The sequence below is a fragment of the Exiguobacterium sp. TNDT2 genome (assembly GCF_003331145.1).
Classification (GTDB): domain Bacteria; phylum Bacillota; class Bacilli; order Exiguobacteriales; family Exiguobacteriaceae; genus Exiguobacterium.
Genome location: NZ_QLVE01000015.1, coordinates 1 through 81,133, shown reverse-complemented (window position 1 = coordinate 81,133; position 81,133 = coordinate 1). Strand labels below are relative to the sequence as shown.

79 protein-coding genes and 1 other annotated feature are annotated in these 81,133 nt (G+C 52.1%); of the genes, 31 read left to right on the top strand and 48 right to left on the bottom strand.

What is annotated here, in order from left to right; translation table 11 throughout:
- The first annotated feature begins 206 nt into the window (after nt 1-206).
- Complete coding sequence (locus tag DPV68_RS09520) at nt 207-488, top strand: hypothetical protein (protein WP_114166560.1); 282 nt, start codon at nt 207-209, stop codon at nt 486-488.
- A 54-nt stretch (nt 489-542) separates the two neighbouring features.
- On the opposite strand, the gene DPV68_RS09515 is transcribed toward DPV68_RS09520, so the two are convergent.
- The 12 genes from DPV68_RS09515 to recX all read right to left on the bottom strand — a co-directional run bounded on the left by DPV68_RS09515 (nt 543) and on the right by recX (nt 13,409).
- Complete coding sequence (locus DPV68_RS09515) at nt 543-1,613, bottom strand: ABC transporter substrate-binding protein (RefSeq protein WP_114166558.1); 1,071 nt, start codon at nt 1,611-1,613, stop codon at nt 543-545.
- The gene (locus DPV68_RS09510) at nt 1,610-2,410 is read right to left on the bottom strand and encodes an ABC transporter permease (RefSeq protein WP_114166556.1); all 801 of its coding nucleotides are present in this window, start codon (nt 2,408-2,410) and stop codon (nt 1,610-1,612) included. The genes DPV68_RS09515 and DPV68_RS09510 overlap by 4 nt, the downstream gene beginning before the upstream one ends.
- Nucleotides 2,407-3,228 (bottom strand): ABC transporter permease, encoded by an 822-nt coding sequence (locus DPV68_RS09505; protein WP_034780994.1) that lies wholly within the window; start codon nt 3,226-3,228, stop codon nt 2,407-2,409. The genes DPV68_RS09510 and DPV68_RS09505 overlap by 4 nt, the downstream gene beginning before the upstream one ends.
- Complete coding sequence (locus DPV68_RS09500; RefSeq protein WP_114166554.1) at nt 3,215-4,321, bottom strand: ABC transporter ATP-binding protein; 1,107 nt, start codon at nt 4,319-4,321, stop codon at nt 3,215-3,217. The genes DPV68_RS09505 and DPV68_RS09500 overlap by 14 nt, the downstream gene beginning before the upstream one ends.
- Nucleotides 4,322-4,334: 13 nt before the next feature.
- Nucleotides 4,335-4,874, bottom strand: a complete 540-nt coding sequence (locus DPV68_RS09495; protein WP_114166552.1) for a helix-turn-helix domain-containing protein — start codon at nt 4,872-4,874, stop codon at nt 4,335-4,337.
- 162 nt (nt 4,875-5,036) lie between these two features.
- Nucleotides 5,037-5,306, bottom strand: coding sequence for a YfhJ family protein (locus DPV68_RS09490; protein WP_114166550.1), 270 nt, complete (start codon nt 5,304-5,306; stop codon nt 5,037-5,039).
- The gene (locus DPV68_RS09485; RefSeq protein WP_114166548.1) at nt 5,303-5,617 is read right to left on the bottom strand and encodes a YfhH family protein; all 315 of its coding nucleotides are present in this window, start codon (nt 5,615-5,617) and stop codon (nt 5,303-5,305) included. The genes DPV68_RS09490 and DPV68_RS09485 overlap by 4 nt, the downstream gene beginning before the upstream one ends.
- Before the next feature lie 70 nt (nt 5,618-5,687).
- Nucleotides 5,688-6,791 (bottom strand): RtcB family protein, encoded by a 1,104-nt coding sequence (locus tag DPV68_RS09480; RefSeq protein ID WP_114166546.1) that lies wholly within the window; start codon nt 6,789-6,791, stop codon nt 5,688-5,690.
- Nucleotides 6,792-6,800: 9 nt separating this feature from the next.
- Complete coding sequence (locus DPV68_RS09475) at nt 6,801-8,846, bottom strand: ABC transporter ATP-binding protein (protein ID WP_114166544.1); 2,046 nt, start codon at nt 8,844-8,846, stop codon at nt 6,801-6,803.
- A gap of 22 nt (nt 8,847-8,868) precedes the next feature.
- The gene (locus DPV68_RS09470) at nt 8,869-10,593 is read right to left on the bottom strand and encodes an ABC transporter ATP-binding protein (protein ID WP_114166542.1); all 1,725 of its coding nucleotides are present in this window, start codon (nt 10,591-10,593) and stop codon (nt 8,869-8,871) included.
- A 316-nt stretch (nt 10,594-10,909) separates the two neighbouring features.
- On the bottom strand, nt 10,910-12,547 hold the full coding sequence (locus DPV68_RS09465; protein ID WP_114166540.1) for an L-lactate permease: 1,638 nt from the start codon (nt 12,545-12,547) through the stop codon (nt 10,910-10,912).
- A 49-nt stretch (nt 12,548-12,596) separates the two neighbouring features.
- Nucleotides 12,597-13,409 (bottom strand): recombination regulator RecX, encoded by an 813-nt coding sequence (gene recX / locus DPV68_RS09460; protein ID WP_114166538.1) that lies wholly within the window; start codon nt 13,407-13,409, stop codon nt 12,597-12,599.
- 156 nt (nt 13,410-13,565) lie between these two features.
- Here recX and DPV68_RS09455 point away from each other — a divergent pair, with 156 nt between their 5' ends.
- The 5 genes from DPV68_RS09455 to DPV68_RS09435 all read left to right on the top strand — a co-directional run bounded on the left by DPV68_RS09455 (nt 13,566) and on the right by DPV68_RS09435 (nt 18,648).
- Entirely contained in the window at nt 13,566-14,474 is a 909-nt protein-coding gene (locus DPV68_RS09455; RefSeq protein ID WP_114166536.1) for a TIGR01777 family oxidoreductase, read from the top strand.
- A 13-nt stretch (nt 14,475-14,487) separates the two neighbouring features.
- Entirely contained in the window at nt 14,488-15,639 is a 1,152-nt protein-coding gene (locus tag DPV68_RS09450; protein WP_114166534.1) for an amidohydrolase, read from the top strand.
- A 201-nt stretch (nt 15,640-15,840) separates the two neighbouring features.
- Entirely contained in the window at nt 15,841-16,407 is a 567-nt protein-coding gene (locus tag DPV68_RS09445; protein WP_114166532.1) for a GNAT family N-acetyltransferase, read from the top strand.
- Nucleotides 16,408-16,576: 169 nt separating this feature from the next.
- Nucleotides 16,577-17,266 (top strand): response regulator transcription factor, encoded by a 690-nt coding sequence (locus DPV68_RS09440; protein ID WP_114166530.1) that lies wholly within the window; start codon nt 16,577-16,579, stop codon nt 17,264-17,266.
- Entirely contained in the window at nt 17,263-18,648 is a 1,386-nt protein-coding gene (locus DPV68_RS09435) for a sensor histidine kinase (RefSeq protein ID WP_114166528.1), read from the top strand. Before DPV68_RS09440 ends, DPV68_RS09435 begins: the two co-directional genes overlap by 4 nt.
- Before the next feature lie 24 nt (nt 18,649-18,672).
- On the opposite strand, the gene DPV68_RS09430 is transcribed toward DPV68_RS09435, so the two are convergent.
- Entirely contained in the window at nt 18,673-18,960 is a 288-nt protein-coding gene (locus DPV68_RS09430; RefSeq protein ID WP_114166526.1) for a hypothetical protein, read from the bottom strand.
- Between the two features lie 127 nt (nt 18,961-19,087).
- Here DPV68_RS09430 and DPV68_RS09425 point away from each other — a divergent pair, with 127 nt between their 5' ends.
- Nucleotides 19,088-19,294 carry a hypothetical protein gene (locus tag DPV68_RS09425; protein WP_114166524.1) on the top strand — a complete coding sequence of 69 codons (207 nt, stop codon included), beginning with the start codon at nt 19,088-19,090 and terminating at the stop codon, nt 19,292-19,294.
- A 36-nt stretch (nt 19,295-19,330) separates the two neighbouring features.
- Here DPV68_RS09425 and DPV68_RS09420 read toward each other — a convergent pair whose 3' ends face one another.
- From DPV68_RS09420 to DPV68_RS09410, 3 genes are all read right to left on the bottom strand, one after another.
- Nucleotides 19,331-19,738, bottom strand: a complete 408-nt coding sequence (locus DPV68_RS09420) for a cytidine deaminase (protein WP_114166522.1) — start codon at nt 19,736-19,738, stop codon at nt 19,331-19,333.
- A gap of 95 nt (nt 19,739-19,833) precedes the next feature.
- Complete coding sequence (gene rlmD / locus DPV68_RS09415) at nt 19,834-21,210, bottom strand: 23S rRNA (uracil(1939)-C(5))-methyltransferase RlmD (protein ID WP_114166521.1); 1,377 nt, start codon at nt 21,208-21,210, stop codon at nt 19,834-19,836.
- Nucleotides 21,207-21,416, bottom strand: coding sequence for a hypothetical protein (locus DPV68_RS09410; RefSeq protein WP_114166519.1), 210 nt, complete (start codon nt 21,414-21,416; stop codon nt 21,207-21,209). The genes rlmD and DPV68_RS09410 overlap by 4 nt, the downstream gene beginning before the upstream one ends.
- An 85-nt stretch (nt 21,417-21,501) precedes the next feature.
- Between DPV68_RS09410 and yfkAB the strand changes: the two genes are divergently transcribed.
- The 3 genes from yfkAB to DPV68_RS09395 are packed head-to-tail and all read left to right on the top strand — an operon-like array spanning nt 21,502 to nt 24,044.
- On the top strand, nt 21,502-22,608 hold the full coding sequence (yfkAB, locus tag DPV68_RS09405) for a radical SAM/CxCxxxxC motif protein YfkAB (RefSeq protein ID WP_114166517.1): 1,107 nt from the start codon (nt 21,502-21,504) through the stop codon (nt 22,606-22,608).
- A gap of 53 nt (nt 22,609-22,661) precedes the next feature.
- Nucleotides 22,662-22,856, top strand: coding sequence for a hypothetical protein (locus DPV68_RS09400; protein WP_114166516.1), 195 nt, complete (start codon nt 22,662-22,664; stop codon nt 22,854-22,856).
- A gap of 45 nt (nt 22,857-22,901) precedes the next feature.
- On the top strand, nt 22,902-24,044 hold the full coding sequence (locus DPV68_RS09395; RefSeq protein ID WP_114166514.1) for an MFS transporter: 1,143 nt from the start codon (nt 22,902-22,904) through the stop codon (nt 24,042-24,044).
- Between the two features lie 37 nt (nt 24,045-24,081).
- Here the strand turns inward: DPV68_RS09395 and DPV68_RS09390 are convergent, their stop codons facing one another.
- Together DPV68_RS09390 and DPV68_RS09385 are read right to left on the bottom strand one after the other, a co-directional pair.
- Entirely contained in the window at nt 24,082-24,384 is a 303-nt protein-coding gene (locus DPV68_RS09390) for a hypothetical protein (protein WP_114166513.1), read from the bottom strand.
- Between the two features lie 140 nt (nt 24,385-24,524).
- On the bottom strand, nt 24,525-25,460 hold the full coding sequence (locus tag DPV68_RS09385) for a DMT family transporter (RefSeq protein ID WP_114166511.1): 936 nt from the start codon (nt 25,458-25,460) through the stop codon (nt 24,525-24,527).
- 199 nt (nt 25,461-25,659) lie between these two features.
- Here DPV68_RS09385 and DPV68_RS09380 point away from each other — a divergent pair, with 199 nt between their 5' ends.
- From DPV68_RS09380 to DPV68_RS09365, 4 genes are all read left to right on the top strand, one after another.
- The gene (locus tag DPV68_RS09380) at nt 25,660-27,567 is read left to right on the top strand and encodes a heavy metal translocating P-type ATPase (RefSeq protein ID WP_114166510.1); all 1,908 of its coding nucleotides are present in this window, start codon (nt 25,660-25,662) and stop codon (nt 27,565-27,567) included.
- A 120-nt stretch (nt 27,568-27,687) separates the two neighbouring features.
- Nucleotides 27,688-28,614, top strand: a complete 927-nt coding sequence (locus DPV68_RS09375; protein WP_114166509.1) for a carbohydrate kinase family protein — start codon at nt 27,688-27,690, stop codon at nt 28,612-28,614.
- Between the two features lie 66 nt (nt 28,615-28,680).
- Nucleotides 28,681-29,118, top strand: coding sequence for an NUDIX domain-containing protein (locus DPV68_RS09370; RefSeq protein ID WP_198662287.1), 438 nt, complete (start codon nt 28,681-28,683; stop codon nt 29,116-29,118).
- 68 nt (nt 29,119-29,186) lie between these two features.
- A complete protein-coding gene (locus DPV68_RS09365; RefSeq protein ID WP_114166506.1) occupies nt 29,187-30,134 on the top strand; it encodes a YihY/virulence factor BrkB family protein in 948 nt (315 codons plus the stop codon).
- 43 nt (nt 30,135-30,177) lie between these two features.
- Here DPV68_RS09365 and DPV68_RS09360 read toward each other — a convergent pair whose 3' ends face one another.
- Together DPV68_RS09360 and DPV68_RS09355 are read right to left on the bottom strand one after the other, a co-directional pair.
- Nucleotides 30,178-30,729: a beta-class carbonic anhydrase gene (locus DPV68_RS09360; RefSeq protein ID WP_114166504.1), complete on the bottom strand. Its 552-nt coding sequence runs from the start codon at nt 30,727-30,729 to the stop codon at nt 30,178-30,180.
- Nucleotides 30,730-30,749: 20 nt separating this feature from the next.
- Nucleotides 30,750-31,649 (bottom strand): 1,4-dihydroxy-2-naphthoate polyprenyltransferase, encoded by a 900-nt coding sequence (locus tag DPV68_RS09355; protein WP_114166503.1) that lies wholly within the window; start codon nt 31,647-31,649, stop codon nt 30,750-30,752.
- 166 nt (nt 31,650-31,815) lie between these two features.
- On the opposite strand from DPV68_RS09355, the gene DPV68_RS09350 reads away from it, so the two are divergent.
- From DPV68_RS09350 to menC, 6 genes are read left to right on the top strand one after another with little or no spacing between them, the layout of a single operon-like run.
- The gene (locus DPV68_RS09350; RefSeq protein ID WP_114166501.1) at nt 31,816-33,201 is read left to right on the top strand and encodes an isochorismate synthase; all 1,386 of its coding nucleotides are present in this window, start codon (nt 31,816-31,818) and stop codon (nt 33,199-33,201) included.
- Nucleotides 33,198-34,847, top strand: coding sequence for a 2-succinyl-5-enolpyruvyl-6-hydroxy-3-cyclohexene-1-carboxylic-acid synthase (gene menD, locus DPV68_RS09345; protein ID WP_114166499.1), 1,650 nt, complete (start codon nt 33,198-33,200; stop codon nt 34,845-34,847). Before DPV68_RS09350 ends, menD begins: the two co-directional genes overlap by 4 nt.
- Nucleotides 34,847-35,620: an alpha/beta fold hydrolase gene (locus DPV68_RS09340; protein ID WP_114166498.1), complete on the top strand. Its 774-nt coding sequence runs from the start codon at nt 34,847-34,849 to the stop codon at nt 35,618-35,620. Before menD ends, DPV68_RS09340 begins: the two co-directional genes overlap by 1 nt.
- Nucleotides 35,621-36,445 carry a 1,4-dihydroxy-2-naphthoyl-CoA synthase gene (gene menB / locus DPV68_RS09335; RefSeq protein WP_114166497.1) on the top strand — a complete coding sequence of 275 codons (825 nt, stop codon included), beginning with the start codon at nt 35,621-35,623 and terminating at the stop codon, nt 36,443-36,445. It begins immediately after the preceding gene.
- Nucleotides 36,446-36,494: 49 nt separating this feature from the next.
- On the top strand, nt 36,495-37,865 hold the full coding sequence (menE, locus tag DPV68_RS09330; protein ID WP_114166495.1) for an o-succinylbenzoate--CoA ligase: 1,371 nt from the start codon (nt 36,495-36,497) through the stop codon (nt 37,863-37,865).
- On the top strand, nt 37,849-38,916 hold the full coding sequence (menC, locus tag DPV68_RS09325; protein WP_114166494.1) for an o-succinylbenzoate synthase: 1,068 nt from the start codon (nt 37,849-37,851) through the stop codon (nt 38,914-38,916). Before menE ends, menC begins: the two co-directional genes overlap by 17 nt.
- A gap of 38 nt (nt 38,917-38,954) precedes the next feature.
- Here the strand turns inward: menC and map are convergent, their stop codons facing one another.
- From map to DPV68_RS09300, 5 genes are all read right to left on the bottom strand, one after another.
- A complete protein-coding gene (gene map, locus DPV68_RS09320) occupies nt 38,955-39,704 on the bottom strand; it encodes a type I methionyl aminopeptidase (protein ID WP_114166493.1) in 750 nt (249 codons plus the stop codon).
- Between the two features lie 11 nt (nt 39,705-39,715).
- A complete protein-coding gene (locus DPV68_RS09315; RefSeq protein ID WP_232819586.1) occupies nt 39,716-40,879 on the bottom strand; it encodes an EAL-associated domain-containing protein in 1,164 nt (387 codons plus the stop codon).
- 66 nt (nt 40,880-40,945) lie between these two features.
- Nucleotides 40,946-41,197, bottom strand: a complete 252-nt coding sequence (locus DPV68_RS09310; RefSeq protein WP_034781064.1) for a hypothetical protein — start codon at nt 41,195-41,197, stop codon at nt 40,946-40,948.
- A gap of 101 nt (nt 41,198-41,298) precedes the next feature.
- Nucleotides 41,299-42,807 (bottom strand): degradosome RNA helicase CshA, encoded by a 1,509-nt coding sequence (cshA, locus tag DPV68_RS09305; protein ID WP_198662286.1) that lies wholly within the window; start codon nt 42,805-42,807, stop codon nt 41,299-41,301.
- A 163-nt stretch (nt 42,808-42,970) separates the two neighbouring features.
- Nucleotides 42,971-43,822, bottom strand: a complete 852-nt coding sequence (locus tag DPV68_RS09300; protein WP_114166491.1) for a CvfB family protein — start codon at nt 43,820-43,822, stop codon at nt 42,971-42,973.
- 563 nt (nt 43,823-44,385) lie between these two features.
- On the opposite strand from DPV68_RS09300, the gene DPV68_RS09295 reads away from it, so the two are divergent.
- From DPV68_RS09295 to DPV68_RS09280, 4 genes are all read left to right on the top strand, one after another.
- Nucleotides 44,386-44,628 (top strand): hypothetical protein, encoded by a 243-nt coding sequence (locus DPV68_RS09295; RefSeq protein WP_114166490.1) that lies wholly within the window; start codon nt 44,386-44,388, stop codon nt 44,626-44,628.
- 83 nt (nt 44,629-44,711) lie between these two features.
- Nucleotides 44,712-44,972 (top strand): hypothetical protein, encoded by a 261-nt coding sequence (locus DPV68_RS09290; RefSeq protein WP_114166488.1) that lies wholly within the window; start codon nt 44,712-44,714, stop codon nt 44,970-44,972.
- Nucleotides 44,973-45,066: 94 nt separating this feature from the next.
- Nucleotides 45,067-45,768 (top strand): lysophospholipid acyltransferase family protein, encoded by a 702-nt coding sequence (locus tag DPV68_RS09285; protein WP_114166486.1) that lies wholly within the window; start codon nt 45,067-45,069, stop codon nt 45,766-45,768.
- Nucleotides 45,765-47,657 carry an ABC-F family ATP-binding cassette domain-containing protein gene (locus tag DPV68_RS09280; RefSeq protein WP_114166485.1) on the top strand — a complete coding sequence of 631 codons (1,893 nt, stop codon included), beginning with the start codon at nt 45,765-45,767 and terminating at the stop codon, nt 47,655-47,657. Before DPV68_RS09285 ends, DPV68_RS09280 begins: the two co-directional genes overlap by 4 nt.
- Nucleotides 47,658-47,743: 86 nt before the next feature.
- Here DPV68_RS09280 and DPV68_RS09275 read toward each other — a convergent pair whose 3' ends face one another.
- The 5 genes from DPV68_RS09275 to DPV68_RS09255 form a co-directional block, all read right to left on the bottom strand.
- Nucleotides 47,744-48,379, bottom strand: a complete 636-nt coding sequence (locus DPV68_RS09275) for a response regulator (RefSeq protein ID WP_114166483.1) — start codon at nt 48,377-48,379, stop codon at nt 47,744-47,746.
- Nucleotides 48,376-49,404 (bottom strand): sensor histidine kinase, encoded by a 1,029-nt coding sequence (locus DPV68_RS09270; protein WP_114166481.1) that lies wholly within the window; start codon nt 49,402-49,404, stop codon nt 48,376-48,378. The genes DPV68_RS09275 and DPV68_RS09270 overlap by 4 nt, the downstream gene beginning before the upstream one ends.
- Nucleotides 49,401-50,093, bottom strand: a complete 693-nt coding sequence (gene liaF, locus DPV68_RS09265) for a cell wall-active antibiotics response protein LiaF (RefSeq protein WP_114166480.1) — start codon at nt 50,091-50,093, stop codon at nt 49,401-49,403. Before liaF ends, DPV68_RS09270 begins: the two co-directional genes overlap by 4 nt.
- A gap of 86 nt (nt 50,094-50,179) precedes the next feature.
- Nucleotides 50,180-50,848 carry a PspA/IM30 family protein gene (locus tag DPV68_RS09260; RefSeq protein ID WP_114166479.1) on the bottom strand — a complete coding sequence of 223 codons (669 nt, stop codon included), beginning with the start codon at nt 50,846-50,848 and terminating at the stop codon, nt 50,180-50,182.
- Between the two features lie 22 nt (nt 50,849-50,870).
- On the bottom strand, nt 50,871-51,254 hold the full coding sequence (locus DPV68_RS09255; protein ID WP_114166478.1) for a lmo0954 family membrane protein: 384 nt from the start codon (nt 51,252-51,254) through the stop codon (nt 50,871-50,873).
- 244 nt (nt 51,255-51,498) lie between these two features.
- Between DPV68_RS09255 and rsgA the strand changes: the two genes are divergently transcribed.
- Together rsgA and DPV68_RS09245 are read left to right on the top strand one after the other, a co-directional pair.
- Nucleotides 51,499-52,470 (top strand): ribosome small subunit-dependent GTPase A, encoded by a 972-nt coding sequence (gene rsgA / locus DPV68_RS09250; protein WP_114166476.1) that lies wholly within the window; start codon nt 51,499-51,501, stop codon nt 52,468-52,470.
- A gap of 208 nt (nt 52,471-52,678) precedes the next feature.
- Entirely contained in the window at nt 52,679-53,905 is a 1,227-nt protein-coding gene (locus DPV68_RS09245; protein ID WP_114166475.1) for an NAD(P)-dependent malic enzyme, read from the top strand.
- Between the two features lie 39 nt (nt 53,906-53,944).
- Here DPV68_RS09245 and pflA read toward each other — a convergent pair whose 3' ends face one another.
- Both pflA and pflB read right to left on the bottom strand, forming a co-directional pair.
- Nucleotides 53,945-54,661 carry a pyruvate formate-lyase-activating protein gene (gene pflA / locus DPV68_RS09240; RefSeq protein ID WP_114166474.1) on the bottom strand — a complete coding sequence of 239 codons (717 nt, stop codon included), beginning with the start codon at nt 54,659-54,661 and terminating at the stop codon, nt 53,945-53,947.
- Between the two features lie 59 nt (nt 54,662-54,720).
- Complete coding sequence (pflB, locus tag DPV68_RS09235) at nt 54,721-56,967, bottom strand: formate C-acetyltransferase (RefSeq protein WP_114166472.1); 2,247 nt, start codon at nt 56,965-56,967, stop codon at nt 54,721-54,723.
- Between the two features lie 360 nt (nt 56,968-57,327).
- On the opposite strand from pflB, the gene DPV68_RS09230 reads away from it, so the two are divergent.
- Genes DPV68_RS09230 through DPV68_RS09220 form a run of 3 tightly spaced genes read left to right on the top strand, consistent with a single transcriptional unit; the run spans nt 57,328 to nt 59,609 of the window.
- On the top strand, nt 57,328-57,750 hold the full coding sequence (locus DPV68_RS09230) for a hypothetical protein (RefSeq protein WP_114166470.1): 423 nt from the start codon (nt 57,328-57,330) through the stop codon (nt 57,748-57,750).
- Nucleotides 57,751-57,804: 54 nt separating this feature from the next.
- On the top strand, nt 57,805-58,971 hold the full coding sequence (locus tag DPV68_RS09225) for a DEAD/DEAH box helicase (RefSeq protein ID WP_114166468.1): 1,167 nt from the start codon (nt 57,805-57,807) through the stop codon (nt 58,969-58,971).
- Nucleotides 58,968-59,609: a hypothetical protein gene (locus DPV68_RS09220; protein WP_114166467.1), complete on the top strand. Its 642-nt coding sequence runs from the start codon at nt 58,968-58,970 to the stop codon at nt 59,607-59,609. The genes DPV68_RS09225 and DPV68_RS09220 overlap by 4 nt, the downstream gene beginning before the upstream one ends.
- A 107-nt stretch (nt 59,610-59,716) precedes the next feature.
- Here the strand turns inward: DPV68_RS09220 and DPV68_RS09215 are convergent, their stop codons facing one another.
- From DPV68_RS09215 to DPV68_RS09140, 16 genes are all read right to left on the bottom strand, one after another.
- On the bottom strand, nt 59,717-61,402 hold the full coding sequence (locus DPV68_RS09215; RefSeq protein WP_114166466.1) for a b(o/a)3-type cytochrome-c oxidase subunit 1: 1,686 nt from the start codon (nt 61,400-61,402) through the stop codon (nt 59,717-59,719).
- Nucleotides 61,403-61,873, bottom strand: coding sequence for a cytochrome c oxidase subunit II (locus tag DPV68_RS09210; RefSeq protein ID WP_114166465.1), 471 nt, complete (start codon nt 61,871-61,873; stop codon nt 61,403-61,405).
- A 22-nt stretch (nt 61,874-61,895) separates the two neighbouring features.
- Nucleotides 61,896-62,015 carry a cytochrome c oxidase subunit 2A gene (locus tag DPV68_RS09205; protein ID WP_232819585.1) on the bottom strand — a complete coding sequence of 40 codons (120 nt, stop codon included), beginning with the start codon at nt 62,013-62,015 and terminating at the stop codon, nt 61,896-61,898.
- A gap of 244 nt (nt 62,016-62,259) precedes the next feature.
- Nucleotides 62,260-62,970: a Crp/Fnr family transcriptional regulator gene (locus DPV68_RS09200; protein ID WP_114166463.1), complete on the bottom strand. Its 711-nt coding sequence runs from the start codon at nt 62,968-62,970 to the stop codon at nt 62,260-62,262.
- A gap of 173 nt (nt 62,971-63,143) precedes the next feature.
- Nucleotides 63,144-64,529: an aldehyde dehydrogenase gene (locus DPV68_RS09195; RefSeq protein ID WP_114166462.1), complete on the bottom strand. Its 1,386-nt coding sequence runs from the start codon at nt 64,527-64,529 to the stop codon at nt 63,144-63,146.
- Nucleotides 64,530-64,620: 91 nt separating this feature from the next.
- Nucleotides 64,621-65,778: an MFS transporter gene (locus DPV68_RS09190; RefSeq protein ID WP_114166461.1), complete on the bottom strand. Its 1,158-nt coding sequence runs from the start codon at nt 65,776-65,778 to the stop codon at nt 64,621-64,623.
- A gap of 141 nt (nt 65,779-65,919) precedes the next feature.
- Nucleotides 65,920-66,633 carry a purine-nucleoside phosphorylase gene (deoD, locus tag DPV68_RS09185; protein WP_114166460.1) on the bottom strand — a complete coding sequence of 238 codons (714 nt, stop codon included), beginning with the start codon at nt 66,631-66,633 and terminating at the stop codon, nt 65,920-65,922.
- A gap of 15 nt (nt 66,634-66,648) precedes the next feature.
- Nucleotides 66,649-67,356 carry a response regulator transcription factor gene (locus DPV68_RS09180; RefSeq protein WP_114166459.1) on the bottom strand — a complete coding sequence of 236 codons (708 nt, stop codon included), beginning with the start codon at nt 67,354-67,356 and terminating at the stop codon, nt 66,649-66,651.
- Complete coding sequence (locus tag DPV68_RS09175) at nt 67,353-69,101, bottom strand: sensor histidine kinase (RefSeq protein ID WP_114166458.1); 1,749 nt, start codon at nt 69,099-69,101, stop codon at nt 67,353-67,355. Before DPV68_RS09175 ends, DPV68_RS09180 begins: the two co-directional genes overlap by 4 nt.
- 92 nt (nt 69,102-69,193) lie before the next feature.
- The gene (locus tag DPV68_RS09170) at nt 69,194-70,498 is read right to left on the bottom strand and encodes a globin-coupled sensor protein (RefSeq protein ID WP_114166457.1); all 1,305 of its coding nucleotides are present in this window, start codon (nt 70,496-70,498) and stop codon (nt 69,194-69,196) included.
- Between the two features lie 169 nt (nt 70,499-70,667).
- The gene (locus DPV68_RS09165; protein ID WP_370447074.1) at nt 70,668-71,780 is read right to left on the bottom strand and encodes a PQQ-dependent sugar dehydrogenase; all 1,113 of its coding nucleotides are present in this window, start codon (nt 71,778-71,780) and stop codon (nt 70,668-70,670) included.
- A 32-nt stretch (nt 71,781-71,812) separates the two neighbouring features.
- A complete protein-coding gene (locus DPV68_RS09160; RefSeq protein ID WP_114166456.1) occupies nt 71,813-73,273 on the bottom strand; it encodes an MDR family MFS transporter in 1,461 nt (486 codons plus the stop codon).
- A 171-nt stretch (nt 73,274-73,444) separates the two neighbouring features.
- A complete protein-coding gene (locus DPV68_RS09155; RefSeq protein WP_114166455.1) occupies nt 73,445-74,740 on the bottom strand; it encodes an ABC transporter substrate-binding protein in 1,296 nt (431 codons plus the stop codon).
- 179 nt (nt 74,741-74,919) lie between these two features.
- Nucleotides 74,920-75,903 carry an aspartate--ammonia ligase gene (gene asnA / locus DPV68_RS09150; protein ID WP_114166564.1) on the bottom strand — a complete coding sequence of 328 codons (984 nt, stop codon included), beginning with the start codon at nt 75,901-75,903 and terminating at the stop codon, nt 74,920-74,922.
- 66 nt (nt 75,904-75,969) lie between these two features.
- Nucleotides 75,970-76,211: a binding site (T-box leader), on the bottom strand.
- A 105-nt stretch (nt 76,212-76,316) separates the two neighbouring features.
- Entirely contained in the window at nt 76,317-77,222 is a 906-nt protein-coding gene (locus DPV68_RS09145; protein WP_114166454.1) for a carbohydrate ABC transporter permease, read from the bottom strand.
- The gene (locus DPV68_RS09140; protein WP_232819583.1) at nt 77,219-78,124 is read right to left on the bottom strand and encodes a carbohydrate ABC transporter permease; all 906 of its coding nucleotides are present in this window, start codon (nt 78,122-78,124) and stop codon (nt 77,219-77,221) included. The genes DPV68_RS09145 and DPV68_RS09140 overlap by 4 nt, the downstream gene beginning before the upstream one ends.
- A 242-nt stretch (nt 78,125-78,366) precedes the next feature.
- Here DPV68_RS09140 and DPV68_RS09135 point away from each other — a divergent pair, with 242 nt between their 5' ends.
- Both DPV68_RS09135 and DPV68_RS09130 read left to right on the top strand, forming a co-directional pair.
- Complete coding sequence (locus DPV68_RS09135; protein WP_114166453.1) at nt 78,367-80,052, top strand: formate--tetrahydrofolate ligase; 1,686 nt, start codon at nt 78,367-78,369, stop codon at nt 80,050-80,052.
- A 20-nt stretch (nt 80,053-80,072) separates the two neighbouring features.
- Nucleotides 80,073-81,002: an alpha/beta fold hydrolase gene (locus tag DPV68_RS09130; protein ID WP_114166452.1), complete on the top strand. Its 930-nt coding sequence runs from the start codon at nt 80,073-80,075 to the stop codon at nt 81,000-81,002.
- Nucleotides 81,003-81,133 lie beyond the last annotated feature (131 nt).

The window sequence follows — 81,133 nt, the reverse complement described above, 5'->3', positions numbered from 1 at the left end:
CGGATGACTCTCGTCCCATTCCGATACCCGCGGAGGGGGCGAGGAATTCTGACGGAATCACGAACTTTTGTTCGTTGTATTTGTCACAGGGACATTCAAAGGGTTCGCAAGCAGGCGATTCATCTCCCACCTACGCCGGGCTTCGCCCGAGACGCTTAGAGGTGGGAGAATTCTCGCCAAGTTTAGTTAAACAAAACGAGCTCCATATGCGGGCGATCGAACAACTGCTCGGTCTCGACCGCAGTTGTTTGCAATCGTGGATCGTCTTCAGTGACCGTTCCACATTGAAACGAGTGGAGTCGTCGAGCGTTCCGGTGTTGAATCGAAAAGCATGGGCCAAACAAATGACGGACTCCGTTGAGTCTCGATTGTCGGCGGCCGAACGAATCAACTTATACGAACAACTTCGTCCCTATATGCACGTTAGCGATGAAGTCAAGGCAGCACACATCGATGCCATTCAACAGACAAAATCCCCCATCGGCTAATATTCCCGCCTCAGGCAACACAAAAAGTCCCGCTCACCGTGAGCGGGACTCCTTTCATTTACTCTGCATTTTGAAGCGCAAGTATAGTTCATTGTAGTAGGCGTTCATTCGCTTGCCTAAGTTTTCATACACTTCGAGCTCATCCGTCACGTCTTTCGACGGATAAAAACGTTCGTCTGACGTCACTTCTTCATCCAAGAATTCAAGTGCCGCTTCGTTCGGCGTCGAATAGCCGACGTAATCGGTGTTTCGGGCCGCGATTTCCGCGTCGAGCATGAAGTCGATGAACTGGTGCGCGCCTTCGACGTTTTTTGATGTGTTCGGAATGACGAGGTTGTCGAACCAGAGATTCGTTCCTTCTTCCGGGATGACATACGTCAACTCTTCGTTCTCATACATGATCTCGGAGGCGTCACCTGACCAGACGACGGCCGCGGCCGCTTCGCGATTGGCCATGAGCATCTTGATTTCATCGCCGACGATTGCTTTAATGTTCGGCCAAAGTGTCTCAAGCTTCTTCTCCGCCTCGAGCAACTCGTCTTTGTCGGTCGTGTTGAGCGAGTAACCGAGCGAGTTGAGACCGAAGCCCATCACTTCACGCGTCCCGTCTGCGAGCAAGATGTCATTCTCGAGCGGCATGTCCCATAGGTCATTCCACGACGTGATTTCGCCGTCTACGAGCTCAGGGTTGTACACGATGCCGACCGTCCCCCAGAAGTAAGGGACCGAGTACGTGTTGCCCGGGTCGAACGACTTGTCGAGAAAACGTGGGTCGATGTTATCAAAGTTGTCGAGTTTGTCATAGTCGATCGGCAGGAGCAGGTCTTCTTCAATCATTTTACTGATGGCATAGTCTGATGGTACGGCGATGTCGAACGCCGTACCGCCTTGCTCGATTTTCGTGAGCATCGCCTCGTTCGAGTCGAATGTCTGATAAATGACCTTCAAGCCCGTCTCTTCCTCGAACTCTCCAATCAAATCTTCATCGATGTAATCACCCCAGTTGTAGACGACGAGCGTGTTATCGCCGCCAAACCCTTGCGCCATATTGATTTGATACACCCAGAGCAAGAGGCCGAAACTGACGAGGACCGGTACCGTCAACATGATGACCAATTTTTTCATCGTCTTACCTCCTTCGCTTTCGCACCGCGTTGGGCGAGCACGTAATACCCAAGGACGAGGATAAGTGTGAACAAGAACAAGATGGCTGACAAGGCGTTAATCTCGAGCGAGATGCCTTGACGGGCCCGTGAGTAAACTTCGACGGCGAGTGTCGTAAAGCCGTTGCCGGTCACGAAGAACGTGACGGCAAAGTCATCGAGCGAATACGTGAGTGCCGTGAAGAACCCGGCAAAGATACCCGGTGTGATATATGGCAAAATGACTTTCGTCAATACGTCCCACGTACTTGCCCCAAGGTCACGCGACGCATCGATGAGCGTCGGGCTCATCTCTTGCAGCTTCGGCAAGACCAAGATGACGACAATCGGTACCGAGAAGGCGATGTGCGCCAATAGCACCGAATAGAAGCCGAGCTGAATCCCGAGCATCGTGAACAAGATGAGGAACGACGCCCCGATGATGACGTCCGGGCTGACAATCAACACGTTGTTGAGTGATAAGAGTGACGTCTTCGTGAAGCGTTGTCGCGCCGTATAGATAGCGAGCGCCCCGATGACGCCGAGCACGGTCGAGATCGTCGCCGACAGCAAGGCGATGACGATCGTGTTCAAGACGATGACGAGCAGGCGCGTATCGGTAAAGAGTGACTTGTACCAGTCGAGCGTGAAGCCTTCAAAATTGCTCATCGTCCCGCCACTGTTGAACGAGTAGACGATCAAATAGAGAATCGGTGCGTAGAGGATGAAGAACACCGCCATCAAATACAGGTTGGCTAATTTAAATTTTTTCGGTTTCATCGACGCACCGCTCCTTTCGCGCCCCAGTCACGTGTGATGACCATAACGAGGACCATCGCCAAAATTAAGAACACGGCAATCGTCGAGCCCATGCCCCAGTTTTGCGTGACGAGAAATTGTTGTTCGATCGCCGTCCCGAGCGTGATGACACGGTTACCGGCAATCAGTCGAGTGATCATGAAGAGCGACAACGCCGGGATGAAGACGATTTGAATCCCTGACTTCACACCGTCGAGCGTGAGCGGGAAGATGACCCGGCGGAACGTCGTCCAGTTCGAGGCCCCGAGATCACGCGACGCATAGACGAGCGACGGTGGGAGCTTCTCGATGGCGTTATAAATCGGTAAAATCATGAACGGGATGAAAATGTATACTGACACGAACACGAAACTGAAGTCCGTGAATAAGATCTGTTGCGTCCCGATACCGATCGCCTCTAAAAACTGGTTCGTGATGCCGTACGTCCCGAAGATACCGAGAAACGCATAGGCTTTGAGCAATAAGTTGATCCATGATGGCAAGATGATGAGCAAAAGCCAAAGTTGCTTATGCTTCGTCTTCGTCAATAAATAGGCGGTCGGATACCCAATCAAGAGTGAGAAGAACGTGATCAAGAACGCATACCAGAAGGACGACAACGTCATCGTCAAATACGTCGACGTGAAGAACATCTGATAGTTTTCTAAACTCAAGTTCCCTTCGATATCAAAAAACGAGTAGTAGACGACGAGCAGGAGCGGCGCGATGACGAACAGCGCGATCCATAACCAGTAGGTCGTCAAATAGACCGTCTTCGCGGTTTGACTAGTTTGATTCATGAGCGACCTCCTCATAGGACTCGAGACGACGGTCGAACTCTTCCTCCGTCTCTCCTAAGCGCATGACGTGAATCGCCTCGTCATCAAATGTGAGGCCGATTTTCGAACCGACGACCGATTTTTTCGTCGAATGGACGAGCCATTCGTTGCCTTCTTGGTCATAGCAGCAAATCTCATAGTGGACGCCTCGGAACAGTTGCGAGTCGACGTCGACGATGAGTTTCGCCGATTCGACCGATGTCATCTCTAAATCTTCCGGACGGATGATGACTTCGACTTTCTCGTTGCGGTCAAACCCTTGGTCGACACAATCGAACGTCTTCCCGGCGAACGTGACAATGTTATCTTCTGGCATAACGCCCGGAACGATATTCGATTCACCGATGAAATCGGCGACGAAACGGTTGATCGGCTCATCGTAAATATCGGTCGGGGTCCCGCTTTGGACGATTTTCCCGTTATTCATGACGAAAATCTCATCCGACATCGCGAGCGCTTCCTCTTGGTCGTGCGTGACAAAGATAAACGTGATGCCGAGACGCTGTTGCAATTCACGAAGCTCATATTGCATCTCGGTCCGGAGTTTCAAATCGAGCGCTGAGAGCGGTTCATCGAGCAAGATGACTTCCGGTTCGTTGACGATGGCACGGGCGATGGCGACACGCTGGCGTTGTCCGCCTGACATCTCATCGATTTCACGTGACTCGTAACCTTCCAGGTTGACGAATTTGAGCGCTTGCTCGACTTTCGTCTTCACGTCCGCTTCTTTCATCTTTTTGATGCGCAGACCGAACGCGACGTTCTCGAACACGTTCAAGTGCGGGAAGAGCGCATAGTCTTGGAACACGGTGTTCACTTGACGTTTGTTCGCTGGGACGTCGTTGATGCGCTTCCCGTTGAACTCGATATCGCCTGCTGACGCATCCGTGAAACCGGCGATCAAACGTAAAATCGTCGTCTTCCCACATCCAGATGGCCCGAGCAACGTGTAGAACTTGCCTTTCTCAATCTCGAAGCTGATGTTTTCTAAGACGACGGTGTCATCGTAACGCTTCGACACATTGTCAAAGCGAATAATCGTTTCTGGGTTCATTTCAGTTCCTCCCTTATAAATATGAATGGGTCGCGACAATCAAACATTCACTCTCGCCGTCGTAGTCATTGACGAGCTGATGCGAATCAGAGGCGACATAATATAACGTTTCTCCGGCTTTAGCGAAGTACGCGTGATGGCCGAGCTTCAGGGCTACCCGCCCTGACAGGACGTAGACGAACGTCTCGGAACGGGAAGGTTCATAACGCTTAAATTCCCCATGTTTGAAGAATGTCAGCAAAATCGGTTCCATCTCTTTTTCGTTCGATTCCGGGATGAGCCATTCAGTCCGATATTTCCGCTCCTCGTCGACGTAGACGGTCCGATCGTCCTCGGTATAGATCACTTTTTGAAACATCTCTTCATCGAAGAACTCTTTCGGCGAGCAACCGAGCACTTCCAACAAGTCGAATAATGTCTCGAGCGAAGGTGAACTCAAATCACGCTCGATTTGAGAGATATAGCCTTTACTCAAATCCGTGCGCTCGGCCAACTCTTCTTGCGTCAACCCTTTCTTGACGCGGAGCCGCTTGATTTTTTGACCGACGTCCAAGTCTTAATCCCTCCTTCCTTCTATAAATCAGGTTTAGTGAAAGATGATTTCAACTAAAGAAAGTTTATAAATACTTAACTATAAAGCGAACTAATAGCGACCTTTATTATAACGGATTGTGTGCAGTTTGCAAGCAAAAAAACACGCCGCATCGGCGTGTTTTTAATGGATGTCGCGCTTTGACATCAAGTGCTTGAACTTCTCGTTTTTCGTTTGGAACAAGTGGAGTTGCGGTCCGTACGCATCAATCTGTTGAATGACGTACTGGAATGATTTCGCTTCCCCCGGATACGGTTCACCAGCCCGGGCGAGCGTCGTCTCGAAATCCTCCCAGAGGACTTCAACCCACGTCAACGCCTCGAGATCGCTCAAGACATCATTCTTCTGTTTCAAGATGTGTGCCAAGCGCTCATATTGTTCGGTCCGGTTCATGCCTTCACCTCCGACAGCTCCGAGAGCGGGATTGCATGCTCGGTCGTCTCCCCTTCGAACGTCCCCCAACCCATGACACCATTCACAAACTTCAATCGGAACGGCCGGTCATTATAGTTGACGATATACGTCGCCCCGGGCTTGAACGATTTCGGGTCGACCAAGTAGCTCTCAGCAATCGCGATCCGTCGCAAGACGACCTCGATCTCACTGACCATGCCCATCTGTTCGGCTTTCCGCTTCCGTTCATGGAGCGCCCGAATCTCTTGTTCGAGTTCATATGTTGATAAATCACTCAATCGTTTTTCCATTTCGCTCACCTCTCTTGTAGCGTATCAGATTTTTCGTGGAAAAGAAAAAGGCGAAACTGAATTCGCCCTTTCAGTTCGCCTTGAAGTTATAAAGTGGTTTGATAACTTGATCAATCGTGACGGCCGGTTCGATATAGCGAACAATCTCTTTCATCGACTTATAGACGAACGGTGATTCGTCAATCGTCGACGGCAGGACCGAGCTCGACCAAACCCCTTCCATTGATCGTTTGAACTCTTTGAAGTCAACCCGTTTCCGCGCTGCCGAGCGTGACATGACCCGTCCGGCGCCATGTGGTCCCGAGAAATTCCAGTCCGGGTTGCCCTTGCCGGTACAGATGAGCGAGCCGTCGCGCATGTTCATCGGGATGATGACCCGCTCGCCGTCACGCGCCGAAATGGCCCCTTTCCGAAGCATCATCGCGTCGTGGTCGATGTAGTTGTGGACCGTATCGAATTGATCGACGACGTTCCAGTTCATCGCTTCAATGATGACATCGGTCATGGCAAGACGGTTAGCGGCCGCATATTGCTGTGCGATACGCACGTCGTGCATGTAATCGGCCATCGCTTCCCCTTCGACGTAAGCGAGGTCCTGAAAACGTTTCTGTGCCTCGCCCTCTCTCTCGAGCATCTGTTCGACGGCCAGTCCTTGATAATGCTCGGCGATTTGCACCCCGAGGTGGCGTGAACCGGAGTGGATGACGAGAAACGTGCGTCCGGCTTCGTCCCGGTTCACTTCGATGAAATGATTGCCCGAACCGAGCGTGCCGACCGAGCGGAGGGCCCGGTCGAGCTTATACGGCGCCCGCACATCCTCGAGCGGGAGCTCAGACGCGTAAGAGTGTGCTGTATCCCGGATGTTCATCCCGCTCGGTACAAATTGGCGGATGACGTCGTCGAGCCGTTGAAAGTCGATGCGCTTTACCTTGATTTCCGTACAGAGCATGCCACACCCAAGGTCGACGCCGACGAGGTTCGGCACGACCTTGTCGTGAATCGTCATCGTCGTCCCGACGACCGATCCTTTGCCGGCATGCATGTCCGGCATGATTCGAATCGAGGCGCCTCGCGTGAACGGTTGATCGACAAGTGTTTGGATTTGGGCCCGCGTCGTATCGTCAATCCGTTCATTGAACACTTTGGCCCGGTTATGCTTTCCGATAATCTCCATAAGACCTCCTCAACTGATGGCTTGTTGTTTACTTTGCAACTCATGCATCCGGGCGTAGACCCCGCCATCAGCGATGAGTGATTGATGGTTGCCTCGCTCGATGATGTGACCGTGATCGAGGACGAGGATTTGGTCCGCTTCCCGTATCGTCGAGAGACGGTGCGCGATGACGAACGTCGTCCGCCCGTATGTGAGCATCTTGAGCGCGTCTTGGATGAGCGCTTCTGTCTCCGAATCGACACTTGCCGTCGCCTCATCTAAGACAAGGATGGCTGGGTCGAAGACGAGGGCACGGGCGAAACTGATCAACTGGCGCTCTCCGCTTGAGAGCGAGGCGCCGCGTTCGATGACCGGCTCGTCTATTCCGTGTGGCAACTGTTTGACGAATCGATCGGCTCCGACCGCCGTCAACGCTTGCCAAATCCGCTCGTCCGAGATCGTCTCGTCACCGAGCGTCACGTTCGTTCGAATCGAGCCCGTGAACAAGAACGGGTCTTGGAGCACGATACCGAGATGGGCGCGGACGGCTTGCGTCGGCAGTTTCGTCACGTCCATGCCATCAATGTTGAGCGTTCCTTCTGACGGGTCATAAAAACGCATGAGCAGGTTCATGATCGAACTCTTGCCGCTCCCCGTATGACCGACGAGCGCCACCGTCTCACCCGGTTCCGCATGGATATCGATGTGTTGCAGCACCGGTTTCCCGGCCTCATAGCTGAACGACACGTCCTCGAAGGCGACCTCGCCTTTAAAGCGTGCAATCCGTTCCGTGGACACGTCTTCCCCTTTCTCGTCGAGCAACTGGAACATCCGGTCTGCCGAGACGAGCGCTTGTTGGAGCGGGGACAGTTGGTTCATGATTTGTGTGACCGGCTCAAAGATCCGTGACACGTAATCGATATAGGCGTATAAAATCCCGAGCGTGAGCACGCTGCCCGTTCCAAGCGTCTGCGCACCGACGACCCAGATGAGTAAGGCGAGCGCCATGTTGCGGAAGAAGTTGACCAAGTTGTGCGACATGAGCGCATCCAGTTTGAGCAGTTTCCGTCTCGTTTGGAAGTTGTCGCTGTTTTTCTCGTTGAACTCGTCATAGACGAGATCTTCTTTGACGTACGACTGAATGATCGGCATCGTCTGGATGCTCTCATTCAATTGGGCGTTCATATCGGCGACGAGGGCACGGACACGGAAGTTGTTTCGGGTCGACAGGCGTTGGAACAGCTTAATCCAGACGATAACGACCGGGATGATGATGAGCGAGACGAGACCGAGGCGCACGTCCAAGAAGAACATGGCGATCAGGACACCAATCATCATGACGACGCTTTGGAAGACGCGTGCGAGCACGCCCAAATATAGGTCGCGAATCGTCTCAGTGTCATTCGTGACGCGGCTGACGATTTTCCCGATCGGTGTCTGGTCAAAGTAGCGGACCGGAATCGTCTGCAAATGTCGCATGACGTCGAGTCGCATCGTTTTGACAATCTTATGGGCCGATCGTTGGAGGAGCATCTGTTGCCCCCAGTTCAAACCTGCCGCGATAAGAAGTAAGACGACGTACAAGGCAGATAACATAAGCACGGCCCGAAGATCCGTCTCATAAAACTGGAAGACGTCGGTCGAGGAGAGCGGCACGATATTGTCGTACGTCGCTGATTCCTCGCTCCGTGTGATGGTGAGGACGCCGTCTTCGACTTCACGTACTCCACCACTCATGACAGCGTCTGGGACGAGATAGTAGCCGTCCGTCGTCTGAACGATTGAGACGGGACGGACGACGGTCTCCCCGTCGAGACGTGTCTCTTTTTCATAGGAGTTGCCGTCAAAATCGACACTCCCGCCTGACTCGACTTGAACCCAATCGCGCTCGATGGCGACGATATGGTCGTCAATGATAATTTTGGCGATATACGGTCCGGCTAGTTCGGCCCCGACCGCTAAAAATAGTAAGGTCAAACCGAGGAAAATCGAGCGTCTCACTTGTTTGGCATAGCCGACGAGTGAACGGATCGTTTTTTTCCTGCGGACTGGATCTAATTCGTATTGATCGATCATGAGAGATTCCCCCTTTCCCGGATTACTCCGACTCTCCTTGTCGAACGTATTGTTCGTAATACCAACCGCGTCGTTCCATCAGTTGGTCATGTGTCCCCCGTTCTGTGACGCGACCGTCTTGCAGCACAAGAATCTGGTCGGCATGGGCGACAGCGGACAGGCGATGTGCGACGATGAACGTCGTCTGTTCGGCCCGGCTCGTCCGGACTGAGTCGATAATGCGCGCTTCCGTCTTGGCATCGACCGCTGAAAGTGAATCGTCGAGCAAGAGGATCTCTGGATCTTTCAAGAGCGCGCGGGCGATGGACAGCCGTTGTTTCTGCCCGCCCGAGAGCATAACCCCTTGTTCCCCGACGACCGTGTCGAGACCGTTCTCCAAATGCTCGATATCGGTATCGAACGCCGCGAGCCGGATCGCCGTCTCGAGGTCTTGTTCGGTCGCATCGTTTGAACCGAACAAGATGTTGTCGCGGACCGTCTTCGAAAACAGTAGATGTTCTTGCGAGACGTAACCGCTCCAACCGCGCACGATATCGAGTTTGATGTCGTGAATCGGGATTCCGTTGACGAGTAATGAGTCATCAATCGGATACTCGCGGAGCAATTGACGCAACAGCGTCGTCTTCCCGGCCCCGGTCGGTCCGACGATGCCGATCGTCTCACCGCGCGACACGTGCAAGACGATGTCTTCAAGCGAGGCTCGGGTCGATCCCGGATATTGGAATGACAGTGATTTAAACGTGATTTTCTCCGGGACGTCGACTTCGACCGTCCCCGTTGAGATGACGTCCGGTGTCTCGTTCATCGTCGCCTCGATGCGCTCAAGGCTCGCCGTTCCCCGTTGCACGACGTTGATTAGTTCGCCGAACGCGTACATCGGCCAAATGAGCATCCCGAGATAGATGTTGAACGAGACGAGCTGTCCGAGTGTGATGTCATTCGTGAACACAAGATACGTTCCGAACGACAAACCGATCAAATAGCTCAAGCCGACGAGCAGTTTAATGACCGGTTCGAACAAGACGTCGATTTTCGCGACGTGCATGTTTTTCGCCATCACGTCGTCGGTGATCGTGTCGAACTTTTTCGTATCTGCGTCTTCTTGCACGAACGAGCGGACGACCCGAAGGCCTGAAATCGATTCGACGACTTGGTCGTTCATCACGCCGAACGCGTCCTGCGCCGCTGTGAAGCGAGCATGGATTTGGCGTCCGAGCTTATTCATCGACCAGGCGAGAAGCGGCATCGGCAAGAGTGCGGCGAGCGTCAACTTCCAATCGATGAACACGCCCATGATTGTGAGGGCGATGAGCGTCATATTGAACGAGTCGACGAGCGTCATGACGCCGAACCCGGCCGTCCGTTCCACCGCCTTCAAATCGTTCGTCGCGAGCGCCATCAAATCCCCGGTGCGGTGCTGTTGATAGAAGCGCGGTGTCTGCCGGAGCAGGTGGCCGAAGAAACGGGCCCGCAATTTTTTCTCGAGCAGGAACGCCGTCCCAAACAGACGGGCGATCCATACATACGAAAGGACGTATGATAAAACCATGATACTGAGCAATGATCCGACGATCATGACGAGACGTTCCGTCGTCAAGCTCCCTTCGCGGATGGCATCGATCGCCTGCCCGATAATCCATGGCGGCAGCATATCGACGACGCCGGTGATGATGAGCAGGATGATGGCGACGATATACGTCCGCTTCTGTCTTTTAATAAACCAATCTAGTTGTTTAATCAGTTTCATGACTGATTCCCCCTTCCGTCCTTTCCGCGCACGCAAAAAAAGCGCACGTCACCTGATTGTGCAACCAATCGGATGAAGTACGCTTCTGAGTCTTCAGTCTTTTGCATGGTCAGGGAAAGGACACTACCCCTATCCAGCTGCCAAATTACGCAGTCAAATACGAGTAGCCATATGATGTTGTGTGTGTGCGTTGTAGTGTTGAGATGTACTTCATCATGCTGGCTCCTCTCTGTTCATAGTTTGAAAATCTACTAAAACCTTAGCAGACTGTTCAGAAAATTGTCAATATTATTGTCGTAAATAATTTGTAACTTTTTTACAAGAAGAACGTGGCGAGCATCAAACCGACAAGACCTGTCGCCGTCACGTAATAAATCATCGGCATGAGCGTGTAACGAATGATCGTCCCTTCTTTTCCGAGAAGACCCGCGACCGAAGCGACCGCGACGACGTTCAAGACACAAATCATGTTACCGGCGTTCGCCCCTGCCATCTGCATGGATAACGCGAGCGTCTCGTTCAAGCCGACGGATTCAGCGACGTTCGTCGTCAAACTCGAGAACATCATGTTCGAGAATGTGGCCGACCCGGAAACGAAGGCGCCGAGCGCCCCAATCCACGGTGCGACGAGCGGCCAGACGCCGCCGAACGTATCGGCTGCAGCCGTGGCGAGTTCGACTGGCATCGAAGCCAGACCTGCTCCACCATTTTCTGAGTGAATGAAAATTCGAACCATCGGCACTGACGCAGCGAGCGTGATGGCCGTCCCGACCACACCGAGCGTCGTCGCTTTGAACACCGACGTCACTTGTGACCAGCTCATGTTGTGGAGGAAGAACGTCGCGATCATCGTCAAGATGAACATGAATCCTGGCGAATAGAACGGTTCCCACGACGTCGAGATTCCTTCGACCCCGATGATGTTTGGCAAGTCAATGCGGACGCTACGTGTCAATTCATTCAAGAATGGCACGGTCCGTGTCAACACGAGGAAAATCGTCAAAATCAAATATGGCGCCCACGCTTTCCACTGCGGAAGTTCACGTTTGCCTTTACCGACAGACGGCTTCTCAAGCGGCTGCTCGATCTCATCGGCATAACCGTCGAACGTCCACACCCGTTTTGGCATGAGGATCCCTTTGCGTGCCATTGTGACGAGGATGACGAGACCCGTCAACCCGCCGAGCATGCCCCCGAATTCAAATCCGAGGATGAGTGTCCAAATGTAGGCCGGGATACTGTAAACGAGTGCCGCGATAATGGCAATCGGGAACACCTCGAGCGCCGGCTTGATTGACTTCTCTTTACTGAAGAATCGGGTCAGCATCAAAATCAAGATAAACGGAATCAACAAACCGACGAACATATCAATCAACACCGTCTGTAAGACGACGCTTGTCAAAAATTCGATCGTTTCCGGTTGATTGACGTCAAGCGACAGCCCGTTCCCAATTCCGATTAAAGCTGGTGTGCCGACCGCACCGAACGTGACCGCCGAGACGTCGGCCGATAAAGCGATGACGACCGCTGCAATCGGCGGGAAGCCGAGGGCAATCAACAGGGGCGCCGCAACCGTAGCTGGTGTCCCGAAGCCCGAAGCACCTTCGATGAAGGAGACGAACAACCAGCCGACGATGAGCACTTGAATCCGGGGATCCGGTGTGATGTTGACGAATCCAGAGCGGATGGCGTTCATTCCGCCGCCCTCTTTCATCGTATTCATCATTCCGATCGCACCGTACACAATCCAGACCGTCGTGACGGCAATCACGAGTCCTTGTAGCGTCGCCGCCATAATTCGTGTCGCATCGAGCTGCCAGACGAAGAACGCAAGTCCTGCCGTCAATACGAGCGAGAGCGGCATCGCGACCGACGCCGGTAAACGCATAATGACCAATAATACGAGCACTGCCACAATCGGCATGAGTGCTGTAATCCATTCAAAAATCGTCAATGTAGACCCACCTTTTCAAAATTTTCCCCTACCGTAAATCATTTTTCCGTTATGACTCTTGTTCAGCGAGTCGATCTAAAGCCCGCTCAATCACCTCATATGGAAAACCTTTGCGCCGAAGCTGCATCTTCATCCGCTGTTTCCGCTCATATGGGGCATACCCACTGAACTTCCGATTCAGTTTTTCCGCCTGTGTCAAACAAGCCGAAAGTTCAACGTCCTCATCCTCGTTCTCCCAAAACGTGAGAATCGCCTCTGAAATGATATCAAACGTAAATCCTCTTTGCATTAGGGTTTGTTGAATTCTTTGTTGCACTTCTGTGGCAGAACGTCGATTTGTTTCCATTTGTTTCCTATTTACGAACTTTCCGGCCTTTTCAAGCTGGTCTTCGCGCGAAATTGCACCGATGACGTCTTCGATGATGTCAGGGGCAATTCGAAGCTGGGTAAGTTCTCGTTTGATTTTGACCGGTCCGCTCGGACTCGTATTGAACTTTGTCTGAGTGTAGGCTTTGGCAAATTCAGCATCGTTCAAGTAACGCTGTTCGATCAATCGTTCGATGACGCGCTTGATGGCCGCCTCATCTATCTCTTTCTTCAAAAGGTAGTCGCGTACCTCTGAAACGGCACGCATTCGGTACGACAAATAATTGACGGCCGCTTTATATGCTTTTTGTTCTTCTTCGGCTTGAAGGACATCACGTACGAAGTCGTCTTCGAGCTCCATCCCTTTCGTCAATCCATATTTGATGAAGACGTCGAGGTCGATGGCGAACGCAAATTCCTCACGCCCATCCTTCTCGACGTATACGTTGAGCCGGTCTTTATTTTTCTTCTGGGTCGTAAACTTGGCGATTTTCACGAAATCCCTCCATTTCCTGCTTCTAACATATCACGTTCCCCATTCGCGCAGGATTTTTGATAAGTTAGAAGAAAGGGTATTTACCTACGAACGGTCCGCTTTCTTATGAAACTCATACCCGTTTTGAAATCGCTTCAATATACTGGAGGGAGACTTATGAAAATAGCAATAACCGGCGGAACCGGACTAATCGGTCGCCCACTCGTCCGCGCGCTCGCCGAAGCCGGACATCAAGTCGTCGTATTGACACGCCGCCCGCGCCCGCGGCAAGGAGGGATCTCGTTCGTCGAATGGATGACACCAGGCAGTCATCCTGAGTCCGAGTTGCAAGACGTCGACGCCTTCATTCATTTGGCCGGTGCTTCCATCAACGATGGACGTTGGACACATAAACAGAAACAAGCCATTCTTCAAAGCCGGATCGACGGGACGAAAGAAGTCGTTCGGATCATAAAAAATATGAAACACAAGCCGAGTGTCGTCATCAGCGGGTCCGCCATCGGCATCTATGGGGAGGATCAATCCATCACGTATTCGGAGGCGACCCCCCTCCCCGACCGGACCAATTTTTTAGGCAACGTCTGCGTGTTATGGGAGAAAGAGGCGAAACCCATTCAAGACATGGGCATCCGTCTCGTCACGATGCGGACCGGTGTCGTCTTATCGAATGACGGCGGCGCCTTCCCACTCATGAAGCTGCCTTACACGCTCGGTGTCGGCGGACGACTCGGCTCCGGCAAACAATGGGTGCCGTGGATTCATTTGGACGACCTCGTCCGTTTGTTCGTCCATATCCTCGAGACGAGTACGATTAAGGGACCCGTCAATGGCACGGCACCGAAGCCCGTGACGATGAACGAGTTCGGGAAAACGCTCGGCCGGATCATGCATCGTCCCCACTGGGCACCCGCTCCGGCGCCGCTCCTCAAGCTCGCGCTCGGAGAGAAGAGCGTCATCGTCCTCGAAGGAGCGAAAGTCGTGCCGACGAAAGCACTCAATCACGGTTTCCGGTTCCGCTATGAAACGTTAGAACCTGCCCTAAAACAACTACTGCATTTGACTTGAAAGGAGCCAGCACGTGAGTAATCTGTTAATTCGTAACGCCCATATTTACCCGATCACGGCACCACATTTTTACGGGGATTTGCGCGTCAAGGACGGCAAAATCATTGAAATGGCGGACTTATTGGACCCGCACGACGGAGAGACGGTCATCGAGGCCGAAGGTAACTTCTTGTTCCCTGGATTTATCGACGCCCACACTCACCTCGGACTGTATGACGAAGGGACAGGATCTGTCGGAAACGATGCGAACGAGACCGTCGAGGCGATGACGCCGCACGCCCGGGCCATCGACGGCGTCTATCCGCTCGACGAAGGATTTCAAGAAGCGCTCATGGCCGGGGTGACGGCCGTTCAAGTCATGCCCGGCAGTATGAACGTCATCGGCGGCGTGACGAGCGTGATCAAAACGCACGGCCGTTTTATCGAGGATATGGTGCTCCGGCGCTATGCCGGCCTCAAGCTCGCGCTCGGAGAGAATCCGAAGCGCGTCCACAGCATGGGTAAATCCGGCGAGTTGACCCGCATGGGAATCATGGGGTTGTTGCGTGAAGCGTTCCGGACCGTCGACTCGACGAAGACGATCGGCACGTTCGGCAGCCAGATGATTCAACTCGCCCTCGATCGCAAGATGCCGATTCGCGTCCACGCCCACCGCGCCGACGATATTTTATCGGTCGTCCGCTTCGCACAAGAGTTCGACCTCGATTATCGGATCGAGCACTGTACGGAAGGACATCTCGTCGCCGAAAAGTTGCGCGAACTCGGTGTCAAACACGTCACCGTCGGACCGACGTTCACCCGGAAATCGAAAATCGAACTCCAGAACAAGACGTGGGAGACGTACCGCATTTTACACGAGCACGATATGATCGTCTCGATCACGACGGACCATCCTTATACGCCCGTTCAATATTTGAACCTATGCGCTGGACTTGCTGCCCGCGAAGGACTCCCGGTCGACGTCGCGCTCCGTGCCATCACGATCCATCCGGCCGAATCACTTGGGGTGGACGACCGCATCGGCTCGCTCGAAATCGGCAAAGATGCCGACCTTGTCCTATGGAGCCACTTCCCGCTCGATTACATGTCTAAGCCGATTATGACGATCGTCAATGGTCACATCGTTTACTCGACGAGCCGCTCGAAAACACATCACGAGATGTGAGTGGCACCAGCCTTGAAAGCGCTCTTATTATTTTTTTATGAAGTTGCATTTTATTTACTTGCTTTTTTAAAAAAACTATATAAAATAATCTTGTAACTTCATAAAAGGGAGCAGCCAAGGCAAGTTCGAACAACGAAGCCAGAAGTATGCTTTCGTTACAACTATTCTTCAGCGGTCTGAATGAGGAGGAGGAATGTTTAGGTGCTCAAATTTCGTGAGCTTACCGACTGCGCGGAGTTGTTCGAACTGATGCAACACCCAGATGTCTTTCCATATGTCCGTCAAAAGACGGTCCACTTTGACGAGTTTTTATTTAGCACGAAGCAAATCATCGAGCTAGAAGAGCAAGGAAACATCATCTCACGCACCATCACGAACGAGTTTGGTACCCCGATTGGGACAATCAGCTTGTTCGATGTGGAATCCGGCTATGGATTCCTCGGGACGTGGCTTGGCAAACCGTATCACGGCAAAGGTTACAATCAAGTCGCGAAAGAAGCGTTCTTCTCAGAACTTTTCTTCGAACTTGGTATTGAAAGTGTATTTTTGAAAATTCGTCAATCGAATGAGCGTTCGATTGCGGCGGCGGAGAAGTTGCCATACGCCTTCTGCGCCAATGAAATCCGGTCTGAGTTATTGAGTGCCATCAATCAAGGAGACGTCGAATACGTCTTATATGAAGTGTCGAAATCGAGTTTCCAGCTTTACTTGCACTCACTCCATGCACCTGAATTCGAACACACGTACGAAGCCCAGCTCGAAGCGTAAGCCAATTCTGACAAAGAATTGGCTTTTTTGTGGCGTTTTTGTGTGGATTTCATGAGGACAACTTTACGACAATGAATATTTCTGTTCTAATTCAAAGAGATAGGTATGATAGAGGTATGAGGGAATAATCACATGTCCTCGTTAACCGTTTTGTAAAGGAGAATGCCCAATGCCAGAACCAACATTTCGCATCTTAGTGACCGATGATGAAGAACAAATGCGAGATTTGCTCGTTTCGAATTTAGAGAAGGAAGGATATGAGACCGTCACAGCCACGAACGGTCTCGAGGCGATCGACTTATTGAAAGAACAGTCGTTCCACCTTGTGCTGCTCGATGTAATGATGCCTGAACTCGACGGCCTCACGGCGTGTATGCGCATCCGTGAGTTCTCGAACGTACCGATTATCATGCTGACGGCCCGCTCGGAAGAACTCGATCGCATCCACGGCTTGAAGATCGGCGCGGACGACTATATCACGAAACCGTTTAGCCCGCGTGAACTGCTCGCCCGGATTGAGGCGACACTTCGGCGGACGCATAACTTCTCCAAAGAACAAGAAGCGACGTTCGACACCGGTGTCCTATCGATTGACATCGACGGCCGTGCGGTCAGCGTGAAAGGCAAAACGGTCAACTTGACCCGCAAAGAGTTTGATTTACTCTACTTGTTCATCACGAACGAAGAGAAGGTCTTCTCCCGCGAACAACTGCTCGACCAAATTTGGGGCACCGAGTATCATGGCAACCTGCGGACGGTCGATACCCACATCAAGACGCTTCGCCTCAAGCTCGGTGAAGCAGGTGGCTACATTCAAACCGTCTGGGGGATCGGCTACAAGTTCGAGGCGACCGTATGAAGCAATACACGATCCGGAAGCGGATTTGGATCACCATCTGGACCGCTAGCCTCTTCTCCGCGTTCGTGTTTATCATCATGACGTTTTACTTGTACGACAAGTTCTATATTCAGACGCAAGAAGAACTGCTCATCAATCGCGGAGAGAAGCTCGTCACCATCTATAAGGCGGACGGCTTCTCTGACGCGTTTTCTGACAGCATGACGTACACGAACGAACTGACCGAGACAAAAGTGTTCTTGTCGTCTGTTCGGGAAGACAGCCTCGGTGCAGGCAAGACGTTTTTACGGGAACAAGACCTCGCCAAGCTACAAGACGGTTATGCGATTTCGGTCACCCGCGAACATCCGACCGAGGATGTCGATATCCTCATGTCCGCTTTTCCGCTCATCCGAGACGGCGAGCTCGATAACGCCCTCATCTTGTATATGGAACTGAGTAAAATCAGTGAACCGTTCCAACCGATTCGGCTCATGATTACGTTCCTGCTCATTTTGATGATTGTGAACTTGCTCATCTTCGGGACTCAAATCATTGATACAATCATTCAGCCGCTCATTCAAATGAAACGAGCCTCGCAAGTTTACGGCAAAGGTGACTTCTCGCACCGCATCCCAATCTACTACGATGATGAGATTGGTGAACTCGCCGAGACGCTGAATCGGATGGCCGAGTCGCTCGGTCTCGTCGAAGAGCAGCGGAAAGAGTTCTTGGCGAACGTCAGCCATGAACTGCGGACACCGCTGTCCTATATTCGCGGTTATACAGAAATGCTCCAAGACCCGTCGCTCGACGAGAAAACGAAAAACCAATATTACGAGATTATCGAGAATGAGACGAAGCGCTTGCAACGGCTCGTCAACGACTTGCTCGACTTGGCCCAACTCGAGCGCGACTCGTATCCGATGACGAAAGAACCGGTCGTCTACTCGCAAGTGCTCGAGGATGTGCTGTACCGTTTCGAGCCAATTGCCGGGGCGAAAGGCGTCACGATTGAGACAGACCTCGACTTCGACTTGATCATTCTCGGGGACCACGACCGGCTCGAGCAAGTCGTCGGGAATTTGCTTGACAACGCCCTTCGCTACACCGAGGCCGGGAAATCGATCCATGTGAAAACGTATGCGACCGCTGACAATGCCATCACCGAGATACGGGATGAAGGTCGAGGCATCCCGAAAGAGGACCTCGATCAATTGACGAAGCGATTTTATCGTGTCAATAAGTCACGCACACGTGAAGACGGCGGGACCGGGCTCGGGCTCGCCATCGCTAAACATATCATGGAACGTCATGGTGGCTCGATGCACTTCACTTCAGAAGTCGGCAACGGAACGACCGTCACGCTCACTTTGCCACTCTTGCCGGAAGAAGACATATAAAAAAGACAGCCGCGGCTGTCTTTTTTATATGTCTTTCCCTTTATAGGCGTCATCCGACTCCTTCATGAGACGTTCCCGCTCGGCATGCGTCTGCGGATAGCCGTTCGCCTGCCACTCGGCTCGATAGTTCGAATCGAGTTGAGTGAGCCCTTCTTCAGCCTCATCCTTATCCGAATCGACGCTCTCCATCTTGTCCATCTTGCTCCATGTATCGTCATCCCGGTCCTGAGTCAAGAGCGCCGCTACTTTCGGTGCGACGAGCGCGGCCCCGGCTACCCCGAGCACGATTCCCATCAATACTTTCTTATCCATCCGAATTCCCCTCCTTGGTCACTATGTACGGATAATTCCACTGTTCCATAAAATCGAAACCAAATTTCTAAAGCGTTTACATAAATTCAAGAAGTGGAATACTAGTCAACAGAAGGAGGCGATCAAGATGAATAAATCAAACCATCCATCTAAACGGCCATTTGACAATCCTGATGCGTTAGATACCGATAAAGAGAGTATATATGACCAGGAAGGGATGGAAACCGTCGACCCAATCCCAGTTGAAGATTTGAATCAAGAAATGCAAGAGGAAAAACAAAAACGGAAGACAAAAAACGATTCTTCTAGTGAAAAAAGATACAACGGGCGATAATTTAAAAACAGCTGTGAGGGCCCCTCACAGCTGTTTTTAAGTTAAGTCATTTGGTGAAAATCCGTACGGAAGCATCTCTTCTTTCGTCATCACTTTCGTCTCCCCGGCCATGTTCGCGAGGATCAACGTAAAGTCGTCATTGGCAAACTCGGCGATGACTTGACGGCAAGCGCCGCATGGCGAGATCGGTCCGTCCGTGTCGCCGACGACGACCACGGTTTCGATTGCCTTGCTGCCTTCCGATACCGCTTTGAAGATGGCGGTCCGTTCCGCACACATCGACAACCCGTACGAAGCGTTCTCGACGTTGCAACCCGAGATCTCTTTGCCGGTCTCGTCGATGACGACGGCCCCGACATTGAACTTCGAATAAGGGGTATAGGCACGCGACCGGGCATCAATCGCTTTATGGACGAGCTCGTTCACTTTTTCTTGTGGGATCATCTGATGTTCCTCCGCTTCTTAACATTTATTAAAGAAGTCTGACATCTGAACTATAACGTGAAAATGCCATTCTTGCAAGCGTTTTCACCACCCCGTCAATACTTTTTCTTTTTCTTCTTCTCGAAGACGACGATTGACTCGACGTGAGCCGTCTGCGGGAACATATCGTACGGCTGGATATAGTTGATTTTATAGTCGGCTTTCATGAGCTGGTCCGCGTCACGCGCGAGCGTCTGCGGGTTACATGACACGTAGACGATCCGTTTTGCTTTCGATGAAATCATCGCGTTCAACAGTTGATGGTCTACCCCGGTGCGCGGCGGGTCGACGACGATGACGTCTGGAATCCAACCGTCCTTGACCCAGCGCGGAATCCAATGTTCGGCCCGGCCTTCGACGTAAGTCGCATGGCTAAAGCCGTTCTCACGCATGTGCGCATTCGCATCTTCGACCGCTTCCGGGACGACTTCCATCCCGCGAATCTCTTTCGCGTGCGGCGCGAGCCATAGCCCGATCGAACCGACACCGGCGTACGCATCGATGACGCGCTCTTCGCCTGTGAGCCCTGCCGCCTCGACGACTTCACGATACATAATCTCTGTCTGAGCCGGGTTGAGCTGGAAGAAAGCGCGCGGTGACAAATGATAATGGACGTCATCGAGTTGCTCGTCCATCTTGTCTTGACCGGCAATGTGGACCGTGCGGTAACCGAAAATGACACCCGAGCGGTTCGAATTGATATTGATATGGAACGACACGACATTAGGCAGCGCCATAATGCGGTCGCTCAATTCGTCTAAGCGCGGGACGTCTTCATTTCCGACGACAAGCACGACTTGGACATCGTCTGTCTTGTAACCTGAGCGGACGATGACGGTACGGGCGAAGCCGATATCACGGCGCGCATCATATACCGGGATGTCGAGCTCGTTCAAAATACGGACGATGGCGTTGTTGATGTTCGTCGTGTCTCGCTGTTGCACCATGCAGTGTTCGATCGGTACGAGTTCGTTCGTGTTCGGCTTGTAGAGACCCGACACGATCTCGCCGCGTCGTGTCGAGAGCGGAAACTGTGACTTATTGCGGTAGTACCAAGGGTTGTCCATCCCTTTCGTCGCACGGATATCCGACTTGTCGACATTCAATTTCGTCTTTTGACGGAAGGCGTTACGGACGATTTCTTCTTTATAGTCCATCTGCAAGCGCGGACTCATATGCTGAATCTGGCAACCGCCACACTCGTCATAAATCGGACATGGCGGTATGACCCGGTCCGGTGAATCATTGTCGCGCTTGATGACACGGGCCTCGGCGTAGTTCCGTTCGACGCGCGTAATCTCGACTTTTGCCTTCTCGCCCGGCAATAAGTTCGGGATGAAGATGACCATCCGATCAATCGTCGCGATGCCCTCCCCGTTAATGCCTAGCCGTTCGGCTTGGGCGCTTGTGTATTCTCCTACGATCAGTTTCAACGTGTTTCATCCTTTCGAGATGCTTGTTCTAAATCTTTGGCGTAACGTACGACTTTCGCACGTAAGGAATCAATATCAGCTAACAATCGATGCAAATCCTCTGGCGTCGTAAATTCGTCCAACGTATTGACTGATAAGCACAGTAATTCCGTTCTCGACTTTAACACGTTCATTTTTCCTGCCGTATCCGTTCGTGATTTACCCATCTCGTGATCGCTCCTTTAGTTCGTGACAAAGAGTTGTTATTATAGCATACTATTTCATGTGACTTGATGAAAAGGTGGAATTGATATGCAAAACATCTCGATAACGTTTGATCCGTGGGAAGCATACCTCGATCAAACCGAGTTCGGTCGCCTCGTCCTTTCGAACGTCGAAGTGACGACGACCAAGCTATGCAATATGCGCTGCGAGCATTGTGCGGTCGGCTTTATGCTCGATCAGACGGAAGAGCCAGAAGTCCCGCTCGACTTATTAATTTCGCGATTGGATGAAATCGAGCATTTACGCGCGTTCTCGATTACGGGCGGCGAACCGATGCTGTCGATGAAATCGGTGCGCAATTACGTCGTTCCACTCCTGCGTTACGCGAAAGAACGCGGTGCCCGGACACAAATCAACTCGAACTTAACACTCCCGCTCTCTCGCTACCATCTTATTACCCCTTACCTCGACGTTTTGCACATCTCACATAATTGGGGAACGGATACCGACTTCTTAGAGGCCGGCTTCGCGATGATGGACCGGAAACCGAGCGCAGAAGCACGCTTGAAGATGCTTCAGACGATGAAAGACAACGCGCGAGCGCTCACGGCTGAAGGAATCATCGTATCGGCCGAGACGATGCTCAACAAACGAACGATTCCGCACTTGAAAGAAATCCATGAAGAAATCGTCGCACTCGGCTGTCAGCGTCATGAAGTGCACCCGATGTACCCCGTAGATTGGGCTAGTGCGCTCGAGTCGGCATCCCTTGCCGATACCCGCCAGGCCATCCACAATCTGCTCGACGTCCGGGACGAGAGCGTGTGGATGTCGTTCGGGACGTTGCCGTTCTATGCTTGCTCCGACTTGCCTGAAGATCGCGCTTTATTGAAACGACTCCACGAGGCGAAGAACGTCACCGTCCGCAACGACCCGGATGGCCGTTCACGCCTCAATACGAACATCTTCGACGGCCAAATCATCGTCACCGATTTCGGGGATGAGCTCGGTACACTTGGTACGCTCTATGACACCTCGTTTCAAGACGCGTATGAGGCGTGGACGAACAGCAGTTTGAACGGCACGTTGTCATGCCACTGCTCGGCCGTCAAATGTCTTGGTCCGAACGCACTCGTCAAACAAGCGTACTATCTTGAGACGAACTTCCGTGAACGTGTAGCCGAGCCGTTTTAACTATTTTTATTCGGGAAATATTTAGTATATAAACCGAATCGAGGTGTTCGAAGATGACAGCCATTTATGTATTCATGATTACAATCATGGCCATTATCATTTTTGGTGGCGTGCTCAGCATCTTATTGACAGCCGCATTCGTTTCAGACAAAGTAGACCGTGATGAAGTATTCAGTCAAGGCAGTTGGGATGATGAACTCTTACACTTGAATCATGTACCTCAACTGATTGACGAACCAAAAAGCTGAGACCCTTCTCAGCTTTTTACTATGTAATGAATAATGAGGTGAACTATGCAACGGTTTCGATTTTCAATTTTATTACTCGTCGTCTTTATTTCTGGATTGATTCAAGGGGCGCTTATCCCATTGTTGTCGACGCTCATCGAACGGGACGGCAACCCGGCCTGGTTGAACGGGTTGAATGCGACGATGCTCTACTTGGGTGTCATCGTCTCTGCGCCGCTGCTCGAACGGTTCGTCCGCAAGTACGGGTTTCGGCCGACCATCGTCCTCGGCATCGTCATGACGGCACTCGCCACATTGTTCTTGCCACTCTGGCCGTCCCTGCTCATGTGGGCGCTTATGCGTTTCATCATCGGCTTCGGGGACTCGGCGCTCCATTACGGTTCTCAGGTGTGGGTCACCTCAGCGAGCGAGAAGCGCAGCCTCGGCCGGGCGATGGCGTATTACGGCATGGCATTCAGCCTCGGTTTCGCAGTCGGTCCGCTCATCGCCCCGCTCGTCGACCTCCACTTTTGGCTGCCGTTCCTCGTCTTGATCGTCTTCTGTCTTGCTTCCTTGTTCTTGATTTTCAAGGTCGACAACGAATACCCGGAAGCCGAAAAAGTGAAGACCGACTCGAAAGGACGGATCCGCCTCGTCCTCATCGGTGGCGGCTATACGCTCTTACCTGCCTTTACATACGGTTTCCTAGAGGCGAGCTTGAATGCGAATTTACCAATCTTCACGGTTCGGAACGACATCGGGCTCACCCAGACGAGTACGCTCATCACGACGTTCATCGTCGCCTCGATTATCGTGCAGTTACCGCTTGGACGGCTCGCCGACCAGTTCGGGAAAAAACGGGTCCTGCAAATCGTGTTGACACTCGGCACGCTCGTCTTCGCCATCGCCAACCTTGCCGTGGATCATTATGCTTGGCTTCTCGTCTTGTTCGCTCTAGCAGGCGCCGGGCTCGGCTCGACATATTCGCTAGGACTGGCCCATATGACAGAAGTGTTGCCGCGTTCGTTGTTGCCGACCGGCAATATGCTATATAGCATCTCGTTCAGTGTCGGTTCGATCAGCGGGCCAATGATCGGAGCGTTTTGGATCGTGTTACCGAAAGAAGTGTATTTTTTGATGTACACACTCATTCTTGGCATTTTGGCCGTCAGTTTGTTTACGGCGAAAGCCAAGCCGATTGACGTCTAAAAGGGAGGATCTCCACGGAGACCCTCCCTTTTTCACGTTATTCTTTCACCGGACCGAGCCTGACATCGTTTCGTTCGAATGCGCGCATGAACACTTCATCGAGCGCGAACGGTTCTGTCTCAAGTGAGGCCAACACGTCTGATTTGAGCGTGACCTCGATGACGCGGTCATTGATTTGCCACTTTGTCTGAATGTCATCCCCTTGCCGCATGGCACGCGCGTCCACTTGCTCATGATGCTCCTTTAATCCGCGACTTACGCACTTCATCACGTATTTGACATACTCGTCTCGCGGTTGACGGGAGATGAGTATGTTTCGGACAATCGCATTTCTTGCCACGGTACAACCCTCCTTTCCATTAGATTCGCACGCAAGTCTTTACAATGAAGACCGATTTTTTTACCTGAAAGAATTCAGAATTTTTAATATATTTTGCCATGAGAACAAGATTCCGTCAACCGTGGCTCACCACTGTTTCATTAACGGGCCGAACGGTTCGTTCTCCCTTGGAAGTAAGTTGACAGATAAATGCCCGCGATGACGAACAGCAATCCGACGAGCGCGTTCCACGGGATCGTTTCACCGAGCAACACGCTCGATAAGACGACGCCGAATAAGGGAACAAAGAACATGTAGAGCGACACCCGGCTGACCGGGTTATATTTCATCAGCGTGTTCCACAACGTGAATCCGACCGCAGACAAAAGTGCTAGATACAGCAAAAAGAAGAGCGTCGTCACTCTATAAGGCAGGAACACATCCCCTGGCGCGAGCACATAGCCGACGACAAGCAGACCGAGCGAGCCGAACACCATCGCCCAAGCCGTCATCGGAGCGACGTCATAGCTACGTGAATAATCCTTGGCAATCAAGTTCCCGAACGCTCCTGAAATCATCGCCAAAATGAGCAGGATCTCACCAATCCCAAACCCGATTTCTGCATGCGCCGTCGGCCAGTTGGCGATGACGATCCCGGAGAAACCGAGCGTGAGGGCAATTCCTTTCAATCGGTTGAGACGGTCATCCTCATAACGAAAATGAGCGAGCGCCATTTGGAAGAACGACGTCGATCCCGCGATAATCGAGCCTTGGACCCCAGTCGAGATGGAAAGTCCGATATAAAAGAACAAATATTGCAAGAACGTTAAAAATGCCCCTAAATGTGCATACGCCTTCAGTTTTTCCCCGTTTAATCGAATCGGTCGTTTGAAGACGAGGCGGCTGATTACGAGCAATAAAAGACCGGCCAATAAAAAACGTTCGCCGGCAAAGAACAGTTGCTGGCCATACTCGTGTTCTTGAATATCGAGCGCCTCATAGCTCAGTTTGATGAACGGGAAGGCGCTCCCCCATAAAAACGTGTTGAATAGCGCTAGGAACGTTACCGTCCAAGGGCGTTGAAATACATTTTGCATGACACAAAAACTCCTTAATCTTTTAGTTTGTGAGTTATTATGATTGGTGCTAAAATAGACTTACATGATAATAATTATAAATAATGCTATTAACCGAAACGAGCGTTAAACCCAATCATATCAACAATAGATAATGATAATCATCCTCAATCATTATCATTTAACTGATATATATTCTCAATTAGAAAGAGGTGCTCACATGAACACATCAACTGCTACACATGAAAAAAGCCACGTTTTCAAACGGGCCAACTGGATCGAACATATCGAGCTCATCATGGCGCTCATCAGTGGTGTATTGATTGTACTCGCATATATCGCGGAAAGACAAGACGGAGCTCCTGCGCTCTACGTCACTCTTTATTTGACCGCCTTTTTAATCGGCGGCTACGCCAAAGCGAAAGAAGGTCTGACGGATACGTGGGAAAACCGCTCGTTGAACGTCGAGCTGCTTATGATCATCGCCGCTATCGGCGCCGCCGCCATCGGCTATTGGATGGAAGGCGCCATTCTCATCTTCATTTTCGCGTTATCCGGCGCCCTCGAGACGTACACGATGAACAAAAACGAACGTGCCCTCGAGTCATTGATGGAACTGCAACCTGAACAAGCAACGCGTTTCAACGCCTCTGGTGGACTCGAGGTCGTCCACATCGATGACCTTCGCGTTGGAAATCACATCTACGTCAGACCCGGCGAACGCATCCCAGTCGACGGTCGGATTTTGAAAGGCAGTGCCTCGATCGAGGAAGCCGCCATCACCGGTGAATCGATTCCTGTCGATCGAAACGTTGGCGACGAGGTATACGGCTCAAGCGTGAACTTGAACGGCGTCTTGACGTTAGAAGTAACAAAACTCGCCACGGAAACGTTGTTTCAAAAAATCATTCAAATGGTGCAGCAAGCCCAAGAAGAGAAGTCACCGTCGGCCCAGTTCATCGACCGGTACGAGGGACGCTACGTTCAAGTCGTGCTCGCCTCCGTCACGGCAATCATCACGCTCGGTCCGGTGTTGACACCATGGTCGCTTGAGACGAGCATTTACCGTGGCATGATTTTACTCGTCGTCGCTTCTCCGTGCGCACTCGTCGCAGCGATTACCCCGGCCGCTCTCGCTGCCATCGCTTCGTCTGCCAAACACGGAATTTTATTCAAAGGCGGCGTCCATATCGAAAACATGGGTCGCTTGAAAGCGATCGCCTTCGATAAGACCGGCACACTCACGATCGGTAAACCAGAAGTCCAAGCGGCATTGATCCATCCAACCGTTGAGAAAGAGCACGTCTATCGCGTTGTCAGCTTGATTGAAGAACATTCGATGCACCCGCTCGCCGAATCACTCGTCCAATTCACTGGGACTTACACCGGAACGATGGAACACTTTAAAGATGTGACCGGGTCCGGGATTGAAGCAACCATTGACGGTGTCGCTTATCGGGTCGGCAAACAAAGTTTCGCCGATCGAAGTCACGACTTTTTCAGCGTCGAAGTCGAACGTTTAAAAGCGGCCGGCCACACGCTCGTGTTCGTCAGCGATGACGAGAAGACGATTGGAGCGTTCGCTCTACGGGACACACTACGCCCTGAAGCCAAACAAGCAATCGAGCGACTCAACCACCTCGGCATCGAGACGATTATGATTACAGGGGACAACGAGGCGACAGCTCGAGCCATCGCCTCTGAGGCAGGGTTGACCCGCTATATCGCCGAGTGTCTCCCGGAAGAGAAAGTCGCGCAAATTAAACAATTAAAACAAGAGTATGGTAGCATCGGCATGATTGGGGATGGCATCAATGACGCCCCTGCCCTCGCGACGGCCGATGTCGGGATCGCGATGGGTGAAGGGACGGACGCCGCTCTCGAGACGGCCGACGTCGTCTTAATGAAAAACGACCTCCGTCGATTGAGCTCGGCCATCAAACAGTCCCGCAAATTGAATCGGGTCGTCCTCCAAAACGTCGTGTTCGCCTTAGGCGTCATTCTCGTACTGATCGCGACAAACATCTTCGAACTGCTCGTCATGCCGTTCGCAGTCGTCGGCCATGAAGGGTCGACCATCCTCGTCATCTTGAACGGGCTTCGTTTGCTTAGCACGTCGTTGGAATGACAAAAATCGACACTCGTTCATGCCGTCATTGAAAGCCGCTGGCGATTTCGCTATAATTGAAACAATGTGTCTAATTAGACCGGAACTGATTAGGAAGATTGGCTAAAGGTGGTACAGTATATGAATACGATTGCAGTAATCGGCAAAGTGTTTGTCGATATTAAAGGAACCTCGTTCGCCCCGCTTCATAAAGATGCCAAGAACGTCGGTGACATTACGTTTTCTAACGGCGGGACCGGGCGTAATGTCGCTCAAAACCTAGGTGTTCTCGGAAATGACGTTCGTTTCGTGTCGACCGTGACGAATGACCAGATTGGAATGGGAGTTCTCGAAGAGCTCCGTGCTTTGAATGTCAACGTTGATCACGTCGATTTGCTCGACGACAATGGGATGGGCATGTGGCTTGCCGTCATGGACAATAATGGCGACCTGCAAACGTCCATCTCGAAGCAACCGGACGAAGCGATGATGGAAGAATGCATCCTCCGTCGCATCGATACGGTGTTCGCTGAAAGTCAGGCGGTCGCGATTGACCTCGACTTGTCAGTCAATGTATTGAACGAGACAATCGAACTGTGCCGCGAAATGAAGCTTCCGCTGTATGGCGTGTGCGGTCATCTGTCGGTGATCGAACGGAACCGTCACTTGCTCCAAGGCTTCACCGGCTTCATTTGCAGTCGTGAAGAAGCAGAAATTTTGTCTGACATGTCCATCGTCACCGTGGACGATGCGTTACGTGTCGCCGAAGTGCTTGCAATGAAAGGAGCCCCGCTTACAATCATCACGATGAGTGAGCTCGGTGCCGTCTACGTCGACTTGCGTACGAATGAACAAGGTCACGTCCCGACGACGAAAGTAAAAGTCGCCGACTCGACCGGTGCTGGCGACTCGTTCTTCTCCGCTGTCATCTCCGAGTTGATGAAACGTCATCCGATTGAAGATGCGCTCCGACTCGGGATGCGCGTCGCCGGAAATGTCATCGCCTCACATGATAACGGCTTGACGCCTGAGATGTATGCCTCTCTCGAACAACCAGCAACAGATTAACGAAAACGCATCGGCCACGAGTCGATGCGTTTTGTTCACGATTCGAAATCGAAAGGAACGATTCCATTGGTCAGAACAAAATTGCGCAGTGCCATCATCCTCGTGAATGAACGTGACGAAGTCGCACTCATTCGTCGTGAGAAAGAAAACCTTTTGTATTATGTGTTTCCGGGCGGTGGTGTCGAATTGGGTCATACGGCTGAAGAGACGGCCGTCCGCGAAGCGTACGAAGAGCTCGGTGTTCACGTCGAACTTGAAGGCGTGGCTGCGCATGTCGCTTTCAACGGCGAATTGAACCCGTACTACTGGGCTCGCGCGACCGGTGGTGAGTTTGGGACAGGGACTGGTGAAGAGTTTCAGGCCGAACAGACGAACGGTTCATACACACCGATGTGGGTGAAACGTAGCGCGCTCATCCATTTGCCGGTCCGACCGCCATCACTCGCGGACTTGCTTTCAAAGCATTCTGAACGATTTTTCAATAAAACATTGGCAGAAGACTGATTTCATGTGTAGCTTCCTGACATTTCGGGAATGAAAGTTTCTAACGATAACGTTCAGGAGGCATATACATGGATACTGCAGAAGTGAAAGAAAAAAAGAATTGGTTCGCCTTCGGGAAGGAATTGCTTCGTCGCTTTAAAGAACATGATGTTCAAGATTATGGTGCGACGCTCGCTTTTTTTTGGTTCTTATCGATTTTCCCGGGACTCATCTTCATTCTCGCGTTGTTGTCGTTCTTCGACATCTCCCAGGCGTCATTCCAAGAACAACTGAATAACTTGGCCCCGGGTGCGGCCGCGACTGAATTTTTATCCGGCATCTTTGACGCCATTGGCGAACCGCGCGGCGGGCTCCTCTCAATCGGTGCGATTTTAGCGATTTGGTCGGCCGCTAAAGGGGTCGAACGCCTAGTCAACATGGCGATTCATGCATACGGGGAAGACAACGAACGAAATTTCTTCGTCAGCAAAGGAATCGCCCTTGGGTTGACGTTATTGCTCGGCATCGGCGTGCTGTTGCTCATCGTCTCGAACGTGTTCGGATCGCAAATCATCGATTTCGTGGCCCGTTACATCCCCATTTCAGGGGCAGACGTCATCTTGATTAACGTGTTCCGCTACGTGCTGACGACCGTCATCTTGATTTTGACATTGTCGATTTTTTATAAAATCGCGCCACAACAACACGTATTCTGGAAGAGCACGATTCCTGGCGCCATCTTCGGCGTCATCGCCTGGCAAATCGTCTCCTTCGGTTTTAGTCTTTACGTCTCGAACTTCGGCAATTATGATTCGACGTATGGCTCACTCGGAGGAATCATCGTCACGTTGCTTTGGCTCCAACTGACCGGAATGATTATTTTGATCGGTTCTGAGATTAACGCCACGTGGCAGCGTTTCTTTAAAACGCCGAGCGAGCGCGAATACGAGAAGAACTACAAGAAAAACAAAAAATCCAAATCAAAAGATTCGGACGAAGACGACTATAAAGATATTCCCGTCAACACATACGGGTGACGCAAGAAAGGCGGTCTCTACTGGAGAGGCCGCCTTTTTTTCGTTATGCTTCGACGACATCGAGACGTCCCGTCGCAGGGTCGATGACGAACCCATGGACGTTCGTGCCCGGCGGTAAGAGCGGGTGGTTTTTAACGAGGTTGACCGAATTGACGACGTTCGCTTCGACCGAGTCGAACCCATGCAACCACTTCTCCAAATTCATCCCTGACGACTTGAGCGTCTGGAGTGTCTGCGGTGCAATGCCGCGACGTTCCATTTCCGCGATGACGGTGTTCGGGTCGATCGCCGCCATGCCGCAATCATAATGCCCGATGACGATGACTTCTTCGGCCCCAAGCGCATATAGCGCTACAAGGATCGAACGCATGACCGATCCGAACGGATGCGATAGTACGGCTCCCGCATTTTTAATAATTTTGGCATCCCCATTCTTCAAGCCGAGGGCGTGCGGCAACAATGCCGTCAGACGCGTATCCATACACGTTAAAATGACGATTTTTTTATCGGGAAACTTGTCAGATACGAATTGCTCATATTGTTTTTCTGTCACGAATTTTTTGTTGAACGCTAGCATTTCTTGAACGACTGACATATGATTCCCCTCCTTTTAATTCACGCGATCAATCGCGCCACCAGCAACCCGATGACCATCCAAGCGCCGAACAACGTGTTCACTTTGGCGGTCATCGCCATCGCTGGCATTAATTGAGCCGGTTCCTGTTTGACCCAAAAGCGTTTCACCGCCCGAATCATAATCGGAATAGTCAAGAGTGACAACAGCACCCAAGGCGTCACGCCAAACCCGAAGACGGCAACGACGATGCCGACCAGTGCCGCGACAAAGAATCCGGCTAAGACGAGTACGGCACGACGATGTCCAACGAGACAAGCGATCGTTTTGCGCCCATTCACTTTATCGTTATCCAAATCCCGAATATTGTTCGCGAGCAAGATGGCCCCGATTAAAAGCGCCATCGGAAACGACACGAGCAACAGTTCCGTCGTCACCGTCTCGATTTGAATATACCCCGAGATGCCGATGATGACATACCCCATGAATAGGCCAGCGACGATTTCTCCGAACGGCGTATAGGCGATTGGGAGCGGACCTCCCGTATACAGGAATCCGACGACCATCGACAAGACACCGATCCAAATCAAATGCCAACTCGTCGAGGCCGCGATATAGAGCCCGAGCACGGCCGCCACTCCATACATGCCGAGGGCGATTCCGAGCACTTGACCGGGTGTGAACCCATCGCGTACGATCGAGCCACCGATTCCAATGGAACCTTCGTGGTCGAGTCCACGCTTATAGTCATAATATTCATTGAATAAATTCGTCGCGATTTGAATCAAGACCGAGGCGATGAGCATCGCCAAGAACAATCCCCACTTCAACTCGACTTGTCCGAGAACGATGAACGTCCCCAACAGCACCGGTATAAAGCTCGCTGTCAACGTATGCGGGCGAATCATGCGCCAATACGCGCCTTTCTCTCTCTTCTTCATGGACTTCCCTCCCTTCGTTAGTTTACGTCTCTTTAAAAAAATCTGTCAATGCCCGCCGCTCGGACGTCTCCATTCACTTTCTCGAGCATTTGACGGCCAGTTCTATCCTGAAGTCATGATACACTAAAGAATGAGAATTCTATTGGATTGAGGAGGCTTTTTTTTCATGCCAGATGCTCAAACACATATTAAACAACGCATCGAACAAGCCCATAAACGGGCACGTGCTTGGCAACGACCGGTACTTGCCTCGTACACGTGGGAAATCCCTTCGTTTGACGCGTTCCATATCATTCAAAATACCGAAACATCACATTATTATTTTTCGACGCCCGACCGCTCTCTTGAGATGCTCGGATGTGCCGACGCGCTCGTGTTGACGGCTTCCGGTCCCGAACGGTTCCAACGGTTACAGTACGATTGGAGCTTGCACCGCCGGGACGTCGACGCAATCATTTATGCATTCTCAGGCTTCTCTTTTGACGCATTCGTGCGACCTCAGAAAAATATGTGGGAAGCATTCGGGGAAGCGTCATTGGTCGTACCAAAATTTCTGTACCGTCGTTCAGGCGACAAGTATACGTTGACCGTCTCAACACTCGTCTCCGCGAAACGTTCGGTCGAACAATATTTGATTCAATTGGCCGACCAGCTTGCCCAGTTCAATGCGTTACACGCGCCCGACGAAAAACAGCCGACCTATTCACAGGTCAAAGATGGTGTCGAACATTTCAAGTCGAGCTTTCAACAAGCCAAATTGAACATTGCCGAAGAACGCGTCGAGAAAATCGTCATCGCCCGAGAAGAGATTTATCAGACCACTGATGAAGCGTTTCCGTTTTCGACCACACTACGTCATTTGTCGGAACATCAAACGGGCAGTTACGTCTTCTTGTATCAGCCAAAACGAGAGATTGGTTTTTTTGGAGCGACTCCGGAGCGCCTCGTCAAAAAACAAGGACCGTACATCGAAACGGCCGCAATCGCCGGGACGATTAAGCGACCGGACACTGAAATCGAGGCAGATGCGGCCAAACAGATGCTATTGCATGATGCCAAGAATTTAGAGGAACATCAAATCGTCGTGAAGGACATCAAGAACTCCCTCACGCCATACGCCGCCACCATCAAAGCACCAGAGTCGCCGCTCATTTTGGAGAACCGGTCGGTGTTCCATTTGCATACACCGATTCAAGCGACGCTCGATACGAACGCATCCTTGCTATCAATCGTCGAGTCGCTTCACCCGACACCAGCGCTCGGCGGATCGCCGAAACGGACTTCCGTCCGGCTGTTGCGTGAGATTGAACGATTCGACCGCGGCTGGTACGGATCACCGTTCGGTTGGCTGAACACGGACGGTGAAGGTGAATTCGTCGTCTCGATCCGGTCGGCGCTCGTCCATCATCAGTTCGTGGCGTTATACGCAGGCTGTGGAATCGTCCAAGAGTCTGAACTCGAAGCGGAGCTCGACGAGACGGAAATCAAGCTCAGTCCAATCAAGCAAGCACTTGGGTTGGATAAAGTACGCGCAGGAGGCAATGAAGCATGAATGAAACGTTAACGGATTGGGTCGCCTGCATGATGAATCGGCTCGTCGAACAAGGAGTCGAGGACGTCGTCATCAGTCCCGGCTCTCGTTCGACACCGCTCGCCATGGCCGCCTATCTTCATCCGAGCGTCCGGCATCATATCATCGTCGACGAACGGTCGGCCGCCTTTTTCGCACTCGGGTTGACGCGATCGCAGTCATCGTTACGCCCGGTCGCGCTCATCTGCACGAGCGGCACTGCCGCCACCAATTACTTTTCGGCGGTGGCCGAGGCGAACATCTCGCAACTGCCGCTCGTCGTGTTGACGACCGATCGGCCGCACGAACTGCGGAATGTCGGGGCACCTCAAGCGATCGACCAAGTCCGACTTTACGGCGAGCACGTCAAAACGAGCATCGACCTCCCCGTTCCGGAAGCGGCAAGCCGGCGCTATATGGAACAGACAGTCTCTCGGCTCGTCCGGACGAGCATGCACGCACCGTTCGGACCAGTCCACGTGAACATCCCGTTCCGGGAACCGTTGTTGCCGGACATCGAACGCTTGACGTCACTCCTGAGCGGTGATGCCGATCCGGCCGAACCGACCTATCTCAAACCGACAAGCCTTGACCTGAAACGCTTTAAACAAGAAATCGACGTCAATCATCTCGCTTTCATCGTCGGACCAGGCACTCCGCCGTCATGGCTCGAGCACATCTACGCGTCGGCATTAGAGCGTCATATCCCTGTCTTTGCCGACCCGTTAAGCGGGATGAGACGTTTCGATCATGTTTTGACGAACTATGACACGTGGCTTGCGAGCGAGCATCGTACGGAATGGATGCCTGACACGGTCGTCCGGTTCGGGGCCGCCCCCGTCTCGAAACGGCTAAATCAGTGGCTTCACGACGTCCCGTACGTCTTGGTCGAGCAACCGGGATCGTTCCGCGACCCGTCGAACAGCGCCACGGTCGTGTATGGTGATGCGATGGATTACGTGGCCACAATCGACAAAGTATATGATCCCGACTTACTCGGCCGTTTTTTGTTGTTCGAACGCGTCGCCGAATCGAAAAAACCTGCCTTGAGCGGAGAAAGCGCGTTGACGCGTCACTTGCTGGCGTCTCGTCTCGACCGCATCTTCGTCAGCAACAGCATGCCGATTCGCGATATCGATACGACACTTTCAGCCGGTCAATCGATCGCCGTCGTTGCTAACCGCGGTGCGAACGGGATTGACGGCATCATCTCGAGCGCACTCGGTGCCTGTTACGATACGGACAAGGCCGCCCTCTTGATTGGCGACTTGGCGTTTTATCACGACAGCAACGCCTTGCAACTCGTCAAATCGCACCCAGGCTCATTCTCTATCGTCGTCGTCAATAACGATGGGGGCGGCATCTTCTCTTTCTTGCCACAAGCCTCGATCGCACCGCAAATGTTCGAAGACTTGTTCGGGACGCCGCTCCACTTGAACTTGCGCGGGTTCGCCGAGACGTACGGACTCAGCTATCGCTTGCTCGAGCAGCCTGAAGACGTCACGGCGGCGATTGAAGCAGGCGTCCAGCTGATTGAGTTTCCGTCCGATCGCGCTAGAAACGTGGCCGAGCACCGGCTTTGGACGGCTGCAATCACGGACCGTTTAATGACGGAGAACGAGTCGTGATGCATTCGCTACGGGGCGTATCCTATGAAGTGCTCGAACGCGGCAGCGGCCGGCCGGTGTTAATCCTACACGGGTTCACTGGGAGTGCGGGCTGGCTCTCCCGCTTTCCAGAGCTACCCGTCCACCTCGTCGCCCCGTCGCTGTTGCAGCATGGAGGCACCGGACAGCAACCAGTCGAGCGTGCCAAGATGAGTCAACAGGTAAAAGATTTATCAGTACTCCTTGACACGGATGACGGTCCATGGACGGTCATCGGATACTCGCTCGGCGGACGCATCGGCATGACGCTCGCCGCCTGTGATCATCGGGTCGCCCATTTCATTGGGATCAGTACGACACCTGGGCTTGATGCGGCCGAACGTCGACAGCGCCGGCGTCAAGACGAAAAGCTCGCCGAGTTCATTGAGCAAGCAGGACTCGAGGCGTTCGTCGACCGGTGGGAACGACTCCCGCTCTGGCATCAGACTGACGAGATGCGCGCTGCCCTTCGCCCCGAGCGATTGGCGCAGTCGCCAGCTGCACTCGCGGACAGCCTTCGAGCCGTCGGGACGGGCAGTATGCCTTCGCTTTGGTCGTGCCTTGACCGTTTGCCCCGTATCGATTTGATTGTCGGAGAGCACGATCTCAAGTTTCAACAGATCGCTCGGAATATGCAGTTGATCCGGCCCGATATTGAAATTCATGAAATTTCGGACGCATCTCATGCTCCACATATCGAGAATGCCCAACAATTTGGTACAATGATAGAGAAATTGATTTTAGGGGGAATTTAAATGGAATCAGTAGCAAACTGGACATCGGTCCGCACGTACGAAGATATTAAGTACGAGAAGTGGAACGGCATTGCCAAAGTCACTATCAACCGCCCGGAAGTAAGGAACGCGTTCCGTCCGCTCACGGTCAACGAGCTCATCGATGCGTTCGCACGCGCCCGTGACGATAAAGAAGTCGGCGTCATCATCTTGACAGGTGAAGGCGATCAGGCCTTCTGCTCAGGCGGCGACCAAAAAGTACGCGGCCACGGCGGCTACGTCGGTGACGACGAGATCCCACGCTTGAACGTCCTCGACCTTCAACGTTTGATTCGTGTCATCCCGAAACCAGTCATCGCTATGGTAGCCGGTTACGCGATCGGTGGTGGACACGTCTTGCACGTTGTCTGTGACTTGACGATTGCAGCGGACAACGCCCGTTTCGGTCAAACTGGGCCAAAAGTGGGATCGTTCGATGCCGGCTATGGTTCTGGTTACTTGGCTCGTATCATCGGCCATAAGAAAGCGCGTGAAATCTGGTACCTTTGCCGTCAATATGACGCCCAGCAAGCGCTTGAGATGGGACTCGTCAACACGGTTGTCCCACTCGAGCAACTCGAAGCTGAAACGATTCAATGGTGCCAAGAAATCTTGCAACACTCACCAACGGCCCTTCGCTTCTTGAAAGCTGCGATGAACGCTGACACGGACGGACTCGCTGGTCTTCAACAGCTCGCCGGTGACGCGACGCTCCTCTACTACACGACAGACGAAGCGAAAGAAGGACGCGACGCCTTTAAAGAAAAACGCGACCCAGACTTCGGTCAGTTCCCGCGTTTCCCGTAAATCGACAAAGAGTAGCGACTTCGCTACTCTTTTTTTGGAGGTCCTGATGATGAATCGTTATTTGAAACAACATCGACATGACGCCATGGCGCTCGTCACCGCATCTGGTCAATGGACATGGTCTGAGTTGATGGATGAGAGTGCGCGTTTAGCCCATTTCTTGAATCATACCGTTCCAGAGGCCCGTCACATTGGATTATTCGCCGCGAACAGCGCCGACTACGTCATTGCCATCCACGCCGTTTTATTACTTGGGAAAGTGCTCGTCCCGCTCAATACCCGGTTGACGATGAGCGAACTGGCGGGACAAATCGAGACGGCCGATGTCGATGTGTTGCTCGTCGATGAACCGATTGAACTGTCAATCACCCAATTCAAGTTGACGTCACGAGATGAGGCACCACTCACCACAGCGCACGAATGGACAGACGATGAAGTCGTGTCGCTCATGTTCACCTCAGGCACGACGGGACGAGCCAAAGCCGTAAAGCAGACGTTCGGCAATCATATTGCGAGCGCCGAGGCGGCCAAGGCACATCTCGGATATGGGACGAGCGACCGGATGCTCGTCGTGACACCGCTCTTCCATATGAGCGGACTCGCGCAAGTGTATCGGAGCGCCCGTTTCGGTTCGCTACTATACGTCGAACCGAAGTTCGATGTCGCTCGTACACTCGAGTTGATTGAGACGGCAAGAATCACCCACATCTCGCTTGTCGCGGTCATGCTTCAGCGGCTCCTCGACGCAGGTCTCTCCCGCCATCAGTTGCAACTTCTGCTCGTCGGCGGCGGTCCCGTACCGCGTCCATTGCTCGAAGAAGCCGAGCGGCGGCAGTTACCGATTGCCCAGACGTACGGGATGACGGAAACGTGTTCGCAAGTCGCGACGCTGTTGCCAGCCGAGGCACTCGCCCGCATCGGCTCGAGCGGTCAAGCGATTGTGCCGACACGGATTCGCATCAATGCGGATGGGGAGATTGAAGTGAGCGGTCCGACGGTGACCCCGGGGTATTATAAGCAACCTGAGGCCGACGCCTGGACGGACGACGGCTATTGGCAGACGGGCGACCTCGGCACGATGACAGACGGTTATTTATACGTCCATGACCGCCGTAGTGATTTGATTATCTCTGGTGGCGAAAACATTTATCCGGCCGAAATCGAGAGCGTACTGTTGCGGTGCTCAGGCATTCAAGACGTCGGAGTCATTGGACGGCCCGATCCGATTTGGGGAGCGGTACCCGTCGCGTTCACGGTCGGGTCATTCGACATCGACGAAGCGAAACAACTGTTGCATGACCGATTGGCGACGTACAAGCATCCGAAAGCATGGATTGCCGTCGATGCCCTTCCCCGTAACGCCAACGGAAAATTGATGCGCCATCGCCTAAAGGAGGCCGACCATGATTCAACGCGCTGAACTATATATCGTTCCGCTCACGTTCAAACACCCGATTGTGACCGCCCACGCCGTGTTGACGACGAGACGGACCGTCATTCTCCGTTTAGAGACGAATGACGGGGTGGTCGGGTACGGGGAAGGGGTGGCGTTCGAGACCCCATGGTATACGGCCGAGACGGTCCACACCGTGACCGAGGTATCCGCTCTAATCATCCAACTATTGAAAGGAACGACCTTGTCCGCCGTCTCATTCGGCAATCATGTCAGCTCGATCATCGGTCACCCGATGGCGAAAGCGATGTGGGAGAGTGCCTTGTGGGAGATTGAAGCTGCCCGCGCGAATCAAACGTTGAAACAATACATCCAGGCCGGCGACGCCGTAGCGTGCGGCCGGACCATCGGCATCGGCCTCTTGAGTCAAACGTTGAACTCGATTGACTCTGCACTCGAATCTGGATTTGAACGAATCAAGTTAAAAGCGTCCCCGCATGAACTGCTTCCCGCGCTCAATGAGATTCGGAGCAATTTTCCGGAGGCCCCGCTCATGATCGATTTGAACGGCAGCGGCTCCGAGCAACCGCTCGACTGGTTCGAAGCGTTAGACACCTATCGTCTCTTGATGATTGAACAACCATATCCAAGTGAACATTGGGTCGCATCGGCCGATTTACAGGCGAGACTCGAGACCCCGATTTGCCTCGATGAATCGATCAATTCGGTCCAAGACGTGACGACGATGAACCGACTCCAAGCCGGCCGGATCGTCAATATCAAACCGGCCCGTGTCGGAGGGTTGAGCGCGGCGCTTACGATTCGTGATAGCGGCACGCCGTATTGGGTCGGCGGCATGTACGAGTCCTCGATCGGCCGTTATCACACGCTCTTATTCGCCTCGTTGAGCGGGTCCGCTTACCCCGCTGATATGGCCGGAACGAGCGCGTATTTCGAGACCGATCTGCTCGATACACCGCTCGAAGTCGAGAATGGACAGTTGATGCTGCCCGATCAGGTCGCACCAGATTGGACGATGATCGAGCAACTGAGCGAACAAACGATTCGACTCCTCTAAAAAAGGCGGCAGACCTCGTGTCTGCCGCCTGTTGATTGTTAACGGAACGTGCCCGTCAATACTTCATATCCGTCTTTTGTGACGATGACCGTGTGCTCGAACTGCGAGACGAGGCTGTTGTTCGGGGTGAACAATGACCAGCCGTCCTCTTCCGATTGATAGACGATTTCGTCTTGCGTCGAGATGAATGTCTCGACGGCAATGACTTGACCTTCCTTCAAGATGTCGTTCTCTTCACGACTATAGTAGTTCGAGATCGTCTCCGGCTCCCCATGAAGGGTGCGCCCAAGACCATGGCCCGCCAAGTTGCGGATGACCGTGAAGCCGTTTTTCCGGGCATCGGCATAAATCGCTTTCCCGATTTGGTTGACTTTGACGCCGGCCTTCACTTTGCTGAGACCCGCTTCGAGCGATGTCAACGACACTTCGACCAAACGCTCGTGTTTAGCCGATTTCGGTGTACCGGCGATGACCGTTCGTCCTGTATCGGCATAGTAGCCGTCCTTCACGGCCGACACGTCGACGTTGACCACGTCGCCGTCTTGGATGACGAGGTCGCCCGGAATGCCGTGGGCTGCCACTTCATTGATGGAGATGCACGTGTATCCTGGAAACTCATACATCGTGATCGGAGCCGAGGCGGCCCCTTCTGTTTCCAAAACGCGTTGTCCAATCTCATCCAATTGTTTCGTCGTCATACCCGGCTTGACCGCTTTCGCCATCTCGTCGCGCGCCAAGGCGACAATTCGCCCGATTTCGCGCAATGCATCGTAATCATAATCTAACATCGTTTTCCCTCTCAATCTAATAGTCGATTTTGGTATAAGAACTCTTCTGATAAATCCGCAAATAAAAACATGCCGTCCGGTAACGGATAACTGAACGTCCGCGTCACTTCGTTCGAGCTGAAGTCACGATAATCCTCGGACAAGTAACCTCGTCCGCGCACGTCCATCGCTGCCATCGTCCGAATGAAGTACGGACGGAAACTCCAGTTATAGCCGCGATACGTATTGTCGACCGTCCAATTCGACTGCGCCTGATAGACGTTCGCGCTCGTCTGGAACCCGGTTTGGTCCGTCAAATAGTATCGGACGAACGTCCCTTCGAGTTTTGGCGCGATATGGAGCAACCATTCATCTTTCTTATCGCGCGACCACTTCCCGCTTTGCACGAGATCGTGGATTTGTTTATGGAGTTCGAACTCGAGCTCATACAATCGCTTGATCCGTTCTTGGTCATGCAGGAAGAACGACGGTACTTCTTGCTTCAACACACTCATCCCTTTCGCTTCTCGAGGCGGCGTCGCATTGCTTGGCCCGAGGAGACTTCCCATATAATAACGCCCCCCGTGACGCCATGCATAACGTAGCTGTCCGAGATGGTCGATCGATTTATACAGGAGCGGTGCCCCGAGACGGGAAGCGATATACTCCATCGTCTGAAGCATTTGCGGATACGTGACCGATAACGTCTTCTTCTCGACCATCGTCGCCAAATCGACGAGGAGCATCTCAGGCGCCACCGTCATGATGTCTTCGATGCTCGTTGACTCCGCGAAGTCGAGCGCGACTTTGACACCGGAAGAACGGTAATACTGGACGACACGGGACAAGCGCGACACGTCGACGAGATCCGTCCCTTGGAGCGTCACATAAATGCGATGGAGCGGGAAATTCAATTCTCGAAGCGGGGCCAGAAACGCCTCGCCGCCTTCTTCGAGAATCCATTCCGAACGACACCGGAACGTGACGAATTGCGTCGCATCTCGCAACTGCTCGGCCGCCAAACGCTCCATGCGCTTGGCAATATCAAGCTGATACTCGAGTGGAACATCATCGTCATAAAAGAACGGGGTGAGCGACTCGCCCCTGAACTGTCCATGTACCATGTAACCCTCTACTTGAAAGGTCGCGGCCCCAAGAATCGGTTCAAATGTCACTTCGACTTCATCTGGATTCATCATCACATCCACTGCGTCCAACTTGATCACCTCGTCTTTTTTTCTAAACACGAAAGCGAGCTGGTTTCAGCTCGCTCGTGTATGCACATACATATAGGCACCGAAACAAGCAATGAAATACACGATACTCATCACACCGTAGCCGATTCCCATCTTCCCGCCGACACCGATGGCCATCACGAGCCAAATCATCGCACCGAACAAGAGCGTGGCGACCGGGATATATCGAAAATTCGGACGCTCGGTCCGCGTTATAATCGGTTTCAAAGCCAGGACGCACGCCACTAGTATGACGAGACCAAAACCTAGTTCAATCATCCGTTGACACCTCATTTTTCTGTCTCTACTCGTTTAGTGTAGCATGACACCAAAAAAAAAACCGCAAATCCACTTAAGGAGATGCGGTTTTTGGTTATTGATTAGTCACGCGGACGGCGTGGGCCACGGTCGTCCGAACGACGACGGTCGTCTCCACCGCTACGTTTGCCACGGTATCCACCGCCGCCACCGCTACGGCCGCCACGGTCTCCGCCGCCACGACGTTCGCCGCCGCCACTACGGTTTCCACGGTATCCACCGCGGTCGTTGCGTCCGCCTTGACGCTTCACGCGAATTGGGTCTGCGTATGAGATTTCAACTGGTGTTGAATCCGGCTCTTTCGTCAATCCACGAAGGGCTGCCGCAAGAATTTCAACTGCTTCATACTCTTCAAGAAGCTCTGTCGCAAGTTGCGTGTAAGCTTTGAAATCGCCCGCTTGAACGCGTTCGATCAACTCTTCAGCTGCTTGCTTCTGGTTGCCTTCAAGTACTTCCGCGATTGTCGGTACGTGACGACGGTTCATCTTCTTGTTCGTCACACGCTCGATTGCTTTGACTTGGCCGAACTCACGTGGCGTGATGAACGTAAGAGCAGTACCTGTTTTACCAGCACGGCCTGTACGTCCGATCCGGTGCACGTAGCTTTCCGGGTCTTGTGGCACATCGAAGTTGTAAACGTGTGTCACACCTGAGATGTCGAGACCACGTGCTGCAACGTCTGTTGCGACTAAGATGTCAATCGTGCCGTTTTTGAAACGACGAATGACTTGGTCGCGTTTTGATTGCGTCAAGTCACCGTGAAGACCATCAGCCGTGTAACCACGCTTGATAAGGGCTTCTGTCACTTCGTCAACGCGTTTCTTCGTACGAGCGAAGATGATGCTGAGTTCTGGTGAGTCGATGTCAATCAAACGGCAAAGCGTATCGAATTTCTGGCCTTCGCGCAATTCGAGGAACTGTTGGTTGATGTTCTCAACTGTCATTTCCTTCGCTTTTACTTTGATGATTGTCGGCGACTTCATGAAGCGTTCAGCAATCTTCTTGATCTGTGGTGGCATTGTCGCTGAGAAGAGAAGCGTCTGACGCTCAGCTGGAAGACCAGCCAAAATCGTCTCGATATCTTCTACGAAGCCCATGTTGAGCATTTCATCCGCCTCGTCCAAGATGACCGTTTGGATCTCGTCGAGTTTGATCGTCTTGCGCTTCATGTGGTCCATGAGACGTCCTGGTGTCGCAACGACGATTTGTGGGTTCTTTTTCAAGCCGCGGATTTGACGGTCGATTTGTTGACCACCGTAAACAGGGAGTGCGTATACACGTTTCGCTTCCCCGATTTTGTTCAATTCTTCTGCAACTTGAATCGCAAGTTCACGTGTCGGTGCAAGAACGAGTGCTTGGACTTGACGCGCCTTTGAATCGATTCGCTCAATTGTCGGAATACCGAAAGCTGCTGTTTTCCCTGTACCTGTTTGTGCTTGTCCTAATACGTCCACTCCAGTGAGTGCGACAGGAATTGTTTCAGCTTGGATCGGTGTCGCTTCTTCGAAGCCCATTTTGAGTACACCTTTTACTAATGCTTCACTTAACTGTAAATCTTGAAATTTTGTCAAATTATATTCTCCTTTGTTCATACAAAAAACGTCTGAGAGTTCGTTCAACAGACGTTCTTTCAATGTTTCCTCTTAGTCAACTTTACTAACTATAACGTATTCGTTTCTAAAATGAAAGAAATACATTCTAAAACTTTTCACGACCGCGTCAACATGAGTAATCTTATTTCAATTTGTAGCCGTTGTCGAGTTTTTCAACTTGCTTTTCTTTTAGCAGTTTCCCGAGGGCGCGCTTGAACGCCGCTTTGCTCATCCCGAACTCACGATCAATCACGTCCGGCGCCGTCTTATCGCCGTAAGGCATTTGGCCGCCGCGTTCTTCAATGTAGGCACGAATGCTTTCCGCGTCCGGGTCAATCGCTTCATAGGCCCGTGGTTTCATTGAGACGAGTACCGTCCCGTCTTGCTTCACTTGTGTCACACGTACGGTCAACTGTTCACCGAGACGCGGCCAACGTGTCATCTCTGCTTCATGTAAGAAACCGAGCGATTCATTTTCGACCCAGACGTTCACACCGACTTCGCGTCGATTGACGACGATCGCATGAACATCTTGATTGCCCCATTCTTCTTTAGCAGGACGCGCCAACAAGTTTAAGTACGCATAGTGGGCCGGCTCCCCGAGAAGACGGCTCTTTTGATCGTACTTGAGACGAATGCACAACTTGTCTCCTTCTTTCGGCCAATACGACCGGTTCTCAGGAAGATCATCTAATGAGACGAGCACATCCTTTTGAATCCCGATATTGACGAACACACCGGTGTTATACCGGACCCCTGTCACTTCATACCACTCGTAATCATCGAACGTGACACTCGGAATCGTCATCGTCGAAGCGAGACGTCCTTCCGAGTCGTGATAAAGGAAGACCCGCACTGTCTGTCCGACTGTGACTTCTTCTGTTTGTTCTTTGCGATGAAGGAGCACCTCTTCGCGACCGTTTCCGATAAACACACCAAAATCAGCTGAACGTTCCGCGACCAAGTCCACTACTTCTCCTGCACGTAATGCCATACAATCCACATCCTTTTTCATCTATTACTGTCAGTATACCTACCTACACACGTTCCTAATCATATCACGTTCGATTTCCCTACTCCGTTCATTTGTGTCTGAAATGTGAACAAGATTCATTCAGCTTGTAACTAAATCATTTCTCTTCCACATGTCCGTATTTGAAATTTTGTGACAATTTTGTGAACGAACATTTACCATCTAGTATCCACATTTTGAAAACGTTATTATTAAGGAAGTGTTGGTTAACGATTTAGGTTTCAACCATGGCCGAACGGGGGATATTAAATGTTTGACGTACAATCTCGATCTTTTGCGAAGCGCTTCATGAAAGGCTTATTAATCGCTTTCTTTGCTTTACTCGCTTCACTTAGCTTCATTTTCTCAACCGGAGTTGATACGAACGTATCTTCATCTGTCACGATGATTCAAGAGTAGACGCCCTCTCCTACAGAAGGCGTTTTTATTTTATTTCGACAAAAAAAGGAATTTATCATGCCTTTGTCGAACGACCATAACGTTCGGCTTTCACAGTTGAATCATCTGGGAAGGGAGAGTCATTTATGCTATTTTATTTTCTCACCACGATTCTTTCGGTCGTCGGTTTGTCCGTCTCGCTCCAAACCGGTTTTTTCAAAGACCCGATTGGTACATTCCTGTTCGCTGTATTGCTCGCCATGGGCTTATCTTCATTTAAACAGTTACTTGCCCAAATGAACGTCTTGTTCATCGAACGCCGCAACGAGAAAAAAATTAAACGCATCGTGGCGCGCATGCATTCAACTACACGTAAACGTTCTACATAACGCTCGTCTTCACCCTCCACTTTTGTTATTCTATTGTAGACAGAGAGCAAAACGGACTCAACCCGTAGGAGGCACGAATACGTATGAATGAAATCCCTTTATCGAACGAATGGTTATTGCGTTATTCACCGGTCATGGAGCTATGGCTAAAAGAAGACGGCATCTTGCTCGTCGACGATGACAACCGCATTCGACTCACGCTTGAAATCGGCAGTGACGACGTCATGCAGTTCAAGAGCATCGATCAAGACGGAGCTTACTTTGCTGTGGATCCGGTGAATAAACGAATCACGTTCGAACTCGAGGAAGAAGAAGAGGAAAGCGAATCTCGCTTCTGGGAATAAAGATTCATGCCAAAGAGTCGGATTCTCGTCCAGAGAAGAAGACTCTTTCTTCGTGTCCAGACTTATAACCGCACTATTGAGAGGAGAAATATGTATGATCCGCACCGCCATCTGGTTTATCGCCTTTTTCGCCGTCTTGCCGCTCACGCTTCCGTTTTATCCGAAAGCGAAACGGCTGACACCACCCGAACGTTATGCGTACGTTCAAACCGTCGCCTATACATGGGCTCGCTTCTTACTCCGCATCGCCGGCGCCCGCGTCCGCGTGCACGGTCAAGAAAATATTCCGAACGAGCCGGTCGTCTACGTCGCGAACCATCAAGGGAACTTCGATGTCCCGATCATGCTTACGGCAACGAAACATCCAAAGGCTTTCATTTCTAAGATTGAGGTACAAAAGTTCCCAATCATCCCGCGTTGGATGGAGATGATGGGCTGTATCTTTATCGACCGTGGCGACCGCCGCCAATCGATTAAAGCCATCCGCTCGGGCGTAGAGACGATTCAATCAGGCCAGTCGATTATCGTCTTCCCGGAAGGCACTCGCTCAAAAGGTGGTCCGATCAAAGAGTTTAAAGCCGGTAGCCTGACGCTCGCCACTTCAAGCGGCGCTAAGATCGTCCCGGTCGCCATCAAAGGCAGCCATCATTTGCTCGAGACGAAAAATCGCATCACCCCAGGGACGGTCGACGTCACCTTTTTACCGGTCATCGACCCGGCCAATGTCCCGAACAAAGAAATTGCGGCGCTTGCGGAGACAATGATTCGCCGCGTCGTTGAAGGAGAAGAATCATGAGTTTATTAGCCATCGAAGGCATCCATAAAGAATTTGCAGATAAAGTGTTATTCGATGACGTCACGATGACGATCCATCCGGGCAACCGCATCGGGGTCATCGGCGTCAACGGCTCTGGAAAATCGACGTTCTTAAAAATCGTCGCTGGCGTCGAGACGCCAGATCGCGGTTCGATGCAACATCCGAACGACTATCGGATTCGCTATTTGACCCAAACGGTCGACTTCGCACCCGGGCAAACGATTTTAGACGCGTTGTTCACGAGTGATACCCCGTCCGTCCAAGCGTTGAAACAATATGAGCTCGCGCGCCAAGCACTCGAGGCGAATCCGACGAGCGAACAGTGGCTGGAACGTTTCATGAAAGCTCAGCAAGCGGTCGACGCCGCCGACGCTTGGGAGACCGAGGCGAAGTTGAAATCGATCTTGAATCGGCTCGGCCTTCCGGACGTGACGGCAGAGATCAGTTCGCTCTCCGGGGGACAACAGAAACGGGTCGCCTTGGCCGCAGCCCTGCTCGACGAAGCTGATCTATTGTTGCTCGATGAGCCGACGAACGAACTTGACGCCGATACGATTGCTTGGCTCGAGACGGTCCTGGCCGATTACCGAGGGGCCATCTTGCTCATCACCCATGACCGTTATTTCTTGAACCGCGTCACGAACCATATCCTCGAAATCGCCGATGGCACGAGTTACTTCTATGACGGGAACTACGAGCTCTTCCTCGAGAAACGCGCCGAACGGAAGGCCCGGTCGCATTCGATGGAGCAAAAGCGGCAAAATATCTTGCGTCGTGAGCTCGCCTGGTTGCGCCGCGGTGCCAAGGCACGGACGACGAAACAGAAAGCACGTATTCAGCGCGTGGAAGATTTGAAGCATCAAGAGACGCTCGCCGAGGAAGAAGCGCTCGAAGTATCCGTCGGTTCACGCCGCCTCGGGAAAAAAGTCATCGAAGTGGAGAACTTGTCGTTCGGTTATGACGACAACTTGCTCATTCAAGACTTCTCATGGCTATTCGGACGCCGGGAACGGTACGGCATCGTTGGACCGAACGGGAGCGGGAAGACGACACTCATGAACTTGCTCGCCCACCGCCTCGAACCGAAGAACGGTACGGTCGTCCACGGCGAAACAGTCCATCTCGGATATTATGGGCAACAAGTCGAGTTTGAGGACACGACGCGACGCGTCATCGATGAGATCGAACGAATCGCTCAAGTCATCTATACACCTGACGGCGAAACAATCACGGCCAGTCAGATGCTCGAACGCTTCTTGTTCACCCCGGACGCGCAATACAAGCCAATCGCCAAACTGTCTGGTGGCGAGAAACGTCGCCTCGTCTTGCTCCGGATTTTAATGGACGAGCCGAACGTACTGTTTTTGGATGAACCGACGAACGATCTCGATACGGAGACGCTGTCTGTCCTCGAGGACTATTTGGAGTCGTTCCCAGGCACGGTCATCGCCGTCAGTCACGACCGCTATTTCTTAGATCGGATTGCCGAACAGCTCATCGCTTTTGAAGACGGGACGATCAACGTCTATCACGCAGAGTACAGTGATTATTTGGCCACACTCCAGGAACAGACGAAGCAACAAGTGAAGAAAGAATCGAAAGAAAAGAAAGAGCGTGTCAAAGTCGACGTCGTCAAATTCACTTTCAAAGAGCAGAAGGAATGGGAGACAATTGAGGATGATATCGCGTCGCTCGAATCTGAGATCGAGGCCGCCGAGGCACGGCTCGCTACAGCCGGAAGCGACCTCGGCAAAGTGAATGAACTTTACGCCGATATCGCCGCATTGAAAGAAGCACTCGATGCGAAGATGGAACGTTGGGAATATTTATCGGAGCTCGATGAACAAATTCAAGCACAGAAGAAATGAAAACAAGGATCACGCGTCGGCGTGATCCTTGTTTGTCGTATAGCCATGTATGGACAATTCGAGTGCAGCGCTTGGAAGCACCATGGTTATCCTTTACTGACGATATTATGTTGAAATGCATAGACGACCGCTTGCGTCCGGTCGTAGACGTCAAGCTTCGTCAAAATGTTGGAGACGTGTGTCTTCACTGTCTTCAACGAGATGTATAGTTCATCGGCGATGACTTGGTTCGACTTTCCTTCCGCCATCAATTGCAAAATCTCACGTTCCCGGGCCGTTAGACTCTCGTGCAACGTCTTTTCCGGATGTCGGAGCCGTTCGAGCATCTTGCCCGTCACTTGGGCGGCCATGACCGGATTGCCGGCTGCCGTTTGGCGAATCGCATCGGCAATCTCATTGGCGTTCGCCGTCTTCAAGACGTAACTCATCGCCCCGGCCTCGATGACCGGATACACTTTCTCATCATCTAAGAAACTCGTCACGACTAAGATTTTGGCATCTTTCCAACTCGCCTTGATTCGCTTCGTCGACTCGACCCCATCGACAGGTTCCATCACTAAATCCATTAAGACGACATCAGGCTTCTCGGCAATCGCGAGTTCCGCCCCAGTCGCGCCGTCCGATGCCTCTCCGACGACTTCGATGTCAGGCTGCGTCGACAAGAATGCCGAGACACCGGCCCGTACCATCTCATGGTCATCAATCAATACGACTCGAATCATTGTAACCCCTCCACTTGTTGTTTCACACGCACTTCAATTTGAGTACCGACGCCGGGCACACTGACGAGTCGTAACGTCCCGCCGACCTCAGCCGTCCTCTCTCTTATCGATTGTAAGCCATATGAGGCGACTTGTGTATCATCGACATGAAAGCCGATTCCGTCGTCGTTTATTTTTAAGATGACCGTCTGTTGCACGGTCCGCATTTCAATTTCGAGTCGTTTCGCTTTCGCATGGCGAAGCGTGTTACTGATTGCTTCTTGAACGATACGGAACAATTCGTTCTCGGTATGACGCGACAACTCAACTTCTTCGAGGCGCCAGACAAGCTCGGTGGATTGTTTGCGCGACAACTCTTCTAACAGTCGCTCGATGCCGGTCTTAAGGGTCATCCCTTCGAGTTCGACCGGACGGAGTTGCAACAAAAGCGAGCGCATTTCCGCCTGAGCGGTTTGTGCCATCACTTCGACCTGCTCGATTTGTTTGGCGGCCACGTCCGGCTTCGAGATGATCGTCTGTTTGGCCGCCGTCGTCATCATTGAGATGGCGTACAGTTGTTGACTGACCGAGTCATGCAGTTCACGGGCAACACGGCGCCGTTCTTCGACGACCGCTTCGCTGCGCGCTTCCTCGACACTGACAGGACGGTCACCGACCCGCTTGGCCATCTCAATCATTTCCGTGCGTTGCTTAGAAATCCGGGCAATTCGTTCGAGCGTATCACGGTAAGGCGACAATGGACGGAACGTGATCTCTTTTTGATTCTCAAGCTTCCACAAAGCGATTGCCACTTCCCGGAAGTCGCGTCGCAAATAAAAATACGAGCCGACCCCGAAGATGCTACCGATCAAGACGGCGATGACAAGGATAGACACACCGAAAGGCAACCCTTCTTCACGTGTGAACAAATCTCGGAGTGAAGTCGAGTCACCTATTAAAAATGCGATCGTGACGAACAGTGCCGTCAACAGGCTGCTAAATAACTGATGCCAGACGACCGTCCTTGGGTATGAATCTTTCTTCATACGGTCATCACCTCGACACTTCCGCTCATGAGCACGATATGGATGCGGACTTTACGCGTCGCCGCTTGATAATCGTCCGAAGCCGTGTAGAAGCGACGGTTGAACACCGGTGAATAGTTTGACTCGTCGACTTGAATCTTGCCGAACCCGATCGAGGCATCAATCGAGTAATCGTAGCCGGCCGGAATGAGAATCCGGACGTCCCCGGCGAGTCCATTCAATAACAAGAACGTCTCTCCCTCCGGAATGATGGCGCGCGACAAGTCGAGTTCGACGTCACGCAGCAAGAAGAATTCATTCGTGTCTTGAAGCACGTAGTGACCGCTCTCTTTCGTCCCGAACGAAAAGGCCTGTTCTTGCCGGATGTGTGACTTGAACCGGCTCGATTCGAGTGGACGGTTCTTATAGAGTCGATAGCCGAACATGAGGAGTAATCCTGACAACACAAAGCCGAACGCCGCCGACGAGAAGATGAGCCCGACGAGCATGATGCCGCCAATCCCGTAAAAGATATAGCTGACCGGCTGATTGCCTTTCCGGCTGAAGCGACGCCCGATATACAGCAACAATAACGGGACAACCATGCTGAAGAGGACGCTGTTGCCACCCGTCACGATATCGATAAATAGTCCAATGGCAAATAAAATAATCATGAAGCCGATGATTTGGCGTGTGTTCCAACGTTCCACGTTGTTTCCCCCTCTCTGACAGTATGTAACATGAAGCAAAGAAGCGATGGCCCAACCATTCGCCGGACCATCGCTGAACCGTTGCGTCAGTCTTGTTTGAAACGACGCTCAAGTTCTTTTAGTTTTGCTTCGAAATCATCTTCGTCCGTCGCATCGATTTTCTCTTCAGCGGCCGGTTCTTGTTTCTTCTCTTCTTTTTTCTCGTCTTCCGTGAACGGGTGTGTCTTCGATGTCTCTGCACCGAAGATTTGATCGAGCGCACCTTTCAATAAATCCAGGTTCTCACGCATCGCGAACTCATACCGTTTGTTTTGCATCTCATCGAGCTTCAGTCGCATCTCGAGGGCACGACGCTCAAGGTCATCGAGTTCACGCGTTCCTTCGTCGAGGAGACCTTCGAAATAACGATATTGCTCGCCGTAATGCTTCGATTCAAGCGCCGCTCGTTCGGCGAGCTTGTCTTCGCCCGCTTGTTTGGCAAGCTCTGTCTGCTCATAACGCTTATCGGCCATTTGCTTGGCATCATCGCGTTTCGTCGCAAGTTCCTCGAGCAATGACTTTTGACGCTCGACGAGACGTTCGACCGACAACGCCTCTTTCTCAGCCCCGCGGATATGGCGGTTCAATTCAGCTTCCCCACTCGAGCGTGGAGCCGAACGTGGCCCTTCTTTATCTTGAAACTTCTTCATCTCTTTCGATAGTTCTTTCGTCAACTCGTTAGCTAAATCACGAAACTGGTCAAATGGTGTTTTCATCATAATATCCTCCTTGTGAAGCTTAGCGACGGTTTACAAACTTCTGCCAAACTTGATCGAACGATTGAAAGCTGCTGCGGCTCGCATGCGATCCGTCCGCATTGAAAATCTCGACGTCTTGTTTTTGGTTGGCATACATCATATACCCTTTAAACAATACCCATGCCACCACAATCCCGAGCAACGCCCAAATATTCGATAAAATTGTGATGATTCCGATCACAGCAAGCGCGCCGTAACCGATTTTTGCGCCGACATGTGTTACGGCCATGAATCTGACTCCAGCCCACAGTGCTAAGAGCGCCCCCAAACCGAACATGATCATGTTCGGTAAAAAGCCGATTAGAACGAGAACTAAAGAGATCGCGGCCACAATGAACAATACTTGCTTCACCTGGCGATTCATCGATTATCCCTCCTCGTTAAGTACACTCTTATCATAATACGTTATTTTCAATAGTGCGACGAGCGGAAGGCTTGTTTTCCCTCGGTCTGTAGACTGAGATGATAGCGTTCTCAAATCGTGTGTTATACTAGACGCATCGAACAATGAAAGGATGATGTTTTATGAGCACCGTACAATTCGCAGTACACACTTTGTCAGCCAACAGGAGGGCAACTGTCCTCCACAACTAAAAGGAGGATTCTATTTGAATCAAACAATCACAACGGGACGTGTCACGGCACAGTTCCAGCATATGTATACCATCACGACTGAAAGTGCGAACTATACGTGCAGTGTCACCGGGAAATTCCGACATGAGGCCGAAAGCGAGCGCGACTATCCGGTCATCGGTGACTTCGTCGAGTTCACCGTTCGCGAGCATGGTCAAGGCGTGATTCGACGTCTCCTTGAACGGCGCACTGTTTTATCACGAGCAGCGGCCGGCAACGAGACGCGCGAACAATTGATCTGCGCGAACGTCGACTACATCTTAATCACGATGGCGTGCGGGCACGATTTCAACCTGCGTCGGCTCGAGCGTTATTCGCTCGCCGCGTGGGAAACCGGAGCCACACCACTCATCGTCTTGACGAAATCGGACCAAGTCGATAACGCCGAGGCTCTTGTCGATGAGCTCGCTTTGACGGTTCCGGGGGTCGACGTCTTCCCTGTCAGTTCACTTACAGGCAAGGGCGTCGAGGCGTTACGAGCCGCACTGCCGAGCGAAAGCACGATCGTACTCGTCGGCTCGTCCGGCGTCGGGAAATCGTCACTGACGAATGCGCTCGCCGGGGAGACCGTCGCTGAGACGCAAGCCGTCCGCGAGAGCGATGAGCGCGGCAAGCACACGACGACGCATCGTGAACTGTTCCGGATTGACGATTTGTTCGTCATCGACACACCCGGTATGCGTGAATTCGGTCTTTGGGACGGAGCCGACCACCTCGACGAGACGTTTCGGGATATCGAAGCACTCGCCGAGACGTGTCGGTTCCGGGACTGTGCGCACGGCAACGAGCCGGGCTGTGCCGTCCGATCCGCCATCATATCCGGAACGCTCGATGCGAAACGCTATCAGAGCTTCGTCAAGCTCGAGCGCGAGCTCCGCTACGCGGAAAAACGGCAAGCGGAGACGGCACGTCTCGCTGAGAAGAAGAAACGAAAAACGAAAGCTTAATCTAAGAGAGGAGTCACAGAAAACTGTGGCTCCTTTTTCGACCTTTCTGCCCTAGCACCAAGTCTTATCACCAATCCGACATTTGTGAACAATCGTTCAGAAATAGTTCGCATAAATGCAGGCAAAACCCTCGAAAGAAAGCGGTTTCTCCGCTACAATGGATTCGTATTGTCACAGATAAAAATCGCTAGCATACAGGGAGAGACATATGAAAACATTGAACGAACGCGCACTTGAGATGCACGCCATGCACCACGGAAAATTGGAAACGACACCGAAAGTCGACGTCGACACGAAAGAAGCGCTCAGCCTCGCTTATTCACCAGGTGTCGCCGAACCGTGCCGTCGCATCGCTGAAGATAAGGAATTGTCTTACGACTATACACTCCGTGCCAACACGGTCGCCGTCGTCTCGGACGGAAGTGCCGTCCTCGGCCTCGGCAATATCGGTCCAGAAGCCGCACTGCCGGTCATGGAAGGAAAAGCCGTCTTGTTCAAAAGCTTCGCCGGCGTCGATGCGTTTCCCATCTGTCTCGATACGCATAACGTCGATGAAATCGTCCGGACGGTCGAACTGCTCGCGCCGACATTCGGTGCCGTTAACTTAGAAGACATCAAGGCGCCCGAATGTTTCGAGATCGAGGCGCGCCTGAAACAGACGCTCCCGATTCCCGTCTTCCATGACGACCAACACGGGACGGCCATCGTCGTCTTGGCCGGTCTTGTCAACGCGTTGCGACTCGTCGACAAGACGATGCCTGAACTTCGGGTCGTCATGAACGGTGCCGGGGCTGCCGGCATCGCCATCGCGAAACTGTTGAAGCGTTTCGGCGTCGAAGACCTCGTCATCTGTGATACGAAAGGCGCGATTTACGAAGGACGCGTCGAAGGGATGAACCCGTTCAAAGATCAAATCGCCAAAGCGACGAACCGGAAGCAACATGAAGGGACGCTCACCGATGTGCTTCAAGGTGCCGACGTCTTCATCGGCGTCTCGGCGGCTGGGGCCGTCACGGAAGACATGGTCCGCTCGATGGCCGTCGATCCGGTCATCTTCGCACTCGCGAACCCGATTCCGGAGATCATGCCGGACCTCGCGACAAAAGCCGGGGCGCGTGTCGTCGCGACCGGTCGTTCCGACTTCGCCAACCAAGTGAACAACGTCCTCGCCTTCCCTGGTATTTTCCGCGGGGCGCTTGACGTTCGCGCCACCGAGATTAACGAAGAGATGAAAGAAGCGGCCGTCCACGCGATTGCCGATTTATTGACCGAAGAAGATTTGGCGAAAGGGGTCGTCATCCCGAGCCCGTTCGATGAGCGAATCGCACCCGCCGTGGCGGTCGCGGTCGCCAAAGCCGCCGTCGAGACCGGCGTCGCCAAGCGCCCACTCGATGAGGCCGCCATCCGTCAGCACGTCAGTCAAAAACATCTTTAATCCAAAAACTGCGCAGACCGTATTGGTCTGCGCAGTTTTTTAAACGGTACCTTGTAAGATCCCTTCCGCCCATTCGACTTCTTCCGCCGTCGGAGGTTTGATTCCTTTGAGCGGATAGTCGAGACCGAGTGCCTCCCATTTATAGACACCCATCTCATGGTACGGCAAGATTTCGACTTTCTCGACGTGGTCGAGCTTTTGAATGAACGCCGCCGTACGACGGAGCGCTCCTTCATCAAGTGTCCATTCTGGGACGAGGACGTGGCGAATCCACATTTTCGTTCCGCGCTCGGATAAATGTTCAGCAAGCGCGAGCGTATTGACGTTGCTCCGTCCCGTCAGTTTCTTACACATGTCATCGTCAATATGTTTGATATCGAGTAAGACGAGATCCGTATGATCTAAGATGGCGTCCAAGTTAGGGGGACGAAGTGCACCCGACGTGTCGAGTGTCGTATGGAGCCCGTGTTTCTTCGCTTCACGCAAGAGTGCCTCTAAAAATTCTGGTTGCGCGAGCGGGTCGCCCCCTGAAATCGTGATACCGCCTTTTGATGCTTCCATGAACGGACGATAGCTGAGCGCTTCTTGAATGACGTCCTCGGCCGAACGATGGTTATTCTTTTTGAAATCCCACGTGTCAGCGTTGTGGCAATACAAGCAACGAAGCGCACAACCTTGTAAAAAGACGATAAAACGAATTCCCGGACCGTCAACGGTTCCAAACGATTCGACCGAGTGTACATATCCCATTGTCATCGAAATGACCTCCTAACGAATGAGCGGCCCTCGAATGAAGGCCGCCAAGCCTTGATTACTTACAATGAACCGTGGAACGTCCGGTTGATGACGTCGATCTGTTGTTCGCGCGTCAACTTGATGAAGTTGACCGCATAACCAGAGACGCGGATGGTGAGCTGTGGATATTCTTCCGGATGCTCCATCGCATCGAGCAACGTCTCACGGTTGAAGACGTTGACGTTCAAGTGATGTCCTTTATGCTCGCCGCCCATATAACCATCAAGAAGTGCCGCTAAGTTGAGTTCACGAGCGACTTCTTCTTTGCCGAGTGCTTTCGGTACGATCGAGAACGTGTATGAGATCCCGTCTTGGGCATGCTCGAACGGAAGTTTCGCGACTGATGAGAGCGATGCGGCAGCACCTTTCGTATCGCGGCCATGCATCGGGTTCGCACCTGGGGCGAACGGTTCGCCGGCACGGCGTCCGTCCGGTGTGTTCCCTGTTTTCTTGCCGTAGACGACGTTTGATGTGATCGTCAAGACTGATTGCGTATGGAGCGCGTCGCGGTATGTTTTATGCTTGCGCACTTTTTCCATGAACGACTCAACGAGTTCGACAGCGATTGCATCGACGCGGTCATCGTTGTTTCCGAATTTAGGGAAGTCGCCTTCTGTCTCGAAGTCGACAGCAATACCTTGCTCGTTGCGGACCGGTTTCACGGTCGCATATTTGATGGCTGACAGACTATCTGCTGTGACCGAGAGACCGGCGATTCCGCATGCCATTGTCCGTAAGATTTCTGGGTCATGAAGTGCCATCTCGATCCGTTCATACGCATATTTGTCGTGCATGAAGTGGATGACGTTGAGCGTGTTGACGTAAAGCTCGGCGAGCCAATCAAGCGTCCGGTCGAAGTCGGCGTACACTTTATCGTACGTGAGCACATCTTCAGTGTTCATCTCCCAAACCGGTGCGATTTGGTCGCCGCTCTTCTCATCACGGCCTCCGTTCATGCTGTAAAGGAGTGCTTTTGCCATATTGGCGCGGGCACCGAAGAACTGCATCTGTTTCCCGATCTTCATCGGTGACACACAGCAGGCGATGCCGTAGTCGTCGCCAAACTCTGGAAGCATGAGGTCGTCGTTCTCGTATTGGATCGCAGACGTCTCAATCGACATCTTCGCACAATATTGTTTAAATCCTTCTGGCAATTTCGTCGACCAAAGCACCGTCAAGTTTGGTTCTGGCGCTGGGCCGAGGTTTGAGAGTGAATGCAAGAAGCGGAATGAGCTCTTCGTTACGTTCGAACGGCCATCCTCACTCATTCCTCCGATTGATTCAGTTACCCACGTCGGGTCACCCGAGAACAATTCGTTATAGTCAGGTGTTCGCAAGAATTTAACGATTCGAAGCTTCATGATGAAGTGGTCGACGATTTCTTGAACGTCCGACTCGGTCAAACGACCTGCTTCGATATCACGTTCTGCGTAAACGTCGAGGAACGTCGAGACGCGTCCGAGTGACATGGCGGCACCGTTCTGTTCTTTGACGGCTGCGAGATAAGCAAGGTATACCCATTGGTACGCCTCTTGTGTATTTTCCGCCGGACGGCCGAGATCAAACCCGTACGCCGCACCGAGCTGTTTTAACTCTTGGAGGGCCCGGAGCTGCTCAGACATTTCTTCCCGTGTCCGAATATCTGCCTCGGATAAGAAACCGCCACGGTTCGCCAAATCTTTTTTACGTTCTGCAATCAAGAAGTCTAACCCGTACAAGGCAACACGGCGGTAGTCGCCGATGATCCGTCCCCGGCCGTAAGCGTCAGGAAGACCTGTGATGATCCCTGACTTCCGCGCCGCCCGCATCTCTGGTGTGTACGCATCGAAGACACCTTGGTTATGCGTTTTGCGGATTTCCGAATAAATCTTTGTGATTTCAGGGTTTGGCTCGAAACCATATGACTCAAGGGCAGCGTCGACCATCCGGATGCCACCGTTTGGATGAATCGAGCGTTTGAACGGCTCGTCCGTTTGAACGCCGACCACTTTCTCGAGTTCTTTGTTTAAGTATCCCGGTCCGTGCGAAACGATTGTCGACGGATTGTTTTGATCGACCGCCCAAACACCGCCGCGTTCCCGCTCTTCTTTCGTCAATTCCATCACTTGTGCCCAAAGACGGTTCGTCGCTTCGGTCGGTCCGACGAGGAAACGATCGTCCCCTGTGTACTCGTGTCGGTTCAAACGGATAAACTCACCGACGTTCACTTCGTTCGTCCACTGCCCAGGTACAAATCCTGACCAGGCTGATTTAATTTCGGTTGCCATTTTGGGTCACTCCTCATAGTTGAGATAACTGCGTGCTTTCTATAAGTTGAGTGTACGTGAAAACGTGAACATTTTGTTTTACATTCTTGTGAAAGTTGTAACAATCTCATGAACATTGGCATAAAGCCGTTTTTGTAAGCGCTTCGAATACTGTTATAATGCAAACACTCTTCCTTCTGAAACAGATAAGTCTTGTTGTGCCAGGATTTAACTCATTTCTGTATCATTTTAAATCGGTTGTGACGAATTATACAGTTTTTAGAGTGATGTACCTCACACCTCGGGGATAGAACTTGAATTTTTGCCTTATATCGGACACAATGAAGGCAGAACATTGTAGAAGAGGAAGGGGTTCTTCCCATGACGTACGAATTATTGACAGCCGCTCACGACTTAAAGACCGGTGACCGCATCTCTCTTAAAGTAGAGGAAAACGGTGAACAACGTGACGGATTCATCACAGAATTTGAAGACGCAGGTTTTTGGATTCGGTTTGACGACGACATCGAAAACGAGGATTTCATCGACTACCGCGATCACTTGCTCTTCGCTCTCATCTCGCGCCCGATTGACGTGGCAGCGACGTATCCAGAGCTCGCTTCATACGAACGGTTGACGAAAGAATTGCAGTATCGTGTGTATCAAGGCTTCACCGTCGAAGGCGTCGAGGCGTCGGCTGACCAGATCGATGTGCACATCAAACTCATCGAGGACGGACAGACGTTCACACAGACACTCCGTTCTTCATTCGACCAAGATACTGAACATGTTCGCTATATCTAAGACAGGGAGCACTTATGCTTCCTTTGTTTTTGCCCCACGATAAGGAGAATTGATATGAATTTTACAAAACCATTTATTAACGAAGCCTGGGATCGCCTTGGCTTTACTGAACCAATGCCGGTCCAAGCTGAAGCCTTCCCGCTTCTTCTTGACGGAAAAGACGTCACGATTGAAGCGCCGACAGGTACCGGGAAGACGCTTGCTTACTTATTACCCGCCATCGAAAAAATCGACGCTTCGAACGATCGCATCCAAGTCGTCATCGTCGCGCCGACGCGTGAACTCGTCATGCAGATTCAAACGGTCGCGCAACGCTTCACCGAGAAAGGTGACGTCCGCATCGCTTCGTTCATCGGTGGCGTCGAGTTGAAACGTCAAATCGATCGCTTGAAGAAAAAACCTCATTTAATTGTCGGGACACCGGGCCGACTCGTCGAACTCATTGAAAAGAAAAAGTTAAAACTTCACGAGACGCATACAATCGTTCTCGACGAAGCCGACCAAATTATCGATAGCGGTTTGACAGAATCTGCCGAACGGATCATCAAGCACACGGCGCATGAACATCAAATCGCCCTCGTCTCGGCGACACTCACAGACACGCTTCAAGCTTGGGCTGCCCCATTCTTGAACGAACCGGCCCACGTGAAAATCGAGCGGGCGGTAAGCGCACAAGTCACCTATGGCTACATGTTGACGACGCGCCGGTATAAACCAGAGTTGCTCCGCCGCCTGTCGCACGTCGACAACGTCAAAGCGCTCGCTTTCATCAACAACCGGTCGTTCTTGCCACCGTTGAAAGGCGAGCTCGACAAGATGAAAGTGAACTATCGCATGCTCGACAGCTTGAAAGGAAAGCGCGAACGTGTCGAAACACTTCGTGAGTTCCGCAAAGGCGACTACCCGCTCCTCATCACGACTGGCCTCGCAGCCCGTGGTCTCGATATCGAGGAAGTGACGCACGTCGTCCACTTCGACTTGCCAGAATCAATCGATGACTTTATTCACCGCTCAGGCCGGACGGCACGCGGCAATGCGGCTGGGACGGTCCTCTCGCTCGTGACGGATGAAGATTTGACCCATTTGAAATCGTTCGCCCGTCAACTCGGCGTCGAATTGAAAGAACTCGAGATTTACCGTGGTGACGTCATCGAGAAACGAATCGAGGATAAACCGCCGGTCGTCAAGCGTCCTGAGAACAAACGAGGACCACGGCGATGAAAAAAGACCGGAAAGTAATTCCATTCCCTTTGCTCGTAGAAGAGTCCGAATTGCTGGCCGAGCTGAAAAAGTTATATGAGCAAGCCGCGCTCGCGCGCAGCACGCAATGGACGAACTATATACAAGAAATCGCCTCGGAAGGCACGTGGCACTTGAAAGACGCGGAGCTATTCCGTGACTTATTCATCGACTGGGCCGTCTTCTTCGAGACGGACGAAGACGGGATGACGCCGCACGGCCGCTACTTGGCGGACCATAAGGCCGACATGTCCCCCGCCCTCTATCACGCGCTTCGGGGCTTGGCGGTCCCGCGCTGCTCGGTCTTCGAAGTGACCGAGGACGGTTTACGCGACTGGGAGACGAAAGAGATTTACAAAGTGATGCTTCCGGAGGCTCGTGAACCGGGCGATGTGATGCTCGGCAAATTGCTCGATATCCGCGGCAACTGGCGCTTCGGGTCGGCATTCCTCGCCCTCCCGGCGAAAATGGCCGGTAACGTTTCAGACCTGTATATCGACTTCACCGATGAGGTCGGTCCAGGAGCGTTCCTCGACCAGTTCCCCGAGTTTTGTGCGGAACTGATCGACATGTTACTCGATTTAGAAGAAGGGGTCATCATCCCAAAACCGATTACGTAAAAAGAGGCAGCGCGCGCTGCCTCTTTTTCGAATAAATGTAAAGTGCCCATTTCCTCATCTCCTGCCTACAAAAAAAGTCAGCCCTAAAACACAGGGCTGACTTCAGTTTACCAGAGCACCCAACCTTTCGCTCCCGGAGGCGCACTTTCAATCAAGTGCCAAATCGGGATCGTATAGGCGAACGCGATCAATACGAACGTGACAGTGATCCATAGCTTCCAATTCTCGAAGAAACGTGGCGTCTCCATCGCCGCCTCTTCCGTCTCAGCGAGCGGAAACTCTTCTTCTCCTTTCGGCGCGAGGAACGACAAATTGAACATCGAATAGACGAAGATGAGGACCGAGATCAACAGGATCGTCCCGCCGATCGCCATAGCGATATGGTATGGAATCCATTCGCGCGTGAGTGCGTCGGAGAAGTACGTCGCCGGACCGGTCCGACGCGGGTTACCTTGAAGGCCTGAGATATGCATCGCGTAAGACATGATTGACATCCCGAACGCCCACGTTCCCGTTTGAATCAATCCGAGTCGGTTCATCGATTTCGTGAGAGTACGACCGCGCAGTACCGGTACGAGCCAATACGCCGTCCCGAAGAACGTCAACGCGACTGCCGTACCGACCGTGATATGGAAGTGACCTGTGACCCAGAGCGTGTTGTGGACCATGGCGTTCAATTGGTGCGACGCGTTGATGATCCCACCGGCCCCGGCTGGAATGAAGAACAACATCCCGACGAACGGCGCGAGGAAACGGACATCCCCATATGGCATCTTCTTGACCCAACCGAATAACCCGCGAGCACCGAGGGCACGACCGCGAAGTTCGAACGTCGCAAACAGCGAGAATGCCGTCATAAACGACGGGATGACGACGAGGAACGTCAAGATGACTTGAACGAACTTCCAAAACGGCTCAATTCCCGGCTCTGTCAATTGGTGGTGGAAACCGACCGGGAACGAGAATAAGAGGAACAAGAGGAACACCATCCGGGCGAGTGCATCTGAGAAAATCTTTCCGCCGATGACTTTCGGCACGACCGTATACCAGACGATATAGGCCGGCATGAGCCAGAAATAGACGAGCGGGTGCCCGAAGTACCAGAACAACGTCCGTGACAACTCGATCCCGACCGTATCTTTCCATCCGAGCGAGAGCGGTAGCAGCTGGAACAAAATCGTCCCGGCGACACCGAGCGTAGCGATGACCCATAAGAGCATCGTCATGACACTCATATACGCCGGAAGCGGCGGGTGAACACCTGGGTTCTCCCGTTTATAGTCTGCATACATGCGGAACATGGCGAACGCAGACAACCATGTGCCGACGACGAACAAGACGAGGCCGATATAGAACACCGGATCGGCCATGAGCGGCGCATAGAACGTATACAAAACGGTCGCTTTATTGGCGAGTACCATGATCGTGACCAGCACGGCTCCGGCGATGATCATCCAAAATCCGAGCCAGGCGACCCGGGTCGGGAACGACTCAAAACGTCCGAACGACTTGGCGAGGAGCGCGTAAAGCAGACCGATGATGAACATCGTCGTGAAGACGAGACCGAGCATGATGCCGTGCGCGGTCAACAGTTGATAATAGCCGAACACTTCCGGGATGACACCCGTCCGGATAAGCGTCTGCATGAGTCCAGCCAAACCGCCGATCAAGACGGCTAGGACCGAGATGACGACATGGGCATAGGCGAGGCGCGCTTCTTTGGCCCCGATACTCGGTACCGGTACGCCGCGTTCCATCTCCCATTGCTTTAGTTTTGAGGCTACGTCATTCATTTAGTCCACCACCTTAATTTTTGTCGCCATCATATGATGGCCGGTCCCACAATATTCGTTACACAGAATCAAGAACTCGCCTGCCTCGTCAAACGTATACGTGAGCGAGTTGATGTGGCCGGGTACGACCATCATGTTGACCGGAGTCCCCGTCAATTGGAACCCGTGGACGACGTCCGGTGAGGTGACGAGAAATGTGACTTTTGCACCTTTTGGAATTTCCACATTGCCCGGCGTGAACGTGAACGCTTGGGCGACCATGACGAGCTCATACTCGTTGTCACCGATTTTATGAAGTCCCGGTTTGTCGAACGGCGCGGTTTGATGCACTTTTGACGGGTCGATCAAATCGGCGTCCGAAGCCGGTTGATTCCCTGCCGCAAACGCAGAGATACCGAGCACGGTTAAAAACACACCTAATAAAATGATGCCGAATACTAACCAATACTTTTCAAGTTTATGAATATGCATCGTGCTTCCCTCCTCTTGCTCGTTATCGTGTCACAAATAAGTAAAAGACTGACGACCACATGGCAATGATGACGCCAGCGACAATCATGACCGATGTGAACGTGCCTTTTAAGTTCGGTTCTTGTCCATCGTTTTTCTCCACGTGAAGGACCCCTTTCCCTTTGATTTCCACTTTTATTGTATGAAAAGGGGCACTGATTAATATGTGACATTTGTCACTTCAAAAGTGACAATCACATCAAATTTGCGTAGTTTCCACACATAAAGTTCACATTTCGAAAAAAGGCATACAAAAAGGCAATCGCTCCGACATTAGTCGGTCCAATCACCTGTTCATGTGCTCATGTTGTGACGCCGCGCGTTTTTCAATGCTTATGAACGCAAACTCAAAGCCGGCAAATTCCGGCGGGACAGCCTTCGCAATAGCATAGCTCTTTTAGGAAATCGATGTCATGCAACACCATCGACGTCGAGGTCGTCGTGATCACACCTTCTTTACGCCACTGATTCATCATTCGATTGACCGTTTCGCGCGGTGCACCAATCAATTGTCCGAGTTCGCCATCTGACGGATGTGTCGGAACTGTGACCCCCTCTGGCTCCTCCACACCGTGCATCGCCGCCATGCGAAGCAACGTCGAGGCGAGCGCCCCTGGCTTCCCATAGAGCAACAAGTCACGCAACTTCATCTCGGACTGTTTGCGCATCATCGATGTCCAACGCAACACCTCCGTGGCCAGCTGTGCATCTTGACGCACGAGCTCATCCATCTGTTGTTTCGAAATCCACCCGATGACACTGTCCTCGGTCGTCTCGATGCTATACGAGCTCGGGAACACCTCGTCGATGTCGAACTCTCCAAAGAAGTCGTCAGCGCCGTATATGAACATGATGAGCGAACTCCCTTTTTTCGTCAGCTTCGTGAATTTGACGGTACCGCTCTTCAAGTAAAAGAATTTACTGCATTTTTCGCCTTCCCAACAAACGATACTCGCTTTTGAATAGTCTTGAAACGTCATCATTTCGAATAAAAGCTGTTTCGTCTCTGGTGAGAAAACGAAGCTGTTCGGTTGGGTCGTCCCACATTTGATCGTCATGTTGTCTACTCCCTCCACTAGTCTCTTGCCTGATCAGGCCTCGTACGTGGTATATGGCTTCATTATACAGGAGGATATCGAATATTTTCATAAAAGTATGTGACATTTCAAACAATCTTCTAATTTTTTCGTTCACAAAAAAAAGACTGCAGGCTCTCTGCAGTCTAATCCAATCACCGGTAGACGAGTCGAATCAACTTCTCGGCTCCTTTGAAGTTCGGGTAACGAACCGGTAAATCAAATTTCGTCGTGTTGCGCAAAATCGACTTGGCGTGGCTGAACGTCTCGAAGCTGTAGCGACCATGATACGAGCCCATCCCGCTCTCGCCGACGCCACCGAACGGCAGGTTCGGGTTCGTCAAATGCATGAGCACATCATTGACACAACCTCCACCAAACGTGAGATGCTTCATCACCGTCTGCTCCACCGCTTTCGTCTCAGTGAACAAATAGAGCGCGAGCGGATGCGGGCGCGCTGCGACGAAGTCAATCACTTCGTCGAGTTGACGATACGTGAGCACTGGCAGAATCGGTCCGAAAATCTCATCTTTCATGACGTTCGCGTCTTCTTCGATGTCTGTCAACACAGTCGGGGCCATCTTCAATTGATTGCGGTCCGTCTGGCCGCCGAAGAACACGTCGCCTTCCGTCAAATATCCGTTCAAGCGGTCAAAGTGCGTCTCGTTGACGATACGCGTGAACCGCTTCGTCCCGACGCCGTTCCCGAACATCGTGAACGCCTCGCGTTTGATGGCTTCGAGGAACGCCTCGCGTTTTGATTCGTGGACGAGGACATAGTCCGGAGCGACGCACGTCTGACCGGCGTTCATCCATTTTCCCCAGGCGATGCGCTTCGCCGCAATGTCAATCTTCGCATCCTCATGGACGATGGCCGGCGATTTCCCGCCGAGTTCAAGCGTGACCGGCGTCAAATGCTTCGCCGCCGCTTCCATGACGATTTTCCCGACCGGTGTCGATCCGGTGAAAAAGATGTGGTCCCACTTCTCTGCGAGCAGTTCAGTCGCAACCTCTTTGTCCCCTTCGACGCTGACGACGTAACGGTCAGTGAACGCCCGTTCGAGCACTTTTGTGATCATTCGAGCGACGTTCGGTGTCAATTCCGATGGTTTCACGACGGCCGTGTTGCCTGCGGCGATCGCTCCAATGAGCGGCGCCATCGCCAATTGAAACGGATAGTTCCACGGGGCGATCACGAGTACCGTGCCATAAGGTTCATACATGACCTCACTTTTCGTCCCAAGATGGATTGAGGCGCCACGGACACGTTTCGGACGCATCCAACGTTTCAACTCACGCGTCGTCCGCGTGATCTCATCATAGACGAAACCGATTTCCGTCGTGAACGCGTCGAGTTCTGATTTGTTCAAATCCTGTTCCAATGCTTGGAGAATCTCGGTTTCATGGTATTTGATTGATTCTTTTAAAAACGTCAACATGCTGAGGCGGAATGCGAGCGATTTGGTCGCTTGCGTGCGAAAGAAGCGACGCTGTTTACGGATGAGCTCTTTAATGGTCAACTGTTCGATTGGTGCGAGCATAAATCTGCCTCCCTTAAATGATAGCGCTAGCTTCATCTTATCATTTCCTCTTCATTACCGACCATTTTGAACCTTCGAATATCTGTCAGTCTTATCTCACGGACACGTCTCGTTTTTTTGTCTGTTGCATGACGATGAACATTAATCCGGCGGCGATTAACATGCCGCCCGTCAACGTAAATTTTTGCGTCAACGAAATCGAGAGCCAACCTAATAATGCCGATCCTGTCACTGTACCGAGCGAAAAAAAGGCATAAAAATAACCGTATGACTTGCCCCGGTTTCCATGGTTCGTAGCTTTAATCAACATCGTATTGATGGCCGGGAATAAAATCGCGAAACCGACCCCATATAAGGCGAGCACCCCGTATAGGAGACCCGCCGTCTCAGCCCGGCCAATCAATAGTTGGCTCACACCGAGAATGCCGACACCGAGTGCTGCTAGCTTCGCCGGTTCGATTTGGTCGAACAAGCGGTTCGTCGGTAAAAGAAATACGAGCACAGCCATGATCCCGAACGTGCTGAGCAACGTCCCGCTCAAGCGAGAATCATAACCGAGCGACTGCACGTAAAGCGGGAGCAAGTACGCAATCGCGCCTTGCGAAAACATCAAGAGGAAAGCTCCGATATACGCTTTCACGACGTCACGTTCAAGCCGTGATTTTCCTTCCTCTTGACGGCTCGATGTTCCGAGCGACAGTTTCGACGGACGTAAAAAGATGAGCGCGAGTAATGCGACCATCATCCCATAAAACGCGACGTACGTGAAAACGACGGGGACAGTCGTTCGACTCGCCATGATCCCACTAAACGCTGGCCCGATAATGGCCGCCAACCCGACAAAACTGCCGGTCAATGCCACTTTCTTCCCTTGACGGTTCGCTGCGGTCAGATTGGCAGACAACGTGAATGCGGCCGGTACGATCAAGCCGGCGACGAACCCGTGCACGATGCGGACGATGAGAAGCATCGTCGATGTGTCGACGAGGTGGTACGACAAGAGACTGAGGCTCGACAGCGCGAGACCGACGAGCAAGATGACGATCGGACCGATGCGGTCGGTCCAGATGCCGGACAATATATTGCCGAACGTGTTCGACAACGAATAGATGGCGATGACGAGGCCGGCGATGAACGGTGTCGCGCCGACCGATGTCGCGAACGTGCTCATGACCGGAAGTTGGGCAAAAAGATCAAAGAAAGCAAAAAAGACGATACTATAAATGACAAAAGCGGATGCTCTATTCATGGACACAACTCCTTCGTACAGCCCAATTTTCGAACTGTTCGTTTCAGCTTCAGTCTAGCTTGCCGGTTTCACTTTGTATACACGGGAAGGCGCGCGGACACAAAAACGCCTTACAAACCACTTGTCTGTAAGGCGCGCTCATTAATTTGTGACTTCGACCGCTGTGTCGAGTGCGACACGGATCATCTCGTCAAACGTCGATTGACGCTCTTCCGACGTCGTTTCTTCACCTGTCAACAAGTGGTCCGAGATCGTGAGGATCGTCAATGCGTTCACTTTATGTTTCGCAGCGAGTGTATAAAGACCTGCCGCTTCCATCTCAATTGCGAGGCAACCGAAGTCGGCCCACTTCTTGAAATGGTGGAAATCATCTTGGTAGAACTGGTCGGCTGTGAAGATTTGACCGACCTTGACCGGGATGCCAGCCTTTTCAGCATTCATATAGGCGCGATGTAGGAGGTCGAACGTCGCTGTCGGTGCATAGTCCATGCCGTCGAAGCGAACCCGGTTTTGGCCCATTTCACTCGATGCGCTCATCGCGATGACGACGTCACGTACTTTGACGTCTTCTTGAATCCCGCCGGCCGTACCAACACGAATCAAGTTTTTGGCGCCGTATGACATGATCAATTCGTTCACGTAAATCGACATCGACGGAACACCCATCCCTGTCCCTTGGACGGAAATGCGTTTCCCTTTATACGTTCCAGTGAAGCCATACATCCCACGGACTTCGTTGTATAACTCGACGTCTTCGAGGAACGTTTCCGCGATATATTTCGCACGTAGCGGATCTCCTGGCAATAATACCGTTTCTGCGATTTGTCCTGCTTCTGCCCCAATGTGTACACTCATGATTAAATTCCTCCTTCAAGATAATCGTTGACACTGTTCCCGATATTCGTTCGGGGTGATGCCAACCTGTTTTTTGAAGACTTTTCGGAAATATTTATCATCCGAAAAGCCGACCGCTTGGGCGACTTCATAAATACGTTGTCTACTCGTCTCAAGGAGACGTTTCGCCTCGAGCATCCGGATCGACAGCAAGTATTCGGATAAGTTGACGCCGTACTGCTGTTTGAAGCGACGCGATATGTATTCGCGGCTCAAGTAAAAGCGTTCGCTCATCCCTTGTAAGCTGAGTTCTTCCGCATAATGGCGCTCGATGAACGCACCGATCTGTAGAATCGAATCTTCTTCGGCAGGAGTGACATCCGCGAGGGCGCGTGCCAGCGTCTCGTTCAAGACGTCCGGGTCGATCGGTTTCAACAAATAGTCGAAACTACCGAGCTGAATCGCGCGCCGCATGTACGAATATTCGTCATAGCCCGTCAAGACGATGAGTTTGGAAGCTTCCGCCTCCGTATGAACCCATTCCATCAACTCGATGCCGTTACAGCGAGGCATCTGCAGGTCCGATAAAATCAACGCCGGCCGTTCCTTGGTGATGATTCGTTTCGCTTCTTCCCCGTCCTGTGCCTCAATTACTTTCGTGACCCCGAGCCGTTCCCACTCCCCGAGCAGTTTCACCGCTTCCCGTACCGGCGACTCATCGTCGACGATCAATACTTTCGTCATGACGCATCCGCCTCCTTCACGGCCGGGAAACGCATAACGATACGAAATCCGCCTGTCTCTGGTGTAGCCAACATAAACTGAGCCTCCCGATTATAGTTTAACATGAGTCGATCGCGAATGTTCTTTAAACCGGTACCTTCTGCCCCATGAACCGGCGCTGTCGATAAGTCGATTCGCTCTTGTAGGGCATCGAGCTCTCGAACGGGGATGGGCCGACCACTGTTCTCGCAACGGATGACGAGGTCTGTCCCGGATTGCTGAACGTGCAGGGAGAATCGGTTCGCCTCCGTTGACCCGTCCCGCTCAAATCCGTGTTTGAAAAAGTTCTCGGCGAGCGGTTGGAGAATCATCTTCGGTACGATCAAATCAAGCAACGCGTCCGGAACGTCGATTTCGACCTCGAACTGTTCCGGAAAACGGACTTGTTGAAGTCGGACGTATGAATGGAGATGGTCGACTTCGCGCTTGAGCGTCACCATCGATTCGTCCGGATGCATCGTGTACCGCATCATCGAGGATAGCTGGGTAATCAACCGGTACACCGTCTTGCCGTCCCCTTTTAACGCGAGCGTCCCGATCGACTGTAGCGCATTAAATAAGAAGTGAGGATTGGTTTGCGCCTGTAAGGCACGCAGTTCGTTCGTCCGATTCTCGAGCGCTAGGCGATACTCGCGTTGAATCAAATCGTCGATCCGTTCAATCATCCGCTTGAATTGTCGACCGAGCACGCCGAACTCATCATTTCCGAGGGAATCGAATGAAACCGTCATATCCCCTTGTTCGATTCGCCAAATGTTCGACGTGAGCGTCTTGATTGGTGTCGTCAAACGCATTGAGGCGTACGTCGCCCCAATCAACGCCAACACGAGCGACACCATCCCGACGACAAAGACGATGAACGACGTGCGTGAGGCCGGCTCGGTCAACAGGCGATCCGGTATCGATTTTCCGACGTAGAACGTCTGATTTTCAAACTCGAATGATTTGACGATGCGATGATGCTTTCCATCACTTGACAGCGAGTTCGTCGATACGTTCTGGGGGATTTCGCCGTCACCGAGTTGAGCGAACACTTGATTGCCGCCCCCGACGAACCAGAGGCTCTCGCTCGGATTGTTCTGTAGCGAGGCAAGTTGCCCGATGAAGACGTCCTCGGGGATATCGATCGACAAAATCGCTAGCGGCTGATCCGTCTCAATCTTATCGAGTCGGAAATGAAGCGTGACGACTTCTTCTTCCGAGATGAGCGGCCCGAAATCATGGTACGGTACGAGCGGATGTGAAGCCTCGAGCAGGACGCGACTTTCTTCGTACTTCAACAACTGTTGCTGAATCTCACTCGGCTGCCGTTTCGAGCGCGGGGATACTTTCATCTTATAGGCGGCGAACGAGTCCATATCTTCGAGCATGAGCAATTGAATCTGGGCGACGTCTTCCCGGGACAAATACATCCCGAGGAGCGCCCGTCGTACTTCGAGCTCGGTCTGTTCAAGTGATAGCCCTGGCCCGTATTCGAGAATATCAAGCACGTCCCGGTTCGCATATAGACTCGTCGGCAAACGGCTCAAGTCTGAGACGTATCGTTCCATCTGCAACGTGCCGCGCTCAAGTGACCATTCGGTGAGTTGAAGCCCCCGTTCCCGCTCCCGGTCTTTGACGTACCAAAACGAAATGACTGTCGCCAAAATGACAGGGACGATAATCGTCAACGCAATCATCCCCGTCAGCTTCGTCCGAATGCTCATCCGCGCATCGCCTCCTCGATGACATTATATCATGATGAATGCAAGCGCTTGCAATAAGAGTGCGATTGAATCGGGGAAAAACACATGCATAATCATGCCGTAGTGGTGGCTACATTTAACTCTTCTGCAGAAGAGGCTACTTCTGTCGTGGCACGTTCAATCTCGTTGACGACTTTGACGACTTCCTCAATCTGTTGTTGGACACTTGAGACAGTCACTCCGCTCTGCTCAATCGACTGGACTACTTTGTAAAACGATAGGTTCGTCTGCTCCGAAGCGGCTGATCCTTCTTTAACCGCATCTTGAACTTGCTGCAGCGACTTTACCACTTCTTCCTTGTATAAGTTTGCAGTAGAAATTAGATCTTGTATTTTTATGACCGAATGTTTAGTTTGATCTGCCAACTTACGCACTTCTTGAGAAACGACGGCAAAACCTCTCCCGTGTTCTCCAGCTCGCGCTGCTTCTATCGCCGAGTTTAACGACAGCAAGTTCGTTTGTTCTGCTATCTCGCGAACAATATCCGTGACAGCTGCAATCTTGTTTGAAGACTCGCCGAGCTGTTGAATACTACCTGTCATTTTTTTCGTTAACGTCTCGATGGAATTTATTTTTTGAAGAAGTTCATTTAGCTTTTCTTGACCTTCATTGGCATAGGATTTCGCCACTGTCGCTTGATCTTTACTGTCCATCGTGGTTTGATTGACTTCTTTTATATTTGAGCTGAGCGTCTCGACAGAAGACAGCGTTTCTTCAGCAAGCGCTAACAAGCCTTCACTCACTTCCGTCATAATATTTTTCAAATTCGCTTTGCCGCTCTCGAATTGTGCATTCAGTTTTTGTAAATTCTCCGTTTCGTAAGCTTCTAACACAATCTGTTGTTCAAAGCTTAATATTTTGTTCATTACAGCTATAATCGCCTGTAACTCATCTCGATGACTCACTTCATCAAAAATGATTGATAACAAAGTGTTTTGAACATTTTGAAAAGCTCCCATGTACCAAGCGGGTTCGAGTCCGATTCGATAATGTGTCTTCGCGACGCGGAATCGCTTCTCCAAAAACAGTTCATCCACATCTCCATTGAATAGTTCGACAAGATGTACTTTGAGTGTTTTTCTAAGCCGATCCACTGTACTATAGCGCTCAATCATTTCTCTCAATTCACTGACTTTTAGAATTGTGTTATAAAACTCTTCAACCAATCGGTCTATATTTTGTTCGACTAACGGTTGAATCGTTTTAATTACTTTCAAATCATGTTCAGTCAGGTGAATCATTTCCATTTTCATTTGAATGGAAGGTTTGACCACGTCAATCACGACAGTCAATTCCTGTGACGCATCTAACCATCTCTTCTTTTTCTCATTACTGCGACCCATACTTAATAGCTTCATCTTCTTCCTCCGTTACAAGTAAAATGTTCACTCCATCTTTTACATAGATCATAATAAGATCAAAGTTTTCTTATATGATTATAGGCCCATTGTCATAAATCAACTACGATAAATCAGGACTTTTGGTCAATATATGAAAAAAAATAGAAACTGACACTGGTGTCAGTTTCTATTCGAGGGTCAATCGGTACAGTTGATCGTCCTCATTGCTCGGATTCCCACGTCCGTCTGTGTTGTTCGTGATGAAGTAAAGCTCTCCGTCCCCTAACCAGACGTCACGGATGCGTCCTTTGTCCTCGACGAGCGGAGTGACCTCTTTCGTCTCTCGGTCGATGGCGACGAGGCGATTTCCGCGAAGCGTCGCCATATACACGTAACGATCATCCGCCGCGATTCCCGACGGGGCCCACGACGTCTCTCCGACCTCGAACCACGGTGTCTCGAGACCGTCTTGTTCCTGGTCTGCCTCGATGAGCGGCCAGCCATAGTTGTTTCCCTGCTCGAGGATGTTCACTTCATCGTGACCGGACGCCCCGTGTTCACTCGCATAGAGCGTGTCGCCGACTTTCGTCAAACCTTGGGGATTGCGGTGGCCGGACGAATAAATCCAATCGGTCGGCTCGCCCGCTCCGGATAACGGCACCCGTAACACTTTTCCGGCAATCGACGTCTCATCTTGAGCGAGATCCGGAACGAGGGCGTCTCCCGTGGTGACCCAAAGTGCGTCGTCATCGAGCAATAAGCGGCCGCCGTTGTGGAACTGGGCGCCTGGGATCTCATCGAGCACGACAGCCGTCTCTTCAAAGCGCTCCCCGTCCCACGTCAATTCGACGACCCGGTTTCGTACGTCCCCAGGTGTCCCATACGTATGATAGGCGTACAGTTGGCGTGATGTCGCGAAATCTGTCGTCAAGGCTAGGCCGAGTAAACCGCCCTCACCAATCTCGAGCACATCTTCTTCGAGGACGACCGGTTGTCGGTCGAGATTCCCGTCCGCATCGATGACGGCGATTGTGCCACCTCGTTCCGAGATAAGCCACCCTTCGTCGGTCCTTACCATCGACCACGGTACGTCCAATTGCTCAACGACAGAATCGCTCGCACCGAATGTCAGCGAATCGTCTGCTTCCGATGTTGGCGTATCGCCTGGTGTATCTTCCGTAGGTGTTTCTTCGGTCGACTCTTCGATCGGTGCCTGTTCGGGTTCCGGCGCCTCGGTCGACTCCGACGCACAACCCGCCAGCACGATAAGTGACAACATGAGAATCCATCGTTTCAACATGACCGCCTCCTTTTCCCCATCATACCGTGTCTTTAGTTATCGCGTGAAAGTTCGGGTGGGCTAACCGGTAAGCGTAGCGCAATCAACAGTGCGATGAACGCCGCAAGTGCCGCGCCGATGAAGACGGTATTCAATCCCGTGGCGATGAGCTGCTCGCCTTGGAGCCGGACCGTGGCGTCTAACGTCTCGGTGACGCTTCGATTGAAGAACGATTCGAGCGAGGCTCCGCTCAAAGTCTCGTCGTTCCGGAATCCGTTCAAAACGATGAAGTTGAAGAGCGCTCCGAACACGGCGACGCCGAGCGTCTGTCCGACCGTACTTAAAAATGAGTTCGCCGCTGTGACCGTACCGCGCTGTCGATACGATACGACCGTCTGCAAGACGACGATGAACATCGGTTGCGACAATCCGAACCCGACTCCGATGATGGCAACAGCGAGGTAGACGAACAAGTCCGGGCTCGATTGCGTGAGGAGCGTCAAGATGATTGTCCCGATCAACAAAAGACTCATCCCCGTCACGGCCCGACGCCGTGGCGAGGCCGCGCCAAGCGTCCTGCCGCCAATGATGGACGTGAATGTCCAAGCGACCGAGAGCGGCATGAGCATGAATCCGGCTTCCGTCGCCGATTTTCCAAGGACGGCCTGGGCCCAAATCGGGATATAGGCCGACATTGACACGAGGACCCACGCCGCGAAGAAGACGGCCCCATTGATCGACGCGATAATCGGTTGTTTCAATAATTCGAGTGGCAACAACGGTGTCTTCGCCCGCCGTTCCGATAAGAAGAAACTGGTGAGCAAGATGACGCTGAAGACGGCGCTAGCGATAACTGAAGCCGTCCAGACGTTCGTCTCGCTGAACGTGATCAGCCCATACAAGAACGCCGTCGTACCGAACGCGAACAATAGCGCCCCTTTGACGTCAATCCGTTCCGTCGTCTCGATGACCGTCTCTTTATAGAACGTGACGATCATGATGAACGATAAAAGTGCGAACGGTACGTTCAATAAAAAGACGTAACGCCAAGACAACGTCTCGACCAAGAACCCGCCGATGACTGGACCGAGCACACCCGAGACGCCCCACACGGCGCTTAAAATCCCTTGAATTTTGCCGCGCTCCTCATATTTATAAAGATCACCGATGATGGTCATCGAAATCGGCAATACCGCTCCGGCCCCGAGCCCTTGGAGCGCCCGGAAGACAATCAATTGTTCCATTGATGTGGCGAGTCCACAAAGAAGTGAAGCGAGCGTGAACAGCCCGATTCCGAATAACAAGACCCGCTTGCGGCCGAACAAGTCAGCCACTTTTCCATAAATCGGTGTCGACACTGCCGTGAACAGCAAGAAGGCGGCAAATACCCAGCTCACGAGGGCGGCCCCGTTCAATTCGCTCGCGATGACCGGTGTCGCGACCGAGACGACCGTCCCTTCAATCGCTGCTAAAAAAGTCGCCAACAACAGCGCGACCGTGACATTCTTTCTCATTTGTTCCATCTCCCCAATAAAATAGTGGTGCCGGAAGGTTCCGAGCACCACTTCAACTGTCTATTATTTTGTGCGAGCGACGACTGTTTGACAAGCCTCAACTTCCGACCAGCTTTGTCAGCACTAAAACATACAAGCGGCGAAGGGGTCGTTTCGCCGCTTGCATTGCTGTTATTTTGCCTTATCGGCCCATACTTTCGTGAAGTCTTGGAGCATCTCGTCTCCGGTCTTTTGACCGCCGACGTATGCTTGCATCAACGCGCCGTACTCATTGACCGCGCCGTCCGGATACTTGAACCAGTTCCACGAAATCGTCTTGCCTTCGTTTGAATAAGCCAAGATATCGTCCGCAAGTGGTCCAAGGTCGTTTGCTTCAATCGACTTGAACGCCGGAATGAATTTGAACTTGTTGACCATATAGTCTTTACCTGTGTCGGATGTCGCCATCCATTCGAGGAAGTCTTTCGCTTCTTCTTTATACTGCGAGTTTTTGTTGACGACCCAGTTGTTCGGGACGCCGACCGGGAGACGGTCCATCTTCTCTTTGTCATCGTTGATCGGGATTGGCACGAAGCCCATCTCCATGTCCGGATTCACGTCGAGAATCATCTGTTGCGCCCAGTTTCCTTGTTGCAGCATCGCCGTCTCACCTTGAGCGAACTGTGTGACTTGCGTGTTATAGTCCGTCGTGAGCGGGTTTTTATTACCGTATTTGATCGTGAGGTCGAACAGTTTCAAGAATTGTTGGAACTGCTCATTGTCCTCGAACTTTTCTTTATTCTCGTTGAGCGCCTGGATGAACGCATCCGGGTCGTCTTGCTGTGCCATCGGAATGTTGAGCAAGTGAATCCCGAGAATCCAGAATTCGGCATAACCGACCGAGAACGGCGTGATGCCTGCTTTATCCAACTTCTCCGCCGCATCCGTCAACTCAGACAACGTCTTCGGCAACTCACTGATGCCCGCCTTCTCGAACAGCTCCTTGTTATAGATGAAGCCGTATCCTTCCAAGTTCATCGGCATGCCGTACAGTTTTCCATCCATCGTCATCGGTTCTTTGGCCACTTCCGTCAAATCACCGACCCACTTCTCGCCTGACAAATCTTCCAATTTGTCTTTCCATGTCTGCGCTTCGGTGAAACCACCGTTATTGAAGATGTCCGGCTCGTTGCCCGACGCGAACTGCGACTTGAGCGCGGCCCCGTAATCGGCTCCGCCGCCGACCGTTTGAACGGTCACTTTGACGCCGGTCTCTTCCTCATATTCTTTCGCCATCGCTTCAAGGTCTTTGGCGATTTCCGCTTTGAACTGGAAGACGTTCAACGTGACGTCTTGCTTGTCACCGTTATCCGCATTTGCATCGGTCGATCCTTCTTCTTCCGTAAGCGACCCGCCGCCACAGGCCGCAAGTGTCAATACCATCCCCGCCGTCATGACGGCGGTTGATAATCTCCATTTACGTTTCATTACGCTTCCTCCTAAGTATAGAGTCGACAATCCTTCAACATTCGGTACACCCTAACTTTAGATGAAAACGCTTCCATTATGTAGGTGTCAAAATTGACGTGTAGGGTGGAAAATGTTGCACAGAAAACCAGGACTTTCTTATTGAAAGAAAGTCCTGGTTTTAAGTTTCTTCTATATAATTACAACAGGCTGATTCCAGCTTCTTCGCAAGCTGCGACCATCTCACTCGGCCAGACCGACGATTGGACTTCACCGATATGGCGAGCACGTAGCAAATACATGGCGACACGTGATTGCCCGATGCCGCCCCCGATTGTAAGCGGGAGACGTCCTTCAAGGACCGCTTGATGGAACGGGTACTTACGTTTGTCTTCAGCTCCGGCTGTCACCAATTGCTCGGCAAGCGCCGTCTCGTCGACACGGATTCCCATCGACGACAGTTCGAACGCCGATTCGAGCTCCGGGTGCCAGACGAGGATATCGCCGTTGAGCGACCAGTCGTCATAGTCTGCCGCGCGGCCGTCGTGCTTGTCGCCCGAAGCGAGTGCACCGCCGATTTGCGATAGGAAGACTGCGCCGTACGCTTTACAAATCGCGTGCTCCCGTTCTTTTGGCGAGAGGTCCGGGTAAAGGTCTTCTAACTCTTGGCTCGTCAAGAAGTGAATCGACTCTGGCAAGATTGCCTCAATCCCGTACATCGATTCGACCGCCTGTTCCGTCTCGCGGAGCGCTGCATAAATCGATTCGACCGTCGCCTTCAAGTACTCCGTTGTCCGATGTTCCCGGGCGATGACGCGTTCCCAGTCCCATTGATCGACGTGAAGCGAGTGTGTCGCGTCGAGTTCTTCATCCCGACGGATGGCGCGCATCTGTGTGTACAAGCCTTCACCGACCTCAAACCCGTAGCGGCCGAGCGCTTCGCGTTTCCACTTTGCGAGCGACTGAACGATTTCAAGTTCATGCCCTGGATACTGCGTATCGAACTGGATGATGCGTTCGACACCGTTCAAGTGGTCGTTGACACCGCTCGCCGATGTGACGAACAGCGGGGCCTGAACTTGTGTGAGTCCGAGCGCCGTGCTGAACTTGTCTTCGAATGTCGCCTTCACTACTGTAATCGCCTGTTGTTTTTCCTTCATCTTGCTCATTGCTGTCGTTGTCATGTTTTCTTCCTCCAATTGTGGAATCTCAGGATGGAGCAATAGAAAAAAGCCCTCCAATCCCATGGACTATGGGACGGAAGGCTTCAAGCTCCGCGGTGCCACCCAAATTAGTAGACGAATCTACTCACTTTTTCGAGACGAACATCTCGTAGTTCCGATAACGGGGAACGGTCCGGCTACGTCTACTTGCAAAGCGTTCGGGTAGCGACTCCAGGAAGTTCTTCGACAGAGATTTCAGTCCGGGCTCTCACCTTCCCCGGCTCGCTTTGCTTACGTCTTCTGTGTACTCGTCCTTTCAATGTCGTTCACAATTGAATTGACCCAATTATTATAAATATTCAGACAAATGTCAACAGCTTTTAAAAAAAAAATTCTCCCCCGTGTAGCGGACGAGGGAGATCCCTTGGGCAGGGTTATTTGATCGAGCCGCTCGTAATCCCTTTGATGATGTGCTTTTGCATACCGAAGAAAAAGACGAGGAGCGGAACGATCCCAAGGACTAAACCAGCAAGTGCCAAATCCCATTGTTTTGTATATTGTCCGAAGAAATAGAACGTCGCGAGCGGAATCGTCCGCAGCTCGATGTCTCGGAGGACAAGTGAAGGTAACAGGAAGTCATTCCAAATCCAAAGACTGTTCAAGATGACGATCGTCACCGTGATCGGTTTGAGGAGCGGGAACACGATGCGCCAGAAGACACCCCACGTCGAGCAACCGTCAATGATGGCCGCCTCTTCAATCTCTTCCGGAATCGACTTCATAAATCCGTGATATAAGAATACAGAGATACCCGACCCGAAGCCAAGATACATGACCATCAGTCCCCAATGGCTGTTCAACAGCCCGAGTACGCTCGACACTTTCACGAGTGGAATCATGATCGATTGGAATGGGATGACCATCGCCGCGACGAACAAGAAGAAGATGACCGTCGAAATCCAATGTTTCGTTCGGACAAGCTTCCAGGCTGCCATTGAGGTGAACAGCACGATGAGAAGGTTCGCCCCGGCCGTGATCAGGATCGAGTTCAAGAAGACGCGTCCATAGTTCATCGCCTCCCACGCCTCTGAATAGTTCGACGCGAGCCAGACGTCCGGCAAGGCAGACGTGTTCGTGTAAATCTCGGCGATCGATTTGAACGAGTTGACGATGACGTAATAGAACGGGACGAGATACAACAGCCCGAGTAAGATTGCCACCAACTCGACGAGACCGAGCCCCGCCGTATAGCCGCCCGTCCGCAGCGGCTTTTGCGGCAACAACTGACGCGGTGCCTGATCGATATCCGTCTCGATGCGTTCAACTTTTTCTGTCGTCATGCCTCCACCTCCCGTTTTTTCGTCAAGTACACTTGTGTGACGGTAATCGCTGCGACGACGAGGAAGAAGATGACTGCTTTCGCCGAGCCGAGACCGTAGTTGTTATTCACAAACGATTCGGTATAGATGTTCAAGGCGAGCATTTCCGTCGATTTGAACGGCCCGCCGTTCGTGAGCGATAAGTTCGTATCGAACACTTTGAACGACCACGAGATCGTCAAAAACAAACAGATGGTGATCGACGGCATGATCATCGGGAGCGTGATATGACGAAGCATCTTCAACCGGTTTGCCCCGTCAATTTTAGCGGCCTCGAGTAAATCCGTCGGCACGTTTTGAAGCGCCGCAATGTAAATGACCGTGACGTAGCCGCCACCTTGCCAAATGGCGACGATCACGATGCCCCAAAACGCCGTCTGGGCGTCACCAAGCCACGGCAGTTCGAATAAACTCCATCCGGTCAGTGCCCCGATCGATTCAAAGCCCTTCACATAGATAAATTGCCAAATGAACCCGAGAATGAGCCCGCCAATCAAGTTCGGCATGAAAAAGACCGTCCGCAAGATATTGCGCGTCTTGATGTTCATCGTCAACAGTAAGGCCAACAAGAAACCGACGATGTTCGTCAAGATGACGGCCACAATCGTGTATTTTGTCGTAATCCAAAACGAGGCACGGAACTGTTCGTCCTCGAATAAAATCCGGTGATAGTTGTCGAGTCCAACCAGATTCAACTGTCCGGTCACGCCGTTCCAATCCGTGAAGCTGTAATAAATTCCATTAAAGAACGGAATGAGCACAATCGCCACAAACGCCAAAAAGGCCGGACCGACGAATGCGATAAAGCTCGCCGGCTTTTTCCAATTTCGTCTCCGTTTGATTCGTTTCGGTGTCTCTGTCATGTTCATCGCCTCCACTATCAACTTACCTTTTCGGACCAAAAATGAAAACGGATACATTTGACGGAAAGGGTGGAATATATTGCACTCAATGGGTGAATTCTACGAAGCGATGGGTTATGATAAACTCAATGACAACACGAACGAGTCTTCCCTACCGAAAGATTAAACCTTGATTCCGGGTCGATTCACGAAGGAAATGGACTAACTAGATCACAATGTTCGAAAGTGGAGGGATTTTATACATGACGACGATTAAACCGTTATCCGACCTAACAATCGCCCAACAAGCCGAGATGTTACCCGTTAAAGAGATTGCAGAAAAGCTCGGTTTACAAGAAGATGACATCGATCTATACGGGAAATATAAAGCCAAGTTATCATTCGATGTACTCGATCGAATGGCGACTCGCGAAGACGGGAAACTCATCCTCGTCACGGCGATCAATCCGACTCCGGCCGGTGAAGGAAAGTCGACCGTGACCGTCGGACTTGGACAAGCGCTCAACCAACTCGACAAACAAGCGATCGTTTGTCTACGTGAACCATCACTCGGTCCGACGATGGGTTTAAAAGGCGGTGCAGCCGGCGGCGGTTTCAGCCAAGTGTTGCCGATGGAAGACATCAACCTCCACTTCACAGGCGACATGCACGCCATCACGGCGGCCCACAACACGATCAGCGCCATGCTCGATAATCATCTCCATCAAGGAAACGACCTCGGGATTGACGTCCGTAAAATCGTTTGGAAACGTGTCCTCGATTTGAATGACCGCGCGCTTCGTCACGTGACGATCGGACTCGGCGGCAGTGCCCACGGGGTACCGCGTGAAGACGGATTTGATATCACGGTCGCGTCTGAAATCATGGCCATCCTCTGTCTCGCCGATTCGTTGACCGACCTCGAGGCACGCATCAAACGCATCGTCGTCGCGTACGATCAGGATAATGAACCGATCACGGCCGAACAAATCGGGGCGGCCGGTGCCGCAACGTTGCTGTTGAAAGAAGCGTTCAAGCCGAACTTGGTGCAAACACTTGAACAGACGCCCGCCCTCGTTCACGGCGGACCGTTCGCCAATATCGCGCACGGATGCAACTCATTGATTGCGACGAAAACCGCGCTCAAGCTCGGCGAATATGTCGTCACCGAAGCCGGTTTCGGAGCCGATCTTGGCGCCGAGAAGTTCTGTCATATCAAGTCACGCATCGGAAAATTGAACCCGGACGCCGTCGTTCTCGTGGCGACAGTCCGTGCCTTGAAAATGCATGGCGGTGTCGCCAAAGACAAACTCCACGTCGAGAACGTCGGGGCCGTCGGAAACGGATTAAAACTTCTCGCCAAGCACGTCAAGACGATGGGGAAACTCGGCTTGCCGACCGTCGTCGCCCTCAACCGCTTCAATTCGGATACAGCCGAAGAGTTGGCGGCCGTCCTCGACTGGTGTGAAGCGAACCACATACGAGTGGCGCTCAGTGAAGTGTGGTCAAACGGAGGACAAGGCGGACGCGCGCTCGCCGAGGCCGTCATCGAAACCATCGAGGCGAACGAGAGTGCGTTCACCCCGCTCTATGCGTTGACCGATTCGATCGAGCAGAAGATTTTGACGATTGCCCGTGAAGTGTATGGGGCGGCCGACGTCACGTTCACCGCGACCGCAAAAAAACAAATGGCTCAAATCGAAGCGAACGGCTGGCAACACTTGCCGATTTGTATGGCGAAGACGCCGTTCTCGCTGTCAGACGACCCGACGAAACTCGGCTACCAGCACGGGTTCACTGTGACCGTAAGAGAGTTGAAACCGTCGGTCGGCGCAGGTTTCCTCGTCGCCTTGACCGGAAACGTCTTGACGATGCCCGGCTTGCCGAAACAACCGGCCGCCTTAAATATGGGGATTGACGAGACTGGAAAAGCAATCGGCTTATTCTAAACGATAACGGAGGGATACGGATGGACGTCACGGAACATACGTATGCGGACGGATACCGGACGCATGTGTTGCATACCCCGGCCAGGCAGGCGATTGGAAATTGTTTCATCTTCCACGGTATGCTCGAACATCATCGACGCTATGTCGAATTCGCTGATTTTTTGTCAGAACTTGGTTTTAACGTATTCTTATGCGACCTTCGCGGTGCCGGTTCTTTGGCACGGGATCAGTCCACTTACGCCCACTTGTCTCCACATGAAGGATTTGATCAAATGGTTGACGACGCCATCTCTCTCCTCGATCACTACCAAGACGAGTTGCCGACTGTCGTCCTCGGCCATAGTTTCGGCTCACTGCTCTCACGTCGCCTCGGACAACGGTTAGGTCATCGCTTAGCGGGCGTCATCGCCGTCTCCCCGCCCCCGCACTCGGGATGGATCGGTCGTGCCGGGCTCAACGCGATTGACACGGCAATCCGGTTCAAAGGAAGCACATACGAATCTCGCTTTTTCGAACGCTTACTGTTCGGACGATACAACTTAAAATTTTTACCCGCCACGACAGAGAGCGACTGGATTTCTAGTGTCCCGGAAGAAGTGGCGTCTTATGTGAATGATCCCGACTGTGGCGGAATTCCGACGCTCGGCTACTTGCATGAAGTCGCCCGCGCCTCGCTCGACGTGACGTCCATCGCCCGGATCCACGAGCATCCAAAAACGTTACCCATCTTGTTCGTTGTCGGGGCCGACGACCCGGTCGTCCATGACGGCGAAGGACTCGCGGGAATCGTCCGCAAGCACCAGGCTGCCGATATCGAATTGACCGTCCTCTCCTATGACAACGCCAGACATGAGATTCTGCGTGAACGACAACGACAAGACGTATGGACCGACATCGGTCATTGGATGCATCAAACTGTACAATTCGTAAAAAGAACCTCCATTTCCTAGGAGGTTCTTTTTATTTACCAGATTCATACACTAGCAATCTAATTCATTTACCTTTTTTGAAATTTTTAATCTTCTTTCCATTTTTTAAGTAAGTTATACTTAGACCGCATGATTATAAAATACTCATATAT

What these genes read in the sequence shown, in the direction of transcription:
- DPV68_RS09280 (WP_114166485.1), top strand. Translation starts at nt 45,765, where the DNA reads ATGAGTTTATTAGCCATCGAAGGCATCCATAAAGAATTTGCAGATAAA.
- menD (WP_114166499.1), top strand. Translation starts at nt 33,198, where the DNA reads ATGAATGAAACGTTAACGGATTGGGTCGCCTGCATGATGAATCGGCTC.
- DPV68_RS09230 (WP_114166470.1), top strand. Translation starts at nt 57,328, where the DNA reads ATGACGTACGAATTATTGACAGCCGCTCACGACTTAAAGACCGGTGAC.
- DPV68_RS09365 (WP_114166506.1), top strand. Translation starts at nt 29,187, where the DNA reads ATGGATACTGCAGAAGTGAAAGAAAAAAAGAATTGGTTCGCCTTCGGG.
- DPV68_RS09315 (WP_232819586.1), bottom strand. Translation starts at nt 40,879, where the DNA reads ATGAATCCAGATGAAGTCGAAGTGACATTTGAACCGATTCTTGGGGCC.
- DPV68_RS09155 (WP_114166455.1), bottom strand. Translation starts at nt 74,740, where the DNA reads ATGAAACGTAAATGGAGATTATCAACCGCCGTCATGACGGCGGGGATG.
- DPV68_RS09440 (WP_114166530.1), top strand. Translation starts at nt 16,577, where the DNA reads ATGCCAGAACCAACATTTCGCATCTTAGTGACCGATGATGAAGAACAA.
- DPV68_RS09285 (WP_114166486.1), top strand. Translation starts at nt 45,067, where the DNA reads ATGATCCGCACCGCCATCTGGTTTATCGCCTTTTTCGCCGTCTTGCCG.
- DPV68_RS09160 (WP_114166456.1), bottom strand. Translation starts at nt 73,273, where the DNA reads ATGAGAAAGAATGTCACGGTCGCGCTGTTGTTGGCGACTTTTTTAGCA.
- DPV68_RS09355 (WP_114166503.1), bottom strand. Translation starts at nt 31,649, where the DNA reads ATGAAGAAGAGAGAGAAAGGCGCGTATTGGCGCATGATTCGCCCGCAT.
- DPV68_RS09255 (WP_114166478.1), bottom strand. Translation starts at nt 51,254, where the DNA reads ATGAATCGCCAGGTGAAGCAAGTATTGTTCATTGTGGCCGCGATCTCT.
- DPV68_RS09140 (WP_232819583.1), bottom strand. Translation starts at nt 78,124, where the DNA reads ATGACAGAGACACCGAAACGAATCAAACGGAGACGAAATTGGAAAAAG.
- DPV68_RS09485 (WP_114166548.1), bottom strand. Translation starts at nt 5,617, where the DNA reads ATGGAAAAACGATTGAGTGATTTATCAACATATGAACTCGAACAAGAG.
- pflA (WP_114166474.1), bottom strand. Translation starts at nt 54,661, where the DNA reads ATGACAATGGGATATGTACACTCGGTCGAATCGTTTGGAACCGTTGAC.
- DPV68_RS09425 (WP_114166524.1), top strand. Translation starts at nt 19,088, where the DNA reads ATGAATAAATCAAACCATCCATCTAAACGGCCATTTGACAATCCTGAT.
- DPV68_RS09430 (WP_114166526.1), bottom strand. Translation starts at nt 18,960, where the DNA reads ATGGATAAGAAAGTATTGATGGGAATCGTGCTCGGGGTAGCCGGGGCC.
- DPV68_RS09225 (WP_114166468.1), top strand. Translation starts at nt 57,805, where the DNA reads ATGAATTTTACAAAACCATTTATTAACGAAGCCTGGGATCGCCTTGGC.
- DPV68_RS09385 (WP_114166511.1), bottom strand. Translation starts at nt 25,460, where the DNA reads ATGCAAAATGTATTTCAACGCCCTTGGACGGTAACGTTCCTAGCGCTA.
- DPV68_RS09470 (WP_114166542.1), bottom strand. Translation starts at nt 10,593, where the DNA reads ATGAAACTGATTAAACAACTAGATTGGTTTATTAAAAGACAGAAGCGG.
- DPV68_RS09475 (WP_114166544.1), bottom strand. Translation starts at nt 8,846, where the DNA reads ATGATCGATCAATACGAATTAGATCCAGTCCGCAGGAAAAAAACGATC.
- DPV68_RS09135 (WP_114166453.1), top strand. Translation starts at nt 78,367, where the DNA reads ATGACGACGATTAAACCGTTATCCGACCTAACAATCGCCCAACAAGCC.
- DPV68_RS09180 (WP_114166459.1), bottom strand. Translation starts at nt 67,356, where the DNA reads ATGACGAAAGTATTGATCGTCGACGATGAGTCGCCGGTACGGGAAGCG.
- DPV68_RS09400 (WP_114166516.1), top strand. Translation starts at nt 22,662, where the DNA reads ATGACAGCCATTTATGTATTCATGATTACAATCATGGCCATTATCATT.
- asnA (WP_114166564.1), bottom strand. Translation starts at nt 75,903, where the DNA reads ATGACAACGACAGCAATGAGCAAGATGAAGGAAAAACAACAGGCGATT.
- DPV68_RS09380 (WP_114166510.1), top strand. Translation starts at nt 25,660, where the DNA reads ATGAACACATCAACTGCTACACATGAAAAAAGCCACGTTTTCAAACGG.
- DPV68_RS09290 (WP_114166488.1), top strand. Translation starts at nt 44,712, where the DNA reads ATGAATGAAATCCCTTTATCGAACGAATGGTTATTGCGTTATTCACCG.
- map (WP_114166493.1), bottom strand. Translation starts at nt 39,704, where the DNA reads ATGTTAGATTATGATTACGATGCATTGCGCGAAATCGGGCGAATTGTC.
- DPV68_RS09165 (WP_370447074.1), bottom strand. Translation starts at nt 71,780, where the DNA reads ATGTTGAAACGATGGATTCTCATGTTGTCACTTATCGTGCTGGCGGGT.
- DPV68_RS09210 (WP_114166465.1), bottom strand. Translation starts at nt 61,873, where the DNA reads ATGCATATTCATAAACTTGAAAAGTATTGGTTAGTATTCGGCATCATT.
- DPV68_RS09395 (WP_114166514.1), top strand. Translation starts at nt 22,902, where the DNA reads ATGCAACGGTTTCGATTTTCAATTTTATTACTCGTCGTCTTTATTTCT.
- DPV68_RS09420 (WP_114166522.1), bottom strand. Translation starts at nt 19,738, where the DNA reads ATGATCCCACAAGAAAAAGTGAACGAGCTCGTCCATAAAGCGATTGAT.
- DPV68_RS09220 (WP_114166467.1), top strand. Translation starts at nt 58,968, where the DNA reads ATGAAAAAAGACCGGAAAGTAATTCCATTCCCTTTGCTCGTAGAAGAG.
- DPV68_RS09410 (WP_114166519.1), bottom strand. Translation starts at nt 21,416, where the DNA reads ATGGGTAAATCACGAACGGATACGGCAGGAAAAATGAACGTGTTAAAG.
- DPV68_RS09170 (WP_114166457.1), bottom strand. Translation starts at nt 70,498, where the DNA reads ATGAAGCTATTAAGTATGGGTCGCAGTAATGAGAAAAAGAAGAGATGG.
- DPV68_RS09175 (WP_114166458.1), bottom strand. Translation starts at nt 69,101, where the DNA reads ATGAGCATTCGGACGAAGCTGACGGGGATGATTGCGTTGACGATTATC.
- DPV68_RS09200 (WP_114166463.1), bottom strand. Translation starts at nt 62,970, where the DNA reads ATGACGATCAAATGTGGGACGACCCAACCGAACAGCTTCGTTTTCTCA.
- DPV68_RS09480 (WP_114166546.1), bottom strand. Translation starts at nt 6,791, where the DNA reads ATGGAGATTATCGGAAAGCATAACCGGGCCAAAGTGTTCAATGAACGG.
- DPV68_RS09520 (WP_114166560.1), top strand. Translation starts at nt 207, where the DNA reads ATGCGGGCGATCGAACAACTGCTCGGTCTCGACCGCAGTTGTTTGCAA.
- DPV68_RS09215 (WP_114166466.1), bottom strand. Translation starts at nt 61,402, where the DNA reads ATGAATGACGTAGCCTCAAAACTAAAGCAATGGGAGATGGAACGCGGC.
- DPV68_RS09130 (WP_114166452.1), top strand. Translation starts at nt 80,073, where the DNA reads ATGGACGTCACGGAACATACGTATGCGGACGGATACCGGACGCATGTG.
- DPV68_RS09510 (WP_114166556.1), bottom strand. Translation starts at nt 2,410, where the DNA reads ATGAAACCGAAAAAATTTAAATTAGCCAACCTGTATTTGATGGCGGTG.
- DPV68_RS09310 (WP_034781064.1), bottom strand. Translation starts at nt 41,197, where the DNA reads ATGATTGAACTAGGTTTTGGTCTCGTCATACTAGTGGCGTGCGTCCTG.
- DPV68_RS09295 (WP_114166490.1), top strand. Translation starts at nt 44,386, where the DNA reads ATGCTATTTTATTTTCTCACCACGATTCTTTCGGTCGTCGGTTTGTCC.
- DPV68_RS09245 (WP_114166475.1), top strand. Translation starts at nt 52,679, where the DNA reads ATGAAAACATTGAACGAACGCGCACTTGAGATGCACGCCATGCACCAC.
- DPV68_RS09270 (WP_114166481.1), bottom strand. Translation starts at nt 49,404, where the DNA reads ATGAAGAAAGATTCATACCCAAGGACGGTCGTCTGGCATCAGTTATTT.
- menE (WP_114166495.1), top strand. Translation starts at nt 36,495, where the DNA reads ATGAATCGTTATTTGAAACAACATCGACATGACGCCATGGCGCTCGTC.
- DPV68_RS09350 (WP_114166501.1), top strand. Translation starts at nt 31,816, where the DNA reads ATGCCAGATGCTCAAACACATATTAAACAACGCATCGAACAAGCCCAT.
- DPV68_RS09195 (WP_114166462.1), bottom strand. Translation starts at nt 64,529, where the DNA reads ATGCTCGCACCAATCGAACAGTTGACCATTAAAGAGCTCATCCGTAAA.
- pflB (WP_114166472.1), bottom strand. Translation starts at nt 56,967, where the DNA reads ATGGCAACCGAAATTAAATCAGCCTGGTCAGGATTTGTACCTGGGCAG.
- DPV68_RS09360 (WP_114166504.1), bottom strand. Translation starts at nt 30,729, where the DNA reads ATGTCAGTCGTTCAAGAAATGCTAGCGTTCAACAAAAAATTCGTGACA.
- DPV68_RS09500 (WP_114166554.1), bottom strand. Translation starts at nt 4,321, where the DNA reads ATGAACCCAGAAACGATTATTCGCTTTGACAATGTGTCGAAGCGTTAC.
- DPV68_RS09490 (WP_114166550.1), bottom strand. Translation starts at nt 5,306, where the DNA reads ATGAACCGGACCGAACAATATGAGCGCTTGGCACACATCTTGAAACAG.
- DPV68_RS09340 (WP_114166498.1), top strand. Translation starts at nt 34,847, where the DNA reads ATGCATTCGCTACGGGGCGTATCCTATGAAGTGCTCGAACGCGGCAGC.
- menB (WP_114166497.1), top strand. Translation starts at nt 35,621, where the DNA reads ATGGAATCAGTAGCAAACTGGACATCGGTCCGCACGTACGAAGATATT.
- DPV68_RS09515 (WP_114166558.1), bottom strand. Translation starts at nt 1,613, where the DNA reads ATGAAAAAATTGGTCATCATGTTGACGGTACCGGTCCTCGTCAGTTTC.
- DPV68_RS09145 (WP_114166454.1), bottom strand. Translation starts at nt 77,222, where the DNA reads ATGACGACAGAAAAAGTTGAACGCATCGAGACGGATATCGATCAGGCA.
- yfkAB (WP_114166517.1), top strand. Translation starts at nt 21,502, where the DNA reads ATGCAAAACATCTCGATAACGTTTGATCCGTGGGAAGCATACCTCGAT.
- DPV68_RS09275 (WP_114166483.1), bottom strand. Translation starts at nt 48,379, where the DNA reads ATGATTCGAGTCGTATTGATTGATGACCATGAGATGGTACGGGCCGGT.
- DPV68_RS09455 (WP_114166536.1), top strand. Translation starts at nt 13,566, where the DNA reads ATGAAAATAGCAATAACCGGCGGAACCGGACTAATCGGTCGCCCACTC.
- DPV68_RS09375 (WP_114166509.1), top strand. Translation starts at nt 27,688, where the DNA reads ATGAATACGATTGCAGTAATCGGCAAAGTGTTTGTCGATATTAAAGGA.
- deoD (WP_114166460.1), bottom strand. Translation starts at nt 66,633, where the DNA reads ATGAGTGTACACATTGGGGCAGAAGCAGGACAAATCGCAGAAACGGTA.
- DPV68_RS09505 (WP_034780994.1), bottom strand. Translation starts at nt 3,228, where the DNA reads ATGAATCAAACTAGTCAAACCGCGAAGACGGTCTATTTGACGACCTAC.
- DPV68_RS09300 (WP_114166491.1), bottom strand. Translation starts at nt 43,822, where the DNA reads ATGGCATTACGTGCAGGAGAAGTAGTGGACTTGGTCGCGGAACGTTCA.
- DPV68_RS09260 (WP_114166479.1), bottom strand. Translation starts at nt 50,848, where the DNA reads ATGAAAACACCATTTGACCAGTTTCGTGATTTAGCTAACGAGTTGACG.
- menC (WP_114166494.1), top strand. Translation starts at nt 37,849, where the DNA reads ATGATTCAACGCGCTGAACTATATATCGTTCCGCTCACGTTCAAACAC.
- DPV68_RS09435 (WP_114166528.1), top strand. Translation starts at nt 17,263, where the DNA reads ATGAAGCAATACACGATCCGGAAGCGGATTTGGATCACCATCTGGACC.
- DPV68_RS09190 (WP_114166461.1), bottom strand. Translation starts at nt 65,778, where the DNA reads ATGAATAGAGCATCCGCTTTTGTCATTTATAGTATCGTCTTTTTTGCT.